The sequence below is a fragment of the Pantoea sp. PGP6 genome (genome assembly GCF_053474785.1).
Genome location: NZ_JBQBMA010000001.1, coordinates 3646142 through 3761484 on the forward strand (window position 1 = coordinate 3646142; position 115343 = coordinate 3761484).

General features: G+C 56.8%; 103 protein-coding genes, 3 tRNA genes, 2 pseudogenes and 1 other annotated feature (1 of these 109 cut by a window edge). Of the genes and pseudogenes, 52 read left to right on the top strand and 56 right to left on the bottom strand.

Annotation, left to right across the window (positions count from 1 at the left end; translation table 11 throughout):
* The 6 genes in view from lptD to apaH are tightly spaced (at most 55 nt apart) and all read left to right on the top strand, a layout consistent with a single transcriptional unit that may run on beyond the window.
* Positions 1-1461, top strand: partial view of an LPS assembly protein LptD gene (gene lptD, locus ACLIBF_RS17760; protein ID WP_046289184.1) — the 3' portion only. It extends 912 nt beyond the left edge of the window; only the last 1461 of its 2373 coding nucleotides appear in the window; its start codon lies off the left edge, out of view; its stop codon occupies positions 1459-1461.
* A 54-nt stretch (positions 1462-1515) separates the two neighbouring features.
* Positions 1516-2811, top strand: coding sequence for a peptidylprolyl isomerase SurA (gene surA, locus ACLIBF_RS17765; protein WP_031375998.1), 1296 nt, complete (start codon positions 1516-1518; stop codon positions 2809-2811).
* Positions 2801-3793 carry a 4-hydroxythreonine-4-phosphate dehydrogenase PdxA gene (gene pdxA / locus ACLIBF_RS17770; RefSeq protein WP_031375999.1) on the top strand — a complete coding sequence of 331 codons (993 nt, stop codon included), beginning with the start codon at positions 2801-2803 and terminating at the stop codon, positions 3791-3793. The genes surA and pdxA overlap by 11 nt, the downstream gene beginning before the upstream one ends.
* On the top strand, positions 3786-4607 hold the full coding sequence (gene rsmA / locus ACLIBF_RS17775; protein ID WP_448310194.1) for a 16S rRNA (adenine(1518)-N(6)/adenine(1519)-N(6))-dimethyltransferase RsmA: 822 nt from the start codon (positions 3786-3788) through the stop codon (positions 4605-4607). Before pdxA ends, rsmA begins: the two co-directional genes overlap by 8 nt.
* A gap of 3 nt (positions 4608-4610) precedes the next feature.
* Positions 4611-4988 (top strand): Co2+/Mg2+ efflux protein ApaG, encoded by a 378-nt coding sequence (gene apaG, locus ACLIBF_RS17780; protein WP_031376001.1) that lies wholly within the window; start codon positions 4611-4613, stop codon positions 4986-4988.
* A 55-nt stretch (positions 4989-5043) separates the two neighbouring features.
* Complete coding sequence (gene apaH / locus ACLIBF_RS17785) at positions 5044-5901, top strand: bis(5'-nucleosyl)-tetraphosphatase (symmetrical) ApaH (protein WP_448310196.1); 858 nt, start codon at positions 5044-5046, stop codon at positions 5899-5901.
* A gap of 56 nt (positions 5902-5957) precedes the next feature.
* Here the strand turns inward: apaH and folA are convergent, their stop codons facing one another.
* The 10 genes from folA to ribF all read right to left on the bottom strand — a co-directional run bounded on the left by folA (position 5958) and on the right by ribF (position 19631).
* Positions 5958-6440: a type 3 dihydrofolate reductase gene (gene folA / locus ACLIBF_RS17790; RefSeq protein WP_031376003.1), complete on the bottom strand. Its 483-nt coding sequence runs from the start codon at positions 6438-6440 to the stop codon at positions 5958-5960.
* Positions 6441-6675: 235 nt separating this feature from the next.
* On the bottom strand, positions 6676-7815 hold the full coding sequence (locus ACLIBF_RS17795) for a porin (protein WP_448310197.1): 1140 nt from the start codon (positions 7813-7815) through the stop codon (positions 6676-6678).
* Positions 7816-8047: 232 nt separating this feature from the next.
* The gene (gene carB, locus ACLIBF_RS17800) at positions 8048-11275 is read right to left on the bottom strand and encodes a carbamoyl-phosphate synthase large subunit (RefSeq protein WP_031376005.1); all 3228 of its coding nucleotides are present in this window, start codon (positions 11273-11275) and stop codon (positions 8048-8050) included.
* A 13-nt stretch (positions 11276-11288) separates the two neighbouring features.
* The gene (gene carA, locus ACLIBF_RS17805; RefSeq protein ID WP_069728445.1) at positions 11289-12437 is read right to left on the bottom strand and encodes a glutamine-hydrolyzing carbamoyl-phosphate synthase small subunit; all 1149 of its coding nucleotides are present in this window, start codon (positions 12435-12437) and stop codon (positions 11289-11291) included.
* Between the two features lie 468 nt (positions 12438-12905).
* Complete coding sequence (gene dapB / locus ACLIBF_RS17810) at positions 12906-13721, bottom strand: 4-hydroxy-tetrahydrodipicolinate reductase (RefSeq protein ID WP_448310200.1); 816 nt, start codon at positions 13719-13721, stop codon at positions 12906-12908.
* Positions 13722-13944: 223 nt separating this feature from the next.
* Positions 13945-14898, bottom strand: a complete 954-nt coding sequence (gene ispH / locus ACLIBF_RS17815; RefSeq protein WP_448310201.1) for a 4-hydroxy-3-methylbut-2-enyl diphosphate reductase — start codon at positions 14896-14898, stop codon at positions 13945-13947.
* The gene (gene fkpB, locus ACLIBF_RS17820; RefSeq protein ID WP_031376009.1) at positions 14879-15349 is read right to left on the bottom strand and encodes an FKBP-type peptidyl-prolyl cis-trans isomerase; all 471 of its coding nucleotides are present in this window, start codon (positions 15347-15349) and stop codon (positions 14879-14881) included. Before fkpB ends, ispH begins: the two co-directional genes overlap by 20 nt.
* A 3-nt stretch (positions 15350-15352) precedes the next feature.
* A complete protein-coding gene (lspA, locus tag ACLIBF_RS17825; RefSeq protein ID WP_031376010.1) occupies positions 15353-15859 on the bottom strand; it encodes a signal peptidase II in 507 nt (168 codons plus the stop codon).
* Positions 15859-18675, bottom strand: coding sequence for an isoleucine--tRNA ligase (gene ileS, locus ACLIBF_RS17830; protein WP_279810083.1), 2817 nt, complete (start codon positions 18673-18675; stop codon positions 15859-15861). Before ileS ends, lspA begins: the two co-directional genes overlap by 1 nt.
* 29 nt (positions 18676-18704) lie before the next feature.
* On the bottom strand, positions 18705-19631 hold the full coding sequence (gene ribF, locus ACLIBF_RS17835; protein WP_031376012.1) for a bifunctional riboflavin kinase/FAD synthetase: 927 nt from the start codon (positions 19629-19631) through the stop codon (positions 18705-18707).
* A gap of 306 nt (positions 19632-19937) precedes the next feature.
* On the opposite strand from ribF, the gene rpsT reads away from it, so the two are divergent.
* Positions 19938-20201, top strand: a complete 264-nt coding sequence (gene rpsT, locus ACLIBF_RS17840; protein WP_006117633.1) for a 30S ribosomal protein S20 — start codon at positions 19938-19940, stop codon at positions 20199-20201.
* Between the two features lie 38 nt (positions 20202-20239).
* On the opposite strand, the gene nhaR is transcribed toward rpsT, so the two are convergent.
* From nhaR to dnaK, 4 genes are all read right to left on the bottom strand, one after another.
* Complete coding sequence (nhaR, locus tag ACLIBF_RS17845) at positions 20240-21157, bottom strand: transcriptional activator NhaR (protein ID WP_069728486.1); 918 nt, start codon at positions 21155-21157, stop codon at positions 20240-20242.
* 20 nt (positions 21158-21177) lie between these two features.
* Positions 21178-22350 carry a Na+/H+ antiporter NhaA gene (nhaA, locus tag ACLIBF_RS17850; protein ID WP_159222726.1) on the bottom strand — a complete coding sequence of 391 codons (1173 nt, stop codon included), beginning with the start codon at positions 22348-22350 and terminating at the stop codon, positions 21178-21180.
* Positions 22351-22512: 162 nt separating this feature from the next.
* Positions 22513-23658, bottom strand: a complete 1146-nt coding sequence (gene dnaJ, locus ACLIBF_RS17855) for a molecular chaperone DnaJ (RefSeq protein WP_031376015.1) — start codon at positions 23656-23658, stop codon at positions 22513-22515.
* A gap of 104 nt (positions 23659-23762) precedes the next feature.
* Positions 23763-25673 carry a molecular chaperone DnaK gene (gene dnaK, locus ACLIBF_RS17860; RefSeq protein ID WP_031376016.1) on the bottom strand — a complete coding sequence of 637 codons (1911 nt, stop codon included), beginning with the start codon at positions 25671-25673 and terminating at the stop codon, positions 23763-23765.
* Between the two features lie 303 nt (positions 25674-25976).
* Here dnaK and satP point away from each other — a divergent pair, with 303 nt between their 5' ends.
* Positions 25977-26546, top strand: a complete 570-nt coding sequence (gene satP, locus ACLIBF_RS17865) for an acetate uptake transporter (RefSeq protein ID WP_279810084.1) — start codon at positions 25977-25979, stop codon at positions 26544-26546.
* A gap of 38 nt (positions 26547-26584) precedes the next feature.
* Here the strand turns inward: satP and ACLIBF_RS17870 are convergent, their stop codons facing one another.
* From ACLIBF_RS17870 to tal, 3 genes are all read right to left on the bottom strand, one after another.
* Entirely contained in the window at positions 26585-27892 is a 1308-nt protein-coding gene (locus ACLIBF_RS17870) for an MFS transporter (RefSeq protein WP_448310206.1), read from the bottom strand.
* 105 nt (positions 27893-27997) lie between these two features.
* Positions 27998-28585 (bottom strand): molybdopterin adenylyltransferase, encoded by a 588-nt coding sequence (gene mog / locus ACLIBF_RS17875; protein WP_031376019.1) that lies wholly within the window; start codon positions 28583-28585, stop codon positions 27998-28000.
* Positions 28586-28707: 122 nt separating this feature from the next.
* Positions 28708-29661, bottom strand: coding sequence for a transaldolase (gene tal / locus ACLIBF_RS17880; protein ID WP_069728450.1), 954 nt, complete (start codon positions 29659-29661; stop codon positions 28708-28710).
* Between the two features lie 209 nt (positions 29662-29870).
* Here tal and yaaA point away from each other — a divergent pair, with 209 nt between their 5' ends.
* A complete protein-coding gene (gene yaaA / locus ACLIBF_RS17885) occupies positions 29871-30644 on the top strand; it encodes a peroxide stress protein YaaA (protein ID WP_031376021.1) in 774 nt (257 codons plus the stop codon).
* Between the two features lie 59 nt (positions 30645-30703).
* Here yaaA and thrC read toward each other — a convergent pair whose 3' ends face one another.
* From thrC to ACLIBF_RS17910, 5 genes are all read right to left on the bottom strand, one after another.
* The gene (thrC, locus tag ACLIBF_RS17890; protein WP_031376022.1) at positions 30704-31987 is read right to left on the bottom strand and encodes a threonine synthase; all 1284 of its coding nucleotides are present in this window, start codon (positions 31985-31987) and stop codon (positions 30704-30706) included.
* Between the two features lie 3 nt (positions 31988-31990).
* Entirely contained in the window at positions 31991-32920 is a 930-nt protein-coding gene (thrB, locus tag ACLIBF_RS17895; RefSeq protein ID WP_279810086.1) for a homoserine kinase, read from the bottom strand.
* A gap of 2 nt (positions 32921-32922) precedes the next feature.
* On the bottom strand, positions 32923-35385 hold the full coding sequence (gene thrA, locus ACLIBF_RS17900) for a bifunctional aspartate kinase/homoserine dehydrogenase I (protein WP_031376024.1): 2463 nt from the start codon (positions 35383-35385) through the stop codon (positions 32923-32925).
* 26 nt (positions 35386-35411) lie between these two features.
* Positions 35412-35530, bottom strand: a sequence feature (Thr leader region).
* On the bottom strand, positions 35469-35537 hold the full coding sequence (gene thrL, locus ACLIBF_RS17905; protein ID WP_071591720.1) for a thr operon leader peptide: 69 nt from the start codon (positions 35535-35537) through the stop codon (positions 35469-35471). Its footprint overlaps the feature before it by 62 nt.
* A gap of 187 nt (positions 35538-35724) precedes the next feature.
* Positions 35725-36429 (bottom strand): tRNA/rRNA methyltransferase, encoded by a 705-nt coding sequence (locus ACLIBF_RS17910; protein ID WP_069728452.1) that lies wholly within the window; start codon positions 36427-36429, stop codon positions 35725-35727.
* A 600-nt stretch (positions 36430-37029) separates the two neighbouring features.
* Here ACLIBF_RS17910 and arcA point away from each other — a divergent pair.
* Positions 37030-37746: a two-component system response regulator ArcA gene (gene arcA / locus ACLIBF_RS17915; protein WP_046289182.1), complete on the top strand. Its 717-nt coding sequence runs from the start codon at positions 37030-37032 to the stop codon at positions 37744-37746.
* Between the two features lie 45 nt (positions 37747-37791).
* Here arcA and creA read toward each other — a convergent pair whose 3' ends face one another.
* Positions 37792-38265, bottom strand: a complete 474-nt coding sequence (gene creA / locus ACLIBF_RS17920) for a protein CreA (protein WP_031376026.1) — start codon at positions 38263-38265, stop codon at positions 37792-37794.
* 194 nt (positions 38266-38459) lie between these two features.
* Here creA and robA point away from each other — a divergent pair, with 194 nt between their 5' ends.
* A complete protein-coding gene (robA, locus tag ACLIBF_RS17925; protein ID WP_031376027.1) occupies positions 38460-39341 on the top strand; it encodes an MDR efflux pump AcrAB transcriptional activator RobA in 882 nt (293 codons plus the stop codon).
* A 43-nt stretch (positions 39342-39384) separates the two neighbouring features.
* Here the strand turns inward: robA and gpmB are convergent, their stop codons facing one another.
* Complete coding sequence (gene gpmB / locus ACLIBF_RS17930; RefSeq protein WP_279810087.1) at positions 39385-40032, bottom strand: 2,3-diphosphoglycerate-dependent phosphoglycerate mutase GpmB; 648 nt, start codon at positions 40030-40032, stop codon at positions 39385-39387.
* A gap of 208 nt (positions 40033-40240) precedes the next feature.
* Here gpmB and yjjX point away from each other — a divergent pair, with 208 nt between their 5' ends.
* Positions 40241-40759: an inosine/xanthosine triphosphatase gene (gene yjjX, locus ACLIBF_RS17935; RefSeq protein ID WP_031376028.1), complete on the top strand. Its 519-nt coding sequence runs from the start codon at positions 40241-40243 to the stop codon at positions 40757-40759.
* Here the strand turns inward: yjjX and trpR are convergent, their stop codons facing one another.
* Together trpR and sltY are read right to left on the bottom strand one after the other, a co-directional pair.
* Entirely contained in the window at positions 40760-41065 is a 306-nt protein-coding gene (trpR, locus tag ACLIBF_RS17940; protein WP_448310210.1) for a trp operon repressor, read from the bottom strand.
* 45 nt (positions 41066-41110) lie between these two features.
* Positions 41111-43030 carry a murein transglycosylase gene (sltY, locus tag ACLIBF_RS17945; protein WP_031376030.1) on the bottom strand — a complete coding sequence of 640 codons (1920 nt, stop codon included), beginning with the start codon at positions 43028-43030 and terminating at the stop codon, positions 41111-41113.
* A gap of 270 nt (positions 43031-43300) precedes the next feature.
* Between sltY and atzF the strand changes: the two genes are divergently transcribed.
* The 8 genes from atzF to urtE all read left to right on the top strand — a co-directional run bounded on the left by atzF (position 43301) and on the right by urtE (position 54962).
* The gene (gene atzF, locus ACLIBF_RS17950; protein WP_448310211.1) at positions 43301-45097 is read left to right on the top strand and encodes an allophanate hydrolase; all 1797 of its coding nucleotides are present in this window, start codon (positions 43301-43303) and stop codon (positions 45095-45097) included.
* Positions 45098-45100: 3 nt separating this feature from the next.
* A complete protein-coding gene (uca, locus tag ACLIBF_RS17955) occupies positions 45101-48718 on the top strand; it encodes an urea carboxylase (RefSeq protein WP_279810090.1) in 3618 nt (1205 codons plus the stop codon).
* 9 nt (positions 48719-48727) lie between these two features.
* Entirely contained in the window at positions 48728-49429 is a 702-nt protein-coding gene (locus ACLIBF_RS17960) for a GntR family transcriptional regulator (protein ID WP_031376033.1), read from the top strand.
* A gap of 29 nt (positions 49430-49458) precedes the next feature.
* The gene (urtA, locus tag ACLIBF_RS17965) at positions 49459-50727 is read left to right on the top strand and encodes an urea ABC transporter substrate-binding protein (protein WP_031376034.1); all 1269 of its coding nucleotides are present in this window, start codon (positions 49459-49461) and stop codon (positions 50725-50727) included.
* Positions 50728-50836: 109 nt separating this feature from the next.
* Complete coding sequence (urtB, locus tag ACLIBF_RS17970; protein ID WP_089561358.1) at positions 50837-52402, top strand: urea ABC transporter permease subunit UrtB; 1566 nt, start codon at positions 50837-50839, stop codon at positions 52400-52402.
* Positions 52402-53478, top strand: coding sequence for an urea ABC transporter permease subunit UrtC (gene urtC / locus ACLIBF_RS17975; protein ID WP_031376035.1), 1077 nt, complete (start codon positions 52402-52404; stop codon positions 53476-53478). Before urtB ends, urtC begins: the two co-directional genes overlap by 1 nt.
* Positions 53471-54262, top strand: coding sequence for an urea ABC transporter ATP-binding protein UrtD (gene urtD / locus ACLIBF_RS17980; protein WP_031376036.1), 792 nt, complete (start codon positions 53471-53473; stop codon positions 54260-54262). Before urtC ends, urtD begins: the two co-directional genes overlap by 8 nt.
* Before the next feature lies 1 nt (position 54263).
* Entirely contained in the window at positions 54264-54962 is a 699-nt protein-coding gene (gene urtE / locus ACLIBF_RS17985; protein WP_031376037.1) for an urea ABC transporter ATP-binding subunit UrtE, read from the top strand.
* Positions 54963-54976: 14 nt separating this feature from the next.
* On the opposite strand, the gene ACLIBF_RS17990 is transcribed toward urtE, so the two are convergent.
* Genes ACLIBF_RS17990 through rbsK form a run of 3 tightly spaced genes read right to left on the bottom strand, consistent with a single transcriptional unit; the run spans position 54977 to position 58239 of the window.
* Positions 54977-55990 carry an aldose 1-epimerase family protein gene (locus ACLIBF_RS17990; protein ID WP_069728459.1) on the bottom strand — a complete coding sequence of 338 codons (1014 nt, stop codon included), beginning with the start codon at positions 55988-55990 and terminating at the stop codon, positions 54977-54979.
* The gene (fucP, locus tag ACLIBF_RS17995) at positions 55987-57312 is read right to left on the bottom strand and encodes an L-fucose:H+ symporter permease (protein ID WP_046289179.1); all 1326 of its coding nucleotides are present in this window, start codon (positions 57310-57312) and stop codon (positions 55987-55989) included. The genes ACLIBF_RS17990 and fucP overlap by 4 nt, the downstream gene beginning before the upstream one ends.
* Positions 57313-57321: 9 nt before the next feature.
* On the bottom strand, positions 57322-58239 hold the full coding sequence (gene rbsK / locus ACLIBF_RS18000) for a ribokinase (RefSeq protein ID WP_031376039.1): 918 nt from the start codon (positions 58237-58239) through the stop codon (positions 57322-57324).
* A gap of 386 nt (positions 58240-58625) precedes the next feature.
* On the opposite strand from rbsK, the gene deoR reads away from it, so the two are divergent.
* Positions 58626-59390, top strand: a complete 765-nt coding sequence (deoR, locus tag ACLIBF_RS18005; RefSeq protein WP_031376040.1) for a DNA-binding transcriptional repressor DeoR — start codon at positions 58626-58628, stop codon at positions 59388-59390.
* Positions 59391-59392: 2 nt separating this feature from the next.
* On the opposite strand, the gene ACLIBF_RS18010 is transcribed toward deoR, so the two are convergent.
* Positions 59393-60340, bottom strand: coding sequence for a 2-hydroxyacid dehydrogenase (locus tag ACLIBF_RS18010; RefSeq protein ID WP_031376041.1), 948 nt, complete (start codon positions 60338-60340; stop codon positions 59393-59395).
* Positions 60341-60526: 186 nt separating this feature from the next.
* On the opposite strand from ACLIBF_RS18010, the gene ettA reads away from it, so the two are divergent.
* Positions 60527-62194, top strand: a complete 1668-nt coding sequence (gene ettA / locus ACLIBF_RS18015; protein ID WP_072051008.1) for an energy-dependent translational throttle protein EttA — start codon at positions 60527-60529, stop codon at positions 62192-62194.
* Positions 62195-62242: 48 nt separating this feature from the next.
* Here ettA and ACLIBF_RS18020 read toward each other — a convergent pair whose 3' ends face one another.
* Positions 62243-63139: a LysR family transcriptional regulator gene (locus ACLIBF_RS18020; RefSeq protein ID WP_448310413.1), complete on the bottom strand. Its 897-nt coding sequence runs from the start codon at positions 63137-63139 to the stop codon at positions 62243-62245.
* Positions 63140-63234: 95 nt separating this feature from the next.
* On the opposite strand from ACLIBF_RS18020, the gene ACLIBF_RS18025 reads away from it, so the two are divergent.
* Positions 63235-64236 (top strand): zinc-binding alcohol dehydrogenase family protein, encoded by a 1002-nt coding sequence (locus ACLIBF_RS18025; protein WP_448310213.1) that lies wholly within the window; start codon positions 63235-63237, stop codon positions 64234-64236.
* Positions 64237-64276: 40 nt separating this feature from the next.
* On the opposite strand, the gene nadR is transcribed toward ACLIBF_RS18025, so the two are convergent.
* The 3 genes from nadR to serB form a co-directional block, all read right to left on the bottom strand.
* Positions 64277-65518, bottom strand: a complete 1242-nt coding sequence (gene nadR / locus ACLIBF_RS18030; protein ID WP_031376045.1) for a multifunctional transcriptional regulator/nicotinamide-nucleotide adenylyltransferase/ribosylnicotinamide kinase NadR — start codon at positions 65516-65518, stop codon at positions 64277-64279.
* 85 nt (positions 65519-65603) lie between these two features.
* Positions 65604-66986 (bottom strand): DNA repair protein RadA, encoded by a 1383-nt coding sequence (radA, locus tag ACLIBF_RS18035; RefSeq protein ID WP_031376046.1) that lies wholly within the window; start codon positions 66984-66986, stop codon positions 65604-65606.
* A gap of 13 nt (positions 66987-66999) precedes the next feature.
* Positions 67000-67977 (bottom strand): phosphoserine phosphatase, encoded by a 978-nt coding sequence (gene serB / locus ACLIBF_RS18040; RefSeq protein ID WP_031376047.1) that lies wholly within the window; start codon positions 67975-67977, stop codon positions 67000-67002.
* 107 nt (positions 67978-68084) lie between these two features.
* On the opposite strand from serB, the gene ACLIBF_RS18045 reads away from it, so the two are divergent.
* On the top strand, positions 68085-68735 hold the full coding sequence (locus ACLIBF_RS18045; RefSeq protein WP_046289178.1) for a YtjB family periplasmic protein: 651 nt from the start codon (positions 68085-68087) through the stop codon (positions 68733-68735).
* A gap of 88 nt (positions 68736-68823) precedes the next feature.
* Here ACLIBF_RS18045 and yjjG read toward each other — a convergent pair whose 3' ends face one another.
* From yjjG to ACLIBF_RS18060, 3 genes are read right to left on the bottom strand one after another with little or no spacing between them, the layout of a single operon-like run.
* Positions 68824-69504, bottom strand: coding sequence for a pyrimidine 5'-nucleotidase (yjjG, locus tag ACLIBF_RS18050; protein ID WP_031376048.1), 681 nt, complete (start codon positions 69502-69504; stop codon positions 68824-68826).
* Between the two features lie 18 nt (positions 69505-69522).
* Positions 69523-69963, bottom strand: coding sequence for a ribosomal protein S18-alanine N-acetyltransferase (rimI, locus tag ACLIBF_RS18055; RefSeq protein ID WP_031376049.1), 441 nt, complete (start codon positions 69961-69963; stop codon positions 69523-69525).
* Entirely contained in the window at positions 69935-70345 is a 411-nt protein-coding gene (locus ACLIBF_RS18060; RefSeq protein ID WP_069728464.1) for a DNA polymerase III subunit psi, read from the bottom strand. The genes rimI and ACLIBF_RS18060 overlap by 29 nt, the downstream gene beginning before the upstream one ends.
* 106 nt (positions 70346-70451) lie before the next feature.
* Between ACLIBF_RS18060 and rsmC the strand changes: the two genes are divergently transcribed.
* The 4 genes from rsmC to ACLIBF_RS18080 all read left to right on the top strand — a co-directional run bounded on the left by rsmC (position 70452) and on the right by ACLIBF_RS18080 (position 71953).
* Entirely contained in the window at positions 70452-71483 is a 1032-nt protein-coding gene (rsmC, locus tag ACLIBF_RS18065; protein WP_069728465.1) for a 16S rRNA (guanine(1207)-N(2))-methyltransferase RsmC, read from the top strand.
* Between the two features lie 151 nt (positions 71484-71634).
* Positions 71635-71721: transfer RNA gene (locus ACLIBF_RS18070), tRNA-Leu, on the top strand.
* Positions 71722-71751: 30 nt separating this feature from the next.
* Positions 71752-71838, top strand: a tRNA-Leu gene (locus ACLIBF_RS18075).
* Between the two features lie 28 nt (positions 71839-71866).
* Positions 71867-71953: transfer RNA gene (locus tag ACLIBF_RS18080), tRNA-Leu, on the top strand.
* Positions 71954-72036: 83 nt separating this feature from the next.
* On the opposite strand, the gene ACLIBF_RS18085 is transcribed toward ACLIBF_RS18080, so the two are convergent.
* Positions 72037-72321, bottom strand: coding sequence for a DUF1435 domain-containing protein (locus tag ACLIBF_RS18085; protein ID WP_031376351.1), 285 nt, complete (start codon positions 72319-72321; stop codon positions 72037-72039).
* Positions 72322-72543: 222 nt separating this feature from the next.
* Between ACLIBF_RS18085 and ACLIBF_RS18090 the strand changes: the two genes are divergently transcribed.
* From ACLIBF_RS18090 to ACLIBF_RS18100, 3 genes are all read left to right on the top strand, one after another.
* Positions 72544-73632, top strand: coding sequence for a GGDEF domain-containing protein (locus ACLIBF_RS18090; RefSeq protein ID WP_031376350.1), 1089 nt, complete (start codon positions 72544-72546; stop codon positions 73630-73632).
* Positions 73633-73825: 193 nt separating this feature from the next.
* Positions 73826-74617: a siderophore-iron reductase FhuF gene (fhuF, locus tag ACLIBF_RS18095; protein ID WP_031376349.1), complete on the top strand. Its 792-nt coding sequence runs from the start codon at positions 73826-73828 to the stop codon at positions 74615-74617.
* Between the two features lie 96 nt (positions 74618-74713).
* On the top strand, positions 74714-75178 hold the full coding sequence (locus ACLIBF_RS18100; RefSeq protein WP_031376348.1) for a YbaK/EbsC family protein: 465 nt from the start codon (positions 74714-74716) through the stop codon (positions 75176-75178).
* Here the strand turns inward: ACLIBF_RS18100 and ACLIBF_RS18105 are convergent.
* The 4 genes from ACLIBF_RS18105 to ACLIBF_RS18120 all read right to left on the bottom strand — a co-directional run bounded on the left by ACLIBF_RS18105 (position 75175) and on the right by ACLIBF_RS18120 (position 80112).
* Positions 75175-76395, bottom strand: a complete 1221-nt coding sequence (locus ACLIBF_RS18105; RefSeq protein WP_279810092.1) for an MFS transporter — start codon at positions 76393-76395, stop codon at positions 75175-75177. The genes ACLIBF_RS18100 and ACLIBF_RS18105 overlap by 4 nt on opposite strands.
* A gap of 231 nt (positions 76396-76626) precedes the next feature.
* The gene (locus tag ACLIBF_RS18110; protein ID WP_031376346.1) at positions 76627-77619 is read right to left on the bottom strand and encodes a nucleoside hydrolase; all 993 of its coding nucleotides are present in this window, start codon (positions 77617-77619) and stop codon (positions 76627-76629) included.
* 12 nt (positions 77620-77631) lie between these two features.
* On the bottom strand, positions 77632-78654 hold the full coding sequence (locus ACLIBF_RS18115; RefSeq protein WP_046289218.1) for a LacI family DNA-binding transcriptional regulator: 1023 nt from the start codon (positions 78652-78654) through the stop codon (positions 77632-77634).
* 66 nt (positions 78655-78720) lie between these two features.
* Positions 78721-80112 carry an MFS transporter gene (locus ACLIBF_RS18120; protein ID WP_031376345.1) on the bottom strand — a complete coding sequence of 464 codons (1392 nt, stop codon included), beginning with the start codon at positions 80110-80112 and terminating at the stop codon, positions 78721-78723.
* A gap of 588 nt (positions 80113-80700) precedes the next feature.
* Between ACLIBF_RS18120 and ACLIBF_RS18125 the strand changes: the two genes are divergently transcribed.
* Positions 80701-81255, top strand: a complete 555-nt coding sequence (locus tag ACLIBF_RS18125; protein ID WP_031376344.1) for a histidine phosphatase family protein — start codon at positions 80701-80703, stop codon at positions 81253-81255.
* Here ACLIBF_RS18125 and ACLIBF_RS18130 read toward each other — a convergent pair.
* Positions 81237-82202: a WD40 repeat domain-containing protein gene (locus ACLIBF_RS18130; RefSeq protein ID WP_279810094.1), complete on the bottom strand. Its 966-nt coding sequence runs from the start codon at positions 82200-82202 to the stop codon at positions 81237-81239. The two genes, ACLIBF_RS18125 and ACLIBF_RS18130, sit on opposite strands and share 19 nt — an antisense overlap.
* Positions 82203-82706: 504 nt before the next feature.
* Between ACLIBF_RS18130 and ACLIBF_RS18135 the strand changes: the two genes are divergently transcribed.
* Positions 82707-83720, top strand: a complete 1014-nt coding sequence (locus ACLIBF_RS18135) for a glycosyltransferase family 32 protein (RefSeq protein ID WP_089561350.1) — start codon at positions 82707-82709, stop codon at positions 83718-83720.
* Here the strand turns inward: ACLIBF_RS18135 and ACLIBF_RS18140 are convergent.
* A complete protein-coding gene (locus ACLIBF_RS18140; protein WP_279810095.1) occupies positions 83697-84614 on the bottom strand; it encodes a LysR family transcriptional regulator in 918 nt (305 codons plus the stop codon). The two genes, ACLIBF_RS18135 and ACLIBF_RS18140, sit on opposite strands and share 24 nt — an antisense overlap.
* A gap of 112 nt (positions 84615-84726) precedes the next feature.
* Between ACLIBF_RS18140 and ACLIBF_RS18145 the strand changes: the two genes are divergently transcribed.
* The 3 genes from ACLIBF_RS18145 to ACLIBF_RS18155 all read left to right on the top strand — a co-directional run bounded on the left by ACLIBF_RS18145 (position 84727) and on the right by ACLIBF_RS18155 (position 88760).
* Positions 84727-85116: a tautomerase family protein gene (locus tag ACLIBF_RS18145; protein WP_031376341.1), complete on the top strand. Its 390-nt coding sequence runs from the start codon at positions 84727-84729 to the stop codon at positions 85114-85116.
* A 223-nt stretch (positions 85117-85339) separates the two neighbouring features.
* On the top strand, positions 85340-87631 hold the full coding sequence (gene opgB, locus ACLIBF_RS18150) for a phosphatidylglycerol--membrane-oligosaccharide glycerophosphotransferase (RefSeq protein WP_046289176.1): 2292 nt from the start codon (positions 85340-85342) through the stop codon (positions 87629-87631).
* A 229-nt stretch (positions 87632-87860) separates the two neighbouring features.
* Positions 87861-88760, top strand: a complete 900-nt coding sequence (locus ACLIBF_RS18155) for a tropomyosin (RefSeq protein ID WP_448310219.1) — start codon at positions 87861-87863, stop codon at positions 88758-88760.
* A gap of 15 nt (positions 88761-88775) precedes the next feature.
* Here the strand turns inward: ACLIBF_RS18155 and ACLIBF_RS18160 are convergent, their stop codons facing one another.
* Complete coding sequence (locus ACLIBF_RS18160; RefSeq protein ID WP_279810096.1) at positions 88776-89489, bottom strand: GNAT family N-acetyltransferase; 714 nt, start codon at positions 89487-89489, stop codon at positions 88776-88778.
* A gap of 100 nt (positions 89490-89589) precedes the next feature.
* On the opposite strand from ACLIBF_RS18160, the gene pdxR reads away from it, so the two are divergent.
* Positions 89590-91038 carry a MocR-like pyridoxine biosynthesis transcription factor PdxR gene (gene pdxR, locus ACLIBF_RS18165; RefSeq protein WP_279810097.1) on the top strand — a complete coding sequence of 483 codons (1449 nt, stop codon included), beginning with the start codon at positions 89590-89592 and terminating at the stop codon, positions 91036-91038.
* Here the strand turns inward: pdxR and ACLIBF_RS18170 are convergent.
* Entirely contained in the window at positions 91035-92129 is a 1095-nt protein-coding gene (locus ACLIBF_RS18170; RefSeq protein WP_069728475.1) for a LacI family DNA-binding transcriptional regulator, read from the bottom strand. The genes pdxR and ACLIBF_RS18170 overlap by 4 nt on opposite strands.
* A gap of 230 nt (positions 92130-92359) precedes the next feature.
* Here ACLIBF_RS18170 and ACLIBF_RS18175 point away from each other — a divergent pair, with 230 nt between their 5' ends.
* The 4 genes from ACLIBF_RS18175 to ACLIBF_RS18190 all read left to right on the top strand — a co-directional run bounded on the left by ACLIBF_RS18175 (position 92360) and on the right by ACLIBF_RS18190 (position 95920).
* Entirely contained in the window at positions 92360-93172 is an 813-nt protein-coding gene (locus tag ACLIBF_RS18175) for an ABC transporter substrate-binding protein (protein WP_046289217.1), read from the top strand.
* A gap of 61 nt (positions 93173-93233) precedes the next feature.
* Positions 93234-94040: an amino acid ABC transporter permease gene (locus tag ACLIBF_RS18180; RefSeq protein WP_069728476.1), complete on the top strand. Its 807-nt coding sequence runs from the start codon at positions 93234-93236 to the stop codon at positions 94038-94040.
* Positions 94033-94788: an amino acid ABC transporter ATP-binding protein gene (locus tag ACLIBF_RS18185; protein WP_069728477.1), complete on the top strand. Its 756-nt coding sequence runs from the start codon at positions 94033-94035 to the stop codon at positions 94786-94788. Before ACLIBF_RS18180 ends, ACLIBF_RS18185 begins: the two co-directional genes overlap by 8 nt.
* Positions 94789-94807: 19 nt before the next feature.
* Positions 94808-95920 carry an NAD(P)/FAD-dependent oxidoreductase gene (locus ACLIBF_RS18190; protein WP_279810100.1) on the top strand — a complete coding sequence of 371 codons (1113 nt, stop codon included), beginning with the start codon at positions 94808-94810 and terminating at the stop codon, positions 95918-95920.
* 45 nt (positions 95921-95965) lie between these two features.
* Here the strand turns inward: ACLIBF_RS18190 and ACLIBF_RS18195 are convergent, their stop codons facing one another.
* A complete protein-coding gene (locus ACLIBF_RS18195) occupies positions 95966-96469 on the bottom strand; it encodes an RcnB family protein (protein WP_279810101.1) in 504 nt (167 codons plus the stop codon).
* A gap of 131 nt (positions 96470-96600) precedes the next feature.
* Complete coding sequence (locus ACLIBF_RS18200) at positions 96601-97854, bottom strand: serine hydrolase domain-containing protein (protein ID WP_279810102.1); 1254 nt, start codon at positions 97852-97854, stop codon at positions 96601-96603.
* A 271-nt stretch (positions 97855-98125) separates the two neighbouring features.
* On the opposite strand from ACLIBF_RS18200, the gene ACLIBF_RS18205 reads away from it, so the two are divergent.
* The 10 genes from ACLIBF_RS18205 (at position 98126) to ACLIBF_RS18250 (ending at position 109130) form a co-directional block, all read left to right on the top strand.
* Positions 98126-98794 carry a YecA/YgfB family protein gene (locus ACLIBF_RS18205; protein WP_279810103.1) on the top strand — a complete coding sequence of 223 codons (669 nt, stop codon included), beginning with the start codon at positions 98126-98128 and terminating at the stop codon, positions 98792-98794.
* Positions 98795-98985: 191 nt separating this feature from the next.
* Positions 98986-99579, top strand: coding sequence for a transcriptional regulator UhpA (uhpA, locus tag ACLIBF_RS18210; RefSeq protein ID WP_031376330.1), 594 nt, complete (start codon positions 98986-98988; stop codon positions 99577-99579).
* Positions 99576-101075 (top strand): signal transduction histidine-protein kinase/phosphatase UhpB, encoded by a 1500-nt coding sequence (gene uhpB / locus ACLIBF_RS18215; protein WP_046289174.1) that lies wholly within the window; start codon positions 99576-99578, stop codon positions 101073-101075. The genes uhpA and uhpB overlap by 4 nt, the downstream gene beginning before the upstream one ends.
* A gap of 9 nt (positions 101076-101084) precedes the next feature.
* Positions 101085-102413 (top strand): MFS transporter family glucose-6-phosphate receptor UhpC, encoded by a 1329-nt coding sequence (gene uhpC, locus ACLIBF_RS18220; protein WP_448310222.1) that lies wholly within the window; start codon positions 101085-101087, stop codon positions 102411-102413.
* A 152-nt stretch (positions 102414-102565) separates the two neighbouring features.
* Positions 102566-103957 carry a hexose-6-phosphate:phosphate antiporter gene (gene uhpT, locus ACLIBF_RS18225; RefSeq protein WP_069728479.1) on the top strand — a complete coding sequence of 464 codons (1392 nt, stop codon included), beginning with the start codon at positions 102566-102568 and terminating at the stop codon, positions 103955-103957.
* A gap of 396 nt (positions 103958-104353) precedes the next feature.
* The gene (locus tag ACLIBF_RS18230) at positions 104354-105595 is read left to right on the top strand and encodes an MFS transporter (protein ID WP_279810113.1); all 1242 of its coding nucleotides are present in this window, start codon (positions 104354-104356) and stop codon (positions 105593-105595) included.
* A gap of 17 nt (positions 105596-105612) precedes the next feature.
* The gene (locus tag ACLIBF_RS18235) at positions 105613-106776 is read left to right on the top strand and encodes a mandelate racemase/muconate lactonizing enzyme family protein (RefSeq protein ID WP_448310223.1); all 1164 of its coding nucleotides are present in this window, start codon (positions 105613-105615) and stop codon (positions 106774-106776) included.
* Positions 106770-107666, top strand: a complete 897-nt coding sequence (locus ACLIBF_RS18240) for a dihydrodipicolinate synthase family protein (RefSeq protein ID WP_448310224.1) — start codon at positions 106770-106772, stop codon at positions 107664-107666. Before ACLIBF_RS18235 ends, ACLIBF_RS18240 begins: the two co-directional genes overlap by 7 nt.
* Positions 107663-108556 (top strand): 2-dehydro-3-deoxygalactonokinase, encoded by an 894-nt coding sequence (locus ACLIBF_RS18245; RefSeq protein ID WP_279810107.1) that lies wholly within the window; start codon positions 107663-107665, stop codon positions 108554-108556. The genes ACLIBF_RS18240 and ACLIBF_RS18245 overlap by 4 nt, the downstream gene beginning before the upstream one ends.
* Complete coding sequence (locus ACLIBF_RS18250; protein WP_279810108.1) at positions 108546-109130, top strand: 2-dehydro-3-deoxyphosphogluconate aldolase; 585 nt, start codon at positions 108546-108548, stop codon at positions 109128-109130. The genes ACLIBF_RS18245 and ACLIBF_RS18250 overlap by 11 nt, the downstream gene beginning before the upstream one ends.
* On the opposite strand, the gene ACLIBF_RS18255 is transcribed toward ACLIBF_RS18250, so the two are convergent.
* From ACLIBF_RS18255 to ACLIBF_RS18285, 7 genes and pseudogenes are all read right to left on the bottom strand, one after another.
* Positions 109119-109814, bottom strand: a complete 696-nt coding sequence (locus tag ACLIBF_RS18255; RefSeq protein WP_448310225.1) for a helix-turn-helix domain-containing protein — start codon at positions 109812-109814, stop codon at positions 109119-109121. The genes ACLIBF_RS18250 and ACLIBF_RS18255 overlap by 12 nt on opposite strands.
* Positions 109815-110173: 359 nt before the next feature.
* Positions 110174-110266 (bottom strand): annotated as a pseudogene (locus tag ACLIBF_RS18260) (type VI secretion system tube protein Hcp); the annotation flags it as partial.
* Between the two features lie 22 nt (positions 110267-110288).
* Positions 110289-110621: a DUF1493 family protein gene (locus ACLIBF_RS18265; protein ID WP_448310227.1), complete on the bottom strand. Its 333-nt coding sequence runs from the start codon at positions 110619-110621 to the stop codon at positions 110289-110291.
* Positions 110615-111014, bottom strand: a pseudogene (locus tag ACLIBF_RS18270) (STM2901 family protein). The gene ACLIBF_RS18265 and the pseudogene ACLIBF_RS18270 overlap by 7 nt, the downstream one beginning before the upstream one ends.
* Positions 111015-111251: 237 nt before the next feature.
* Entirely contained in the window at positions 111252-111737 is a 486-nt protein-coding gene (locus tag ACLIBF_RS18275) for an Hcp family type VI secretion system effector (RefSeq protein ID WP_448310229.1), read from the bottom strand.
* A gap of 1 nt (position 111738) precedes the next feature.
* Positions 111739-112260 carry a hypothetical protein gene (locus ACLIBF_RS18280; RefSeq protein ID WP_448310230.1) on the bottom strand — a complete coding sequence of 174 codons (522 nt, stop codon included), beginning with the start codon at positions 112258-112260 and terminating at the stop codon, positions 111739-111741.
* On the bottom strand, positions 112241-112756 hold the full coding sequence (locus ACLIBF_RS18285; protein WP_354473917.1) for a DUF2778 domain-containing protein: 516 nt from the start codon (positions 112754-112756) through the stop codon (positions 112241-112243). The genes ACLIBF_RS18280 and ACLIBF_RS18285 overlap by 20 nt, the downstream gene beginning before the upstream one ends.
* A 766-nt stretch (positions 112757-113522) precedes the next feature.
* Here ACLIBF_RS18285 and ACLIBF_RS18290 point away from each other — a divergent pair.
* Positions 113523-114395, top strand: a complete 873-nt coding sequence (locus tag ACLIBF_RS18290; RefSeq protein WP_448310232.1) for a phosphorothioated DNA-binding restriction endonuclease — start codon at positions 113523-113525, stop codon at positions 114393-114395.
* A gap of 356 nt (positions 114396-114751) precedes the next feature.
* On the opposite strand, the gene symE is transcribed toward ACLIBF_RS18290, so the two are convergent.
* A complete protein-coding gene (gene symE, locus ACLIBF_RS18295) occupies positions 114752-115084 on the bottom strand; it encodes an endoribonuclease SymE (RefSeq protein ID WP_448310233.1) in 333 nt (110 codons plus the stop codon).
* Positions 115085-115343 lie beyond the last annotated feature (259 nt).

Sequence of the window (115343 nt, forward strand, 5' to 3'; positions counted from 1 at the left end):
ATCTCAGAGAATGACAGCTCCGATCGCTGGTTATTCTACTGGCGTCATGCCGGCGTGTATGACAAAAACTGGCGCTTCAGTGCGGATTACACCAAGGTCAGCGATAAGTACTACTTCAACGATCTCGACTCGAAGTACTACAGTTCAACCGACAACTACGCCACGCAGAAATTCAGCATTGGCTACGCGGAGTCCAACTGGGACGCCACGCTCTCGACTAAAGACTTCCAGGTGTTTGGCGACACCAGCAGCAGCAATGTCTACCGTGCGATGCCGCAGCTGGACCTGAATTTCTATCAGAACGATATCGGTCCGTTTGACGGCCGCATCTATGCCCAGGCGGTGAAATTCACTAACGTCAGCGATCGTTATCCTGAAGCGACCCGTTTGCATGTTGAACCGACGCTTAACCTGCCGCTCTCCAATGGCTGGGCCAGCCTGGATACCGAAGCGAAACTGCTGGCGACCCATTATCAGCAGACTGACGTCGAGTACTACAACAACAATTTCGCGGGCGTGAACGGCAAGAGTGGCGCGCTTGATGAGTCTGTAAACCGCACCCTGCCGCAATTTAAAGTCGATGGCCGGATGGTGTTTGACCGCGACATGAGTTCGGCGGCGGGCTATACCCAGACGCTGGAACCGCGGGTGCAGTACCTCTATATCCCGTATCGCGATCAGAGCAACATCTATCCGTACGACTCGACCCAGCTGCAAACCGACTACACCGGTCTGTTCCGCGACCGCACTTATAGTGGTCTGGATCGCATCGCCTCGGCCAATGAAGTGGCCACCGGTGTGACCTCACGTATTTATGATGCCGATCTGGTTGAACGTTTTAACGTTTCCGTGGGTCAAATCTACTCGTTTACCCCTTCACGCACTGGCGTTAATCAGACCAGTGAAGAAGATGATACCGGCAGCCTGATCTGGGCTGGCGATACATACTGGAAAGTAAGCGATCGTTGGGGCGTTCGGGGTGGGATTCAGTATGATACCAAACTCGATAACGTCTCCCAGGGAAATGCCGTCCTGGAATACCGTCGTGACGCCGATCGTATGGTGCAGCTGAGCTACCGCTACAGCAGCCCGGAATACGTGGCGACCGCACTGAATGACAGTACGCTGGTGAATAACCCGATCTTCAAAAACGGGATTTCTCAGGTCGGCACCACGGCCAGCTGGCCGATCGCGGATGCATGGTCTGTGGTAGGGGCTTACTACTATGATACCCGCAACACGCGTCCGGCATCGCAACTGGTTGGTCTGCAATACAGCTCATGCTGTTACGCGATTCGCCTGGGCTACGAGCGCAAAATTAACGGTTGGGAAAACAACGACAGTAAGTATGACAACCAAATCTCATTCAACATTGAGCTGCGTGGTCTGAGTTCCAACTATGGCTTAGGCACCAACCAAATGCTGCGTCAGGGCATCATTCCTTACCAGCGCGCTTTCTGATGTTGTGATGTTTGACAGGCAATCCCGCAGTGCGGAACCAACAATGGATAAAGTATGAAGAACTGGAGAATGCTGATTCTTGGTGTGGCGATGAGTGCCAACACCGCGTTCGCAGCACCACAAGTGGTTGATAAAGTTGCAGCCGTGGTCAATAACGGCGTGGTTCTTGAGAGCGACGTGGACGGTATGATGAGCACCGTCAAATCTCAGGCCCAGCAGGCAGGTCAGCAGTTGCCAGATGACAAAACGTTGCGCCACCAGATTCTGGAACGTCAGATCATGGACAACATCATTCTGCAGATGGGCGAAAAAGCGGGTGTTGAGATCAGCGATCAGCAGCTGGATCAGGCCATTCAGAACATCGCTGCGCAGAACCACATGAGCCTTGATCAGCTGCGTAGCCGCCTGGCGTACGACGGCATGAACTACAGCACTTATCGCTCGCAGATCCGTAAAGAGATGCTGATTGCGGAAGTGCGTAACAACGAAGTGCGCCGTCGCGTCACCATCCTGCCGCAGGAAGTGGATACGCTGTCAACGCAGATCGCCTCCCAGAATAGCCAGGGTACCGAGCTGAACGTCAGCCATATCCTGCTGCCGCTGCCAGAGAACCCGACGCAGCAGCAGGTCGATGAGCAGGAAACCCTGGCCAAACAGCTGGTGGGTGAACTGAAAAACGGCGCAGACTTCGGCAAAATGGCGGTCACCTACTCGGCTGACTCACAGGCGCTGAAAGGCGGCAACATGGGCTGGGGCAAAATCGAAGAGTTACCTACCCTGTTTGCGCAGGCACTGGCAACCGCGAAAAAAGGCGACATCGTCGGTCCGGTTCGCTCCGGTGTCGGCTTCCACATTCTGAAGGTGAACGATCTGCGCGGTGAGAGCAAAAACGTCTCGGTCACCGAAGTGCATGCCCGTCACATCCTGCTGAAGCCGTCGCCAATTATGACTGATAACCAGGCACGTGCGCAGTTAGAGCAGATTGCTGCCGATATCCGCAGCGGGAAAACCACCTTCGCCGCCGCCGCCAAACAGTACTCTGACGATCCCGGCTCAGCTAACCAGGGCGGCGATCTCGGCTGGACCTCTCCGGAAGCCTTTGATCCGGCGTTCCGTGATGCGCTGCTGCGCCTGCAAAAAGGCCAGACCAGCCAGCCGGTTCACTCCTCTTTCGGCTGGCATTTAATCCAGCTGCTGGATACCCGTCAGGTGGATAAAACCGATGCGGCCCAGAAAGAGCGTGCCTATCGCATGTTGTTCAACCGTAAGTTTGCTGAAGAAGCGCAGACCTGGATGCAGGAACAACGCGCCAGCGCCTACGTGAAGATTCTGGATAACAATGCAAAGTAATGCCCGAGTGGTGATCACGCCCGGCGAACCCGCCGGGATTGGTCCCGATCTGACGGTGCAACTGGCCCAGCAGGACTGGCCAGTTGAACTGGTGGTGTGCGCCTCGCCGGCGCTACTGCAGCAGCGCGCAGCGCAGCTTGGCCTGCCGCTGACGCTGCGGACTTACCAGCCTGGCGTAGCGGCACAGCCGCAGCAGGCCGGCACGCTGACCATCCTGCCGGTCGATACCGCACAGCCGGTTACGCCAGGCGAACTCTGCGTGGCCAACAGCGATTATGTGCTGACCACGCTGGCGCGCGCCTGTGACGGTTGTCTGAGCGGTGAGTTTGCCGCCCTGATTACCGGCCCGGTGCATAAAGGCGTGATCAACGATGCCGGTATCGCCTTCACCGGTCATACCGAGTTCTTCGCCGATCGCGCAGGCGGCCATCGGGTCGTGATGATGCTGGCAACCGAAGCGCTGCGGGTGGCGCTGGCCACCACCCATTTGCCGCTGAAAGAGGTCTCTGCCGCGGTGACGCGCGAGTGCCTGCATGAAGTCATCACCATTTTGCATCACGATTTGCAGCAAAAATTCGCCATTGCCGAGCCGCATATTTACGTTTGCGGTCTTAATCCGCATGCGGGCGAAAGCGGCCACATGGGTCGGGAAGAGATCGACGTTATCATCCCGGCGCTGAATGAACTGCGTCAGCAGGGTATTCAGTTAACCGGCCCGCTACCGGCGGATACGCTGTTCCAGCCCAAATATCTGCAACATGCGGATGCGGTGCTGGCGATGTATCACGATCAGGGCCTGCCGGTGCTAAAATTTCAGGGGTTTGGCCGGGCGGTAAATATCACCCTTGGCCTGCCCTTTATCCGGACTTCAGTTGACCACGGTACCGCGCTTGAACTCGCCGGACTGGGTCAGGCTGAGCCGGGCAGCTTCATCACGGCGCTTAACCTCGCCATCACTATGATCAAGAGCAGTAATGAATAATCGCGTCCATCAGGGGCACTACGCCCGTAAACGTTTCGGGCAGAACTTCCTGAACGATCAGTACATTATCGACAGCATTGTCTCCGCAATCCACCCGCAGCGCGATGAAGCGCTGGTGGAGATCGGTCCTGGCCTGGGTGCCTTAACCGAGCCGGTGGGCGAACGCCTCGACAGCTTAACGGTGGTGGAACTGGACCGCGATCTCGCTGCGCGCCTGCAAACCCATCCGTTCCTCGGACCAAAGCTGACCATTTTCCAGCAGGATGCCATGACCTTCGACTTCGCCGTGCTGGCGCAGGAAAGAGGCCAGCCGCTGCGCGTATTTGGCAACCTGCCGTACAACATTTCGACCCCGCTGATGTTTCATCTTTTCAGCTATACTGGTTCGATCAAAGACATGCACTTCATGCTGCAAAAAGAAGTGGTCAACCGTCTGGTCGCCGGTCCGGGTAGCAAAGCCTACGGCCGTCTGACGGTGATGGCGCAATATTACTGTCAGGTGATTCCGGTGTTGGAAGTTCCTCCGCACTCGTTCACGCCGCCGCCGAAAGTTGATTCTGCCGTGGTACGCCTGGTGCCGTTTGCCGAGCCGCCACATCCGGTCAGCGACGTGCGTATCCTGAGCCGCGTGACCACTGAAGCATTTGGTCAGCGTCGTAAAACGCTGCGCAATAGCCTGAGTCACATGGTGACCGCCGGTGCGCTGGAAGAGTTGTCGATTGATCCAACCCTGCGGGCTGAAAACGTTTCGGTCGCGCAATATTGTCAGCTGGCAAACTGGCTGGCGAACCATCTGGGAAAATCGCAGGAGTAAGTGATGAGTGAAACGGCCCGCGTCTCGGTTCATGTGCAAAGCCAGTACGTCGCCTCGCAATCCTCACCGGATGACGAGCGTTACGTCTTCGCCTATACCATTACCATTCGCAACCTTGGCCGTTCACCGGTGCAACTGCTGGGACGCTACTGGCTGATTACCAATGGTAACGGCCGGGAAACCGAAGTTCAGGGCGAAGGCGTAGTCGGCGAACAGCCGCATATCGCAGCCGGCAATGAATTTCAGTACACCAGCGGTGCAGTGATTGAAACCCCGATGGGCACCATGCAGGGACACTATGTGATGATCGACGAACAGGGTGAAACCTTTCAGGTCGAAATCCCGGTTTTCCGCCTCGCAATTCAAACTCACATTCATTGATTTGCACGCCTGTTGCCCGCTTCGTCGGGCAAATTTTCATACTGGATAAAAGTCTATGAGCACATACCTGATTGGCGACGTTCACGGGTGCTACGACGAATTACGTGCGCTGCTGCTGCAGGTCGATTTCAATCCTCAGCAGGATACTCTGTGGCTGACCGGCGACCTGGTGGCGCGCGGCCCGGGTTCGCTTGAGGTGCTGCGCTACGTGAAATCACTGGGCGATGCGGTGCGACTGGTGCTGGGCAATCACGATCTGCATCTGCTGGCGGTCTACGCAGGTATCAGCCGTAACAAGCCTAAAGATCGCCTGACGCCACTGCTGGAAGCGGACGATGCGGATGAGCTGATCAACTGGCTGCGGCGTCAGCCGCTGTTACAGGTCGATGAAGAGCACAATCTGGTGATGGGCCATGCCGGTATTACGCCGCAGTGGGATATCGAAACCGCGAAAAAGTGTGCGCGTGAAGTCGAATCGGTGCTCGCCAGTGACAGCTATCCGCTGTTCCTGGATGCGATGTATGGCGATATGCCGAACAACTGGAGCGAAGACCTTACCGGGCTGGCCCGCCTGCGCTTCAGCACCAACGCCCTCACCCGGATGCGCTACTGCTTCCCGAATGGTCAGCTGGATATGATCTGCAAGGATGCGCCGGAGTCGGCACTGCCGCCGTTAAAGCCGTGGTTCAACATCGAAGGACCGGTGGCGCGTGACTATACCATTGTGTTCGGTCACTGGGCCTCGCTGGAAGGCAAAGGCACGCCAGAAGGAATTATTGGCCTGGATACCGGCTGCTGCTGGGGTGGCACGCTGACCCTGCTGCACTGGGAAAGCCAGCGCTACTATGTGCAGCCTTCCAATCGCCAGCAACCGTTGCCGGATGAGGTTATCTCTCAGCAATCCGCCGGCTGACCCGACAAACAAAAACGCCCTGCAATATGCAGGGCGTTTTTTTATTGCGATCGGGCTTAACGGCGGCGATCGAGGATCTCAAAACAGTAGCTGTGTGAGTTCTGTGCATCAGCGTCATGAAATTCGCTGAAGGTCGACTGCCACTCGTCCGGCTCGTAGTCCGGGAACTGAGTATCACCCTCCACTTCTGCATCAATGTGGGTCAGATAGAGACGGTCGGCACGCGGCAGCATCTGCTCATAAATCCGGCCACCACCAATCACCATAACCTCTTCAGCATCACCGGCGGCCTGCAACGCCGCATCCAGCGAGGTGACCCAGGTGACGCCTTCGGCGCTACCCGGCTTGCTGCTGACCACGATGTTCAGCCGGCCCGGCAGCGGACGACCAATAGATTCAAAGGTCAGCCGGCCCATAATCACCGGCTTTTTCAGCGTATTGCGCTTAAACCACGCCAAATCTGCAGGCAGGTCCCACGGCATGGCGTTCTCCATACCAATAATGCGATCTGCTGCTAATGCCGCGATAAGACTAATCATGTTAACCACTCACTGGAAAAAATTGGCGCCATCATACGTAAAGGCGAAACTTTCGTCGATAGCGAGAAAGGTCTATTTGAGTAAAGCTTTTTTGCCACCGCTTTTTTGCGCTGAGGCAGAGTTTTTCACCGTGCAATGACGATGGCTGGCCGCAGCACGCCAGAGATCCGGCTTATGCTGGTACAAAAGGAAGAGAGACAAATAAAAACGGCTCCCGCAGGAGCCGTCAGCGTAATCAGAAATCGTAGCGCAGACGCACCAGATTCATATCACCGAGGTTATCGGTGCTGGAGGTGAAGACGTGTTCGTAATCGACGCGGAAACCGTAGTCGAGGAACAGCGTCACGCCCAGTCCGTTATCGATGCGCTGGTAGTTACGGCCGTTAGCATATTCGATACGGTCACCCATCACGTAAGGCTGCACCGCTTTCAGACCATATTGCGCCACCGGGACTTTATAACCGGCAAAGTACTCAATGCCCCACGCGTCGCCAGCAAAGTAGTCATGCACATCTTTGCGCTTGGTGGTCATGAAGTTCTGATACCAGCCACCGCCTGCTGACAGGGTCCAGTTGCCTGGTGTCCAGCTCAGTGCGGTACCCAGAATGTTCTGGTCATAGTCTTTGCTGTCGCCGTTGTCCGGGTTACGCATCGCCGCATGCGTATAGTTCCACGCCGTGCCCCAGCTCAGATCGTCGGTAATGTGATAATCCAGCCCCAGCGAGCCGCCGCCTTTGCGCTTGTAGCGCAGGCCGTTACCCGGCAGGTATTCGTTATCCTCGAACAGATAAGAAGCGTAGAGATCGACATCGCCGAAGGTGTTTTTATACTTCAGCTGCTTACGCGAACGGTAAGATCCGTCATAGTCACCGTTGATTCCGTTGCCCGGTGCCTGGCCAATCATGTCGTAATCCCAGATATCGGTTTTAGCGCCGACCGTATCGTAATAAACGCTGTTCTGCTGGCCAAAGGTCAGCTGGCCCCAGGTCTTGCTTTTCAGGCCGGTGTAAAGCTGGCGACGGGTGGTGTTATTCGCGCCATCTGCGTAGTGGCGATCCCAGTCGAACACGGCGGGTACGTTGACGCCCAGCTCGTAGTAGCTGATCCAGCTGACATCATCAAACAGATAATAGTCAGCGCCAAAACGGAAACGGGTACCGCCGTCAAAGCCGTCGCGCTTGTAAGATTTGTCGTTCACGCCAGTCTGGTGATTAACCTGGGCACGAATACTGCCGCCCACGGTAAAGTTCAGCCGGCTAAGCGGATCGCCCGCCTGCGGGTCCTGTTTTAACAGGGTGATTTCCGCCTGGCTGGCGAAAGGAAGCATTGCCATCAGTGCAGCCACTGCACTCAGAGAAAAAGTACGCAGTTTCATTTTATTTATGTCCTGAAGCCGCTCTGGTAATGAGCGGCAGGCATAGTACTGATGAAAAATCTGTACAGGAAGTGTTTCATTTATAAAAATGTGCGAAACGGCGTTATTCGCACCGAAAGCTAAAAAATTAAGCCAAATCAGCAGCTTTAATTCAAATGCGTCTGTTTCTGATACGCGATTCAGGGCCAGCGAATGTCAAAAAAAACGGCCCCCGAAGGAGCCGTTGCGACGATTATTTCGCTTTGATTTGCGCGTGCATTTCCTGCACCGAGATAACCTGCTCGGTTGGATCAGCATTCAGCGCCATCGCCGTGGCGAATCCGCCGTTCAGCGTGGTGTCATAGTGCACTTTATACTGCAGTGCGCTGCGGCGAATCAGCTTCGAATCTTCAATCGCCTGACGTCCCGCGGTGGTATTGACGATGTAGGTATATTCGCCATTCTTCAGACGATCCTGAATGTGCGGACGCCCTTCATGCACCTTGTTGACCAGGCGCGGATTGATGCCCGCTTCACCCAGCACCACCGCCGTACCGTGAGTCGCATCCAGTTCGAAACCAAACTTCTGCAGCTTGGCCGCCAGGTCGACGATACGTTTCTTATCGCCTTCACGTACCGACAGCAGCGCACGGCCTGACTTCTTCATGTTGCTCTGCGCACCGAGCATCGCTTTGGCAAAGGCTTCAGCGAAGGTCCGGCCGACACCCATCACTTCACCGGTGGAGCGCATTTCCGGGCCAAGAATCGGGTCGACGCCCTGGAACTTGTTGAACGGCAACACCACTTCTTTCACCGAGTAGTAAGGTGGGATCACCTCTTCGGTCACGCCCTGCTCGGCCAGCGTTTTGCCGGCCATCACGCGCGCCGCTACTTTTGCCAGCGGCACACCGGTCGCTTTGGAGACGAACGGTACGGTACGGGCCGCACGCGGGTTGACTTCAATCAGGTAAACTTCGTTGTCTTTGACCGCGAACTGCACGTTCATCAGACCACGTACGTTGAGTTCAAACGCCAGCTTCTCAACCTGCTGACGCATCACATTCTGAATCTCCTGATTCAGGGTGTAGGCGGGCAGCGAACAGGCGGAGTCGCCGGAATGCACGCCAGCCTGCTCAATGTGTTCCATGATGCCGCCAATCAGCACCCGCTCACCGTCGCAAATCGCATCGACATCAACTTCTACCGCGTCATCAAGGAAGCGATCCAGCAGTACCGGCGCATCGTTAGAGACCGAAACTGCCGTCTGGAAGTAGCGCTTGAGGTCGATTTCGTCGTAGACAATCTCCATCGCGCGACCGCCGAGCACATACGAAGGACGCACCACCAGCGGATAACCCAGGCCGGCAGCTTTCTCAACCGCCTGCTCCAGCGTCGCTACCGTGGCGTTAGCCGGCTGCTTAAGGTTCAGGCGATCGACTGCCTGCTGGAAACGTTCACGGTCTTCAGCACGGTCAATCGAGTCCGGGCTGGTGCCGATAACCGGCACGCCGGCCGCTTCCAGTGCACGTGCCAGTTTCAGCGGCGTCTGACCGCCATACTGGACGATGACGCCTTTCGGCTGCTCAATGCGCACAATCTCCAGCACATCTTCCAGCGTGACCGGTTCGAAGTAGAGGCGATCAGAGGTGTCGTAGTCGGTCGACACGGTTTCCGGGTTACAGTTGACCATAATGGTCTCGTAACCGTCTTCACGCAGCGCCAGCGCCGCGTGAACGCAGCAGTAGTCGAACTCGATGCCCTGGCCGATACGGTTAGGCCCGCCACCCAGCACCATGATTTTTTCACGGTCCCGGTTCGGATTCGCTTCGCACTCTTCTTCATAAGTGGAGTACATGTAGGCGGTGTCGGTCGCGAATTCTGCGGCGCAGGTATCAACGCGCTTGTAAACCGGATGCAGGTTGAACTGCTGACGCAGCTTACGAATTTCGCTTTCGGCCACACCGGCCAGCGTCGCCAGACGTGCATCGGCAAAGCCTTTACGCTTCAGGGCACGCAGGAACGTATAGTCGAGGCTGTTCACCCCTTCGCGTGCGACCTGCTCTTCCAGCCGCACCAGCTCTTCAATCTGCACCAGGAACCAGCGGTCAATGTTGGTCAGGTTGAACACGCCGTCGACGGACATGCCAGCGCGGAACGCATCAGCGATGTACCAGATGCGGTCGGAACCGGCATCTTTCAGTTCGCGACGGATGCGGGTCAGCGCTTCCGGGTCGTCGAGATGAACTTTCGGGTCGAAGCCGTTGGCACCCACTTCCAGACCACGCAGTGCTTTCTGCATCGACTCCTGGAAAGTGCGGCCAATCGCCATCACTTCACCCACCGATTTCATCTGGGTGGTCAGGCGATCGTTAGCGCCGGCAAATTTTTCGAAGTTGAAACGTGGGATCTTGGTGACAACGTAGTCAATCGATGGCTCAAACGACGCTGGCGTTAAGCCACCGGTGATGTCGTTCATCAGTTCGTCGAGGGTAAAGCCGACCGCCAGTTTGGCCGCCACTTTGGCAATCGGGAAGCCGGTGGCTTTCGAGGCCAGCGCGGAAGAACGCGAGACGCGCGGATTCATCTCGATCACAATCAGCCGGCCGTTTTTCGGGTTGACTGAGAACTGCACGTTGGAGCCACCGGTTTCGACGCCGATTTCACGCAGCACCGCCAGCGAGGCGTTACGCATGATCTGGTACTCTTTATCGGTCAGCGTCTGGGCAGGCGCTACCGTGATCGAGTCACCGGTGTGGATGCCCATCGCATCAAAGTTTTCGATCGAGCAGACGATGATGCAGTTGTCATTCTTATCGCGCACCACTTCCATCTCATACTCTTTCCAGCCAATCAGCGACTCATCGATCAACAGCTCATTGGTTGGAGAGAGGTCGAGACCGCGTTCGCAAATCTCTTCAAACTCTTCGCGGTTATACGCGATACCGCCACCGGTGCCGCCCATGGTGAACGAAGGACGGATAATGCACGGGAAGCCGACATCTTCAGCCACTGCCAGCGCTTCTTCCATGGTGTGCGCGATGCCTGAACGGGCAGTATCCAGCCCGATGCTTTTCATCGCGACGTCAAAACGGCGACGGTCTTCGGCCTTATCAATCGCATCGGCAGTGGCACCAATCATGGTGACGCCAAACTCTGCCAGCACGCCCTGACGTTCCAGTTCCAGCGCACAGTTCAGCGCCGTCTGGCCGCCCATAGTCGGCAGTACCGCATCCGGACGCTCTTTTTCGATGATTTTACGTACCACTTCCCAGTGAATCGGTTCGATGTAGGTCGCATCGGCCATTTCCGGGTCAGTCATAATGGTCGCCGGGTTGGAGTTGACCAGAATGACGCGGTAACCCTCTTCACGCAGCGCCTTACACGCCTGCGCACCGGAATAGTCAAATTCGCAGGCCTGGCCGATCACAATCGGACCGGCGCCAAGAATCAGGATGGATTTTATGTCTGTACGTTTTGGCATGATTAGCTCCTGATTACTTCGCTTTCGAACGGAATGCGTCAATCAATTCAATAAAGTGGTCAAACAACGGCGCGGCATCGCCCGGTCCAGGACTGGCTTCAGGGTGGCCCTGGAAACTGAAAGCCGGCTTGTCAGTGCGGTGAATGCCCTGCACGGTCTTATCAAACAGTGAAATGTGGGTCACACGCAGATTAGTCGGCAGCTCGGTTTCATCAACCGCGAATCCGTGGTTCTGCGCGGTAATCATCACGCGGTTGTTATCGAGATCTTTCACCGGATGGTTACCACCGTGGTGGCCCAGCTTCATCTTGACGGTCTTTGCACCGCTGGCCAGCGCCAGCAACTGGTGGCCGAGGCAAATACCAAACAGCGGGATATCGGTGTTCAGAAATGCCTGAATGGCGGTGATCGCATAGTCACACGGCTCCGGGTCACCGGGACCGTTGGAGAGGAAAATGCCATCCGGGTTCAGCTTCAGCACTTCTTCCGCAGGCGTCTGAGCCGGCACTACCGTCAGGCGACAGCCGCGATCCACCAGCATCCGCAGAATATTGCGCTTGGCACCGTAGTCGTAGGCGACCACATGGTAAGGCAGCGCATCGGCTGATGACTGCTCTGGCAGTCCTCCTTCCAGCTGCCAGCTGCCCTGCTGCCAGCTGTAGGTTTCGGCCGTGCTGACTTCTTTCGCCAGATCCATGCCTTTCAGACCCGGGAACGCCTGGGCTTTTTGCAGCGCCAGCGCTGCATCCGGGTTGTCACCGGCGATGATGCAGCCGTTTTGCGCCCCTTTCTCGCGCAGTAAGCGAGTCAGCTTACGGGTATCAATATCGGCAATCGCTACAATGTTATTGCGCTGCAGATAGGCGGATAAGCCCTCTTCACTGCGGAAATTGCTGGCAATCAGCGGCAGGTCGCGAATAACCAGGCCCTGAGCGTGAATCTGACTGGATTCTTCGTCGGCGGCATTGGCACCGACATTGCCGATATGAGGATAAGTGAGAGTGACGATTTGGCGGGAATAGGAGGGATCAGTGAGGATTTCTTGATAACCGGTCATTGAGGTGTTGAAAACGACTTCCCCCACTGCCGACCCTGTTGCCCCGATGGCCCGACCGTGGAATTGGGTTCCGTCTTCCAGAACCAAGAGCGCTGACTTAATCAAAACATCCTCCAGGGAATAAACAGTCACAATATCTGCATATTAATTCAAAATAGTAGCCTGAATCAATGCAAAAACCGCCTGAATTGTCGATTTTTGGCAAATTGCGCGCATTCTAATGATCGACCTGGTACTTGTCTACCCTGAGCCGGAATTTTTTTACTATTATCTGCCTTCTGAACGTGAAACCGCGCATAAGCGGCAAAAAGAGAGGAAAACTCGGCGGAATAATCGTTTGCCAGACGGTAAAAAAGCGAAACAGCCAGCAGGAGACTGTTATTTTTGACCAAATGGTCAAAAACAGCGAAAGCGACAGAAAAAGATCACAGCAAATAACGACAAATAACACTTACGAGAGGAATTTTATCAGAGAGGATTATTTTTTATAAAATTAAGGGCAATGAAAACATTGCCCCTTTTCAATCAAGCCATTACCGATTGAAATAACCACATCACGATGGTTCACAACACTCACAACATCGACAAATCCAGCACATCACGCATGTCAAACAGGCCAGATTTCTTATCTTTCAACCAAAATGCCGCCTTAACCGCCCCCTTTGCAAAGGTCATTCGGCTTGAAGCCTTGTGGGTTATCTCTACCCGCTCGCCGATATCTGCAAACATTGCCGTATGCTCGCCGACGATATCCCCTGCCCGCACCGTGGCAAAGCCGATGGTCTGCGGCTGGCGTTCGCCGGTGTAACCTTCACGGCTGTAAACCGCATGCTCATCCAGTTTCCACTGCATGGCATCGGCAATGGCTTCCCCCATCGCCAGCGCGGTGCCAGAAGGCGCATCCACTTTGTGGCGATGGTGAGCTTCAATAATTTCGATATCCGCGTAGTCGCCCATGACTTTGGCGGCCTTCTCCAGCAACTTCAGCACCAGGTTAACGCCAACGCTGAAGTTAGCGGCAAACACGATCGCAATCTCTTCTGCGGCCGCACGGATCGCCGCTTTACCAGCTTCATCAAACCCGGTGGTGCCAATCACCAACGCTTTACCGTGCTCACGGCAGACAGCCAGATAATCCAGCGTGCCTTCAGGACGGGTAAAGTCGATCAGCACATCGAAATCATCGATCACCGCGCGTAGGTCGTCAGCGATGATGATGCCATTTTTGCCGATACCGGCTAATTCACCGGCATCGCTACCGATCAAAGAGGAGCCAGGACGCGCCAGTGCCGCACCCAGTTCCACCGCTTCCGTCTGCTGCGTCGCCTGGATCAGATTACGGCCCATACGACCCGGTGCGCCGACAATTGCAATACGGATAATTTTCATATTTATTCATTCCTAAAACAAAACTATGCATCCAAAGCGTGATCAGGTTAACCACGAGTTAACAGGCACGCCACTATTAATCAGGGATAATAAGAATTTTATGCCAGCCGCGCACGATTATCAGTAAAAGCAATCGCGATGGCGTAAAGTGCCGTGTCGGCTGTATAGAAAAACAAAAAAGGCCGAACTGAGTCGGCCTTTATTTTTGAATTACATCAGAAGGTTACTGCACTTCACGTACATCGACGCGCAGCTCTTTCGGCACTTCGAAGACGATATTCTCTTCCCGGCCAATCAGCTCAATCGCCGCTTCGCCGCCCATCTTACGCAAACGCTGGATCACCTGCTGCACCAGAATATCCGGCGCAGAGGCACCCGCGGTGACGCCGATGCACTCAACGCCCTTGACCCACTCTTCCTGAATATCATCTGCCGAGTCAATCAGCTTCGCCAGCTTACCGGCACGCTGTGCCAGTTCCGCCAGGCGGTTAGAGTTGGACGAGTTCTTCGAGCCGACCACCAGCACCACGTCTGCGTCACGCGCCAGAGTACGTACGGCTTCCTGGCGGTTGGTAGTGGCGTAGCAAATATCATCTTTACGCGGCCCGATAATCGACGGAAAACGCTGACGCAGCGCGTCAATGATATCAGAGGTATCGTCCACCGACAGCGTGGTCTGGGTCATGAAGCTGAGATTGCTCTCGTCTTTAACCGTCAGCTTAAACACATCTTCCGGCGACTCGACCAGGTACATGCCACCGTTGGGGTTGTTGTACTGCCCCATGGTGCCTTCTACTTCCGGATGACCAGCGTGACCAATCAGAATCGCTTCCACACCCTTACGGCTGGCGCGGGCCACTTCCATATGCACTTTGGTCACCAGTGGACAGGTAGCGTCAAACAGCATGGTGAGATTGCGCGCTTTGGCTTCTGCGCGCACGGCCTGAGAAACACCGTGCGCAGAGAAAATCAGAATCGCGTCATCCGGCACTTCGCTGATCTCTTCAATAAAGATCGCACCACGCTCACGCAGGCTGTTGACCACGTAGCGGTTGTGCACCACTTCATGACGCACATAGATCGGCGCACCATACATCTCCAGTGCGCGCTCAACAATACTGATTGCCCGATCAACGCCAGCGCAGAAACCGCGCGGATTAGCCAACAGGATTTGCATCGTTCGCCTCCAGCGCCGGATCAATTTCCAGCACCTCAATATCAAACTGAATGCGATGGCCTGCCAGCGGATGGTTGAAATCCACAGTGATGGAATCACCCGAGACTTCACGGATCACGCCTGGCATTTCGCTGCCGCCCATGCCGGTAAACAGCATAATGGCACCCACTTCTGGCTCGCCCGCATCGATAAAATCACGCCGGGAGAAGTACTGAATCAGATCAGGACTGACGCTACCGAACGCCTCTTCCGGTGCCAGGGTGAACTGTTTAGTTTCACCGGCTTTCAGCCCGAGCAACGCCTGTTCCAGCGCGGCCGACAGGCTGCCATCGCCCAGACGAAACAGCGCCGGCTTACCGTTTGCACGGGTCGATTCCGCCGTCGAGCCATCTTCCAGCTTCAGCGTAAAATGTACCAACACCGCGCTGTCGCGCTGTACAGACTCACTCATCACTTACCCTTTCTGTTTTGCCTGTTTGCCGGTAGGGCTGAGAAAGCCCTCCAGCACCACTAACGCCGCACCAATACAGATTCCGCAGTCAGCGATATTAAATGTAGCGAAGTGCCAGTTACCGACGTAGAAATCGATAAAATCGACCACAAAGCCGTGATAAGAGCGATCGAACAGGTTGCCTATCGCCCCGCCGATGATCAACGCATAAGCGATGTTGGCGATCTTCTGACTGGCACGGTTGCGATACATCATCACCAGCAGCGAGACCACAATTGCCAGCGCGATGCCGGCAAAGAACCAGCGCTGCCAGCCACCTTTGTCCGCCAGGAAACTGAACGCCGCACCGTAGTTGTGGGCGTAAAACAGGTTCAGGAACGGTATCAGCGGCTGCGTTTCGTGCAGCATCATGTTGTTCATCACCCACTGCTTACTGGCGAAGTCGACAACAATTACCACCAGCACCAGCCACAGCCAGCGCAATCCGGTTGATAAAATAGGTTTACGCATCAGGCAAATTTACGCTCTTCACCGTTACCGGCTACGTTGGTATAACAACGACCGCAGACCTCAGCGTGCTCCGGGTTCTGACCGACGTCGGTAGTGTAATGCCAGCAGCGCTGACATTTCTCGCCTTCCGCTTTATGCAGGGCAATTTTCAGACCTTTCAGCAATTCGCTCTGCTGCGCTTCGTCGTTCGCCAGGGCGTAATCCGCCACCTGCGCACCTGAGGTCAGCAGCACAAAGCGTAGCTCATTGCCCAGCGCCTGCAGTTTGGCTGCCAGCTCCGGCTCGGCATACAGCGTCACCGTTGCTTCCAGTGCACCACCGATGCGTTTGTCGGCACGCGCCTGCTCAATCACCTTGTTCACTTCACCGCGTACTTGCAGCAGCTCAGCCCAGTAGGCGTCGTTCAGCGCTTCATTGTCCGCCAGGCCAAACAGGCCCTGGTACCACTCTTCGGTGAAGACGTACTGAGCGCGTTCGCCTGGCAGGTAGCCCCAGATCTCATCCGCAGTAAACGACATGATCGGTGCCATCCAGCGCACCAGCGCTTCAACGATGTGCCACAGCGCGGTCTGACAGCTGCGACGCGCCAGGCTGTCGCCTTTGGCGGTGTACTGACGGTCTTTGATGATGTCGAGATAGAAGCTGCCCATCTCCACCGAACAAAACTGCATCAGACGCTGAATCACTTCATGGAAGTCGTAGTTTTCGTAGGAGGCGGTGATATCGGCCTGCGCCGCCTGTGCGCGGCCCACTGCCCAGCGATCCACGACCACCATCTCTTCCGGCTGCACCAGATCGGTGGCCGGATTGAAACCGCTGAGGTTAGCCAGCAGGAAACGTGCGGTGTTGCGGATACGACGATAGGCATCGGCAGAGCGTTTCAGGATCTCATCCGAAACCGCCATTTCGCCAGAGTAATCGGTAGAGGCGACCCACAGACGCAGAATATCAGCGCCCAGTTTGTTCATCACATCCTGCGGCGACACGGTGTTGCCGATCGATTTCGACATCTTACGGCCCTGACCATCCACGGTGAAACCGTGCGTCAGTACCTGACGATAAGGCGCTTTGCCTTTCATCGCCGTCGAGATCATCAGTGAAGACATAAACCAGCCGCGATGCTGATCCGAGCCTTCCAGATACATATCCGGGGTGTGACCGCCAAATTCAGGACGCGCATCGACCACCGAATAGCTGGTTGAACCGGAGTCAAACCAGACGTCCAGGGTGTCAGGCACCTTAACGTAGTGATCGGCATCGTCGCCCATCAGGTCACGCGGATCGAGATCCCACCACGCCTGAATGCCATCCTGCTCAACGCGCTGCGCCACTTTCTCCATTAGCGACAGGGTGTCCGGATGCAGCTGCTCTGTCTCTTTATGGACGAACAGCGCCATCGGCACGCCCCAGGTACGCTGACGCGAGATGCACCAGTCAGGACGGTTAGCCACCATTGATTCAATACGCGCCTGGCCCCAGTCCGGGATCCACTGCACGCCTTTGATCTCCTGCAGCGACTGCGCACGCAGGCCTTTCTGATCCATGCTGATGAACCATTGCGGCGTGGCACGGAAGATAATGGGCGTTTTGTGACGCCAGCAGTGCGGATAGCTGTGCAGCAGTTTCTCAACGTGCAGCAGCGCGCCTTTCTCTTTCAGCAGCTCAACGATCATGTCGTTGGCTTTAAATACGTTGACCCCATCCAGCGTCGGATAGGTGCCTGGCAGATAGCTGCCATCCGGGCCGACCGGATTGGCGGTTTCGATGCCATATTTCTGGCCGATGACATAGTCATCCGGGCCGTGGCCAGGCGCCGTGTGTACCGCACCGGTACCGGCTTCCAGCGTCACGTGATCGCCCAGCACCACCAGCGACTGAATCGCCAGGAACGGATGCTGGAATTTCTGCAGCTCCAGCGCCGCGCCTTTGCATTCGCCCAGCACACGCCATTCGCTGACGCCCGCGCGCTTCATCACGCTTTCGACCAGATCTTTCGCCAGGATCAGCGCACGACCATCGATCTGCAGCAACTGATAGTCAAATTCCGCGTTTAACGAGATGGCGCGGTTAGCCGGCAGCGTCCACGGCGTGGTGGTCCAGATCACCAGTGAAATCGGACCCTCAACCTGCGCAGCGCCAAAGGCCTGACGTACCGCATCGGCATCAATAGCGTTGAACATCACGTCAATCGAAGGGGAAGTCTTGTCGTAGTACTCTACTTCCGCTTCTGCCAGCGCAGAACGGCAATCAAGGCACCAGTGCACCGGCTTGGCGCCTTTGTGCAGGTGGCCGTTGTCGATGATTTTACCCAGCGCGCGAATGATGTTGGCTTCGGTCGTAAAGTCCATCGTCAGATAAGGACGATCCCAGTCGCCCAGCACGCCCAGACGAATAAAGTCTGCTTTCTGGCCTTCAACCTGTTCGGCGGCATATTTACGACACGCTGCGCGGAACTCGGCAGCGCTGACCTTCTCGCCTGGCTTGCCGATCATCTGCTCAACTTTGTGTTCGATAGGCAGACCGTGGCAGTCCCAGCCCGGTACGTACGGCGAGTCATAGCCCGCCATGCCTTTCGACTTGACGATAATGTCTTTCAGAATCTTGTTAACGGAGTGACCAATATGAATGCTGCCGTTCGCATACGGAGGGCCATCATGCAGGATAAAGGTTTTTTTCCCTTTTTTGGCTTCGCGGATAATGCCGTACAGGTTGTCAGCATTCCAGCGTTGCAACATTCCCGGTTCGCGTTTGGCCAGATCGCCACGCATCGGGAATCCCGTTTCCGGCAAATTCAGGGTAGATTTATAGTCACTCATCAGATTCTCGATTCCGTTTTTCGCTCAGGTTAACGCCCGAAGAACTGCCGGGCCGTTACCACATCTTTCGCAATTTGTTCTTTCAACGCCTCCAGTGAGGCAAAGCGCTGCTCGTTTCGTAATTTCTGCTTCAGCACCACGTCAATGTGCCGGCCATATAGATTCATATTGATGTCAAGCAGGTGAACTTCAAGCTGCTGGCGTAAACCTTTTACGGTCGGACGGGTGCCAATGTTGGCCACGCCGGGGATCGGCTCAGGTGTCAGGCCATGAACCTCAACCGCATAAACGCCTTTCACCGGCGAAACGCTGCGGCGCAGAGGAAGGTTAGCGGTCGGAAAACCCAGCGTGCGTCCCAGTGCATCACCGTGCACCACACGACCTGAAATACTAAAAGGGTGGCCTAACAGCGATTGCGCCAGCGCTAAGTCATCTGCGGCCAGTGCCTGACGCACGGCGGTGCTGCTGATGCGCTTGCCGCCGTCACAGAAGGTTTCAGTGCTGACAACATCAAAGCCATACTCCGCACCGGCTTTCTGTAATAACAGGAAATCGCCCTGGCGACCAGCGCCGAAGCGGAAGTCATCGCCCACCGCGAGGTATTTCACGTCGAGTTTTTCAACTAATAATTCGCTGATAAAACTCTGCGCCGACAGCGCCGCAAAACGGCGATCAAAGCGAACGCACAGCACTTTATCGACACCGGCTTCAGCCAGATAGCGCAGTTTTTCACGCAGACGCGTCAGACGCGCCGGGGCTTTGTCGCCAGCAAACAGTTCCAGCGGTTGCGGTTCAAAAACCATCACCACCACCGGTAAATTACGCTTCCGTCCCTCTTCACACAGGCGGGACATCAGCGCCTGATGACCGCGGTGCACGCCATCGAAATTACCAATGGTCAGAACGCAGCCGCGATGCTGCTCGTTAAGATTATGAATACCGCGGATAAACTTCATGGCTGACTCAAACCGGTGGAAATCGGCGGATTATACCCTTGAAACCGGCTAAGGTTAACCCGTCAGCACGCCTTTCATGCTTAACGGTGCGCATTTACTGGCGCGGAGGCCGCGGATAAGAATTTTGTCGCGAAATACTGTATTCAGCGAGGGGAAGCTGGTAGAATCTTGCGCCATCAAATACGTAACCGAGTGCTGCTCATAGAGCGACGCTTATTTGCACAAATCCATTGACAAAATCAGGTTGGAAGGGCATAGTCCTCGGCCTTTGATTTGTCTCTATAGAACACATTTGGGAGTTGGACCTTGGCTAATATCAAATCAGCTAAGAAACGCGCCGTAACATCTGAGAAACGCCGTAAGCATAACGCTAGCCGCCGCTCTATGATGCGTACCTTCGTTAAGAAAGTATACGCGGCGATCGCTTCAGGCGACAAAGCTGCTGCGCAGAACGCATTCAATGAAATGCAACCAATCGTGGACCGTCAGGCTGCTAAAGGTCTGATCCACAAAAACAAAGCTGCACGTTATAAAGCAAACCTGACTGCACAGATCAACAAACTGGCTTAATCGCCGCTTGTTCATCGCTTTGTTGAAAGAACCGGCTTTTACGCCGGTTTTTTTTCGTCTGTAACAGGGCGTGGAAACAGCGTGCTGAAGTCTGCATGACAGATGCGCTGTACCGCCGGATGCTGAATCATTCGCTCAGCAAAGATGATGTGATACTCCTCTAATACCGTATCCAGCCGCCCGACCTCTTCGATCACCTCACGCTGCCAGATATCCTGCCGGTCCAGCACCGGAGCGACAAAAATGGCATTCTGCCCGGCCCCGAACGCTTTCATTAACGCCGCATCATCAAATTCGCCCAGGATGTCGACCTGCAATCCCTGACTATTGATCCAGTTAAGAATCTTACGTCCCAGCATCGAACGGCGTCCCGGAATCAACAGCCGGCGCGTCTCCAGACAGGCCGGAAAAGGCCGCTCGGGCAGCGGCAGCGTTGACCAGAAGCTGACCGGACACTCGCCCAGCTTGACCGAAAACAGCCCCTCCTGCTGGGTCGAATCGATCGGGCAGTCAGAGATAATCATATCCAGCTTGTGCTGGCTGAGCTGCTCCAGCAGCATTTCATGGGTCGACTCAAAGCAGCGCAGATGAATCTTCTCATCCGCCACCACCGCCGTCTCCAGCACCTTGCTCACCAGTTGTTTAGACAGCGCGTCCGCCACGCCGACGTCAAACAGCAGATGCGACTCTTTGCGGTAGTTAACAATATCCAGCATCTCCTGGCCGAGCATGAACATCCGGTCCGCATAGCGGAACACCAGCTGTCCCAGCTCGGTCGGCACCAGCCCACGCCCCTGCCGGCGGAACAGCTTGCCCTGCAGGCGCTCCTCGAGCGCCTTAATCTGTCCGGTGATGGTTTGCGGCGTCAGGGAGAGCGCCTCAGCGGCACCGACAATCGATCCGGTCCGGCAGGCGTGCCAGAAGTAGTAGAGATGATTGTAGTTAATGTGCGACATCATTCCTCACTCCCAGCTGCTCAGCCGGCACGCTGTGCCAGACGCCGCCACAGAATCAGGTAGCCCAGCACCGCCGAGAGAATCGATCCGATCAGAATGCCCAGCTTCGCCAGGGTAATCAGTTCAGCATTAGTGTCGCCATAAGCCAGCGAGCCGATGAAGATCGACATGGTAAAACCGATGCCACATAACACCCCAACCGCTGCGATATCCTTAATGTGAGTATTTTCAGGCAGCCGGGCGAGGCCCATTTTTACCGCCAGCCAGCAGAACAGCGTGATACCCAGCGGCTTACCAATCAGCAGACCAGCAATGATGCCGAGCGGCAGCAGCGAGAACAGGCTGTCGAAGGAGACGCCGTCCAGCGAGACGCCGGCATTAGCGAAGGCAAACAGCGGCAGGATCAGCCAGCGCACCCACGGATGCAGCGCATGCTCAAGGTGGATTGCCGGTGAATGCCCCTCTTTCTTCGCCAGCGGGATCAGGAAACCCACCACCACACCGGCCAGCGTGGCGTGTACGCCTGACTTAAGCACCGCGGTCCACAGCACCATGCCCACCAGCAGATAGAGGCCGGTATTGCGCACGTTAAGCAGGTTCATCAGCGCCAGCACCCCAATCGCGGCGGCAGCGACGCCCAGTGACGCGACCGACAGATCGTGGGTATAGAACAGCGCGATAATCACAATCGCCCCGAGGTCATCAATGATCGCCAGCGCCATCAGGAAGATCTTCAAAGCCGGTGGCACCCGGTTGCCTAGCAGCGCCAGAATACCCAGCGCAAATGCAATGTCGGTGGCGGTCGGGATCGCCCAGCCGCTGCGCGTCTCAACGTCAGCGCCGTTAAACAGCAGGAACAGTATTGCCGGGGCCACCATGCCACCCAGCGCGGCGATCAGCGGAAAGATGGCCTGCTCACGTTTCGCCAGCGCGCCCATCACCAGTTCACGCTTAACCTCCAGCCCGACCATCAGGAAAAACAGCGCCATCAGCGCGTCATTGATCCACAGCAGCAGGTTTTTGTTGATATCGAGATCGCCGAAACGGAACTGCACCGGAATCGCCAGCAGATCGCGATAGCCCTGCTGCGTTGCGTCGTTATTGGCGAGGATCATCGCCAGCGCGGCGGCCAGGATTAATACCACGCCACCGGTGGCATCACTATGCAGGATTTTTTTTAGTCTGATATTCATACGCAGGGTCCTTCTCCAGAGATCAATCAAGGCTCTAAGAATACCGATAATGATAGCTCGAAAAAAACAGATTATTTAGCGTATATCACTCGGAAAAGACGAGTTATGGTAACAGGCAAAAAAAAGCCAGCGACAATGCGCTGGCTTCAGAGGGTGATGCGCTTAACGGGTTAAGTCATCAAAGAATTTTTTCACGCCGTCGAAGAAGCTTTTGGAGCGCGGGCTGTTGTGTTCACCGCTCGGGCCACCAAAGCTCTCTTCCAGTTCACGCAACAGCGCTTTCTGTTTCTCATTGAGGCTGACAGGCGTTTCCACCACTACCCGGCACAGCAGATCGCCGACCGCGCCGCCGCGTACCGACTTCACGCCGCGTCCACGCATGCGGAACAGTTTGCCGGTCTGGGTTTCAGACGGCACTTTGAGCTTCACGCGACCATCCAGCGTTGGCACTTCAATCTCACCGCCCAGTGCTGCCATTGCAAAGTTGATCGGCACTTCACAGTAGAGGTTGTTCTCTTCACGTTCGAAAATCGGGTGTTTCTTCACCGATACCTGAACGTAGAGATCGCCGGCTGGTGCGCCCTGCTCACCCGCTTCACCTTCACCGCTCAGCCGAATGCGGTCACCGGTGTCGACCCCGGCCGGGATTTTCACTGACAGCGTTTTCGACTTCTCTACCCGGCCATGACCATGACAGGCATTGCACGGATCTTTAATCACCGAGCCACGACCGTGACAGGTCGGACAGGCTTGCTGTACGGTGAAGAAGCCCTGGCGCATCTGCACCTGGCCGGCACCGTGACAGGTCGAACAGGTCTGAGGCTGCGTGCCCGCTTTCGCGCCGCTGCCGTGGCAGACGTCACACTCTTCCAGCGTTGGAATGCGGATCTCTTTGGTCACGCCGCGTACCGCTTCTTCCAGCGACAGCTCCATGTTGTAGCGTAAATCGGCGCCACGGGCTGCGCGCTGACGGCGGCCACCACCAAAGATGTCACCGAAAACGTCGCCAAAGATATCGCTGAAATCTGCGCCGCCGCCACCAAAGCCGCCGCCGCCGAATCCACCGCCGCCCATGCCGCCCTGTTCAAAGGCTGCGTGGCCATATTGATCGTAAGCCGCCCGCTTCTGCGCGTCGGTCAGGATTTCGTAGGCTTCCTTAACCTCTTTGAATTTGGCTTCGGCCTCTTTGTCACCGGGATTACGGTCCGGGTGAAACTTCATTGCCAGGCGTTTGTAAGCCTTTTTGATTTCACGCTCGTCTGCGGATTTGGCGACGCCTAAAATCTCGTAGTAATCACTCTTCGCCATATTTATTTAGCCCTTAACATGATCGCACGGGCGTGGAGAGAACTCCTACGCCCGTGCTGGTTTCAACGGCTGTCAGGCCAACCGTCGCGCCCGGTCAGGGGCAATTATTTCTTGTTGTCTTTCACTTCTTCGAATTCAGCGTCGACAACGTCGTCATCTTTCTTCGCTGACGCATCGCCGGCATCCGCCGCACCCGCCTGAGACTGCTGTGCTGCTTCCATCAGTTTGCCGGACACTTCCATCAGCGCCTGCATTTTGGCGTCGATTTCCGCTTTATCTTCGCCTTTCAGCGCGGTTTCCAGTGCAGCCAGCGCAGCTTCGATAGGTGCTTTATCGTCAGCGGTCAGTTTGTCGCCCGCTTCATCCAGCTGCTTACGCGTGCTGTGGGCAATCTGGTCACCCTGGTTACGCGTCTGTACCAGCTCTTCGAACTTACGGTCAGATTCGGCGTTCGCTTCCGCGTCGCGCACCATTTTTTCGATCTCTTCATCGTTCAGACCAGAAGAGGCTTTAATGGTGATTTTCTGCTCTTTACCGCTGTTCTTATCTTTCGCTGACACGTGCAGGATACCGTCCGCATCGATGTCGAAGGTCACTTCGATCTGCGGCATACCGCGCGGTGCAGCCTGGATACCGTCGAGGTTGAACTGGCCCAGTGACTTGTTGTCATTGGCGCGCTTACGCTCACCCTGCAGCACGTGAATGGTCACGGCTGACTGGTTATCTTCAGCAGTTGAGAACACCTGGCTGTGCTTGGTCGGGATCGTGGTGTTCTTGCTGATCAGCGACGTCATCACGCCACCCATGGTTTCGATACCCAATGACAGTGGGGTAACGTCCAGCAGCAGCACATCTTTCACGTCGCCGCCCAGTACACCACCCTGAACCGCTGCACCCACTGCAACCGCTTCATCCGGGTTCACGTCTTTACGTGGCTCTTTACCAAAGAACTCAGTCACTTTGGCCTGAACCAGTGGCATACGAGTCTGACCACCGACCAGGATAACGTCGTTGATGTCAGAAACGGACAGACCGGCATCCTGCAGCGCAACTTTCAGCGGCGCGATAGAACGGGCAACCAGATCTTCGACCAGTGATTCCAGCTTCGCACGCGTCACTTTGATGTTCAGGTGTTTAGGACCGGTCGCATCAGCCGTGATGTACGGCAGGTTCACGTCGGTCTGCTGAGCAGAAGAGAGCTCGATTTTCGCTTTTTCTGCCGCTTCTTTCAGACGCTGCATCGCCAGCGGATCGTTGTGCAGATCGATGCCCTGATCTTTCTTAAATTCAGCCACCAGGTAGTTGATCAGGCGGCTATCGAAGTCTTCACCACCTAGGTGAGTATCACCGTTGGTTGCCAGTACTTCGAAGGTTTTCTCGCCGTCAACTTCGTCGATCTCAATGATTGAGATATCGAAGGTACCGCCACCCAGGTCGTAAACTGCGATGGTGCGGTTGCCCTGGCCTTTATCCAGACCATACGCCAGCGCTGCTGCCGTTGGTTCGTTGATAATACGCTTAACTTCCAGACCCGCGATACGGCCGGCATCTTTGGTCGCCTGACGCTGCGCATCGTTAAAGTAGGCCGGAACGGTAATAACGGCTTCAGTTACTGGCTCACCGAGGTAATCTTCGGCGGTTTTCTTCATTTTTTTCAGCACTTCAGCAGAGATCTGCGGCGGTGCCATTTTCTGACCTTTCACTTCCAGCCAGGCGTCACCGTTGTCTGCATTGGTGATTTTGTACGGCATGATTTTAATGTCACGCTGTACTTCTTCGTCCTGGAAGCGACGACCGATCAGACGCTTAATCGCGAACAGGGTGTTCTGCGGGTTGGTCACTGCCTGACGTTTAGCCGGTTGACCGACCAGAGTTTCGCCGTCCTGCGTGTAAGCAATAATTGAAGGCGTGGTGCGATCGCCCTCGGCATTCTCCAGCACGCGTGCTTTAGTGCCATCCATGATCGCAACACAAGAGTTGGTTGTACCCAGGTCAATACCAATAATCTTACCCATCTAAACATCTCCCACTTAAATTCGTTGCCAATTTGGGTTGTGAACCTTTTATGTGGGCGAGTTGTTTGCATTCAACCTGCCAGCACATGCTTTTTTTCCAACGTTCACAACGCTCGATGACAAGTAAATGGGGCCGCTTCGATGCGCATCAAGGGTTAAACCAAAAAAAATTTTTCAATATTGGCCCTGTTGGGATCAAAGACCGTGGGCAGGACACTGAATATGATGCGGCGCTCTGCTCACCTCGCGGATCGAGGCTGAGACCTTTTTTATCATCAATGATCATTTTACCGCCGAGGAACTATGGCAAATTCAACACTGGCTAACCCTGCCCCGCTGGGATTAATGGGATTTGGCATGACAACCATCCTGTTAAATCTGCACAACTCGGGCCTGTTCGCCATGGACGTGGCGATTCTGGCCACCGGCGTTTTTTATGGTGGTATTGCGCAGGTGCTGGCCGGACTGCTGGAATACAAAAAGAACAATACCTTTGGGCTGACCGCGTTTACCTCTTACGGCATGTTCTGGCTGAGCTTTGTGGCGATACTGTTGCTGCCGCAAATGGGCCTGACAAAAGCCACTGACCCACACTTTCTGGGAGCCTGGCTGGCCCTGTGGGGCATCTTCACGCTCTTTATGTTCGTCGGGACGCTGAAGGGTGCGCGGATGCTGCAGTTTGTGTTTGCCTCGCTCACGCTGCTGTTTGCCCTGCTGGCGGTAGCGCATCTCGCCGATCTGCCGGCTCTGGTGCCGTATGCCGGCTGGGTGGGTATCGTCTGTGGTGCCAGCGCCTGTTATCTGGCCATGGGTGAAGTGCTGAACGAAACCTTCGACCGTACCATTCTGCCGATTGGCGCAAAGCCGGTCTGATTGCGTTAACACGCGGAGCCCGGCTCCGCGTGTCGCTACTACGCCTGTTTCACCGCCTCAGGCAGGCCAGGCGCATGGCTGATATCACGCCGCAGCCAAATCCCGGTAACCAGTCCTGCCAGCGCCAGCGCCATCACATACCAGCACGGTGCCATCACTGAAACATTCATCAGCAACGACACACAGATCGGCGTCAGGCCGCCAAAGATCGCATAGGAAAGATTGTAGGAAAAAGAGAGTCCGGTGAAGCGCACTTCCGGCGGAAAGGCCCGCACCATCACGAACGGCACCACGCCGACCACGCCGACGCTCAGCCCGACCAGCCCATACAGCAGGAACAGCTGCTGCGGATAGAGTGCGGTCAGGTGATAAAACTGCCAGCTGCAAAGTGCCAGCAGCACACTACCGGCACACAGCGTACGGCTGGCACCAAAACGGTCAGCCGCCATACCGGCAATAATACAGCCGAAGCAGAGCATAATAGTGGCGATGCTGTTGGCCTGCAGGGTCAGCGCAGGCGCCATCCCTTGCTGCTTCTGCAGCCAGACCGGTGACATCAGGATCACCACCACAATGCAGGCGGAGAGCAGCCAGGTCAGCAGCATTGAGATCACAATCGATTTCTTATGATTCGCCAGCATGGTTTTCAGCGGCAGGGTTTCGGCCAGCGCTTTGCGCTGCTGCATCTCAGTAAACACCGGCGTTTCATGCAGCCAGCGACGCAGGTACATCGCAGCCAGTCCAAACAGGCCGCCGAGGAAGAACGGGATACGCCAGCCGCCATCATGAATCGCCTGCGGTGACAGTGAGGTATTGATCAGCGTCGCCACCACCGAACCCAGCAGAATACCGACGGTCAGCCCGGCCGTCAGCGTGCCGCAGGCGATGCCGATGCGTTTATAGGGCACATGCTCAGCGACAAATACCCAGGCGCCCGGCACTTCGCCACCAATCGCCGCTCCCTGCAACATGCGCATCAGCAGCATCAGCAACGGTGCGGCGATACCGATAGTCTGATAAGTCGGTAGCGCGCCCATCATCAGTGTCGGTAACGCCATCAGCAAGATGCTCAGACTGAACATCTTTTTACGCCCGACCTTATCGCCAAAGTGCGCCATGATGATGCCGCCCAGCGGACGCGCCAGATAACCTGCCGCAAAGATGCCAAAGGTTTGCAGCTGACGCAGCCATTCCGGCATGTCGGCGGGGAAAAACAGTTCGCCAATCACCGTGGCGAAGAAGACAAAAATAATGAAGTCGTAAAATTCCAGCGCGCCGCCCAGAGCGGCCAGCGCCAGCGTTTTGTAATCTTTGCCAGTCAGGCGCTGAGCAGGTGTCGGATTCATAATATTCCACAGGCAAAAGAAAAAGGTTGTAAAGCTGGGCTTACTATACCGTCAATCTTTTGCCACACCAGTCAGGCTGTAGCTTATGCCTGAAATGCGGAATATTTAGTTATTTATCTCACGTATCGCGCTTTTAGGCCGAAAAGCTGCTACCACTTCGGCGTGCGTTTCGACGTACGGCCCTTCCAGCAACTGTAAACAATAAGGTACGGACGCGAAGATACCGTGCACCTTCACCTTGCCCTGCTGGTCCTTCAATCCTTCCAGCGTCTCTTTAATCGACTTTGGCTGGCCGGGCAGGTTGAGGATCAGCGACTGCTTACGGATCACGCCGACCTGACGCGACAGAATGGCGGTTGGCACAAACTGCAGGCTGATCTGGCGCATCTGCTCACCAAAACCGGGCATTTCACGGTCGGCGACGGCTAAGGTGGCGTCGGGTGTGACGTCACGTCGTGCCGGTCCGGTACCACCGGTGGTCAGCACCAGATGGCAGAAACGCTCATCAACCAGTTCACAAATGGCCTGCTCAATCATCGGTTGCTCATCCGGCACCAGCCGTGACTCAATCTCAAATGGCGTGCTGATGGCGCTGCTCAGCCAGCTTTCCAGCGCCGGAATGCCCTGATCCTGATAGATGCCGTTGGCGGCGCGATCGGACACCGAGATCAGGCCTATGCGTAGTGTGTTCATGATTATGTTCGCTGTGATGTACCGCAGTGCGGCAGAAAAAAAGGAAAGAGCAGAAAGGATAATACAAAGCGAAAGTGACGGAAAAGGGAAACCGTGACGGACGGTGCCGTCACGGTGAATCATTACAGCAGTTCTGCCAGCATTTTCTCAAGTTTGCCCTGATCAACGGCAAAATTGCGGATACCTTCCGCCAGTTTCGCCACCGCCATTGGGTCCTGGTTGTGCTGCCACAGGAACTCAGACTCGGTCATTTTAGCCGGACGCGCTTTCACTTCGCCGCTGTAGCTCAGTTTACGCTCCAGTGTGCCTTCGCTCTCTGCCAGCTCTTTCAGCAGCGCAGGTGAAATGGTCAGACGGTCACAGCCAGCCAGCTCGATGATTTCGCCAACGTTACGGAAGCTGGCGCCCATCACCACGGTTTCATAGCCGTGCTGCTTGTAGTAGTTGTAGATTTCAGAGACGGAAACCACGCCTGGATCTTCGTGTGCCGCGTACTCTTTCTTATCGGTGTTGGCTTTGTACCAGTCGAGGATACGGCCAACAAACGGTGAAATCAGGAACACGCCCGCTTCGGCACAGGCACGGGCCTGAGCGAAGGAGAACAGCAGCGTCAGGTTACAGTTGATCCCCTCTTTTTCCAGCTGTTCCGCCGCGCGGATACCCTGCCAGGTTGAGGCCAGTTTGATCAGGATGCGGTCGTTGCTGATGCCGGCATCGTTATAGAGTTTGATCAGGCTGCGGGCTTTAGCGATGCTGCCTTCAGTATCGTAAGAGAGACGGGCATCGACTTCAGTCGAGATGCGGCCCGGGATCAGCTTAAGAATTTCCAGACCAATGTTAACTGCCAGCTTGTCAGAAACCAGCTGCAACTGCTCTTCTTTGTTGCTGCTCTGCTCACGCGCCCAGCCGATCGCTTCATCGATCAGTTTGCGGTATTCAGGGATTTGTGCGGCGTTGAGAATCAGAGAAGGGTTGGTGGTAGCGTCTTGCGGCTGATACAGCTTCATGGCTGCAATATCACCGGTGTCGGCTACCACGGTGGTGAGCTGACGCAGGGAAGTAAGTTTGTCCGTCATGTTCTTTTCTCTTAGTTAACTGTCAGGGTGAAAAAAGGCTGTTGCGATAATATCACGCGGCACCGGTGGCGCAAGGTCAGGGAATGCCGTTTACCCTCGCCTGAACAAATCGGTGTGATTCGTCATTCTTTACGCCTTTTTTGTTACACTGCGCGGCTATACCCACTGCCAATGCCCTGTAAAACCAGGTGTTAACCGAGGAAGCAACTATGTTGATGGTGATCTCGCCCGCCAAGACGCTGGATTATGAAAGTCCGCTGGCGACCCCGCGCTTTACCCAGCCGGCCCTGTTAGAAAAGTCACAACAGCTGATTGAGATTGCGCGCGATCTGTCACCCGCCAACATCGCCTCGTTAATGGGGATCAGCGACAAACTGGCCCACCTCAACGCCGAGCGTTTCAATAGCTGGCAGCCTGATTTCACCCCGGACAACGCCCGTCAGGCGATTCTGGCGTTTAAAGGCGATGTGTATACCGGTTTACAGGCAGAGACCTTCAGCGATCAGGATTTCGACTTTGCTCAGCAGCATTTGCGTATGCTGTCAGGTCTGTATGGCGTACTGCGTCCGCTCGACCTGATGCAGCCCTATCGGCTGGAGATGGGCATCCGGCTGGCCAATCCGGCGGGCAAAGATCTCTACAGCTTCTGGGGCGATTTACTGACTGAGACGCTGAATGCGGCACTGGCGGAACAGGGTGATGCGGTGCTGATTAACCTCGCGTCAGACGAGTACTTCAAAGCGGTCAAAGCGAAGAAACTGCAGGCACAGGTGATCAAGCCGGTCTTCCTCGATCAGAAAAACGGCAGTTATAAAGTGATCAGCTTCTACGCCAAGAAAGCGCGTGGATTGATGAGTCGCTATGTGATTCAGCAGCGCCTGACGCGACCGGAGCAGCTGAAGCAGTTTGATCTGGAGGGTTACTGCTTTGATGCCGCCAGCAGCAGCGAGACTGAGCTGGTCTTCAAACGCGCCGAACAGTAAGCGTCCGTATCGCCTGTGCTGGCCAGCAACGGCAAGCACAGGCGGAACCGGGTTCGCGCTTATTTCAGTAAAAACGCCCGCAGCGCGGCAAAATCGGCCTGCATCGGGTGTGACAGCAACGGCAATTCTGCCCGCTCGGCTAACTCTGGCGGCAGCGTCAGCGTCTGCTGCAGAATCTCTTCTACGCTCTCTCTGAATTTCGCCGGATGCGCGGTGCCGAGGAACAGACCATATTCCCCTTCCTGCAGCTGATCGCGCAGCAGACGCCAGGCAATTGCAGCGTGCGGTTCAGAGACATAGCCAATTTCGGCCAGCTCACGCATCGCAGCGCGGGTGGTCTCATCCGAAACGGCACCGTAGGCCAGATCGGTTAAACGCCAGGTCTTACGACGGAACAGCTCTTCGACGCGCGGCCAGTTGTTTGGCTGGCTGACATCCATCGCATTCGACAAGGTAGACACCGTCAGATTAGGCTGCCACTCACCGTTCCCCAGGAAGCGCGGCACCGTATCGTTGGCGTTGGTGGCGGCAATAAAGCGCTTGATTGGCAGGCCCAGCGATTTCGCCAGCAGACCGGCAGTCAAATCACCAAAGTTACCGCTCGGTACTGACACCACCAGCTGATTCCGCTTCTCTTGTGGCAGCTGGGCGACCGCTTCAAAGTAGTAACAGATCTGTGCCAGCAGACGGCTGATGTTGATCGAGTTCGCAGAGTTCAGGCCAATCGCCTGCTTCAGTTGCTGATCGTCAAACGCCTGCTTCACCAGCGACTGACAGGCATCAAAGTCACCGTCGATGGCGATGGTTTCGATGTTGCCGCCCAGGGTACAGAACAGTTTTTCCTGCAGCGGACTGATTTTGCCCTGCGGATAGAGGATCACCACCCGCACATTTTTCATGCCGTAAAAGGCGTGCGCCACCGCTGCGCCGGTATCGCCGGAGGTGGCGGTTAAGATGGTGATTTGCTCATCTGAGCCGCTGACGTAAGCCAGCATCTGGGCCATAAAACGGCCACCGAAATCTTTAAACGCCAGCGTCGGGCCGTGGAACAGCTCAAGGCAGGCGATATCTTCACTGACCGCTTTGACCGGTGCCGGGAAAGCAAACGCGGCTTCGACGCGCTCGGCCAGCTGGTGGGCCGGAATTTCGTCACCAATATAAGCCGAGAGAATTTTGCTGCTGCGGCTGACAAAATCCATCTCCAGCATCGCGTCGATGTCGGTCAGTTCAAACTCTGGCAGCTCGAGCGGAAAAAACAGCCCCTGCTGCGAACCCAGACCCTGTTTCACCGCCTGGGCGAAGCTGACCTGCTCGTTGTGATCCTTAAGATTGTAGAGTTTCATGCGTTATCCCAATTGTCGTGCGCCAGCCGTGTCAAGACGGCAGATATGGACGAAGCCTTCATCATTCTGCAGATAGTGCTGGCTCAGCCAGTCAGCCATCCGCTGTGCCGTTTCCATCTGATTGCAAACGGCGAAAAGGGTCGGACCGGAGCCGGAAATACCGCAGGCCAGTGCGCCAATATCCTGCGCGGCCTGTCGCGCTTCGGCAAAGCCGGGCAGCAGGCGGGTGCGATAAGGTTCGGCAATCACATCCTGCATAAGTTTAGCTGCCAGCTGCGGCTGACGCGTATGGCAGGCATGAATGAAGCCCGCCAGCAGGCGACCGTGCTTGATGCAGTCCTCTTTGCGGTACTGCGCCGGCAGGATCGCCCGCGCTTCGGCGGTAGAGACTTTAATGCCCGGATAGGCCATCACCCACAGCCAGTCATCAAAGCCCGGCACCGGCTGGCTGATGATGCCATTCTCTTCCAGCATCAGCTGAATGCCGCCGAGGAAGCACGGTGCCACATTATCATAATGGATGCTGCCGGAAATCCGCCCTTCCAGCTCACCCATCAGGCTCAGCAGCTGGCTGTCGCTGAGCGGTTTGCCGCAGAATTCATTAATCGCCATCAATCCGGCAACCACCGAACAGGCGCTCGACCCCAGCCCGGAGCCGATCGGCATGTTCTTCTCCAGCGTCATCGCCACCGGAATCTCTTTACCCACCGCCTCGCAAAACCGCTGCCAGCACTGATAAACGATATTCTCTTTGGGATCGGCCGGCAGCTTGCTGACAAAGCGGCCCGCGTTGGTCAGGGTGAAACGATCGGCCGCTTCGACCGAAACGCAGTCGCCCAGCAGTGAACCATCCACCGGCGATACCGCCGCGCCCAGCACATCAAAGCCGACGCTGACGTTGCCTATTGAGGCCGGTGCATAAATTTTTACCATTATTAAACTCCCAACTTCCACGACAGCGTGCGCAGCAGGTCAGCAAAAACACCGGCTGCCGTCACATCATTTCCTGCACCGTATCCGCGCAGCACCAGCGGAATCGGCTGATAGTAGCGGCTGTAAAACGCCAGGGCATTCTCGCCGTTTTTCACTTTATACAGCGGATCGTTACCGTCGACTGCGTCGATTTTCACTTTGCAGACGCCGCCCTCTTCAATCACACCGACGTAGCGCAGCACTTTACCCTCATCGCGTGCCTGTGCCACTCGCGCGGCAAACGCATTATCCAGCTCGGGCAGACGCTGCATAAACTGTTCGACATCCTGAATGGCGGTCAGGTTATCCGGCAGCAACGGCTCAATCTCAATGTCGCTCAGCTCCAGCTGATGACCCGCTTCACGCGCCAGAATCAGCAGCTTGCGCGCCACGTCAGTACCGGAGAGATCGTCACGCGGATCGGGCTCGGTGAATCCCATCTCCCGCGCCATGTTTGTCGCCTGCGACAGCGACACGCCCTCATCCAGCTTACCGAAGATAAACGACAGCGAGCCGGAAAGGATACCGGAGAAGCGCAGCAGCTCATCACCGGCATTCATCAGGTTCTGCAGGTTTTCGATCACCGGCAAGCCTGCGCCGACGTTGGTGTCGTAAAGGAATTTACGCCGTGACTTCGCAGCCGCCGAGCGCATCTGCTGGTAGTAATTCCACGACGAGGTATTGGCTTTTTTGTTCGGCGTCACCACGTGGAAGCCCTCGCTGAGGAAATCCGCATACTGATCGGCCACCGCCTGGCTGGAGGTACAGTCGACAATCACCGGATTCAGCAGATGGTACTCTTTCACCAGACGGGTCAGACGGCCGAGGTTGAACGGCTCTTTGGCTTCGCTCAGCGCCGCTTTCCAGTTGCTGAGATCGATGCCGTGTACGTGGGTCAACAGCGCGCGCGAGTTGGCAATGCCGCAGACCCGCAGATCGATATGTTTCTGCTTCAGCCACGTCTGCTGACGATGTAACTGATCCAGCAGCGCGCCGCCAACCCCGCCGACGCCGACGACAAACACCTCGATCACCTGATCGGTGGCGAACAGCATCTGGTGTACGACGCGTACCCCGGTGATCACTTCGTCATTGTTAACCACCACCGAGATTGAGCGCTCGGAAGAGCCCTGAGCAATCGCCACGATGTTGATATTGGCGCGCGCCAGCGCCGAGAAGAATTTTGCCGAGATGCCGCGCAGAGTGCGCATGCCATCGCCGACCACCGAAATCACCGCCAGGTTTTCAATGATATCCAGCGGATCAAGCAGGCCATCTTTCAGTTCAAGATAGAACTCCTCTTCCAGCACGTGACGCGCCCGCGCCAGCTCATTTTGCGGCACGCAGAAGCTGATGCTGTATTCGGAAGAGGATTGGGTGATCAACACCACTGAGATACCGGTGCGTGACATCGCAGCGAACACCCGGGCCGCCATGCCCACCATCCCTTTCATGCCGGGACCGGAGACGTTCACCATCGCCATATTATTCAGGTTGGTGATGCCTTTGACCGGATTTTCATCCAGCTCGCCGTGGCCGCCGATCAGCGTGCCTGGCGCCTGCGGATTGGCGGTATTTTTAATCAGGCAGGGGATCTGGAACTGGGCGATGGGCGCGATGGTGCGCGGGTGCAGAACTTTGGCGCCGAAGTAAGAGAGCTCCATCGCCTCCTGGTAGGACATTGACTTCAGCAGACGCGCATCCGGTACCTGACGCGGATCGCAGGTATAGACGCCATCCACATCGGTCCAGATTTCGCAGCAGTCGGCGCGCAGACAGGCTGCCAGTACCGCCGCCGAATAGTCTGAACCGTTGCGCCCCAGTACCACCAGTTCACCACGTTCGTTGCCTGCGGTGAAGCCGGCCATCAGGATCATGTTGTGCGGCGGAATCTGGCTGGCGGCAATGCGGCGGGTCGATTCGGCGATATCCACGGTCGATTCGAGGTAGTGACCGACCGCCAGCAGTTTTTCCACCGGATCGATTACGCTAACTTCGTGACCACGCGCCTGCAGCAGCGCTTCCATGATCGCAATCGAGAGTTTTTCACCACGGCAGATAATGGCCGCATTGACGCTGTCGGGGCACTGGCCTAACAGGCTGATGCCATGCAGCACCTGTTTCAGTTGCGCAAATTCAAGATCAACGCGGGTTTTCAGGCGATCATACTCAAAGCCGGGCTGGGCGGCAGCCAGACCCGTCAGCAGCTCGCTGAAGATGCGTTCGGCATCGCTGATATTCGGCAAAGCATCCTGACCGCTGATGGTTTTTTCAATCATCGCCACCAGATGGTTAGTAATCTTTGCTGGCGCAGAGAGCACGGTTGCAACCTGTCCTTGTTGCGCATTACTTTCCAGAATGTCGGCGACGCGAAGAAACCGTTCCGCATTCGCCACCGAGGTCCCGCCGAATTTCAGCACTCGCATGATATAAACTCTCCTGAATTTAAGCCGAAAAAAAAGCCCGCACTGTTTAGGTGCGGGCTTTTTTCTGTTTTTTCCTGTATGCGTCAGCCCGCACCGTTACCTGTGGTAATGGTGGTGGTAATAATTGTGGTGTTCAGGCTGATTTTACGCATTAAGATTTATTTTCTGTCTGTTTTTGTCTGTCCGTCTGGCTTTCAGAAGTAAAGCAAAGCGCACGTTAAGTCAACGAATTTGTCCGAAGCTCAAATTTCCATCACTGCGCACAGCTGCCTGTGAAAGCGCAAAATGGTGTGCGATCGTTTGCCTTGCTAAAATTCTCTACGATCTGTTGCTGTGAAATCAGCTTTTTCCCGAGGATTTATCTATAAGTTTTTTTTCTATGTCGTGCAGCAGGCGATGCAGCATCGCGCTGTCACGCTGTTCCAGCAGGCCAATACGCTGATCGATCCAGTCTGCCATTTTCTCGTCGTCACTGACCTCCAGCGATTGCAATAACTGGTGAAAACGCTGACGCAGCGCCTGCAGCTGCTGCCCATCTGCCGCTGTTACCACCGGTGCCGCAATCTGATTCAGCTTCGCCAACTGGTAACAATAAACCATCACCGCCTGCCCCAGATTCAGCGACGGGTAGTCATTTGCCATCGGGATACCGGTCAGCAGATCAACCTGCTCCAGCTCCTCGTTAGTCAGCCCACTGTCTTCGCGGCCAAACACCAGCGCCATGCTGTTTACCCACTGCCGTTTTTCCAGTAGCTGGGTTTCGACCTGTTCAGGCGTGGCATAGTAGCGGAACTTTGCCCGGCTGCGCGCGGTGGTCGCTACGGAGAAATCGATGTCAGCTAACGCCTCGGCCAGGGTCGCAAACGTCTGAAGGTTATCGAGAATATCACCGGCGCCATGTGCAACCCGGCGTGCAGCCGGCTCCTGCCAGGCATCGCTGGCGACAATCCGCAGCTGGCTAAAGCCCATGGTTTTCATGGCACGCGCCGCAGCGCCAATATTTTCAGCCCGTGCAGGCGAGACGAGAATCAGGGGGAAAAGCATGTTTATTCCATTGGTTTGCTGACATAACGCCATATTAACACGGCTGTTAATGATTAAGCCGCCCGCTGAGAATAAGAAAACAGGATGTGAAAACTGGTTAAAATCATCGATCGGTGGCCTTTTCGGCCTTAAGCATCTGTTCTTGACGAAAGGTTAATAAAGTTTTTTTAATTCAATAAGATAAAATATCATTGCCGGCCGGTTTTAGTTTGCGATTTGTCCGTCATAAATGTAGCGAAAAAGCTGCTTTTTGTGAGCTAAGCAGGCAATCTACGAGAAGTTTTTCACAAAAGTGTTAACGTGCTACAATTGCATTTGATATAAGTCAACGAAGCGTTGTTTTTATGCTTATCGGTTGTAGTTGGTGCTGTTAGGTTGCTGTTAATGCAGTTAGGATATGCGCCATTATTATTCTCTCACGGGGCATGCAATTTTCATCCTGACTGGCTGAGCTAATCCTGTTGTTGACGTTGATAGATGGCTTATCAAAATAGTATTCCATACAACGGTTCAGCACGGTCCGCCGCTCTCGATGATGAAGAACGCCATACCGATGTACGCCCTGTTTTCAATTTGTTGGCAAATTTTAGGTAGCTAAACATGCAGACCCCGCACATTCTTATCGTTGAAGACGAACTGGTCACGCGTAATACCCTCAAAAGTATTTTTGAGGCGGAAGGTTATGTGGTGTATGAGGCGACTGATGGTGCTGAAATGCATCAGGTGCTGACCGACAATGACGTCAATCTGGTGATCATGGACATCAACCTGCCCGGTAAAAACGGCCTGTTACTGGCCCGTGAACTGCGCGAACAGGCTAACGTCGCCCTGATGTTCCTGACCGGCCGTGATAACGAAGTCGATAAAATTCTCGGTCTGGAAATTGGCGCTGACGACTACATCACTAAACCATTTAACCCGCGTGAACTGACGATTCGAGCCCGTAACCTGCTGTCACGCACCATGAATCTGGCGCTGCCAAGCGAAGAGCGTCGTCAGGTTGAAAGCTATAAGTTCAACGGCTGGGAGCTGGATATCAACAGCCGCTCACTGATCAACCCGAACGGTGAACACTATAAGCTGCCGCGCAGTGAATTCCGCGCCATGCTGCACTTCTGCGAGAATCCGGGCAAGATCCAGACCCGTGCGGATCTGCTGAAAAAAATGACCGGTCGCGACCTCAAGCCGCATGACCGCACCGTTGACGTCACCATCCGCCGGATCCGTAAGCATTTCGAATCCACGCCGGACACGCCAGAGATTATTGCCACCATTCACGGTGAAGGTTATCGCTTCTGCGGTGATCTGCAGGACTAATCGCTGCGCAGAGAAAAAACGCCCTGACGGGCGTTTTTTTTTGCCTTAGTGCCACGGCATTATTGGTACGGCGCTCAGCGCATTTTTCGGCGAGCCTTCCACCACTTTGTCGGAGTAGGTCAGATAGACTAAGGCGTTGCGCTTTTTATCGAAGAAGCGTACAACCTGCAGCTTCTTGAAGATCAGCGAGGTGCGCTGGCGAAACACCACGTCGCCCTGCGCTTTGCCCTGCGCAATCTTGTCGCTCAGCTCGACCGGACCGATCTGCTGACAGGAGATTGCCGCATCCGAGGTATCTTCCGCCAGACCCAATCCGCCTTTAATGCCTCCGGTTTTCGCCCGACTGATATAACAGGTTACATTTTTAACATCGGGATCATCGAAAGCCTCAACGACAATTTTATGGTCGGGGCCAAATATCTTGAATACCGTATCTACCGAGCCGATCTCCTCGGCGAGCAGCGGGCTGGAAAAGGTCAGGGTGGCAAATGCGGCGATCATAAGGCGAGATATTGTCATGGAGTTACCATTGCAAATGGAATAGATGTGACTGTAATGTACTGTCAATCGAGTTAATGACCAAACCAAAACGGGTTTAAGCCCGCACTGACGTAGCACAATCTTCCCGAGAAAGCTGCCCACGCCTTTTGAGCATTTAGTGCTATTATTCGACGACTGCGTTTAGCTGCACCACCAGAGTATGAGGATGTTTTATGGACCAAGCCGGTATCATTCGCGATTTGCTTGTCTGGCTGGAGAGCCATCTGGATCAACCCCTTTCACTGGATAACGTTGCCCTGAAAGCCGGTTACTCTAAATGGCATTTACAAAGGATGTTCAAGGACGTCACCGGCCACGCGATAGGCGCTTATATTCGTGCGCGGCGTCTGTCAAAAGCCGCGGTCGCGCTTCGCCTGACCAGCCGTCCGATTCTGGACATCGCCCTGCAGTATCGTTTCGACTCGCAGCAGACCTTCACCCGCGCGTTTAAAAAGCAGTTTAATCAGACGCCGGCCTGGTATCGTCGCTCTTCGGAGTGGAACTCATTCGGTATTCGTCCGCCGATTCGCCTCAGCGATGAGAAGCAGCCTGAACCGACGTTTGTCACCTTGCCGGAAACGGTGCTGGTGGGTCAAACCCAGAATTACACCTGTACGCTGGAACAGATTTCCAGTTACCGCGACGAAATGCGCATCCACTTCTGGAAGCAGTTCCTGCTGGAAACCGACACGGTGCCGCCGGTGCTGTATGGCCTGCATCAGGTGCGCGCCAGTCAGGATAAGGATGACGAGCAGGAAATTCTCTATACCACGGCGGTGCCGGCCGACAGCGCAATGAACCTGCACTCCGGCCAGAGCGTGATCCTCGAAGCGGGCGACTATGTGCAGTTCACCTACACCGGGCCGCGCGTCGAGCTGCAGGAGTTTATCCTGTTGCTGTACGGCACCTGTATGCCAACGCTGGGGCTGACCCGCCGTCAGGGACAGGATATTGAACGCTTCTACACCCACGGTGGCAAAAAGCGCAGCGAGCCGCCATCCGAAATCCAGTGTGAATATCTGATTCCGATTCGTCGCCAGCCCGCCGGCAACTAAGCGATTCTGCCGTCATCACGACGGCAGAGGCGCTTCACCGTCGTTAGCGTTGCAGCTCATCGAGCGCAGGCGCATCCAGATGGGAAATATCCCCGGCGGTTTCCACCACCCAGCCTTCTGCCAGCCAGGCGCTCTGCTGATGATCGACGCGTGAGATCGAGCAGTTGCGCAGCCGCAGGCGCCGTTCCGCATGCGCTGGCAGGCCGAGGATGGTGCTGACCAGCACGCCCAGCGCCATACCGTGACTGACAATCAGAGGCCGGCTGCCGGCAGGCAGTCCGAGACAGGCATTCAGCGCCTGATGCATCCGCTCCGCCATCTCGGTCATCGACTCACCTTCCGGGATACGTCCCCCTTCCGTGCCGTTAACCAGCGTGGCGCGCCACTGTTCCTCTTCGGCGGTTAACTCATCCAGCGGGCGCTTCTCCAGCACTCCCATGTTCAGTTCGCGCAGCCGGGGATCGAGCGTCACCACGCAACCACAGGCATCAGCAATGATCTCAGCAGTGCGACGTGTACGCCCGAGATCGCTGGAGATGACGTGCGTAATGCCCAGTTTTTTGACGCGTTCTCCCACCTGATGGGCTTGTTGCTCACCTTTTTCCGTCAGCGGACTGTCGGACTGACCCTGAATGCGGCGTTCCGCATTCCATACCGTTTCACCGTGACGAACAAGATAGACCTGTAGCATGCTTAGTTTCCGTTATACTGCGACAAAAATCGCCTTAGAGCCTCCCCCCATCAGGCGTCATTGTTGCAGCCAGTCTGGACACGGATAGCGCGAAACAACCGGAGCGTACACGGAGTACGTGAGGATTGTGAGCACTGCCCAACTTCAGACTGCCAAATAAAATAGCCCGATGGGATAGGCTCTTAATCACCTAAGGGTTCAATCAATTATGTACCATGTTGTCGCAGCCACCACCAACCCAGCGAAGATTCGCGCGATTGCGCAGGCATTCAACGACGTTTTCGGCGAGGGATCCTGCCATATTGAGGGGGTCGAGGTCGATAGTGGCGTTGCAGCACAACCGTTAACCCACCTTGAAACGCGAACCGGCGCACGCCAGCGCGTGATGAATGCGCGACAGGTCCGACCTGAAGCGGCATTCTGGGTGGCCATCGAGGCCGGCATTGAAGATGACTGCGCCTTCGCCTGGATGGTGGTAGAAAATCAGAAACAGCGGGGAGAATCGCGTTCGGCCAGCTTCACCCTGCCGCCGGTGGTACTGGCTGGATTGCGTGAAGGCCGCGAACTGGGCGAAGAGATGGCACGGTTAACCGGCATTGAGAATATTAAACAGCAGGGCGGCGCGATTGGTGCCTTTACTCAGGGTCTGCTCAGCCGCTCCAGCGTCTATCATCAGGCACTGATTCTGGCGCTCTGCCCGTTTGTTCATCCGCTTTATCAGCAGTAATCAGCCGCGACCCAGGCGCACTTCCAGCCAGCGTTTCAGCTCCGGTGGCGCCTCTTTCAGACTGTTTGAGCCACGTGTGATGGTCGCGATGCCGACGCCAAGCTCGTTTTTCAGCTCGCGCTGGCTCATCTCGCCGTTCATCAGCTCTTCAATAATCCGCAGACGGGTGCCAAAGGCTTCGCGCTCATCTGGCGTCATCATCAGCTGCATCAGCGGCAGCGCATGGCCGTCAGCAAAGGCCTGCTGCATCAGCGCAACAAAGCGATGCCAGCTATCTTCGGTGGCGTGAGAATCAGGTTGGGTCATGAAGAGGCTTCCGTACTCGCTAAAGAGTACGGAAGCTTAGCACAGCTAGTAACGGCGATTCCACTCGCCATCTGACAGGATCTTGTCAGGCTGGCCCATGAAGTGACGATAGTAGGCGTCATACGCCAGCACGTTCTTCACGTAGCCGCGGGTTTCTGAGAATGGAATGGTCTCAATAAACGCCACCGCATCGAGATTACCGCCACTGGTTTTCTGCCAGCTACGTACCCGGCCGGGACCGGCATTGTAAGCCGCCGAGGCGAAGATCCGGTTCTGACCAAACTGCTGGTAGACATACTCCAGATACTGGGTGCCGATCTGAATATTGGTCTCAGGGTCCAGCAGCTGACTGGCGTTCGCATAGCCCGGCATGTTGTACATCTTAACGGTATGTGCCGCAGTGGCGGGCATAATCTGCATCAGGCCGCTGGCTCCGACCGGTGAACGTGCTTTCGGGTTCCACGCGCTCTCCTGACGTGAAATGGCCATCGCGTAGCTCGGTGGAATCTGCTTATCCTGAGTATTACGCTGATAAACGCTCTGCCACGCCAGCGGGAACCGCTCTTTCAGGCTGTCCCACATCTTCGCAGTAATGGTGGCCTGCACGCTGAGATCCCACCAGTCCTGCTCGTTAGCGTAACGCGCCAGCATCTGCTGCTGATTGTGCGGACGGCTGGCAATCAGGTTGGCCCATTCGCTGCGCGCCAGGTTATCCAGACCCCAGTACATCAGTTCACGCACCCGGGCCAGTTCTGCGCCCTGCACCGTTGCGCTATCCGGCTTCGGTGCTTCATCAACCTGCAGCGGATAATCGACGCCTAACCGCTGCGCCGCCACCATTGGATAGAAACCGCGAGCCCGCATCAGCTTGCGCAGGATCTCTTCCGCTTCCTCTTTACGATCTTTCTCAAACAGCAGATCGGCCTGCCAGTACTGCCATTCATCTTTCTGTTTGGCTTCCAGCGGCAGACGGGCGATCCAGGTATTCAGGCCGCGTCGATCGTGCTGGCTGAGCGCCAGCCGCACCCGGCGCTCCACCAGCGCGGTCGATTCACTGTTCATGACTACCGCATCACGCCAGCGCGCCTGTTCCGATGTCAGATCGCTGCCCATCATGCGCCATACCACAATCTCTTTCAGCGCCTGCTCATCTTCCGGCCCCATCTTCTGCGCCCGCACCAGAATCGGGATCAGGCTGCGGGCATTCTCCATATCCTGGCGGGCGACCCGGGTGAAGGCGTAGATCGTCGCCTGGCGGGTAAAGTCTGTTGGCCCGACGGCGCTGGCAAAGGTGCTGACCGTCAGCGGGTCCTGCTGCAACGCCTGGATCGCGTCAGACATGGTCTGGTAATCAGCCGGCAGCGTTTTCGCCAGGAAGCTCACCAGGCTGTCGTTACCGGCTTTCATCGCCAGCCGGATACGTTCGAGAATGGTGATCGGTGAGAGCTGGCCAGAGGATTGCCATACCGAGAAGAGTTTATCGCAGTCATTGGGCAGCGCCGTGCCGCGCAGCCAGATCTGTTTGGCACCGTCAAAGGCCGCCTGCTGCTGACCGGTGGCCCATTTGGCGTAGTACCAGTTACAGCGTGCCTGCACCGGTTTCGGCTCGGTCGGGCTGAAGTTGAGCACGCCCTGCCAGTCCTGACGATGCGCCAGCACGTTGATAAAACGGGTGCTGAGCGATCGCGCCGGCGGCAACGTCGGATATTGTCGGATAAAGTTTTGTACCGCCAGGCTGGTCTCCTGATCGAGATCCTGCGCCAGCAGGCGATATTGCAAATAAGGATAGAGCGGATAATCCTGTAGCGTTGGCAACAGTTGATCCACCGTGGCCATCTGGTTACTGTCCCAGGCCTGTTTAATTTGTTGATAACGCTGTCGTTGTTGATCAAGCGAATCGGCCCATGCGCTGCTGGCCGTGCCGACCAGGCAGATCCCTACCATCCAGTTACGCCACTTCACCACGTAAATCTCCTCTGTTGCTGGGCGTCGGCGAGTTGCCAGACTCCCTTCATGCTAACCAGGCCACCCGGCTCTTGCCATGTTCTTCACAAAATTTACGCACGGCAGGACTAAACGCACCGCTATCGCCCGCCTCCTGCGCCGCCATTGTGCAAATAATCATCACAAATTCTTATGACAAACGCGGATAACCCGTTGAATCAGGGTGTTAAAAAAATGGCACAGCCTTTGCTCTGTTGAACTCCATCTTGTATACCAGCTGGAATTCATCGTATGGCTTCGACCTTTGGCTTGACCCTTCACGACTGGCAGCAACGGCTGCAACTGGCCCCACAGCAGGTCATTCCGCTGCTGGCGTCCCATCTGGCGGCGCTGGATCCGCAGGATAATGCCTGGATCTATCTTGCCACGCCGGCGCAGCTGATGGCGCAGCTGGAACCGCTGCTGGCACAGTTTCAACGCGATCCGGCGTCGCTGCCGCTGTTTGGCGTCCCGTTCGCCGTCAAGGACAACACCGATGTCGCTGGCTGGCCGACCACCGCCGCCTGTCCGGCCTTCACTTACATCGCTGACAATGATGCGACGGTGGTCGCCAGGCTGAAAGCCGCCGGCGCGGTGGTGATCGGCAAAACCAACCTTGACCAGTTCGCGACCGGCCTGGTCGGTAGCCGCTCGCCGTATGGCGCGGTCACTAATACCTTTGATGCCGACTACGTCAGTGGCGGCTCCAGCTCCGGTTCAGCTTCGGTACTGGCGCGCGGGCTGGTCGGCTTCTCCCTCGGTACCGACACCGCCGGATCGGGTCGGGTCCCGGCCGGGTTTAACAATATTGTCGGTCTGAAACCGACCAAAGGCTGGTTCTCTGCCCGCGGCGTGGTGCCAGCCTGCCGGCTGAATGACACCCTGTCGGTGTTCGCGCTGACGGTGGAAGACGCTTTTACCGTCGCCAGCCTCGCCGGGGGATTCGACGCCGGTGACGCCTATTCGCGCGTCAATCCGCATACGGCCCCGGCCAGCCTGCCCGCTCATCCACATTTTGCCGTACCGGCCAATCCCGAATTCTTTGATGATGCGGCGGCCGAAGCGGCCTGGGATCAGGCGCTGGAAGCGCTGCTGGTGGCGGACGTGACGCTGCATCCGATTGATTTCACTCCGTTCCGCCAGCTGGCTGAGCAGCTCTATTCCGGTCCCTGGGTAGCCGAGCGCACCGCCGCAGTCGGCGAGATGCTGCAACGTCCGGCTGAGATGGACCCGGTGGTGCACGGCATCGTCGCCAGCGGCCTGAAATACAGCGCCGTTGAGGCTTATCAGGCGGAGTACCTGCGGGCCGAGCTGACGCGACAAATTCAGCAGACCCTGGCGCAGTTTGACGCGCTGGTGGTGCCGACCTCCCCCACCATCCACACGCTGGCGGAGATGGCTCAGGAGCCGGTGCATTACAACTCGCAGTTCGGCACCTATACCAACTTCACCAATCTGGCCGACCTCGCCGCGCTGGCGCTGCCCGGTCCGTTCCGCAATGACGATTTACCGGCGGGCATCACGCTGATCGCACCCGCCTGGCACGATCGTGCACTGGCTGAGTTCGGTCTGCGCTGGCAGCAGCAACTGGCGCTGCCGCTCGGTGCCACCGGCCAGCCACAGCCCACCCGATCGCGCGCCCTGCCGCCCTCCTCCGATCACGTGCGTATTGCGGTGGTCGGCGCTCACCTCACCGATATGCCGCTCAATTTCCAGCTGACCAGCCGGGATGCGGTGTGGGTAGAGGAGACGCAAACAGCCGCTCACTATCGGCTGTTCGCACTGCTGGACGGTGCGATCAAAAAACCGGGCCTGATGCGCGATGAACGCGGTGCCGCCATCACCGTCGAGCTGTGGGATATCCCGCTGGCGCGCTTTGGCGAGTTCGTGGCAGAAATCCCGCCACCGCTGGGCATCGGCAGCCTGACGCTGGCAGACGGTCGGGTAGTGAAAGGCTTTATCTGTGAAGGCTCGGCGCTGAACAACGCGCTGGAAATTACCGAAACTGGCGGCTGGCGCAACTGGCTGGCGACACAAGGGAGTCTCTGAACCATGTTCAGCACCGTATTAATTGCCAACCGCGGCGAAATTGCCTGTCGCGCCATCCGTACCCTGAAGCGCCTCGGCGTGAAAAGCGTGGCGGTCTACTCCGATGCCGACCGTAATGCGCAGCACGTTAAGCAGGCCGATGTGGCGATTGCGCTGGGCGGCGATAAAGCCAGCGACAGCTATCTGCGCATCGACAAAATTCTGGCAGCGGCACAGCAGAGCGGTGCTGACGCTATCTGGCCAGGCTACGGCTTCCTGTCAGAGAGCCTGCCGTTCGCCGAAGCCTGTGAGCAGGCGGGAATCGCTTTTGTCGGCCCGACGGCACAGCAGATCGGTGAGTTCGGCCTGAAGCACCGCGCCCGTGAACTGGCCGCGCGAGCCGGTGTGCCAATGACGCCCGGCACGCCGCTGCTGGATTCGCTGGAGACGGCGTTGCAGGCCGCCGAACAGATCGGCTATCCGGTGATGCTGAAGAGTACCGCCGGCGGCGGTGGGATTGGTCTGACGCGCTGCGCCGATGCCGCCGCGTTAGCCAGTGCCTGGGAGAGCGTGCGCCGCCTCGGCGAACAGTTTTTCAGTGACGCGGGCGTCTTTCTGGAGCGCTGCATCGATCGCGCGCGTCATGTTGAAGTGCAGATTTTCGGCGATGGCCGCGGCACCGTGGTGGCGCTGGGTGAGCGCGACTGCTCGCTGCAACGCCGTAATCAAAAGGTGGTAGAGGAGACCCCGGCGCCGGGCCTGTCCCCGGCCACGCGTGACGCGCTACTGGCCTCGGCGGTCCGTCTGGGCCAGCTGGTCAACTACCGCAGCGCCGGCACCGTGGAGTACATCTACGACGTCACCCAGCAGGCGTTTTACTTTCTCGAAGTGAATACCCGTCTGCAGGTTGAGCATCCGGTTACCGAATGCGTGACCGGGCTGGATCTGGTCGAGTGCATGCTAAAAGTGGCGGCGGGCGATGAGATTGACTGGCCGCGCCTGCAGCAGGCTCCCCAGGGTGCCGCCATTGAAGTGCGACTCTACGCGGAAGATCCGCTGAAGAACTTCCAGCCCAGCCCCGGCCTGTTAACCGCCGTCAGCTTTCCCGCTGGCGTGCGCATCGACAGCGGCATTGAAACCGGCAGCGAAGTCTCCAGCTTCTACGATCCGATGGTGGCGAAGCTGATTGTACATGCCGACAGCCGCGAGGCGGCGCTGGCAAAAATGCAGCAGGCGCTGGATGCCACCCAGCTGCACGGCATCGCCACTAACCTCGACTACCTGCGCCAGATCGTGGCGACTGAGGCCTTTCACAGCGGCACGGTCTGGACACGCTTTCTCGACAGTTTCACCCCGGCCGCCCCGGTGATTGAAGTGCTGCAGCCGGGTACCTTCAGTTCGATTCAGGATTATCCGGGCCGCCTCGGCTACTGGGATATTGGCGTTCCGCCGTCTGGTCCGATGGATGATTTCGCCTTCCGTCTGGCGAACCGGATTGTCGGCAATGACGAATCGGCGGCCGGCCTCGAGTTTACCTTGCAGGGCCCGACGCTGCGCTTCCACACTGATGCGACGGTGGCACTGACCGGCGCTGACTGCGCAGCCACGCTGGATGGCGAACCGGTCAGCAACTGGCAGCCGCTGACGGTGAAAGCGGGACAAACCCTGGCACTGGGCCGCGCGCAGCAGGGTTGCCGCGGCTACCTCGCGGTACGCAACGGTTTCGACGTACCGGAATATCTCGGCAGCCGCAGCACCTTCTCGCTGGGTCAGTTTGGCGGCCATGCCGGACGGACGCTGCGGGTTGCGGATATGCTGCCGATCTCCCGGCCTGCGCTGGCAGCCTGCACCACTCCGCCTCCGGTCAGCGCCCCTCAGGCGCTTGATGCCGCATTGATTCCGCACTACGGCACCGAATGGCGTATCGGCGTGCTCTACGGTCCGCACGGCGCACCAGACTTCTTCACCCAGGCTGCCATCGACGAATTCTTTGCCAGCGACTGGCAGGTACATTACAACTCCAACCGTCTCGGCGTGCGGTTAGTCGGTCCGAAACCGAGCTGGACCCGCGCCAACGGCGGCGAGGCGGGCCTGCACCCTTCTAACGTTCACGACTGTGAATATGCCATTGGCGCCATCAATTTTACCGGTGACTTTCCGGTGATCCTGACGCACGACGGCCCGAGCCTCGGCGGATTCGTTTGTCCGGTGACCATCGCCAAAGCCGAACTGTGGAAAGTCGGTCAGGTTAAACCAGGCGATCGCATTCGTTTCCATCCGATCAGTGCCGATGACGCGCTGGCACGAGAAAAGGCGCAGCAGCAGGTGATCGCCACCCTGCGTCCGCACCATGCGCCGACGTTTGCCGTGCCGTCGCTGGCCGAAACCGCCAGCGGCTCCGCGACCATACTGGCGGCGATTGACGCCACCGCAACCACGCCGCAAGCGGTCTACCGTCAGGCCGGTGACAAATATGTGCTGATTGAATATGGCGACAACGTGCTGGATCTGGCGCTGCGACTGCGCGTTCACCTGCTGATGATGGCGCTGAGCGAACGAGCGGTGCCCGGCGTAGAAGAGCTGTCACCCGGCGTGCGTTCACTGCAGGTGCGCTACGACAGCCGCATCATCAGCCAGTCCGACCTGATGTCGCTGTTGCTGGGGCTGGAGGCGACGCTGGGCGATGTCAGCACGCTGAAAGTGCCGTCGCGAGTGGTGTGGATGCCAATGGCGTTTGAAGACAGCGCCACCCTCGGCGCGGTAGCGCGCTACCAGGAAACGGTACGCGCCTGCGCTCCCTGGTTGCCGAACAACGTTGACTTTATTCAGCGCATCAACGGCTTAATCCAGCGTGAACAGGTCAGAGACACCCTGTTCAACGCCAGCTATCTGGTGCTAGGACTGGGCGACGTTTATCTTGGCGCACCCTGTGCAGTGCCCATCGATCCGCGCCATCGTCTGCTGAGTTCCAAATACAGCCCGGCCCGCACCTTCACCGCCGAAGGCACGGTCGGCATCGGCGGCATGTACATGTGCATCTATGGCATGGACTCACCCGGCGGCTATCAGCTGGTCGGCCGGACGTTACCGATCTGGAACACCTTCCTGAAAAATCCCCAGTTTGCCGCCGAACAGCCGTGGCTGCTGCGCTTCTTCGATCAGGTGCGTTTCTATCCGGTGAGTGAAGCCGAGCTGACGCAGCTGCGGGAAGATTTCCGCGAAGGCCGCGCCAGCCTGCGGATCGAAGAGACGCTGTTTGATTTTGCTGCCCACCAGCAGTTCCTGGCGGACAACGCTGATGATATCGCCGCATTCCGCCAGCGTCAGGCCGCCGCGTTTGAGCAGGAGGTGACGCTGTGGGCGCAGGAAGAGCAGAGTGCGCCGCCGACGCTGGACCCGCCGCCCCCGATCGCTGAGCAGGATGACAGCGCGCTGGCGGTGCAGGCCGATATGAACGGCAACATCTGGAAAGTTTTGGTGCAGCCGGGTGAAACGGTCAGCGCCGGTCAGACGCTGGTTATCGTCGAAGCGATGAAGATGGAGCTGGCGATTGTCGCTCCCCGGAGTGGTCAGGTGAAACGCATTGCCTGCCAGGCGGGCCGTCCGGTCAGTCCGGGCGAAACCCTGCTGTGGCTGGAATAAGGAGTCACCATGACGATGCAGTCTCCCTCCCCGAAAGCCCGCCCGGAAGCGCTGGCGGAACGGGTTTATCAGGCGCTGAAGGAGGAGATTTTCGCCTTTCGCCTGATGCCCGGCGATCGCTTCAGTGAAAGTGAAATTGCCGGGCGGATGGCGGTCAGCCGCACGCCGGTACGTCAGGCGCTGTTCCGGCTGGAACGCGAAGGCTTTGTTGAAGTCTGGTTCCGCAGCGGCTGGCAGATCAGGAACTTCGATTTCGCCTGGTTCGAAGCGCTGTATGACCTGCGAACCGTGCTGGAGTGTGAAGCGGTAAAACGGCTGTGCGCCCTGCCCGCCGCCCAGTGCAGCGCCCTGTTAACCGGGCTGACGCGCTTCTGGTGCCAGGCGGAGCGACTGACCGCCGGCCTGACGGTATCGCAGCACGATGAGGCGTTTCACATGACGCTGGTGGCCGCTGCGGGTAATCCGGAAATGGCGCGTATTCACGCCGAACTGACGGAGAAAATCCGCATTATCCGCCGTCTCGACTTCACCTCTGACGATCGGATAACCGCCACCTATCAGGAGCATGAACAGATCTTACAGGCAATTTTTCAGCAACAGACCGAGGAGGCACAACGCATCCTGACTGACCACATCGCCGTCAGCAAGGCGGAAGTCAGGAAAATTACTTTGCACCGACTCCAGCAGGCCCGGCTTCAACCCATTGAATAACAAACACAACATTGAGGGGTTTTAACACGATGAAAAGACGTTCATTGCTCAAGGCTTTTGCTCTCTCCGCTACCGTTGCCAGCATCGGCCTCGCCTGGGGCGCGCAGGCGGCTGACACCATTAAGGTCGGCATCATGCACTCCCTGTCAGGGACCATGGCGATTTCGGAAACGCCACTCAAAGATGTGGCGCTGATGACCATCGATGAGATCAACGCCAAAGGCGGCGTGCTGGGGAAAAAGCTGGAGCCGGTGGTGGTCGATCCCGCCTCTAACTGGCCGCTGTTTGCCGAGAAGGCACGACAGCTACTGACCCAGGACAAGGCGGCGGTGGTGTTTGGCTGCTGGACCTCGGTATCGCGCAAATCGGTGCTGCCGGTGTTTGAGGAGCTGAATGGCCTGCTGTTCTATCCGGTGCAGTATGAGGGCGAAGAGATGTCACCTAACGTGTTCTATACCGGCGCAGCGCCCAACCAGCAGGCGATCCCGGCGGTTGAATACCTGATGAGCGAGGATGGCGGCAGTGCTAAACGCTTCTTCCTGCTCGGCACCGATTATGTCTATCCCCGCACGACCAACAAGATCCTGCGTGCCTTCCTGCACAGTAAGGGCGTCCAGGATAAAGATATCGAAGAGGTCTACACCCCGTTTGGTTACAGCGATTACCAGACCATCGTCTCAAACATCAAAAAGTTTGCTGCCGGCGGCAAAACAGCGGTGGTTTCCACCATCAACGGCGACTCTAACGTTCCGTTCTATAAAGAGCTGGCTAATCAGGGCATTAAAGCCACCGATATTCCGGTGGTCGCCTTCTCGGTGGGCGAAGAAGAGCTGCGCGGTATCGATACCAAACCGCTGGTCGGTCAGTTAGCGGCGTGGAACTATTTTGAGTCAATCGATAACCCGACCAACGCTAAATTTGTCGCTGACTACCGTGCTTATGCCAAAGCCCACAACCTGCCGAATGCCGCCAGCGTGGTCACCAACGATCCGATGGAAGCGACCTATGTCGGTATTCATATGTGGGCGCAGGCGGTAGAAAAAGCTGGCACCACCGACGTGGATAAAGTACGGGCGGCGATGGCCGGTCAGACCTTCAAAGCGCCAGACGGCTTTACCCTGACCATGGATCAGACCAACCACCATCTGCATAAGCCGGTGATGATCGGTGAAGTGGAAGAGAACGGTCAGTTCAACGTGGTGTGGCAGACCGATCAACCGGTACGCGCTCAGCCATGGAGCCCGTACATAGCCGGTAATGATAAGAAGCCCGACCACCCGGTGAAAGCCGCGCAGTAAGCGCGTGACGTGCCGGTCTGCGGCTCTGCCGACCGGCGCCTGCCCGTTGCGCTGATGGCGTACGGCAAATCAGGTCGTCCGCTGCCATCCATTTAACGAGGTCCTCTCTATGAACCTTTGCCGCTGCCTTTTCAGCCTGCTGCTGCTGATGCCGCTGTTTGCCAGTGCCGGACCGGCGGCAGACTTCGCCGCTGCCAGCCGTAGCCAGCAGGCGACGCTGCTGCAACAGTGGGCTGCCGCGCCAGACAGCAGCCGGTTACCGCTGCTGGAAGCGCTGCACGCCGAAAACGTGGTCATCGACCAGAATAAACAGCCGTTCAGCCAGCAGGGCAGCAGGTTGCTGCCGCTGGATGCCCAGCCACAGCCGAACGGCAGCCTGAAAAAACTGTTTATGAACAACCGGCTGCGGGTGCTGGTCAACGGCGCGCTGGCGGCGCATCAGCTGGTGAGCGACGATGCCGGACTGCGGTTGCGCGCGGCGCGACAGTTGCAAAATGACGGCGCGGCCGATCAGCTGTCGCTGATTGAGCAGCGGCTGGCCGCCGAAAAAGATAGCCGGGTGCATGCCGCACTGGCGCTGGCGCTGGCCAACCTGCAGCTGGCAGATGCCCAGCCGATGGTGCGGCTGAAGGCAGTTAAGCTGCTGGGCGAATCCAGCGATCCCAATACTCAGGCCAGCCTGCAACGCTTAACCCAGCCGGCGAACGAACCGGACGCCACGGTGCGTGCCGCCGCCGCCGACAGCCTGCAACAGATTCAGAAACGCCTGATGTGGGGCGATCTGCTGGGTCAGGCGTTCAGCGGCCTGTCGCTGGGCTCGGTTTTGCTGCTGGCGGCGCTGGGACTGGCGATCACTTACGGTCTGCTTGGCGTAATCAATATGGCGCACGGTGAAATGCTGATGCTCGGTGCTTATGCCACCTGGTGGGTACAGAGCCTGTTTCAGCAGTTTGCGCCGCACTACCTGGCCTGGTATCCGCTGCTGGCACTGCCGGTGGCGTTTATGGTGACGGCCGCCATCGGAATGGCGCTGGAACGCACGGTGATCCGCCATCTTTACGGTCGCCCGCTGGAAACGCTGCTGGCAACCTGGGGTATCAGCCTGATGCTGATTCAGGCGGTGCGCATGCTGTTCGGTGCGCAAAACCTCGAAGTGGCAAATCCGCAGTGGCTGTCAGGCGGACTGCAGGTGCTGCCTAACCTGGTGCTGCCGTGGAACCGCATCGCCGTGATTCTGTTTGTGATCTTTGTGCTGGCACTCACCTGGCTGTTGCTGAATCGCACCCGTCTTGGCATGAACGTGCGCGCCGTTACGCAGAATCGCGCCATGGCCGACTGCTGCGGCGTGCCGACCGGCCGGGTCGATATGCTGGCGTTTGGTCTGGGGTCTGGTATTGCCGGACTGGGCGGCGTGGCGCTGTCGCAACTCGGCAACGTCGGGCCAGAACTGGGACAGGGCTACATTATCGACTCGTTTCTGGTGGTGGTGCTGGGCGGCGTCGGCCAGCTGGCGGGCACCGTGGTCGCTGCCTTCAGCCTCGGCATTGTTAATAAAGTGCTGGAACCGCAGATCGGCGCGGTGCTCGGCAAGATCCTGATTCTGGTAATTATCGTGCTGTTTATCCAGAAACGTCCTCAGGGACTGTTTGCGGTGAAAGGAAGGGTGACTGACTGATGACGCAACCCATAACGCTCCGCGCCGCGCGCAAAGCGCCGCGCCTGACCCTCAGCATCGGCATGGTGGTCACTCTGGCGCTGCTGGTGATGCCGTTTCTGGCGCTGCTGCCCGCCGGCCATCCGCTGGCGATCTCCACCTATACCCTGACGCTGATCGGCAAAATCCTCTGCTATGCGGTGGTGGCAGTGGCCCTCGACCTGGTGTGGGGTTACGCCGGATTACTGTCGCTGGGTCACGGCCTGTTTTTTGCTCTCGGTGGTTATGCGATGGGCATGTATCTGATGCGCCAGGCGGCAGGTGAAGGCTTACCGGCGTTTATGTCCTTTCTGTCGTGGCGTGAGCTGCCGTGGTTCTGGAGCGGAACCGAGCACTTCGCCTGGGCGCTGTGCCTCAGCGTACTGGCACCGGGATTGCTGGCGCTGGTATTTGGCTTTTTTGCCTTCCGTTCCCGCATCAAAGGCGTTTACTTCTCGATCATCACCCAGGCGCTGACCTACGCCGGTATGCTGCTGTTTTTCCGTAATGAAACCGGCTTTGGTGGCAACAACGGTTTCACCGGCTTTACCACCTTGCTCGGCTTTTCAGTGAGCGCGACCGGCACCCGCATCGGCCTGTTTATCGCCACGGTAGGATTGCTGTTGCTGAGCCTGGCGATCGGTTTCGCACTGGCACGCAGCAAGTTTGGCCGGGTGCTGACTGCGGTGCGCGACGCCGAAAACCGCCTGATGTTCTGCGGCTACGATCCGCGCGGCTTTAAGCTGTTTGTCTGGACCCTGTCGGCGATGCTGTGCGGACTGGCCGGGGCGCTTTACGTACCGCAGGTCGGGATCATTAATCCCGGCGAGATGTCGCCAGCCAACTCGATTGAAGCCGCCATCTGGGTGGCGCTGGGGGGGCGCGGTACGCTGATCGGCCCACTGCTGGGTGCCGCGATTGTTAACGGCGCGCGCAGCTTTTTCACTGTCGCTTTCCCGGAATACTGGCTGTTTTTCCTCGGCCTGATGTTCATCCTGGTGACGCTGTTTCTGCCGCACGGCGTGATTGGCCTGCTGCGCCGGAGGAAACATGACTGACGCACTGTTTACTCAACCTCATCCGGCGGATCGCCATCGGGCGCAGCGCGATCCGGTGCTGCAACTGGAGAAGATCAGCGTCTCGTTCGACGGCTTCCGCGCCCTGAGCGATCTCTCGTTGCAGATCGGCGTCGGCGAACTGCGCTGCGTGATCGGCCCCAACGGCGCGGGCAAAACCACGCTGATGGATGTGATCACCGGTAAGACGCGGCCCGATTCCGGGCGGGTGATCTACGATCAGGACAGCGATCTTACCCGCCTGTCGCCGGTTGAGATCGCCCGTGCCGGGATCGGCCGTAAGTTCCAGAAACCAACGGTGTTTGAAGCGTTAACCGTGTTCGAGAATCTTGAGATCGCCCTGAAAGCCGAAAAAACGGTGTGGGCCAGTCTGCGCGCGCGCCTCAATGGCGAGCAGCAGGATCGGATCGATGAGGTGCTGAAGCTGCTGCGGCTCGGCGCAGAACGACAGCGTAGCGCGGGCCTGCTGTCGCACGGCCAGAAGCAGTTTCTGGAGATTGGCATGCTGCTGGTGCAGGAGCCGCACCTGCTGCTGCTGGATGAGCCAGCGGCGGGAATGACCGACGCTGAAACGGACTACACCGCCGAGCTGTTCCGCAACCTGGCGGGTAAGCATTCGCTGATGGTGGTGGAGCACGATATGGGCTTTGTCGAAACCATTGCCGACCACGTGACGGTGCTGCATCAGGGTCAGGTACTGGCCGAAGGATCATTGCGTGATGTGCAGGCCAATGAGCAGGTTATCGACGTTTATCTGGGGCGATAAGATGTTACAGGTTACTGAACTGAATCAATATTATGGCGGCAGTCATATTTTGCGTGGCCTGTCGTTTGAGGTAAAAGTGGGCGAGATCACCTGCCTGCTGGGCCGCAACGGCGTGGGCAAAACCACGCTGCTGAAATGTCTGATGGGGTTAATCCCGGCTAAATCGGGTGAGATCCGCTGGCAGCAGCAGAAGCTTAACGGCCGTAAACCGCACCAGCGGGTGCAGTCCGGCATTGCTTACGTGCCACAGGGTCGGGAGATTTTTCCGCGGCTGACGGTGGAAGAGAATCTGCTGCTCGGTTTGTCCCGCTTTCCGGCATCGCAGGCTCGCCAGGTGCCGGATGAGATCTACCAGCTGTTTCCGGTGTTGTTTGCCATGAAGTCGCGGCGCGGCGGCGATCTGTCCGGCGGCCAGCAACAGCAGCTGGCGATCGGCCGGGCGCTGGCCTGTCGGCCGCAGCTGTTGATCCTGGATGAGCCAACCGAAGGGATCCAGCCGTCGGTGATCAAAGAGATCGGCGCGGTGATCCGTCAGCTGGCGCAGCGCGGGGATATGGCGATCCTGCTGGTTGAGCAGTTTTATGACTTTGCGGCTGAACTGGCGGACAGCTATCTGGTGATGTCGCGCGGTGAAATCGTGCAGCGTGGCCGCGGCGACAGCATGGAAGCCGATGGCGTGCGCGGCCTGGTGGCGATTTAGGCCGCGCATCGGGTTTACAGCAATCCGGTCTCGACGGAAAAGTGGCGTTGTTCGCCGCTGGCGAGGGTGATTAAGCTGCCCGCCTGCTGCGCCGCCAGAAACCCTTCCGGCCGACAGGTGGCCGGCAGGATATAGGCCGCGACCTGTTGGTCGGCATTGTGCAGCAGCCAGCGGGTGGCGTGAGGAAACTGAGCGGTAGAGAAGCGCGTCATCATGGCGTATCCCGCCGGCGCGTGCAGCTCAAACTGCACCTCATCGCCATACTGCGGCAGATCGTCGGCGAAAAAGACGATCTCCGGATCGCATAACTGTGGCTGATCGAGCTGCTGCAACGCCTGCGGATCCTGCGCCAGCCGTGCGGTGTAGTCGCGCCAGGCGGGCGTCGGCCGTAAATGTGCCGGTATTGAGGTGCGCAGCCGGAATGCCCGATCCGGGATCGACTGCCGGAAACGTCCCTGCGCAATCCAGCTGCTGTTGAGATGACACATATACTGCAACGGCATCGGCGCACCGGCCAGATTGGTGACCGTCATCTCAATCTGCAGCCGCGGCCGATCGGCGTGCAGGCGTACCGCCGGTGCGGCCAGATAGTGATGGCCGAAGCCTTTGACATATTCACACTCGCCCTCCAGCGACAGCGTATCCGCGTCCAGCAGCAGCCACGCACTGTCCATCCGGGCGCAGGGCATTTCGCCATGCAGCGGATGATCGTCCTCGGGCGACGGACAGCCGTTAGCCAGCAGTCCGGAGTGGAAAGCGAAACAACCGTAAGTGTCGATGATCGAATTGCCGGGCAGCGGCTGCTTAAAGCTGTTGCCCATGGTCAGCGTATGCCCTTCAAACTGCACATCCCAGATCATCTGACCAAAGAACGGCAGCACCGTCACCGACCCGCGCCGGTTATGGATCCGCACCGCTTCAATCCCCGCCGGATAACGGAACAGTTCCACCCGGAAGTCATCGCTCTGCAGCAGAACCTCAGGGGTAAAATGAAACTGCTCACGGCGCAACGGTAAACGGGTTTTCATGATGCATCCTCCACCAGACGACCGCCGGACACGGTCTGTTTCTTGTGGCGCAGTTCGCCATAGAAGTAAAAACCGACCCAGGCGAAGCAGAGCAGCGAGACGCCAAACGCCAGCTGCATTGAGCCAACCGAGTCTGAGACCAGCCCCTGCAGCGCGGGCACAAATGCTGCACCGACAATCGCCATCACGATAAACGCCCCTGCCACTTCGGTATACTTATTATCGACCGTCGCCAGGGTACCGGCGTAAATGGTCGCCCAGCAGGGACCAAACAGCACGCTGACGAACACCGCGGCGTAAACGGCGGTAAAGTCAGGCACCAGCATCACATAAGCCAGCGTCAGCACCCCCAGCACCGAATAGGCGATCAGCACTTTTTCAGCGCGGAAACGGGTCATCAGGAAGTTCGCCACGAACTTGCCGATAAAGAAGCAGATAAAACTGTAGATCATGAAGTTAGAGGCGTGACGTTCATTGGCTGCGCCCAGCGTCAGCGCCAGACGAATGGTGAACGACCAGACCGCTACCTGCATCCCGACATAGAGAAACTGCGTCACGATGCCGCGTTTAAAGTGACGGTTGGTCGCCAGATAGCGAAAGGTCTCCGCCAGTGAAGGCAGCGATGTTTCGTTACTTTGCGGTTTGCAGCGCGGATAGCGGGTGAACATAAACAGCAGCATCACCACCACTAACACCATCACCAGATATTTGTAGGGTTCCAGCGTATGCTCCAGCATCGTCAGGCGAAACGCATGCGCCTGTTCAGCGGTCATGGTCGCCATCTGGCTCTGCAGGCTGTCCCCCTCCTGGAACACCAGATATTTACCCAGCACGATGCCCATCAGTGCGCCAATCGGATAGAACGTCTGGCTGATGTTGAGCCGCAGAGTTGCGTGATCCCGATGCCCAATCATTGAGCTGTAGGTATTGGCCGCGGTTTCCAGAAAGCTCAGGCCGATGGCGATGGCAAAGATCGCCGCGAGAAACATGGTGTAGGTCGCCATGTGCGAGGCGGGATAAAACGCCACGCAGCCCAGGATGTAGAGCGCCAGCCCGGTCAGGATCGCCAGCTTGTAGCTGGTTTTGCGGATCACCAGTGACGCCGGGATCGCAATCAGAAAATAGCCGCCGTAAAAGGCACTCTGTACCAGCGCGCTGGCAAAATCGCTTAAGGCGAAGACGCTTTTGAACTGGGTAATCAGGATATCGTTAAGGCTGGCAGCGCAGCCCCACAGCGGAAACAGGCACGACAGCAGAATGAACTGAAAGCGCGGCGTTTTATTCAGGTAGCCATCCGATTGCTGAACAATTTTCTGTTGCATAGCATCACCTCAGTGAAGATTAAGAAAGCGCTGAAAACCCTCTGCGTCGGGATAGGCGCGCTGGGTCCCGCGTCCGGTCACGCTGCAGGCGGCATAGGCCGAAGCCTGGGTCATGGCGGCCGCGATATCGCCGGTTTTAACCAGCAGGTGAGCAAAACAGCCGATAAAGGCATCGCCGGCACCGCTGGTGTCGACCGCCCGGACTGGCGTTGCCGCCACCCGGTGCACCGTATCGCCGTTCATCCATACCGAACCGCGGCTGCCCAGTGTGATAATCAGGTTTTTCAGACCGCGCTTCAGCAGCGACCGCCCGGCAGCGATCACCTCCTCATCGCTGGCTACCGGCAGACCGGTGAGGATCTCCAGTTCGGTTTCATTAGGCATAAAGAAGTCACACTTGCAGGCGTAGTGGATGTCGAGATCGGCCACCGCTGGCGCAGGGTTCAGGATCACTTTTATCTGATGCTGACGGGCAAAATCGATGGCGTAATAGACCGTTTCCAGCGGGATCTCCAGCTGCAGAATGATCAGCTGGCAGGCTTTCAGCGCCTCAGCGGCGGCGTCGATATCGGCCGGCTTCAGCTGCTGGTTGGCACCTTTAATAATCAGGATGCGGTTCTGTGACCGATCGTCGACAAAGATCGGTGCCACACCGCTTGAGGTGCCCGCCGCCGTAGTGACGAAGCGGGTATCCACGCCCTGCTGTTGCAGATTCGCCACGGTATTGGGCGCAAACAGATCGTCGCCCACTTTGCTGACCATCATCACTTTCGCGCCCATTCGGGCGGCAGCAACCGCCTGGTTAGCCCCCTTTCCGCCACAGCCAAGGGCAAAATCGGGTGCTTCAAGGGTTTCGCCCGCTTTCGGCAGGCTGTTGGTATAGGTAATCAGGTCGACCATGTTTGAGCCGATGACCGCGATATCCATGACTGTTTTCTCCGGATGTTTTTTAACCATCAAATGTTATAAAATTAACAATAACAATTCTCAAAGGTTAAATATGTGATAAAAACCACATCCTGAAGGCGCAGATCTGCCAATATATGCCGAATTACGGCCGCTCATCGTGTTACGATTGTAACAATCAGACATTACCGGACACCACCGCGCCGGACGCCGCCTGGCCGGTTTGATATCACCGCCGGACGGTAGCGGATGAGGTTTGCGGGGTTTAGCCGTTGCAGGTAAGATTGAAAATCAGCCTGGCGGAGAGGACGCAACTCCTTAAAATCTGTTAGGTTTGTCGCGATGATTACGCCGGTTTCCGGCTCCCTCAATCAGCCCAGCAGGATACTGAACAGACAGAGATGACCATGGAAACCCGGCGCGACGAACGTATCCACAAGCTGACTCAGGCGCTTAAACGCACCGATAAACTGCATCTGAAAGACGCAGCTCAACTGCTTGGCGTGTCAGAAATGACCATTCGCCGCGATCTTAGCGAGCCCGCCTCCAGCGTGGTGCTGCTGGGCGGCTATATCGTCAGCGACCCGAAGAGCCACGCCAGCCACTACTTTGTTACCGATCAGCACGGTCAGAATGCCGCCCGAAAACAGCGGCTGGCCCAGGCTGCGGCTAGCCTGATCGGTGAAAATGACACGGTATTTTTCGACTGCGGCACCACCCTGCCTTATATCGTCGATGCGATCCCGGACACCCTGCCGTTTACCGCGATCTGCTGCGCTATGAATACCTTCCTGGCGTTAAAGGAGAAACCGGCCTGCAATGTGATCCTCAGTGGCGGCGAGTTCCACGCGGATAATGCGCTGTTCACACCGATCGGCGGCCATTCGATCCTCGACGATCTCTGTCCGACGCTGGCGTTTATCTCGGCGGCCGGGATCGACAAAGATCAGGGTGCAACCTGCTACAACACCAATGAGCTGGCGATGAAGCACCACGCGATGCTGCGGGCGCGTCAGTGCATTTTAGTGGCTGACAGCAGCAAATATGGCAAGGTGCTGCCGGCCCGCATCGCCGAACTGCGCCGCTTTGATCTGCTGGTCAGTGACAGCGCGCCCGATCAGGCGCTGCAGGACTGGCTGGCACAACAGGCGATTCCGCTGCGCCTGCCGTAAGTTCACGCCCAGCGGTTTGCCACCGCTTCGCCGTCACGCAGGCGGCGCAGGTTGTCACACACTCCGCTCAGGTTGCCCGCCAGAGAGATATCCGTGACGCCGCCAATGTGCGGCGTGGCGATGACGTTATAGCGAAACACCTCATCCTGCGGATCGGGCGGCTCCTGCCAGAATACATCCAGCCCGGCCCCGGCCAGCGACCGGTTTTTCAGCGCGCTGAGAAAGGCCGCTTTGTCGATTAATCCACCGCGACCAAGGTTGATCAGAAAGCTCTGCGGTTTCATCTGCGCCAGCGCCGTGGCGTCAATAATCTGGTGAGTCTGCGGGTTATCCGGCAGGCTGAGCACCACAAAATCGGCCTGCTGCAACAGCTGCGGCAGTTGTGTCATGTCACCCAGCCACGCCAGGCCGTGCTGGTGAGCGAAAGCCGCATCGGCTTCACGCCTGACGCCGATCATCCGCATGCCAAACGGCCTGAGCCGCGCCGCCAGTGCTTTGCCGATGCCGCCTAAACCGACCAGCCCGACCGTTTTGCCCTTCAATCCCAGGCCGACCGGCTGGCCCAGCTGCTGCTGCGCCAGGCAATCAGCGATTTCGTGATAGCGACGCGCCAGGCCAATCATCATCCAGATACCGAGTTCTGCCACCGAATCGGCATTGCCTGAGCTGTCGGACGGCACATTGGCGACCATGATGCCGCGCTGTTTCGCCGCCGCGATGTCGATCCCCTCCAGCCCGGTGCCCGCCTGCTGGATCAGCGCTAAGCGATCGGCGGTCGCCAGCAGCGCCGCGTCCACTTTGCACATGCCGGGGATCAACGCATCGAAGCCGGCGAGACTTTCGGCGGCGTGGCCTGCCGAGGCGACAAACTCCACGTCCGGTAGCCGCTGACGAATAGACGGAATCAATCCGCCCCAGGCGTGTTCATCTGCTGCGATCAATACTCTCATCGTCACTCTCCCGGTTTTTAAGGCAAAAAAGCAGCATAGTGTCGGGGTTGTGCGGAAATCAAACAGTTATCCCGAACTGCGGCACGCATCGGAATATTCGCCGCGGCCCGACTGTGATTAGACGGTGAAAAAGGCTAAACTTCGACATCATCCAAATGACCAACAGACCCAGAGGCTCAATACAACGTGGCTCAATTCGTCTATAGCATGCACCGCGTCGGCAAAGTCGTTCCGCCGAAGCGACACATCCTGAAGAACATCTCCCTTAGCTTCTTCCCGGGCGCCAAAATCGGCGTACTCGGCCTGAACGGCGCGGGTAAATCCACCCTGCTGCGTATCATGGCCGGCATCGATAAAGATATCGAAGGGGAAGCGCGTCCGCAGCCTGGCATCAAGATTGGCTACCTGCCGCAGGAGCCGCAGCTTAACCTCGAACATACCGTGCGCGAGTCCGTTGAAGAGGCGCTGTCTGAAGTGGTTGGCGCGTTAAAACGCCTCGACGAAGTCTATGCGCTGTATGCCGAAGAGGGCGCGGACTTTGACAAACTGGCCGCTGAGCAGGGCCGTCTGGAAGAGATTATCCAGGCACATGATGGCCACAACCTGAATACCCAACTGGAACGTGCGGCAGATGCGCTGCGTCTGCCAGACTGGGAGGCGAAAATCGCCACTCTCTCCGGGGGTGAACGTCGCCGCGTCGCACTGTGCCGTCTGCTGCTGGAAAAGCCAGACATGCTGCTGCTCGACGAACCAACCAACCACCTGGACGCCGAATCTGTCGCCTGGCTGGAACGCTTCCTGCACGACTTCGAAGGCACCGTGGTGGCGATTACCCACGACCGTTACTTCCTTGATAACGTTGCCGGCTGGATTCTGGAGCTGGACCGTGGCGAAGGCATCCCGTGGGAAGGTAACTACTCTTCCTGGCTGGAGCAGAAAGATGCGCGTCTGGCGCAGGAAGCCTCTTCTGAAGCGGCCCGCCGCAAGTCGATTGAGAAAGAGCTGGAGTGGGTTCGTCAGGGTACTAAAGGCCGTCAGTCTAAGGGCAAAGCCCGTCTGGCGCGCTTCGAAGAGCTGAACAACACCGAATACCAGAAGCGTAACGAAACCAACGAACTGTTTATTCCGCCTGGCCCACGTCTGGGTGACAAAGTGCTGGAAGTCAGCAACCTGCGTAAATCGTACGGTGACCGCGTGCTGATCGACGATCTCTCGTTCTCCGTACCGAAAGGGGCGATTGTCGGCATCATCGGTCCGAACGGCGCCGGTAAATCGACGCTGTTCCGCATGATGTCCGGTCAGGAACAGCCTGATTCCGGCAGCATTGTGCTGGGCGATACCGTCAAACTGGCGTCAGTGGATCAGTTCCGTGACAGCATGGATAATTCCAAAACCGTGTGGGAAGAAGTCTCCGGCGGTCAGGACATCATGCGTATAGGCAACACCGAAATGCCAAGCCGCGCCTACGTCGGCCGCTTTAACTTCAAAGGCGTCGATCAGGGTAAACGCGTCGGTGAGCTGTCGGGCGGTGAGCGTGGTCGTCTGCATCTCGCCAAGCTGCTGCAGGTTGGCGGCAACATGTTGCTGCTGGATGAACCTACCAACGACCTGGATATCGAAACCCTGCGCGCGCTGGAAAACGCCCTGCTGGAGTTCCCAGGCTGCGCGATGGTGATCTCGCATGACCGCTGGTTCCTCGACCGCATCGCGACCCACATTCTGGACTACCAGGATGAAGGCAACATCGAATTCTTCGAAGGTAACTTCACTGAATACGAAGAGTACAAGAAGCGCACCCTCGGCGCTGAAGCGCTGGAGCCGAAGCGTATCAAGTACAAGCGTATAATTAAGTAACAGAACAGTGTTAAAGGCGGCAGCACTGCCGCCTTTTTTATTGCTCGATTAACGATAAAACTCCCTGAACACCGGCGAGTGCAGCGCGAACTCCACGAAGCGTGCCAGCGCCGGGGAATTGAGTTTACGTCCCGGATAGACCAGCCACAGCTCATTTCCTTCCATCTGCCACTCCGGCAGCACCGGCACCAGACGCGGGTCCGCCATCATTCCATCGGTGAGAAAACGCGGCAGCAGCGTGATACCGGCATCGCCGAGCGCCGACTCACGGGCATAGATCAGATTATCGGTCAGATGCGCGGGCGGCAGCAGCCAGCGATAAAATTCCTCATCCCGCTGTAATACCCATTCATTCCAGGCACGATGGGCGATGCAGCGATGGGCAGAAAGCTGTTGCGGATGAATAATGGGTGGATGCTGATCAAGATAGTGCTGCGAGGCCACCAGCAGCCGCTGGCAGTAACCGACCCGACGACCAATCAGCGATGACTCCTGCGGCTGACCGGTGCGCAGCGCCACATCAAAGCCCTCCTGCACCAGATCGCGAATATCATCTGAGATCGAAATATCCAGCGTCACATCGGGATAGAGCCGTAAAAACGCCGCATTGCAGCGCGCCAGCAGGGTTGCGCCGATGCCCGCCGGGCTGGTGATGCGCAGCCGGCCGCTGGGGTTTTCACGCAGGCTGGCGATCGCCTGATCGGCACGTTCGCTGGCCTGCATCATCTCCTGGCAGTGCAGCAGATAGCGCTCACCGGCAAAGGTCAGGTTGAGCTGGCGGGTGGTGCGATTCAGCAGCCGGATGCCGAGTCGTTGCTCCAGCTGGCTGATGCGCTGGCTGACGCTCGATTTTGGCAAACCGGCGCGTTCCGCCGCGCCGGTAAAACTGCCGCACTCCGCCACCAGCGCGAAAAGAGCCATGTCCTGCCACTGACGAAACGCTATTGTTCACCTCAGACGAACACTCTATGAAAGATTGTCCATCTTATCACCGCTAAATCCAGGTTCTACACTTAGCGTAACAACACAGGAGATCCACTATGTCTATTCGCGCTATTGCTGTTAATCCAGAGAGTCCTGAGAACTTCATTGAAATCTTGCCCGAAACCCCGACGCCAGGCGAGTACGACCTGCGGGTTGAGGTCAAAGCCGCCTCGGTCAACCCGGTCGATACCAAAGTTCACAAAGGCGCAATCAAAAACGGGCTGCAGGCACCGCGTATTCTCGGCTGGGATGCCAGCGGCGTAGTGCTGGAAGTTGGCAGCAAAGTCAGCAACTTCAAGCCGGGCGATGAAGTCTACTATGCTGGCGATCTGACCCGTGCCGGCAGTAACAGCACCGAGCAGCTGGTCGATTCACGTATCACCGGCCACAAGCCGAAGAGCCTCGACTGGGCGCAATCGGCGGCGATCCCACTGACGGCACTGACGGCGTGGGAAGGATTGTTTGAGCGACTGAATCTCGACGCGGCGACCGCAGATCAAACGCTGCTGATCGTGGGCGGCGCTGGCGGTGTCGGATCGCTGGCGATCCCCCTGGCGAAGCTGCACAGCAAGGTGAAAGTCATTGCAACAGCCTCGCGCGAAGATTCGGCGCAGTGGTGCCGCGATCGCGGTGCCGATCTGGTGATTAACTACAAAGATATGCCGGGTGAACTGGAGAAACAGGGGATTAAGCAGGTCGATTATATCTTCTGCCTCAACGATACCGACGGTCACTGGGAAACCATGGCGAAGCTGATTGCGCCGCAGGGCCACATCTGCACCATCGTTGAGAACGAGCATCCGCTGTCGATGGATCAGCTGAAGCTGAAAAGCGCTGCGCTGCACTTTGAGCTGATGTACACCCGCAGCATGTTTAACACGCCGGACATGGCGCGCCAGGGTGAAATTCTGGATGCCGTGGCAGCCTTGCTGGATGAAGGTAAGCTGCAAACCACGCTGAGTGAGACGCTGCAGGGCTTAAGCGTTGAAACGCTGAAAGCGGCCCATCAGCGGGTGCTGGAAGGCCATATGCGTGGCAAGGTCGTGATGGTCTATTAATCTGTCCGCCAGGGGGGCCGCGCCGGTCCCCCTGGTTCGATCACGGCTGGGCGTTCTTCTCGCCCAGCATCGCTCTCACCAGTTCAATGCAGCGCAGGAAACGGGTGTCGTAATCATCCTCACGCACATGCACAAAATCGATATTGTTTTCACGCAGCATCGTCACCAGCATCGACTGGAATTCGCGACGATCGACTGAACTGCCCAGACTGCGCAATCCATCCGCCACCCACGGCACATTGTTCTCAAGCAAAATGACTAAATCGAAGCGATATTCGTCGATCAGTGCCTGAACAAAGGGATGTTCGCGCCCTTCGTACTTCAGGCAGAACGCCTGGGTCGTCACGAAATCGGTGTCGATAAACGCCACCTTGTTGGCATATTTTACCGCGAAATCGATGTACTGCGCCTGACCGAGCGCGATTTTGTCGTAGTCCGAATATTGCAGCGCCATTTCATCGCCACCGAGGTGCGAAAAGACATAGTCGCGGCCATATTCCCAGGCACTGGTGGTGTTGAAAATATTAGCGAGCTTATTCACCAGCGTCGATTTGCCGCTTGATTCCCCGCCCAGTATCGCCACGGTGCGGACAAAGAACGGCTTCACTTCGGTCGGGATATATTCCCAGAAGCGGAACGGATCCTGACGGATCTGCGCGCCGCTGATGCTCATGAAAGATCGGTCGGGATCGACCAGCACCGTCCGAATCCCCAGGTGCTGCTGATACATCTCCGCATCAGGCGCTTCGCTGGTGTAAATGCAATCCGGCGCGATGCCGTGCTCGCCGAGAAACGCGCTGACCCCTTCACTCCAGACGTCCCAGCCGTGCGGATACGGCTCAATCCCCTCCTCGTTAAAGGCGTGGATACGGATGTTTTTCTGATATTTAAAGGTCTGTAGCAACCAGCGCAGTCGGTCGCTGACCGTCGGCTGCTGCGACATGGCGCTGTTATCAAACAGCTGGCGATCGCGCGGCTCGTCATAGCCCATGATGATGTGCAGCTCATCCACCTGACTACAGGCGCGCTGAATCAGATAGATATGGCCGGTGTGCAGCGGGTAAAACTTGCCGAATACCACGCCGACCGTTTTATCACGGCGCGGAAACTCCAGTCCGAGAAAGCGGTGCAGTGCTTCCAGTTTCTGCGCGCTGGGGCTTTTGATTTTGGCGTTGAGCAACTGGCTCAGATAGCCTTTGGTCATGCCGCTGGCATCAGCGACCTGTTGCAGCGTGTGGCCCTGCTGGCGAATGGCCGTTTTCAGATAATCAAACGACGACATGTCGTGCCTCCTGCGTGAATGCGTATAAGGTTGAACGCGCCGCCCTCGCCCGCTGACGGCAAGCCATCAGCGGACGCCAGCCGCATTACAGATCGTCGAGAATCGCCAGCGCGTCGGCCAGCTTCTTCGCGCTGAAAACCTGCATGCCATCGATCGGTTTTTTCGGCGCATTGCCAGCCGGCACAATGGCGCGTTTAAAGCCATGTTTCGCCGCTTCCGAAATTCGTTCCTGACCGCTGGGGACCGGACGGATTTCGCCCGCCAGCCCCACTTCGCCGAAGATCACCAGATCCTGCGGCAACGGGCGATCGCGCAGACTCGATACCATCGACAGCATCAGCGCCAGATCGGCACTGGTTTCGGTCACCTTGACCCCGCCAACCACGTTAACGAACACATCCTGGTCCGCCATCTGCAGGCCGCCATGACGATGCAGCACCGCCAGCAGAATCGCCAGGCGGTTCTGTTCCAGCCCGACCGCAACGCGACGTGGATTGCCCATCATCGAATGGTCCACCAGCGCCTGAATCTCCACCAGCAGCGGACGCGTCCCTTCCCACAGCACCATCACTGAGCTGCCGGAAGTGACCTCTTCGCCGCGCGACAGGAAGATAGCCGACGGGTTGCTGACTTCACGCATTCCCTGCTCGGTCATGGCGAAAACGCCTAACTCGTTGACCGCGCCGAATCGGTTTTTATGGCTGCGCAGGGTGCGGAAGCGGGAGTCGGCATCGCCATCCAGCAGTACCGAACAGTCGATGCAGTGCTCCAGCACTTTAGGACCGGCCAGCGAGCCATCTTTGGTGACGTGACCGACCATAATGATCGCCACGCCGCGCGTTTTGGCGAAGCGCGTCAGGTAGGCGGCAGTTTCTCGCACCTGCGCCACGCTGCCCGGCGAAGACTGAATCTCCGCCATGTGCATCACCTGGATCGAGTCGATTACCATCAGCTGCGGCTGCTCCTGCTCGGCGATCAGGCAGATCTGCTCGATGCTGGTTTCCGACAGCATATTGACGTTTTCGGTGGGTAATCCCAGACGATGGGCGCGCATCGCTACCTGTTGCAGCGACTCTTCCCCGGTGACGTAGAGGGTTTTCATCCCTTCCGACAGGCGGCACATCACCTGCAACAGCAGGGTCGATTTACCGGCACCCGGACTACCGCCGATTAAAATGGCGCTGCCCGGCACTACGCCGCCGCCGAGAACCCGGTCAAACTCTTTAAAGCTGGTCGAGAAGCGCGGTAGCGCCTCCAGACTGATTTCGGACAGCTTCTGTACCCGACTGGTACCGGCACTGCCCGCATAGCCGCTCAGACGCTCGTTACGCGCCGCAGCAGGCGAGGCGGCAATCCGCACCTCGGTGATGGTGTTCCAGGCGTGACAGGCGCTGCACTGCCCCTGCCAGCGTGGATAGTCTGCGCCGCATTCGTTACACACAAATGCGCGTTTTGCCGCTTTGGCCAAATCAATACCTCAGTTAACGCTCTTCATGGATCAGGCTGCCGGAGAGGATGCAGAACACCCCCATCAAATCGGCATGGCGAATGGTGACCGCAGTCTGCTCATTCACCTTAGGTTTAGCATGGTAGGCAATGCCCAGCGCTGAGGCTTTAATCATCAGCAGGTCATTGGCCCCATCGCCGACCGCGACGGTCTGTTCCGGCGCGATGTCAAAACGCTGCGCCAGCTTTTTCAGCGTATCGGCTTTGTATTGTGCGTCGACAATCGGACCCAGCAGGTTGCCGGTCAGTTTGCCGTCGCGAATTTCCAGTTCATTGGCCACTACCGCCGACAGATGCAGCTTATCGCGCAGGTATTCGGCGTAATAAGTAAAGCCGCCCGAGGCAATCGCCACCTGCCAGCCCAGCGCCTGTAATTTTTGCGTCAGGGTAGTCAGGCCCGGCATCAGCGGCAGCGCATCGCGCACCTGCTTCAGAATATTAGCATCGGCCCCCTGCAGGGTCGCCACCCGCTGACGCAGGCTGGCAGTAAAGTCGAGTTCGCCGCGCATCGCGCGTTCGGTCACTTCTGCCACCAGCTCGCCACTGCCAGCCAGTTTTGCAATCTCATCGATACACTCGATCTGAATGGCGGTCGAGTCCATATCCATCACCAGCAGGCCCGGCGTTTTCAGGTGCGGGATTTTGCCGAGTGGCGCCACGTCCAGTCCGGCGTCGTGCGCCAGTCTGCTGGCGAACGGCGTCAGCGAGCCAGCCAGGCGAATCACCTGATATTCATCTACGTTCCAGGCACTGACGATCACCATCGCCGCACCCAGCCGGTGCTGGTAATCGGTCAGCCGTTGCTTATCCAGCCCGCGGCCATACAGTAGCCAGCCAGTCCGGCCAGCGCGATAATCCAGCGGCATCACTTCATCACCGCTAAGGGAAAGGGGCAAACCCGGCCAGAGGGAAACATCGGCGGGCAGATCGCACCAGGTTAAACGATTTGGCATCACAGCTCCTGTAGGGACAACAAAACCACGCAAGAGGCTACCTTGTCTGCGCCGCTTCTGGCAACATAATCTCCAGGCTTTCTGTTGTGACGTGACACGGATTATTGATGGCTAAAACCGCACTAAAATTTCGCTTACATCGCACGGTGATCGTTCTGATCTCAATGGCACTGCTGGTGGCCCTGATGCAGGGTGCCTCCTGGTTCAGTCTCGGCCATCAAATGGCACGGTCTGAACAGGTTGAGGAGCTGGCGCATACCCTGACCAATCAGGTGGCGTTCAGCCTGAAGCCCCTGATGGACAACAGCGAAAATAACCGCAACCAGATTGAAGCCATTCTCAATCAGATGACCGCTAACAGCCGCATTCTCGACGCCTCGGTATATGACGGCGACGGCAGCTTAGTGGCGCACAGCGGTGAAAATATCAACGTGCGCGACCGGCTGGCGCTGGACGGCAAACGCGCTGGCAGCTACTTCAATCATCAGATTGTGCAGCCGCTGGCGGGTAACGACGGCCCGCTTGGCTTTTTGCGCGTTACGCTCGATACCCACGTGCTGGTCACCGAATCGCGTCAGGTGGATAACACCACCAATATTTTGCGCCTGATGATGCTGCTGGCGCTGGCGATCGGCATTATTCTCTCCCGCACCCTGCTGCGCCATCGCCGTACCCGCTGGCAGCAATCGCCGTTCCTGCTCACCGCCAGCACACCGGTGAAAGAGGATCGCGATGAGGACGACGAGAAGAAAGAGTAACGCTCCGGCTGCGGTAAAGATAAAACGAAAAGGCCCGCTATGCGGACCTTTTTTATGCTGCCACTTTAGATTTGCGAGGTGGCTTCCGTCAGCCGATCAGCAGCGCTTCCAGCTCGTTCAGCGATTTGACCTGCCAGGTCGGATGGATATGTTGCGGCAGCGGTCGGGTGCCGTGATCGAGCCAGCAGGTTTTCAGACCGGCATTGATCCCGCCGAGAATATCTGACTCCGGGGTATCCCCCACCATCAGCACCCGCTGACGATCCGGGTTACCCATCTGCTTCAGCGCATAATCAAAAATTTCTGCGGCCGGTTTCGGCACGCCCACCTGCTCTGAGATCACCAGCGCGGAAAAATAGTCACGAAAACCGGTACGTTCCAGCCGTATCTGCTGCAACGCGGTAAAACCGTTGGTGATGATGCCCATCTTCACCCGGCCATGCAGCCGGTTCATCAGGCTGACCGCGCCCGGCAGCGGGGTGCAGATCTCGCCCATCGCGCTGAGAAAACCGCTGTTCAGAATCTCCGGCGCTACGCTGAGCTTTTCGCTCCAGTGATTAAAACGCTGAGTCTGCAGCTGTAGCGCTGAAATGGTACCGTTCTGATAATCGACCCACAGCGGTTTGTTAACCGCCTGGTAGTCGGCGTAATCCTGATCGGTAAACTGCACGTCGTAGCCAGCGAACAGACGCTGCAAACCGGCATAGGCGTCGAAGTGAAAAAGGGTATCGTCTGCATCAAACAGGATGCAATCCCAGTTATCTGACATCAAAGCTCCTTAACACCGCTACAGCGTCAGCGCCATGATGATGGCATCTTCACGACCGCTGGCAGTGGGATAATAGTTTGGGCGACGACTGACCTGGTTAAATTCCAGCTGCTGGTAGAGCGCAATGGCGGGCAGATTTGAAGCCCGCACTTCCAGCCACAGCGTCAGCACGTCGCGTTTAATCAGTTCATCAATCAGATGCTGTAACAGCTGGCGGCCAAATCCCCGGCGCTGCCAGGCGGGATCGACCGCAATGTTGAACAGCGAGGCTTCATCCAGCACCACCTGAGTGATGGCGAAGGCGGCCATTTGACCGTCGACGTCGAGCCGCAAATTAAGAAAGCGTTCGCCCTGATTTCTGGCAAAGGTCTGTTCACTCCATGGAAAGGCGTGACTACGACACTCGATGGCGAAGGCCTGCGCCCGATCGTCAGGGGTGAGAAAAGAGATGGCTGTCATGGTTACACATCTGTTGCCAGAGCGCGCGTTTGGCGGCGCCGCTGCTGATCAGTTCATTGAAGGAAGCGCTGGTTAATGCCACGCCGTTAAAGGTTTGTTCACTCTCAACGCCGAGCAGCCATCCTGCGCAATGCAGCGTCTCCGGCAGCATTTGCAGCTGGTCCGGCGTCACGGTCATCACCTGAGCCGGTTGCAGATTAAGCGTATGTAGCACGTCGCGCATCAGCGGTTCGTGCAGGCCGGGGGGTGTCTCAGCCACGATAATCAGCTGCGTCTCCGGTGCCAGCGTGACGGCAATTTCGCCCTGAAGCACGCGCGGGCGGCGCAGCTGATACTGCGTAATTCCCATTTGCTGTAAAAGCCAGTCGCGCCTGGACGTCATAGTGTTACCTGTTCTGCTGCCTGAATGCGACGCTATGCTAGCAAACCCATCGAACATGCGCCAACAAACCACTATAATCCCCGCTCAGATCTTACAGGAGCCCCACATGTCTGCTTTTACCCCGGCCAGCGAAGTCATTCTGCGCCACAGTGATGAATTTACCGCCCGCCATGTTTTATTTGCTGGCGATCTGCAGGATGACCTGCCCGCTCAGCTGGAAACCGCCTCTTCGCGGGTGCATACCCAGCAATATCATCACTGGCAAAACCTGAGCCACCGTATGGGCGAACAGGCGCGTTATGGACTGGTTGCGCAGGCGGAAGATGTGCAGGGCTGCGATACGCTGGTCTATTTCTGGACCAAGAACAAACCGGAAGTGCAGTTCCAGCTGCAAAACCTGCTGTCACTGCTGCCGGTGGGCTGCGATGTGTTCGTGGTGGGTGAAAACCGCAGCGGCGTGCGCAGTGCCGAAGGGATGCTGGAACAGTGGGTCACGCTGGAGAAGATCGACAGCGCACGTCGCTGTGGCCTCTATCACGGCCGCCTTGATCGGCAGCCGACCTTCGACGCCAGCGCCTTTGGTCATACCTATCAGCTGAACGATCTGACCGTGCATACCCTGCCGGGCGTGTTCAGCCGCGACGGCCTGGATAGCGGCAGTGCACTGCTGCTCTCGACCTTCACCGCACATACCAAAGGCAAGGTGCTGGATATCGGTTGTGGTGCCGGAGTGCTTGCCGCGTCGTTGCCGGCGCGTTCGCCAAAAGTCCGTCTGTGGCTGTGCGACGTGCACGCCGCGGCAATTGAAGCGAGTAAAGCGACGCTGGCCGCCAACGGTCTGGAAGGCGAAGTGTTCGCCAGTAACGTCTTCTCGGACGTGACCGGCCGTTTCGACATGATTATCTCGAATCCGCCGTTCCATGAAGGCACCCAGACCAGTCTGGATGCGGCACAGACGCTGATCCGCGGCGCAGTGAAGCATCTCAATACCGGTGGCGAGCTGCGTATCGTGGCTAACGCCTTCCTGCCCTACCCGCAGGTGCTGGATGAAACCTTTGGCAGTCACGAAGTGCTGGCGCAAACCGGCCGCTTCAAAGTTTATCGTGCCGTTTACGGTCGCGGTGCCAAAGCGCGTTAAGACTTTTTCCGCTGTTTAACCGCGTCGCCGGGCTGAAAACGTTGCTTTTTACAGCGATCGTTTCAGCCCGACAAAATAGTTGTTGACGCATTGAGTAAAATCTCTAGAATGCGCCTCCGTGGTTGTAACATTCTCAAGGTGTTACGGGTATGCGAAGGTGGCGGAATTGGTAGACGCGCTAGCTTCAGGTGTTAGTGTCTTAACGGACGTGAGGGTTCAAGTCCCTCTCTTCGCACCAAAATCACAAGTTTCATATCGCGAGCACTGCGCGAAGGTGGCGGAATTGGTAGACGCGCTAGCTTCAGGTGTTAGTGTCTTAACGGACGTGAGGGTTCAAGTCCCTCTCTTCGCACCATTGCGGTGATATGAACAGACAACTCGATGCGAAGGTGGCGGAATTGGTAGACGCGCTAGCTTCAGGTGTTAGTGTCTTAACGGACGTGAGGGTTCAAGTCCCTCTCTTCGCACCAACGTTGTCATCTCCCTGCGTTACTTCCCCTTTATGATCGTTTCTGTTACCGCAACCCGGTTACACGCTGTTCACTCCCTGCCTTTAATTCAGATGAAAATTCACTGACACTGCCGCCAGTCCGCCCGCTAATGCCAGACAGGATGGCAGCAGCAGATAATGACGTAAGCGCTGGTTAAACAGCATTACAATGGTCAGCAGCAGTGCCACGATCATCACTACCCGCCACTGGCTGAAGCTCGGTCCCCATAACGCGAACAATGGCATTGCGGCGCACGGCAGCAGAACGCCCCAGGCGCTATCCAGTTTCTTCCCCATCACCCAGCTAAATCCCCACAGGCCGCAGGCGGCAATAATGGCCATCCCCATGATCCGAACCTCAAATGATAAGCATTCCCATTATCATATGACAGTTTTGTGCCTTATGCAGCCTGTTTTTGTCTGGCCCGGCCAGGAAGATGACAGACCAGTTGGAAAATGCTAGATTGCGGCCGATAACACTATTAATAACAGCAATAATTTGCTCACTGTCCGGTAAAGCGCTTTACCGGTTTGCGCTTTGATATTTCAGGGCCGTTACGAGTATTTATAATGAAATTACAATCTTATGAAGAACTGAAACACAGCAAATATCGGCTTTCGCTCATGCTTTTGTTGTTTCTTAACGTTGTTATTACACTATTCTGCTGGACGCCGGTCAGAAAAAGCGAAATGACGTTACCGGTAATTTGCGTCGCTATTTTCAGTAGCGCAATATTATGTCTTTGTTTAATCCGTCCTAAACTAAAATTACCGTTATTAAATCCGGTGTCGTTTATACTGGGTGCTCTCTGGGCCTGGCACATTAACTATCGCTTTCATCAGGCATCTTATTTTGATGATGGCTTTCTGATTATCAGTTTGCTCAGCGTTTTTTTTATCAGCGCCATCGCTCTGAGCGATCATCTGCTGGCGTTTTGCCTGCATATCACCCCGCCGGTGGTCACCGTATTGCTGCTGGATAAGGGGGAACATCTGCCGCTGATCCTGCTGAACATCACCCTGCCGCTGATTGGTTTTTCGTTGCAGCATCTGATGCGTCGTCGCGCCGATAACTTTACCCTGCGCCTGATGCGCCAGCTGTATCAGGAGAAAGAAGCCTTCAGTGACCTCAGCATGCTCGATCCGCTCACCGGACTGTATAATCGCCGCGGACTGAAAAACCGGCTCGACAATATTCTGGAAAACCATGCAGGCAGTCATTATGTCCTGCTGCTGGATATCGATCATTTCAAAGCCTATAACGACAATTACGGTCATGCGATGGGTGACCAGGCGCTGGCGCGGGTGTCGGTGGCCATTCGCGATGCGGTGCGTTCACGGGATGTGGTTACCCGTTATGGCGGCGAAGAATTTCTGGTGCTGATGACAAACGTCAACAGTTCCATTGCAATGAAACTGGCGGAGCGAATTCGTCAGTATGTGGTCGATTTAGAAATTCCTCACCGCTTTAATGAAAAAGTTTCGACCCATGTAACGATTAGCGCCGGCATTGCGCCTATTTATGATAATGAATTTGATCAGGCGGTGGCGAACGCTGACCGCGCATTATATGTGGCTAAAAATCAGGGAAGAAATACCATTCTCGCCTGGGAAGATTTACCTAAAGCGCATCATCCAACGTCCGGCGAACACGCGTAATACCCTTGCGTATTAAGCGGCTATTATTATGCCGTAACCGCGGTATAGCGGATTTTTATTCTATTAGTTCCTGTTCCTGACTTATTTCCTCTCCCCGGCCAGCCGCCCTTTCCTGCTGATGTTTTGTACGGCTTGAAGAGTGAATCAATAACGATTATCATTTGCTTTCTTATCTACTCTTTCGCGAGTCGACATGGCAACCGTAACCGCTCAGGAAAATCGCTTTAGCTCCCAGTCGATGATCTTCCGGCAAAACGACCGTCCGCTGGCGGAAAGTTTGCAGCAACGGTTATTGCAGCAGCCTGACTATCTGCAGCAGTCGATTAAGCTCGATCAGCCTGCCGCGCCCGATTGCCTGACGCTCGCCGACTGGTCACAGCCCGCCGTGTTTACGCCGCTGATTCAGCGTTACAGCGACTATCTCTATCGCGATCATCCTGATGCCGTGCGGGAAGCGAAACCGGTGCTGTCACTGTGGGCACAGTGGTATTTTGGTCTGCTGCTGCCGCCACTGATGATCGCCCTGCTGCAGGAGTCGCGCGCGCTCGACTGCTCGCCCGAGCATATCCGGGTGGAGTTTCAGCATGGACATCCCGCCGCGTTCTGGATTGCGGTGCAGGAGGATGAGGATGCGCACTACCTGAATGCACAGCAGCGCCTCGATCGGCTGATACAGCAGCATCTGATCCCGGTAGTGAACAGCATTACCCGCCACGGCGATATCAATGCCAGGCTGATCTGGAACAACATGGGCTTTTCGTTTCAGTGGTTCCTCGGCGAGCTAAAAAACACCCTCGGTGAGCTGCCGGTGGCACAACTGGAACAGGCGCTGTTCTTCAACCAGCAGCTGCTGGATGGCAGCGATAATCCGCTCTACCGCACTATGATCCCCCGCAACGGCGAACTGGTCCGTCGCAGCTGCTGCCAGCGTTACCGCATCCCCGATGTGGCGCAATGCGGCAACTGCACCTTAAGCAGCAGCTGATCGCGACGCATTCTGTCACTAAATCTCCGTTTATCTCGTTTACAGGCTGCGAGGCTTGTGGCAATTTTTACGCCTTCGATCAGCCTGGAGAGAAAGATGAGCCTGGAGTCAGTACGCCAGTTCTTTGCCGAACACGCCCCTGAAATTGAGATTATTGAGTTGGCCGAAAGCACCGCAACGGTTGATATGGCCGCCCGCGCCCACGGCGTTACGCCAGGCCAGATCGCCAAAACCCTGTCATTGAAGGTCAAAGATGAAGTGGTGCTGATTGTGACGCGTGGCGACGCCCGGCTGGATAATCGCAAGCTGAAAGCGGCGCTGGGAGCCAAAGCGCGGATGCTTAGCGTGGATGAAGTGATTAACTGGACCGGCCATCCGGTCGGCGGCGTCTGTCCTTTCGGGCTGGAAAATCCGCTGACCGTTTACTGCGACGTTTCGCTGCGCGGTTTTGACGAGGTGTTACCTGCGGCGGGCGCCATCCATAGCGCCGTGCGCATCAGTCCGCAACAGATGGCCGAGCTGACGGCTGCCCGCTGGGTCGACGTCTGCGAAGCGCGTTAATCGGGCTGCCGGGCCACCGCGCCGGAGATTTCGATGCCGCGCGTCTCGCGACCAAACGCCACTAACAGAGAGATCAGCACGGCTACCGTGCCCGCCACTATCGCCATGCCCAGTCCGTAATTGCCGCCGTGGGCTTCTGCAATACGCGATTGCAGCGTGGCGTTGACCGAAGCGATCAGATTCCCCAGCTGGTAGACAAAGCCCGGCAACACGGCGCGTGCGTTGGCCGGAACCAGCTCGGTCAGATAGGTCGGAACGACGCCCCACGCGCCCTGCACCATAAACTGCATCAGGAACGCACCGATGCCAATTGCCCATGAGCCGCTGGAAAAAGCCCACAGCGGCAAAATCGGCAGCGTCAGCAGTGATGCCAGAATAATCGCTTTTTTACGGCCGATACGCTCAGACAGTGACCCAAAGCAGATGCCGCCCAGCATCGCCGCAATGTTGTAACCGATGGCGATCAGGCTGACGGTATGGGCATCAAACTGGTGCTGCACTTTCAGGAAAGTGGGATAGAGATCCTGGGTGCCGTGACTGAAAAAGTTAAAGCAGGCCATCAGCAGCACCATATAGAGACAGATTTTCCAGTGCTGGCGAATGATCGGCATCAGCGCCGAACTGGTTTTATGCTGGCGCGCCGCCAGCCAGACCGGGGATTCAGGCACTTTAAAATAGATAAACGGCAGCAGCAGAATCGGTACTGCGCCAATCAGGAACATGCCCCGCCAGCCAACAGTGGCAAAGAACAGGCCAAAGACAATCGACGCCAGCAGATAACCGCACGGATAGCCCGCCTGGAAAATACCGGACATCAGCCCGCGGGAGCGATCCGGAATGGTTTCCATCGCCAGCGACGAGGCCACGCCCCAGATGCCGCCCATCGCCACGCCGTAGATCACCCGGAACGTCAGAAACGCGCCAAAGGTCGGTGACCAGGCGGAGAGCAGTTCAAACAGCGAAAACAGCACGATATTCAGCATCAGAATCGGCTTGCGGCCGTAGCGCTCCGCCAGACGACCAAACAGCAGCGCCCCGATCGGCCGCACCGCCAGCGTCAACATAATCGCCAGCGAGACCTCCGAAACCGAGGAGTGAAAGTAGTGCGCCAGATCGCTGAGCACAAAAACCAGAATGAAGAAGTCGAAAGCATCCAGCGTCCAGCTGGCAAAACTGGCAAACGCCACGTTTCGCTGGGTCGGAGTCCAGTTAAGCATGTCACTATCCTGTCTGAGCGGCTTCGGCACAGCGGCCGGAAAGGGATGGGCGCAACCCACTGCGCGGTTGCAAATTTGTTAACCACTTGTATATATCATGTCAGAAAGGTTAGCGTGCTACGCAATTGTCAGCCGCTGCTTCAGGCTGTAAATAAGCGTGTCAGAATGGCGATTCAGGAAGGATACGGGGCGGATTGCGCCCCGGTATTCAGGCTTTCAGGCTTTCAGGCTTTAGGATTCGGGATTCAGGCGACTGAAAGCCTGGCCGATGATCGCTAACAGCCGGGCATTATCGACACGATGCAGCACGTGCACTAACGCGCCACAGTTCTCCGGGATGCCGGTAGTGACGCGCAGCGGCTGACGATAACGCCAGCTTTTCCCGCGCGTCGGCCCGGCCCGCAGTTCGATATCCACCCGGTAATCGATGCCGGATGCCACCCGCTGATTCATCAGCCAGGCGATCACCAGCGCATCATGGATCCAGCAGCCTGCCAGCTGGCGGGTCTGTATGGAATAGTCGATCCACGGCCGCAGAGTCTCGCGCACAAACTGCGTCAGCGGATGATCAACCGCGGTCAGCCGGGTTAAATCCTGCTGGGTCAGCAAGGTCTGGGTGGTGACATCCATTGGCACCAGCGTCAGCGTGGCACCACTGTGTAACACCTGATGCGCCGCTTCCGGATCGAGTCCAAAATTGGTGTCTTTGATGTAATCATCCAGCGCGAATACGCCGCCCATGATCACAATCTCCGCCACCGCTTCCGCCATGGCCGGATAACGCTGCATCGCCAGCGCCACATTGGTCAGCGGACCAATCGCTACCAGCGTAATCTCGCCCGGATTGTCGCAAATCAGCTTACCGATGGCGTCGGCCGCCTCGCCCGCATCCGCCGGTAAATCCGCAGGCTGGCGCACATCCTGCCACAGCGTACTGAGTCCTGACTCTATCACCCGATTATCCAGTGCATCACGCCACGGGGCCGGATCTTCCTCAAGTGCCTGCTGAGCGCCCTGCACCACCGGAATGGCTAAGCCCAGCCGGGTTACCAGATCTTTGGCGACGCGCGTACCCAGCTCGCAGGGCGTGTTGCCCGCCACGGTGGTAATTAATTCCAGCGATAGCGCCGGAGACGCCAGGGCCAGCGCTATCGCCAGCCCGTCATCGGTATTAGCACCGGCGATACCGTTGCCCGGATCGCAATCAATAATTATTCGTTTCATGGTGTTATCTGGTTAACTCTGGCTTTGCGGTTTACAGCCGCAGGATTCGCCGATTTCAAGATAGTGGGGAAACTCTTTCAGCTGTGCTTCGTTCTGACCCGCTTTCAGCATCTGAATAGCGCAACGCGCCATCTCACGCAGCGGCTGGCGCACGGTAGTTAACGTCGGAACATGGAAAGCGGCGTGTTCGGTGCCATTGAAACAGACCAGTGCCACATCCTGCGGCACGCGAATCTGCTGTTCGGAGAAGGCGCGGAGCGCGCCAAGTGCCTGACCTTCATTGCTGGCAAACAGGGCGCGCGGCACACGACGCTGTGTAATCATGGTGCGGGCCGCCGCATAACCGCCCTCGCGGCTGTAACTGGCCGGGAAGATCAGCGACTCATCAACCGGCAGGCCACGCTCCTGCATCGCGTCACGCCAGCCCTGGATACGATCCTGGGCGTTAAGCATCTCTGTCGGACCGCTAATCATCCCTACCTGCTGATAACCGTGACTCAGCAGATGCGATGTGACCTGCCAGGCCGCCTGGCGCTCATTGACCCGCAGCATACTGACGCCCGGCTGCGGCTCGACCCGTTCCAGCATCACCAGCGGCGTACCGCTGGCTTTAATCATCTCAATGTAGGGATGGCGATCGACGCTGTTATAAAACAGTCCATCCACCTGCCGGTTCAGCAGCCCCTGAATCAGCTCCAGCTCGCGTTTACGGTCATCGCCGGCATCACCCAGCAACATCACGTGACCGTGGTTCAGCGACTCCTGCAGCAGCACATGCGCCATCGAGGCGACAAACGGATTGCTGATATTCGGCACCACCAGGCCAAAGGTTTTGGTATTGCCGGAGGCCAGGGCGCGCGCCGCAGCGTTTGGCCGGTAACCGGTCGCCTTAATCGCTGCCAGCACCCGCTGACGTGTCGCATCGGCAACCGGACGTGGCCCGTTATTAATCACATAACTGACCACCGCCACCGAGGTGCCTGCCGCTTTCGCGACCTCACTGCGGGTGACTTTTCCTGTTAACGACTTAGCCACATCACTTTCCTCCATAAACAAAGCAGGCCGCATTACACGGCCTGCTGTACTTTTTTGTTGGTCCGGCTATATCGCATCATCCGGCAGGTTGAGATCCCGCCCTCGCGTCTCCGGCGCCACAAAGGTCGTCAGGAACCCGACAGTGGCCATCGCCGAGAAGTAGACCGCAATCGGCCACCAGTGACCGCTGTAAGAGAGCATCGCTGCGGCGATCAGCGGTGCGGTGCCGCCAGAGAGAATGGAACCCAGCTCTTTGGCGACCGCCATTTTGGTGTAGCGGTGGTGGACGCCGAACATCTCCACGCCCCACGCTGCCTGAACGCCAAAGATACCCAGCGACGCCAGCGCCATTCCCACCACGATTACCGGAATGACCAGCATCGGCTCGCGGCTATCCAGCAGCGTAAAGGCCGGCCAGGCGTAGACCATCAGCAACAGGCAGAACACGCGGTAAACCACCCGGCGGCCAAAGCGGTCCGACAGCCAGCCCGCGCAAGGGATAATGATAAAGCCTAGCAGCGACGCCAGAAAAACGGCGGTGGTCGGCACCGATTTATCCACCATCAGCACCTTCGCGACGTAACCGACAATAAACCCCTGCGCCAGATAAGAGGGGCCATTCTCGCCGATACGCAGACCCACCATGGTCCAGAAGGCGCGGGTACGCTGAAAGAAAGGACGCGAGTCGACCGCTGGCTGCGCCGCCAGCACGCCGGCACGTTCCGCTGCCATCTGCGCTTTTTTACGCTCAAATACCGGCGTTTCACGCAGGTGACGTCGAATCCATAAGGCGACCAGCGCAATCAGCGCACTGCTGAGGAACGGGATGCGCCAGCCCCATTCGAGCAGGCTCTGCTGATCCATCTGCACCACGATCAGCCAGACCAGCGAGGCCAGCAGCGTACCGCTGTTGGAACCAAGCGCGATCACGGAAGAGACCAGGCCGCGACGCTCCACTGGCGCATATTCGCCCAGCATCACCGTACCGCCCGACAGTTCAGCACCCGCGCCAAAACCCTGGGTAAAGCGCAGCAGCACCAGACAGGCCGGTGCCCAGACGCCAATCGAGGCATAGCTGGGGATTAAACCGATAAAGGTGGTGGAGGCGCCCATCAGGATGATGGTGGCGATCATCACCACCTTTCGCCCTTTGCGGTCGCCGAGCCAGCCGAAGAACAGTGCGCCAATCGGGCGGGCAACAAAGCCGACCGACCAGGTGGCAAAACTGGAGAGCAGCGCCATCGCCGGGGTCGATTCCGGGAAGAAAACGTCACCAAAAATAATGCCGGCGGCAAGGCCATAGAGCGCGAAATCCGCGTACTCCATGGCGGTACCTAACCAGCATGAGAAAGTGGCGCGCCAGAAATCTTTGCGGCCGGAAGGCGTATTAAACCGCTCGTCGGCGGCTGAGGAGGAAGGCAGAGATGCCTGCTGCTTAACGGTGCTGTGTGCCGTCATAACCCTGTCCCTGAATGAGTATGCAGATCGATAAACGCCCGTCCGTGGGTCGGTTCCCTGGGTGTAAGCGGAACATCCCGGTGGCGACGTTCAGTTGACTAACCATGATGAAAGGTTAAAGGATTCCCTGGTGTTGGAATCTGGCCCCTCGCCCGCTTTCGCCGATCTTTTTTGACCGGTCGCTTTAACGAAGCGAATGTAACTTCACAATCAATGGCGCCTGCTGTGCATCGTGCACCGTGAGCAATCACTGGAGACATAGTGTATCTACGCGCGTAGATAAATCAATAGATCTTCAGCTAATTTGTTAGATAAACTTCATTATCACACTGCGTCATCAAAAGTTTTTATTGCAAATTCAGGCAGTTAACCGAGAGCCGTCGCGCATAAAAAATACATCAGGGCGTGCGAAGTAGAATTTTCTCTTAACATTAAGCTAAATCGGGAGCAGGCCCCTTTCATCGCGCTCCGTTATCGCACCGCGCTGTTACCGTGGCATGACAGCCGGGTTATTCTCCGAAAAAATATCCGGGGATTGGCAAATGCAGACAATGCTTTACCCTGTGGTGAAAGCGGTACAGGAGAGTTATGACGATTATTCTAATGCGGCACGGTAAGCCCAATCACCAGCCCGGCGGACGGCACAACGTGCAGGCGCTGGCGGACTGGTGCGAAGCCTACGATTTGTCACAGGTCAGCGACGGACCGCCGCCGCGTAGCCTGTCTATTGCGCGTCAGGCGACGGTGGTGGTGTGCAGCCCGCTTCCCCGCGCCCGCTCCTCACTGCGCCAGCTCGGGTTGCAGCCGCACGAGGTCGACGCGCTGTTCAGCGAGGTGGCAGTGCCGCTGCTACCGGGCAGTCAGCTCCAGCTACCGACGCTGATCTGGCTGGCACTGCTGCGGCTGCTGTGGCTGTGCGGTTATGCCGGCCAGAGCGAGTCATTGCAGCACGCCCGCCATCGCGCTTCACTGGCGGCCGACCGGCTAATTGAGCACGCCCGCCACGGCACGGTGCTGCTGCTGGGTCACGGCATCATGAACAAGATGATCGCCCGTGAGCTGCGCAAACGCGGCTGGCAGGCGGAAAAGCACGCCAGCAGCCGTCACTGGAGCTCGGCGATCTATCATCGTCCGTTTATCTGATCGCGCGGATAGTAGCTCAGCACTTCACAGCCGGTGCCGACCCGCGGCGTGGCAATCACCTTGCGCTGAGCCAGATCGATCACGCTCAGGGTGCCATCGCCCTGATTGGCGATCAGCAGCAACTGCTTGTCAGGGCTGAAGCAGCCATCCATCGGCATAGTGCCGACCGCGATATCGCCCAGCGGATTGAGCAGATCGTCAAACAGGGTGACAACCGGCTCACCCTCGCCAATCGCCACCAGCTGTTCCCCATCCGCGCTAAAACGCACCACCTGACAAGGCTGCTGATGACCCGGCAGCGCCAGACGCTGGCGAATCCGGTGGCTTTGCCGATCGATAACGTACAGCAGCGGCGCGTCGGCGGCGCTGGCCACCAGGTAAGGGTGTCTGGGTGAGGCGGCGATACCGGCAATCGGCCCCGGCAGCAGGATGGTATCGATGATCCGCCCTTCCGCTTCGCACAGATCGACGACCGTGATGGTGGCGTCCTCTTCGTTATCGGTAAACAGCTTGCGGCCGCTGGGTGACAACGTCAGACGATGCGCATTGTGCGAAGGGATCGGAATGACTTTTTCCAGCCGATCGGTGAGCGGATCGATCACCGCCACTGCGGCACTCTGCTCACAGCAGAGGTAGACTTTGCCGTCGCGCCCCAGCTGACCACTGTGCGGCGCCCGCAGCGGAGACAGATCGATAAAGCCGCTGATCTCCCGATGCTGCAAATCAATTATCGCCACTTTATGGCCCGGATGCGGATTGTTGCCATGAACGCCATCGCCATAAATCGGCACATAGGCTTTGCCCCACGCCGTCAGCATCAACAGTTCATGCGGTCGCGGTGGAAAGGCGTTCAGCTCCCGCTCGACCGCAAACGTCTCCGGGTTAAGAAACAGGACGCGATTGCCCCGTTTATCTACCGCCAGTAAACCGTGAGAATCACTCTGCATGCGCGCTCCTTTCTCAGTAAGATCCTCTTAAGCGTAGACAATCGTTAACGCGCGGCACGCCGTGAGCGATTGATGAGCCGGGCTAACGCGGCAGTTTAAGCGCAATCCGCTGCCGAAAAAGCCACCAGGCCGCAGCAGCGGCGATAACTCCGCCGCGCGATTCAGACTTTCCTTACACCGGCGAAAAAGAGTGATTAAATAAATAATACAGTCCGCTTAATCTATTATTTTCATCGGCTGCCCGGTTTATTTCCGTATTATCCGAAAGTCAAAAAAAGACATAGCTTATAGGTAAATAATGTTTTATTAAAAAGGTGCAGTGCAATTTAAACCGCCGTGAGGAAACTAGCGCGCGCTTTTACACTGCGCCACCATCAGGGAAACCCTTTAATAATTCCCGCACTGATTGAGATTGCCGCCAGGCTGCATCGCCCCGCCATCGCGTTAATTATGGGGCGCGCAGGTGCTGCAATATGACGGGAAAATAAAAACAACAGGTGCACCATGACTTTACATCGCCAACGTCCTGCGCATAAGATCTGGCGCAACTGGAAAAGAATATCATTCAGTAGCCAGATGTTATGGAATAAAAAACGACACAGCGTCTTTAGCGCACCGGAATATGACCCGGGGCAGGAAGAGAACGTCGTGTTGATATCGCAGCAGAAAAGCTTGCCGGAAATTCCGAAGATTGTCTGGATGTACTGGCATAACGATCAGCTGCCTACCTCAATGGCGCTGAATATCAGTAAAATCCGGCGGGATAACCCCGATCACCAGGTTTATCTGATTACTCAGCACACCCTGTCGCAGTGGCTGCCCGATCTTGACTTTATCTCTTCCGATCTGACGCTGGCGCATAAAAGTGAAATCATTCGTCTCGAACTGATTCACCGTTACGGCGGCATCGGCATTGATTGCAGTACCCTGTTATTTGAAGATCTCGCCTGGGTCCATCGCGTGCATCTGGAGCGGTCGATGGATTTAATCGGTTACTACCGCGAACAATCAACCCTGAATTTCCTCGCCCCGGTGATCGAAAGCTGGTTTGTCGCCGCTGCGCCGCAAAATCCGTTTATCCGCGAGTGGCTGAAACAGCTGGCACCGGTGAAAAACGTCGGCATTCAGAACTATTTTCAGGAACTGAAAAAGCGCGATGATTTCCCGATGATTGTGCAGAACATTGATAATCCATCGCGCCAGCTATTGTCACTGGCCCAACAGGTAGCGATGCGCGAATACCGACGGGCCAATCTCTACCTGCGGAAAGGGGAAGCTAACGCTTACTACTATCAGCGCCTGCACGCTGACAGCAGCAGCGCCTTCGCCCATTCCGTGCTGTTTCAGCAACGACCGCAAACGCCGCCGCCAATCATCAAGTTAACCGGAAACGAACGGCTGCATCTCGACTTCAATCTGCGGCTGGGTTTGTACAATCGCCGCAGCCTGATGGGTGAGATGATGCAGCAGACCGCCCCGACGCTGGCGCTGCCGCTAACCGTCAAAGCGCGCGCGTAACCAGTGGGCAAAGGTGGTGACCGCACGTGGCACCTGCGCCGCCCAGGGACGCACAATCCACAGGCGGGCGGCGAACGCCTCGACCGCCTGCCATTCAGGCAGAACCTGTTGCAGTGAACCGGCTGCCAGCGCCGCCCGGGCGCTGAAGTCCGGCAGCATCGCAATGCCTAATCCCTGCAGCGCCGCATCGCGGATCGACTCACTGTTATTGGTGGCAAAACAGCCCTGAATCCGCACCTGGATCCGCTCATTATCGCCGTCGGTCACAAAGCTCCAGCGTGGCGATTCCACCCCGCGTGGATAGTAAAGGCAGTTATGCCGGGCCAGATCCTGCGGCATCAGCGGCGTACCCTGCGCCGTCAGATAGGCCGGTGACGCCACCAGCAGCGTGCGCGTCTCACACAGCGGCAGCGCCACGTGGGTTTCCGGTAGCGTGTCGCTGTGGCGTATCGCCAGATCAAACCCTTCACTGCTGAGCGACACAATGCGGTCCGTTACGTCGAGCTGCAGGCGGACCTGCGGATAGTCACGCAGAAACTCACCAATGATCGGCACCAGCTGCTGACGGGCAAACGCCACCGGCGCGGTGATGCGCACCAGTCCCCGTACCGGACCGGCAGTATCACGCACGCTGAAAAAGCTCTGTTCGATACGGGCAAACGGCTCGCGCAACTCCTCCACCAGCTTTTCACCCGCCGAGGTCAGACGCACGCTGCGGGTAGTACGCTGTACCAGCAGCACGCCCGCCATCTGCTCCAGCTCTTTAATTTTTTGGCTCATCGCCGCTTTGCTGACGTCGAGCCGCTCTGCGGCACGGGTAAAACTGCCCTGCTCGGCCAGCACCGTCAGCCAGTGCAGGTGATCCCACAGCGCATCGGTCTTCATCTCTTTCATCTTGATTGTTCAATATAGTGAATAATCAGTTCAGGCTACGCGCTTTTTCCCGGCGGATAAAGCAGTCACTATAGTCACAACAGACTATCACTCTCACCGCGAGGAAAAGCCGATGCCACTGCTGCAATTTGATGTTATTCAGGGTCGTTCAGAATCCGAACTGCGTACGCTGCTGGATGCAGCACACCGGGCCGTGCTCACCGCGTTTCAGGTGCCTGAGCGCGATCGTTACCAGATTGTTCAGGAAAACAAGCGCCACCAGATGGTGTTTCAGGATACCGGGCTGGGATTCAGCCGCAGCGATAATCTGGTCATGGTGCGGGTCTACACCAGCCCGCGCAGCAGCGAACAGAAACAGCACTTCATGGCGGAGCTCGCGCGCGAGCTGCGCGAAAGTTGTGGCGTGCAGGGTAACGATTTAATGATCAGCTTTATCACCAATGACAAAGGCGACTGGAGCTTTGCTGATGGTGAGGCGCAATACCTGACCGGCAAACTCTGAAATTACAGTCCGCTTTGCTCTGCTGACGGTGCGCGCCAGCCGCCGTCAGGCCTGATAAACTCCCCGCCGATGCTCTCTGTCACCAATATGATCCTCACCGCACAAATCTGGCTGGATGTGTTGCAGCCGGGTTACAGCCAATATAGATTGTCGAAAAACCCTCCCCCCGAAGGTGGCCGGCAGTCTGAAGCGCCGCGTACTCATATCAACAGAGGATTTGCCGTTGTCCGAATTAGCGTCACTTGGGCTGTTTCTGGCCGCTATTGCTATCTATTCCTGTAAAGCCGGGCGTAACAAATTTTGGTTCTTTGTGGTGTTAATCCTGCTGGTGTTGTTTGTGGTGCTGAATGCAACGCTTTACGCCAGCAACTACTTCACCGGCGACGGCATCAATGATGCCGTGCTCTATACCCTGACCAACAGCCTGACCGGTGCCGGTATCAGTAAATATGTGGTGCCGGGCATAGGGCTGATCATCGTGCTGTTTCTGCTGTTCTGCCTGCTGTCGTGGATACTGCGGCGGCGTGAGCGGCCACATCATATCGGCTGGTCGCTGCTGGCGGTGGCCTGCGCGCTGGGTTCAGTGCAGACCACACCTGCATTTCGTCAGGTGGCGTCCCTGATTGTGTCGCACACCCAGCTGGCCGATTCCGACTTCGATGCGTTCTACAAAGTGCCACGTAACCGCATTGCGCAGCCGCACCTCAACGTGGTCTATATCTACGGCGAAAGCCTGGAGCGCACCTATTTTGATCAGCACGCTTTTCCCGGCCTGGCACCGGAGCTCAGCCGCCTGAAAGAGCAAAGCATCGACTTCAGCCAGACTGAGCAGCTGCCGGGCACCGATTACACTATCGCTGGCATGGTCGCCTCAATGTGCGGCATTCCGCTGTTTGCGCCGTTTGACGGCAATGCCTCAGCCTCGCTCTCCAGCTTCTATCCGCAAAACGTCTGTCTGGGCGACATCCTGAAAAACTCCGGCTACGACAACTGGTTTATTCAGGGCGCTGATCTGCGCTTCGCCGGCAAAGATGTGTTCCTGAAATCACACGGCTTTGATCCGGCCAACCTTTACGGCGCGCAGGAGCTGAAAAGCCGCGTTGCCGATCCGACCTATCGCAACAACTGGGGTTATTACGACGATACGGTGATGGATGAGGTGTTTGAAAAATATCAGGAACTGTCAAAAGCCAACAAACCGTTTGCGCTGTTCACCCTGACGGTCGATACCCATCATCCCGATGGCTTTATCTCCCGCAGCTGTGAACGCAAGAGCTACAGCTTTGATGGCAAACCAAACCAGTCATTTAGCGCGGTGGCCTGTTCGCAGGAGCACGTCGCGCGCCTGATTGACCGGATTAAAGCCTCACCGTGGTTTAAACAGACGGTGATTGTGGTGACCTCCGATCATCTGGCGATGAATAACACCGCCCACCAGTACCTGATTAAGCAGCCACGCCACGATCTTTTTATGGTGATCCGCGGCGATAAACCGCAGGCAGAAGTGATTGATGCGCGCCGCAGCACACTGGATAACGGCGCGACGCTGCTGGATATTCTCGGCGGTGACAACGCGATTGGTCTGGGCCGCAGCAGCCTGAGCAGCGTTTCGCTATCGACGCAGTTTGAAGATATGAAAAGTAAGGTGATGAGCTGGAAGCCGGATATTATCCAGCTGTGGAATTTCCCGAAGATGATGGACAGCTTTACCGTCGATCAGGTGAAAAATACCTTTAGCTTCTCGGGTACCACCTTCCGGTTACCGATTCTGTTCCGCATCAGTGATAAGCATGTTGAGCCGATGCCGGAAGGGGAATATTCGGCACCGCTGCGCTATCAGCTGGCCGATTTCACCTCGACCGATAAGTTTCTGTGGGTCGATCGCTGTTTTAAAATGGCGCGACTCTGGCAGCCGTCGCTGGCGCTGTCCGGCGATCTCTGTGTGGCAATGGGCCAGCTCGGCGCAACGCCTGCGGTAACGCATATCGATCAGCCACAGTGGAAAGGTAAAGTGAAATTCCCGACCACACCGACCAGCGATGCGGCTTATCAGCGCAATCTGGCGCAGATCCGCATCGAAGATAACGACATTCGCTACAGCGCCGACAGCTTCCGGCTCGACGTGCCTGGCGCACCGCAGAGCATCAAGCGTTTTAGCGGCATTTCCCGACCGGAAAGCTGGGGTCGCTGGTCTAACGCTAATCTCGCGCCGGAAGTGAAGATAGAGTACGTCGATCCGCTACCGCCGAAGTTTGACCTGGTGATTACCGCTCGCGCTTATGGAGCTAACGTCCACCGCCAGATCCCGGTGCGGGTTGGCGATCAGCAGCAACTGCTGTCGCTGGGTGAAACCTTCTCTACCCATACGCTGCATTTTGACAACCCGACCGCCACGCACCAACTGACCATTGCGCCGCCGGAACCACAGCTGAGTAATATCGGCAATATCACCGGTCAGGACCCACGCAAACTGGGCATTGGCATGGTGGAAATCAAGATCGTGCCTCAGCCGTAACGCCTGCTTTTCTCTTCTCCTCTGCGGATTCACGCAGAGGAGATCTTCCCGCATCAGACGCCGAAGGTTGCGAGACCGCTCGCAATCCACTGCACGTTACTTGTTGAACTAATTGATATTTTTCGGAAAGGCGCGCAAAGTACAACCGGCTTAGTGGTACCCTTTGTGTGATCTGTCATCCTCTCGCTATCGCCGTATTGCCGGGAGAGAGGCAGACATGACAAGCACCATGATGAAGACCCACCAGGCCTTTAAAGCCCTGCAGCGGGCAGGGATCGATGAGCAGCAAGCGGAGGCGATGGTGGAGATCTTTACGGATATGCAGCAGGGAAAACCGGACCAGCCAGACGATAAGCAACTCAGCCGGGTTGAACAAAAAGTCGACCGGGTCGATGAGCGCGTCGGCCACGTTGAGCAAAAAGTCGATCAGGTCGAACAAAAAGTTGAACTGATCGATGAGCACGTTGGCAATGTTGAACGCAAAGTCGATCAGGTCGACCGAAAAGTTGAACAGACAGATGAACGCGTTAGCAATGTTGAACGCAAAGTTGATCAGGTTGACCGAAAAGTTGAACAGATAGATGAGCGCGTTGGCAATGTTGAACGCAAAGTCGATCAGGTTGACCGAAAAGTCGAACAAATCGATGAGCGGGTTGGCAATGTTGAACGCAAAGTCGATCAGGTTGACCGAAAAGTTGACCTGATGGATGAGCGACTCGGCAATGTTGAACGCAAAGTCGATCAGGTTGACCGAAAAGTTGACCTGATGGATGAGCGACTCGGCAATGTTGAACGAAAAGTCGACCTGATGGATGAGCGACTCGGCAATGTTGAACGAAAAGTCGACCAGATCGATGAGCGACTCGGCAACGTGGAACGCAAAGTTGACCAGATCGATGAGCGTCTGGGGCACGTTGAAAGAAAAGTCGATAAGCTGGGTATCCGGCTTAACCAGGTTGAAATCAAAGTCGATAAGCTCGAGGCTGGCCTGATCAGCTTAACCCGAACGGTCGAGAATCTCAGAGATGAAGTGATGACAGTGAAAAACGACATGCGCTGGATTAAGCGACTGTTAATGGTGATGACCACCACCCTGCTGGTGGCGGCCGTGAAAACCCTGTTTATCTGAATAAGCAGCGACCGGTCAGGGCAGCTTGCGCAATGTTTCCAGCTTTTCGCGCTGCTGGCCATCGGCAGTAAAGTTGTCGCTGGCCAGCCAGCGCTGCAGGCCCTTTTTCACCTGCGCCCATTCACCATCAATGATCGACAGCCAGCTGGTATCGCGACTGCGGCCTTTGTAAACAATCGCCTGGCGGAAATCGCCTTCGTAGCGGAAACCAAGACGTTCTGCCGCCCGACGTGATGGCGCATTGCAGCTATCACACTTCCACTCATAGCGGCGATAACCCAGCGTCTCAAAGGCGTAACGCATCAGCAGGAAATGGGCTTCCGTCGCCATGCGGGTCCGCTTCAGATGAGGTGAAAACGCCACATGTCCGACTTCGATCACGCCATGTTCCGGCTGAATCCGCATCAACGCCAGGCTGCCTGCCGCCTGCCCGCTGACAAGATCGATTACCGCAAAGTGCAGCGGGTCACGGCTGGCCTCCAGCTGCGCCGCATGCTCCTGCCACACCTGCCGGTTATCAAACGGCCCGACAAACATATAGGTCCAGTCGCGGCCATCTTCCGCCGCGGCGTAGGCATCGAACAGCGCTTCGCCATGGCGCGCCACGCTGAACGGCTCAAGCCGGCAAACTTCGCCAGTGAAAACCTGCGGCTGCGGAAAAGGACGGGGTTGCCAGTCCGGTAAATCGACCCCGACCGGCTGACCATACTGATTAGTGTGTTGTGACATATCGCCTCCAGGCTTCAGATGATGCCTGCAGATTGCCACTATCATGGTGGGTTAAAAAGTACCACAATGTTTGAAAATGATAGATCCACGGGAGCGCGCCATGAAGCCGGAGAGCCATCCTTTACTGCTGGCACCGTTAACGCCAGCCGCCGGAACCACGCTGCAGCAGCAGCTTTACCAGCGGATTAAACAGGGCATTTTGCAGGGCCAGCTGGCTGCCGGCGCGATGTTACCTGCCACCCGGCAACTGGCCGCTGAGCTACAGGTTTCACGTAATACGGTGCTTAACGTCTGGACTCAACTGCAGGCGGAGGGCTATCTGATGAGCGATCGACAGGGTAGCCGCGTCAGCCTGCTGGCGTTACCGACAGCCCGGCCAGATGACAACGGGTTAGCTCACTGGCCGCTGGCAAAACGGCTTGATGCCCTTCAGCTCAGCCAGCGTTTCGATACCGGAACGCTGCCGCTGCGCCCCGGCATTCCGGCGCTGAATCATTTTCCGTTAGCCGCCTGGCGTCGGGCGCTTAATCATGTGCTGAACCACACGCCATCGCGCCAGTTGGGTTATGGCGACCCGCTGGGTGATCCTGAACTGCGTGCCGCACTGGCGCAGCAGTTGCGTATCACGCGCGGTGTTCGGTGTGATGCCGGACAGATTGTGATTACCGAAGGAGCGCAACAGGCGCTGATGCTGTGCGTCACTCTGCTGAGCGATCCGGGTGACCACGGCTGGGTTGAAGATCCAGGCTATCGTGGGGCCAAAGCGGCCATGCAAGCCGGCGATCTGCGCGTGGTTCCGATTCCCATCGATCAGCAGGGCCTGGCTCCGCAGCCGCAACACTGGCAACAGTCCCCACCGCGCCTGATCTACACCACGCCAACCCATCAGTATCCGACTGGCGCGGTGATGAGCGCAGCCCGGCGGCTGGCGCTGATTTCGGCGGCGCGGCAGCAGCAGGCGTGGATTATCGAAGATGATTATGATGGCGACTTCCGGCACCACGGCGAGCCGATTGCCGCCATGCAGGGGATGACCGATAACGCGCCGGTGATCTATCTCGGCTCCTTCAGCAAGACGCTGTTCCCTGCCCTGCGTATCGGCTTTATGGTGCTGCCCGCGCCGCTGGTCAGTAATCTGCGACCGGCGCTGCATCAGCTGCTACGTGGCGGTAATCCGCTGGAGCAGCAGGCGCTGGCACGCTTTATTCTCAGCGGCGATTACAGCCGGCATTTGAGTAAAATGCGCCGCCTCTATCGCCAGCGTCAGGCCCTGTTGCGCAGTGAACTGCAGCAGGCCGCGGGCCAGCCGATACCCTTACTGGGTGGCGACAGCGGAATGCATCTGGTCTTGCCAATCGAGGCGCATCAGAATGACGTGGCGATAGCCAACAGGCTGATTCAGGCTGGCTACGCGCCTGCGGCACTCTCGACCTTTTATCTGACCGAACCGGCACAGCGCGGCCTGGTGATTGGCTATGGCAACAGCAGCAGCACGCAGATCACCGCGGCGGTACGACAGTTGCGCCGGGTGCTGGGCTGGCCGGGTTAACGTCTGCCGCGTGGCTCACTGTCGCTGGCCGGAGCAGCAATCGATTCCCGCAGTATCAGCCGGGCATCAAAGCGCGGCATTGGACCGGCCGCTTCGCCACGAATTTCGGCAATCAGCCGGCGTGCCGCTTCACGCCCCATCTCGTATACCGGTTGCGCCACTACCGTCAGCGGCGGCGTCACAATTTCGCTCCATGGAAAGTTGTCATACATCACGAAGGAGAGATCCGCCGGGATGCGCAGCCCGCGCTGCGTCACTTCACGCAGCAGCCACATCGCTACTACGCTGTCAGAGGCCACCAGCGCACTGGGTGGCTGCGGGCGCTGCCACAGCTCAGCCACGATGCGGGCGATCTGCGCTTCATCCAGCGCATTCACTTTTACCAGCGACGGATCAAATTCCACTCCCGCCGCGGCAAACGCCTGCATCATGCCACCGACGCGCTGGGCAACCGGCGTCAGGCCAAAATCAGCTGGCGCACGGTAGTCACCGGTCAGCGCCATGCTGGTGACATAGGCGATATGACGATGGCCGGCCTGCAGTAACCGGCTGGTGGCGTCAGCCGCCACTTTGGTGAATTCACAGCAGATCGCTTCGACATCAAGGCCGGTAACTGCACGATCGAACAGTTTCAGCGCCCGGCCCTCTTCCAGCACCTGCATCAGATGGCTGTTTTGATCGCGCTCTGAACAACTGGGGGCCACGATAATGCCGTCGACCCGCTTCTCCAGCATCACCCGTACCGCATCCTGTTCAGCCTGCAGCTTTTCGTCGCTGTTGCTGAGCAGCAGATGGTAACCGGCGGTACGCGCCACATCCGCCATGCCGCGCAGGGCGAGGCCGAAGTGGGGATTTTCAATATCCCCGACAATGACACCGATGGTGTTAGAGCGCCCGGTATTCATGCTGCGCGCCAGCTCATTCGGACGGTAGCCCAGTGCGGCAGCGGCGCTGTTTACCCGCGCCTGCACCTCATCACTGACCGCGCCATAGCCCCCGAGCGCACGCGCCGCCTGGGCCTTGGAAACCTTTGCCGCGCGCGCCACATCCGCCACGGTGGGTGCTTTAGAACGTAATTTCTGGCTGGTCATAATTATTTTGAATCACAGGTTGATGACAGGAAGATTGACGCCGAAAAAAGGCTGTGCTTAAACTCATTGTAACCCCTTGAGACCGGTCTCACAACGCCCACGTCCACAAGGTGTCACCTGCGTTGAGACCGGTCTCAAAAATAATCACCGGCTCAACAGTCTCTGATGTTTAAACCTGCAAAAACGGATGAGCTATGAAATCGCAAACCAAACCGGGCAAACGGCCTGGCATGCTGTTCGGCACTGTGTTCAGTAAGACGTTCAGCACCCTGCTCGCACTCTGTGCACTTTCGTTCTCTACGCTGGCTGCCAGCGATGACAATCCCTACGGCCTGATCGAACCGGGCCAGCTACGCGTCGCCAGCGTCGGCGATTCCAGACCTTATACCTTCACCGATGCCAGCGGTCAGTTCACCGGCTTTGACGTCGAATTCTTTAAAAATGTCGCCCATCGCATGGGAATCGATAAGGTCGATTTTGTCGGTCAGGACTTCTCCGCCATCATGCCGGCGGTCGCCAACGGTCAGTATGATGCGGCGGTCGCGGCGATCGGCATCACCCCGGCACGTGAAAAAACCGTCGATTTCTCTACTGGCTATCTGGCGGGCTTTCTCACCGTGCTGACCCGCAGCGACAGCGGCGTGAAGAATGTCGCCAGTCTGGCAAAACGGCGGCTTGGCGTCGTTCAGGGCACGCTGCAGGAGAACTACGCGGTGGAACACTTCACCCAGACCGACATCGTGCGCTTCCCGGATAACAACAGCGCGGTCTCGGCGCTCAATAATGGCACGCTCGACGCCATCTTCCTCGACTATGAGGCCGCCAAAAGCTACGCCGAACGCTTCAAGCTGGTCTCTGCTGCCGATATCCCCTCTTTTGATGCCCCGGCCGGTATCGCCATCGCCAAAGGCAAACCCGCCTTTAAGGCCGCACTGGACAGCGCCATTAAAGCGGCGATGCAGGACGGCACCTGGCAGCGGCTCTATCAGAAGTGGTTCCCCGGCTCGCCAATGCCCAAACAGTATCTGCCTGGCGGTCAGTAAAGTGGCGGACGTTCGCGTCCTGAGTTAACCGGGGAATGCCCCGCACTGCATGGAGACGGCGATGGACTTGCTCACGATTCTTTCCCGCACCTTCTTTGATTTTTCCTCAATGAGGGAAGTGCTGCCGCAGATGCTGACCACCGGGCTGGTGAATACGGTGATTATCTCGCTGGCGGCCACCCTGCTTGGCACACTGTTTGGCCTGCTGCTGGCGCTGATGGGCATTTCGCCCTCGCGCTGGCTGCGCCTGCCCGCCCGGCTGTATACCGATCTGTTTCGCGGTCTGCCGTCGATTCTGACCATCCTGCTGATTGGTCAGGGCCTGGCGCGATTCAGCTATCAGCTGTTCGGTCCGACGCCTTACCCGCTGGGGATCTTCGCCCTCAGCCTGATTGCCAGCGCCTACATGGGCGAGATTTTCCGCGCCGGCATTCAGAGCGTCGAACGCGGCCAGATGGAAGCCTGTCGCGCGCTGGGGATGAGCTATGGCCGGGCGATGCGGCTGGTGGTGATCCCGCAGGGGATCCGCCGGGTGCTGCCCGCCATCGTCAATCAGTTCATCGCCATCATTAAAGACTCGTCGCTGGTCTACCTGCTGGGGCTGATGACCCAGCAGCGCGAGCTGTTTCGCGTCGGCCAGGATGCAGCGGTGCTGACCGGCAATCTGTCGCCGCTGATGCTGGCCGGGCTGTTCTATCTGATCATCACCGTGCCGCTGACGCACATGGTCAACTACGTGGATGTGCGTTACCGCACCGGCCGCCGTCGCCTGACCGCGCCGCAAAGTGGTTTAAAAGAGGTGGAGGAAGTCAGACGGCCCAACGGCGCGCTGGCCACTCACCCGCTGACCGGAGGCAACCATGAATAACCGCACAACCAGCGCCAGCTGGCACGGAGCCAGCCTGGAGCTGCGCGATCTGACCCTCGCCTATGGCCCGATTGAGGTGCTGCGTAACGTCTCGCTGCGGGTCGCGCCCGGCAGCACCACCTGCATTATCGGGCCATCCGGCTCGGGCAAATCGACCCTGCTGCGCGGTATTAACCGGCTGCATGAGCCGAAATCGGGCGATGTGTTGCTGGCCGACCGATCGGTACTGCGCGACAAACCGGACGCACTGCGGCTGCGGATTGGCATGGTGTTTCAGCACTTCAACCTGTTTCCCGATCACAGCGCGCTGGAGAACGTGGCGCTGGCCCCGTGGCGCGTCAAAGGCTTGCCCAAAGCGCAGGCGATGGCGATTGCCCGTCAGCGGCTGGAAGAGGTTGGTCTGGGTCCGCGCGCCGATCACCGGCCACGCGATCTCTCCGGCGGCCAGCAGCAGCGGGTGGCGATTGCCCGCGCGCTGGCGATGGATCCGGAGGTGATGCTGTTTGATGAGGCGACCTCGGCGCTCGATCCCGAACTGGTGAAAGGCGTGCTGACGCTGATGGCCGATCTCTGTCGTCGCGGCATGACGATGGTGGTGGTAACGCATGAAATGGGCTTTGCGCGCAAAGTGGCGGATCAGGTGGTGTTTATGGACGAAGGCGAGATTGTCGAAGCCGGGCCGCCAGCCGCTATTTTCGATGCGCCGCAGTCACCGCGCCTGCAACGTTTTCTCTCTGAAGTGCTGTAACTGAGTAAGGAACCTGATAATGGCGGTAAAAACTGAAATGAAAGTGGTGGTGCTGGGCGGTGGCGTGCTGGGCGTATCGACGGCGCTCGAGCTGGCGAAACGCGGGGCAGCGGTAACCTTAGTGACCGAAGCCGCGCTCTGCTCCGGCGCCTCAGGACGCTCGCTGTCGTGGCTCAACTCAGCGGGCGAGCGGTCGAAACCTTATCATGCGCTACGCATGGCCGGCATCGATCGCTATCGCACCCTGTTTGCCCGGCATCCGACACTCGACTGGCTGCGGTTTGACGGCGGGATCTGCTGGTCGGACAGCGACGTTGCCGCGACGGAGGCGCGCCACGCTTATGAAAAAGCCCACGGCTACGATTCACAGCTGATCACGGCTGAAAACGTGGCGCAGGCGGATACTGCGGTCGATCCCGATGCGCTGGCGGCCCAGGCAATATTTAATCCCGGTGAAGGCTGGGTCAGCCTGCCGCATCTGGTGGATTATCTGGTCAATCAGTTCCGGGCACTGGGCGGCGAAGTGGTAGAACACGCCGGTAAAGCCAGCGTGATCACCGATCGGGGCCGGGCCTGTGGCATTCGTAGCGATAAAGGCGAGCTGCGCGCCGATGCGGTGCTGGTTGCCTGCGGTCCCTGGACGCCGGATGTGGTGGCACCGCTCGGTGTGACTATCCCCAACGGCTCGCCGGTTTCGATGCTGGTGATCACCGAACCGTCCGCCCAGCCGCTGAAAGCGGTGCTGAACACCCCGCGCGCCGCGGTTCGTCCCAATCCTGGCAACCGTTTTGCGCTCGATCACGACTGGTATGAAGCTGATATCCAGCCGCTGGCCGACGGGGAATACCGGATTGATGAGCAGGTGGTGGCGCAGCTGGCGCAGGAAGCCAGCCGGTTATTGCGTGGCGATCGGCCGCTCAAAGCTGAGAGCTGGAAGATTGGCCTCAAGCCGATTCCAGGTGATGGCGATCCGGTGCTGGGTGAACTGCAAAAGGTACCGGGCTGTTACGTGGCGTTCAGCCACTCCGGTGCCACGCTGGCGCTGATTGTCGGGGAATTACTGGCGGACGAGATGATCAGCGGCGAAAAACATCCGATGCTGGCAAGCTTTGGTGCGGAGCGTTTCAGCTAAAAAAAAGCCGGTCGTGCTGACCGGCTGATTTTTTAACCGCTTATTTTAACCGCGGAAGAAGATATCGCCCGATTTCCCCATGACGATTTTGCCGGTGTCATTGGTAATCAGGATGTAATTGGCGTTGATATAGGCCCAGTGGGTATTCTCCTGCGGCGCAGGCAGATTACGTTTTTGCCACTCGGTAATGGTGTAGGTTTTATCAGTGTACTTCTCTGGCACCGTGTCGCCGACTTTATACTGTTTGTAGTCGATGATGATGATGTTGAGATCGTAGTTCGGCTGTCCGCCAGTCGACGGCGCTGGCGTGGTCGGCGTAATGCCATCATTCGATTGTGAGCTGGATGGCGCCTCAGTCTGTGCGGCACCGGCATCCGGCTGAGCGTTAACCGCGCCAGGCTGCGACTGGGCGTCAGGATTGGCAGGCTGAATCTGTGGCGGCGGCGGAACGGTATCCGTTGCTTCACCGGCGGCCTGCACAGCAGGGATCAGGCTCAGCGAGCCAACCAGTAATCCCATTGAGAAAAGTACACGTTGAGTCCTGCGCATAATGATTTCCACGTTAAATTGATTTTAGTGACGGTAGACAGGCTAAAGACAATCTTTATAGCGATACAGTTCCCCTCGCGTCAAAGCTAAGTGTAAGGAAAGACGACGCTATTCGTTTCACCACGCACCGGTTACTGTCCAACCACTTTATCCTTAGTTGCCAGATCGACCAACAACGCAATGCCTAAATAGTTGCTCCAGTTAAAGGCGTTTTGCAGCACTACAATCGCGTTGCCACGGGCTTTATCGTAGCCGATAAAGCTGGCATAGCCGCCAATGTAACCGACCTGGTAGGTTATTTGCTCTCCCGCGACCCGATCGGTGACCCAGGCGATATTCTGTGCCTGGCTTCCCTGTTGATACCACGCCCGATTCACCGCGGCAAAGGCCTGATCCAGCGACCGATCGCCGGTGGCGCTCAGATGCGCACGCAGATAAGCGATCAGATCGCGTGCATTGCTGTAAAGACTGGCTGCCGCCACCATGTTGCCGTGGAAATGCCAGTCCGGCGTCAGCGCGCCACGGGCGATAAATTTGGGCTGATCGCCGGCGTGACCGAGTGCGCGCAGCGGATACCCGGCCAGCGTTTCGGGCCGGAAGCTGCTGTGCGTCATCTGCAACGGCGTAAAAATCAGCGTTGAGGCCAGCGACTGGATATCCTGATGAAAGCGTTCACGCAGAATATAGCCGAGCAGCGCATAGCCGAGATTGGAGTAATGCGGCACGCGCACCGCTGGCGCAGAGAAATCGGCGAGATAATCGAGCAGCGCATCGCTGTCGAGATTGCTATAGAAGTTTTCGCCATTGCCCAGATAGCGGATGAACTGATACAGCATCGGCAAGTCCATATCCTGACGCGGCAGACCAGCGGTGTGGGTGACCAGTTGCAGCAGCGTAATGCGTTTTGCGTCCTCGCTCAGCCGCACCCCAGGCAGCAGATCGGCCAGCGTGTCGTGCCAGTGCAGCTGGCCCTGATTCACCAGCTGGCTAATCACCTCTGCCGTCACCCCTTTACTCAGCGAACCGAGCGCAAACAGCGTGTCGGGCGTAATCGGATAACGGTGCTGCCGATCGGTCACCCCATAAGCGTAAAATTGTGCCGGACCACCACGATGAACGATCGCAATGCTGATGCCGGGAACCTGCTTTTGCTGCATGTAGTGACGCACAATGTCGTCAACATTTTCATGGAAGGTGGCGTGAGTCAGGTAAACGCGGTCGCCGACCGGGGCCGACGTCTGCGACAGAGTGCCACAACCCGCGAGGATCAGGATGATGGCAGGCCACAGCAGGGCTATTATTCTGAATCGGCCTGAGGCACGGCGGTGGAGATCCCGCCAGGTGCGAAGCGTGCTCGCCCGACCGGAGAAAAAGTCTGTTCTCATTTTTTATTATAATAATCAGTTAATTAAGTTTGATCGTGATGTAACAGACCCGCTGTCGCGCAAAAATGTATCACAAAGCGACAGTCGGCTATAGCGCGCTAAACCGACTAAAAGTGGTGTAACCGGCGGATTGAGGGTCGCCGTGCCGGCAACTGAAACCACCTGCCCGGCCTGAGGTAAGCTGTGTTGCAGCGCGCAAGGGTGTACACTGCTGCGGCTTTATGGCTTGAACGCCGTGCTCACATTTTTGAAATGCCCGGGAGGCAACCGCATGAAAGAAGGCCCACTGTCCGAGAAAGAGCTGCAATGGCTGGAAGATATGCTGGAAAAATATGGCAACGAAGCGTCGATTCTGGATGTCTCCGAGCTGGACGGTCTGCTGACCGCCGTGCTGTCCGGACCGACCACCGTCGAACCCAGCAAATGGCTGGTGGCGCTGTGGGGCGGCGAGAAGCAGATCCCAAAATGGAGCAACGAACGTGAAATGACGCGTTTTATGGAGCTCTGTTTTCAGCACATGAATGATGTGGCTGACCGGCTGTCTGAATTCCCTGAGCAGTTCGAACCGCTGTTTGGCATCCGTGAGATGGAAGGTCTGGAATTTACCGTGGTTGAAGAGTGGTGCTTCGGCTACATGCGCGGCGTATCGCTGACCGACTGGTCTGCCCTGCCGCAGGATCTGCAACCGGCGCTGGACGCCATCGCCTTACACGGCGTGGAAGAGAATCTCGAAAAACTGGATGCGATGACGCCGGATGAGATGGAAGCCAGCATTGAGGCGATCCGCCCTGCTGCGCTGGCGCTGCACGATCACTGGATCTCCCAGCCTGAAGCGGTGCCGGTGCCGCAGAAGCCGATCTCGGTAGAAAAGCTGCCAGGTCGTAACGATCCCTGCCCGTGCGGCAGCGGTAAAAAATATAAGCAGTGCTGTCTGCATTAATTCGTCACCTGGCCGGAGTGGGATCGCCGCCCGGCCTGCCACGCCAGACGATCCTGCCGCTGCGCTGATGATCGCTCCGATCCCACCGGGATCAACATCCCGCCACCGTCCTCGTGCCAGACTGCTCACGACTTGAACAGCCACGCGCTTATCGCTAAGGTAAGCGCGAATTTACCCGCCAGGAACGCATCATGATTACCATCGCGCTTATTGACGATCACCTGATCGTCCGCTCCGGGTTTGCCCAACTGCTGGGACTGGAACCCGATTTTCAGGTTGTGGCCGAGTTTGGATCGGGCCGAGAGGCGCTGGCGGGTTTACCGGGACGCGGCGTGCAGGTCTGTATCTGCGACATCTCGATGCCCGATCTCTCCGGTCTGGAACTGCTGAGCCAGCTTCCCGCCGGCTTAGCCACCATTATGCTGTCGGTACACGACAGTCCGGCGCTGGTGGAGCAGGCGCTTAACGCCGGCGCGCGCGGTTATCTCTCCAAACGCTGTCGCCCCGATGAGCTGATCGCTGCCGTGCGCACGGTCTCGGCCGGTGGCTGTTACCTGACGCCGGAGATCGCCCTTAAGCTGGCCGCCGGACGTCAGGACCCGCTGACCCGACGCGAACGCCAGGTAGCCGAGAAGCTGTCGCAGGGGATGCCGGTGAAAACCATTGCGGCCGAGCTGGGCCTGTCGCCAAAAACCGTTCACGTCCACCGCGCCAACCTGATGGAAAAACTCGGCGTCAGCAACGACGTCGAGCTGGCGCGCCGCATGTTTGACGGCTGGCAATGACGCCGCTTCTGTCGCGGCTGATATCAGTGGCCGCCAGCGTCTGCATCTTTTCGGCGGCGTGGTTCTGCCTGTGGAGCATCAGCCTGCATCTGGTGCAACGGCCCGAGCTGGCGGTGCTGCTGTTTCCGTTTGGCCTGCGGCTGGGCCTGATGCTGCAATGTCCGCGCGGCTACTGGCCGGTGCTGCTGGCCAGCGAGTGGATGCTATTGATCTGGCTGTCGCACCAGGTCGCGCTGGCGCATCTGCCACTGCTGATGGTCGGCGGCGTGCTGACGCTGCTGCCGGTGGCGCTGATCTCCCGTTATCGCCACCAGCGCGACTGGCGCACGCTGCTGCGTCAGGGTGCCGCGCTGATCGCCGCCGCACTGCTGCAATCGCTGCCGTGGGCCGGTCAGCAGGAGATGCTGAACGCCCTGCTGCTGACGCTCACCGGCGGGCTGACGCTGGCCCCTACCTGCCTGGTTATCTGGCACTATCTCACCCGTACCCGCTGGCAGCCGCTGGGACCGGCGCTGATCTCCCAGCCGGTTAACTGGCGCGCCCGACATCTTATCTGGTATCTGCTGCTGTTTATCATCAGCCTGGGATTGCAGCTTGGCCTGCCGGCAGAGCTGGCGCGCTTTACGCCATTTTGTCTGGCGCTGCCGATTATTGCGCTGGCGTGGCACTACGGCTGGCAGGGTGCGCTGATCGCTACCCTGATGAATGCCATTGCCCTGATTGCCAGCCAGACCTGGCACGATCATCCGGTCGATCTGCTGCTATCGCTGCTGGCGCAAAGCCTGACCGGACTGCTGCTCGGTGCCGGTATCCAGCGGCTGCGTGAGCTTAATCAGTCGCTGCAGCATGAGCTGGCGCGCAACCGGCGGCTGGCTGAACGTCTGGTCGAGACCGAAGAGAGCGTGCGCCAGGAGGTAGCGCGTGAGCTGCACGATGACATTGGCCAGACCATCACCGCGATTCGTACCCAGGCGGGCATCGTCCAGCGGCTGGCACCCGATAATGGCCGGGTGATCCAGAGCGGCGCGCACATCGAGCAGCTGTCGCTGGGAGTGTACGATTCGGTGCGGCGACTGCTGGGACGGTTACGGCCGCGTCAGCTAGACGATCTCTCGCTGGAGCAGGCGGTCCGCTCGCTGATGCGTGAGATGGAACTCGACGATCGCGGTATCGTCAGCCATCTCGACTGGCACATTGATGAGAACCTGCTCAGCGAAGGCCAGCGCGTCACGCTGTTTCGCGTCTGCCAGGAAGGCCTGAACAATATCGTGAAGCACGCCAGCGCCAGTGCGGTGATGCTCAAAGGCTGGCAGCAGGATGAACGAGTGATGCTGGTGATTGAAGATGATGGCTGCGGCCTGCCGTCCGGTTCCGGCCAGCAGGGTTTTGGTCTGGCCGGAATGCGCGAACGGGTGGCCGCGCTGGGCGGCACGCTGGCGATATCCTGTACCCACGGCACCCGCGTCAGCGTTCATTTGCCGCTGCGTACGGTGTGAGGAGTGAATGTGTTTAGCTTTCTGAAAACCCCGGCCAACGCCGCCCCGCTGCAGGATAAAGCGGAGATCGATCGCCGCTATCGCTACTGGCGACGGCATATCATGGTGACCATCTGGCTGGGCTATGCGCTGTTCTATTTCACCCGCAAAAGCTTCAACGCCGCCGCCCCGGAGATCCTCGCCAGCGGCGTGATGACCCGTACCGATATCGGCCTGCTGGCGACGCTGTTTTACATCACCTACGGCCTGTCGAAATTTTTCTCCGGCATCGTCAGCGACCGCTCCAACGCCCGCTACTTTATGGGGCTGGGACTGATTGCCACCGGGGTAGTGAACATCCTGTTCGGCTTCTCCACCTCGCTGTGGGCCTTTGCGTTGCTGTGGGCGGTTAACGCCTTCTTCCAGGGCTGGGGCGCGCCGGTCTGCGCCCGCCTGCTGACCGCCTGGTATTCGCGCAATGAACGCGGCGGCTGGTGGGCGCTGTGGAACACCGCGCACAACGTAGGTGGCGCACTGATTCCGATGATGATCGGGGCGGTGGCGCTGCATTACGGCTGGCGCAGCGGGATGATGGTGGCGGGCGGATTAGCGATTCTGGCCGGTCTGTTTCTCTGCTGGCGACTGCGCGATCGGCCTCAGACCGTTGGCCTGCCCGAGGTCGGCGACTGGCGGCAGGATGAGATGGAGATGGCGCAGCAGCAGGAAGGCGCGGGCCTGAGCCGCAAAGCGATCCTCACCCGCTACGTGCTGCTGAACCCCTACATCTGGCTGCTGGCGCTGTGTTATGTGCTGGTTTACGTGGTACGCGCGGCGATCAACGACTGGGGCAATCTCTACATCTCGGAGACGCTGGGCGTCGATCTGGTAACCGCCAATTCAGGGGTGACGATGTTTGAGCTGGGCGGATTTATCGGCGCGCTGGTGGCCGGCTGGGGATCGGATAAGCTGTTTAACGGCAACCGCGGCCCGATGAACCTGATTTTCGCCGCCGGGATCCTGCTGTCGGTGGGATCGCTGTGGCTGATGCCGTTCACCAGTTACGTGATGCAGACGGCGTGCTTTTTCACTACCGGCTTCTTTGTCTCGGGTCCGCAGATGCTGATTGGCATGGCGGCGGCCGAGTGTTCTCACAAGGAGGCGGCGGGTGCGGCGACCGGCTTTGTCGGGCTGTTCGCCTATCTTGGCGCGTCGCTCTCCGGCTGGCCGCTGGCGTGGGTGATCGACAGCTGGCACTGGAGCGGCTTCTTTGCGGTGATTGCGATTGCGGCCGGTATCTCCGCACTGCTGCTGCTGCCATTCCTCAATGCGCAGGCGCCGCGTCCGGTCGACGAAGCGTGATGCGCCTCTCCTTTTTGCCGCATGTGGGGCAAAACTAAGAAATTTTCCTGGTTTCGCCTGGCGGCTGTCTCAGGCCAGGCGGGCGGCTGATTTTTACAATGCCAGCCATTCGCTGCCCGTTGCAGCTTTTCCAACCAGGAGAACCCCCATCCATGCTGGCCTTTCTTAATCAGGTGCGCAAACCGACCCTGGACCTGCCGCTCGACGAGCGGCGCAAGCTGTGGTTCAGACCCTTTATGCAGTCCTATCTGGTGGTGTTTATCGGCTACCTGACCATGTATCTGATCCGCAAGAACTTCAACATTGCGCAGAACGATATGATCACCACCTACGGGCTAAGCATGACGCAGCTGGGGATGATTGGTCTCGGCTTCTCGATCACCTACGGCGTCGGTAAAACGCTGGTCTCCTATTACGCCGACGGCAAAAACACCAAGCAGTTCCTGCCGTTTATGCTGATCCTGTCGGCCATCTGTATGCTCGGCTTCAGCGCCAGCATGGGCACCGGATCGGTCAGTCTGTTCCTGATGATTGCGTTTTATGCCTTGAGCGGTTTCTTCCAGAGTACCGGCGGCTCCTGTAGCTACTCGACCATCACTAAATGGACCCCGCGCCGCAAGCGTGGCACCTATCTGGGGATGTGGAATATTTCGCATAACCTCGGCGGTGCCGGTGCGGCAGGCGTGGCGCTGTTTGGTGCCAATTATCTGTTCGACGGCCACGTGATTGGGATGTTTATCTTCCCGTCGATTATTGCGCTGATTGTTGGCTTTATCGGTCTGCGTTTCGGCAGTGATTCGCCGGAGTCGTATGGGCTGGGCAAAGCCGAAGAGCTGTTTGGTGAAGAGCTGAGCGAAGAAGATAAAGAAGCCGAAGATGAGTCGATGACCAAATGGCAGATCTTCGTTGAGTACGTGCTGAAAAACAAAGTGATCTGGCTGCTGTGCTTCGCCAATATCTTCCTGTATGTGGTGCGCATCGGCATCGATCAGTGGTCAACCGTTTACGCGTTTCAGGAGCTGAAACTCTCTAAAGAGGTGGCGATTCAGGGCTTTACCCTGTTTGAAGTCGGTGCGCTGGTCGGCACGCTGCTGTGGGGCTGGTTATCCGATCTGGCCAACGGTCGTCGCGGGCTGGTGGCCTGTGTGGCGCTGGCGCTGATTATCGCCACGCTGGGGATCTATCAGCATGCCAGCAACCAGTATATTTATCTGGCTTCGCTGTTCGCACTTGGTTTTCTGGTATTTGGTCCGCAGCTGTTAATCGGCGTCGCCGCGGTCGGCTTTGTGCCGAAAAAAGCCATCGGCGCAGCGGATGGCATCAAAGGTACCTTCGCCTATCTGATTGGCGACAGCTTCGCCAAACTCGGCCTGGGCATGATCGCCGACGGCACGCCGATATTCGGCCTGACCGGCTGGGCCGGCACCTTTGCCGCGCTGGATGCCGCCGCTATCGCCTGTATCACTCTGATGGCGATGGTTGCAGTGATGGAAGAGCGCAAAATCCGCCGCGAGAAACGGCTGCAGCGGCTGAAGATGGCGTGATGTTAGGTAGCTGATAGGTGCCGCTGACGGTAAATCGCAACGGCCAGCGTGGCGGAGAGCAGTGCGCTCTGCTGCGCTGGCCGTTTTTTCATTAACCGTTTAATCAGAAGGTTAGTTAACAGGACTGGTGCCGGGCAGATGGCTGCATTTAACCGGCGCGCCGCTGGTTGCTTCACTATGTGAAGCAAAAAAACGATTCAATCTTTGCTCCACCTCACGCAATCCTCGCCCGTTCCGACATGCTGCGCCTAAAGCTCATACGCTCATTCCAACAGCCACCCAATGTGGTCATCGTTATTACCTTCAGGAGAGCGTATGGATCATTCAGCCCGCCAGTACGGTATTGAGGTCGCGCCGACGACAGTTAAACGTTCGCCCAGACGCACCGCCAAAATTATGATGTCTGCCGGGATAGGTCACTTTATCGAGTGGTTTGACTTTGGCTTGTACGGCACCCTGGCGGCCATTATCGCCAGCAACTTTTTTGTCAGCGCCGATCCGGCAACCGCGCTGTTAAAGTCTTTCGCCGTGTTCGGTTCCGGCTTTCTTATGCGTCCATTGGGCGGGCTGTTCTTTGGCTCAATGGGCGATCGTCTGGGCCGACGCAAAGTGCTGGTCACGGTGATTGTGATTACCTCACTCTCAACCTTTGTGATGGGGATTTTGCCGACCTGGCACCAGGCAGGCATTATCGCCCCTATCCTGCTGGTAATAACCCGACTGGTGCAGGGCTTTGCGGCGGGCGGTGAAAGTTCCGGGGTTATTACTTATCTGGCCGAAAGCGCCGCACCGAACCGGCGGGCTACGCTCACCTGCTGGAGCGAAAACTTCAGCTTTATGGCCTTCGTTTGTGGCTCGGGGCTGGTACTGCTGCTGACCCATACGTTAAGCGACGCCGCAATGAACGACTGGGGATGGCGCATTCCCTTTCTGCTTGCCGCCCCGCTCGGCCTGGGTGGGCTGTATATGCGCCGCAATATGGAAGACTCGGCTGCATTTTATAAGCTGCAGGCCAGCGGAAAGATCGAGAAATCGCCGCTGCGCAAAACGCTCAGCTCATCTGGCCGCGCCCTGCTTTTCTGCGTCGGCTTTGTGGTGGTTAAAGCGGTCAGCAGCTGGGTGCTGCAATCCTTTATGCCGGGCTACCTCTCCACCCACCTGCATTACAGCCGGACCGACTCTTATCTCATCACCACGCTGGGCTTGCTCAGTGTCGCTGTCTGTATGCCGCTTACCGGCTATCTTTCCGATCGCTGGGGCCGCCGTCCGTTAATGCTGATGGGATGTGGCGGCTTCATTCTACTGACCTATCCCGCCATGTTGCTGATGACGCAAGGTTCGGTGATGACGTCGATAGCGGCCATGAGCCTGCTGGGCGTATTTGTCGCCATGTTTAACGGCGGCTGTGGCGCAGCGATGGTGGAGCTGTTTCCCACCGCCATTCGCTACGGCGGCATTGCCGTCGCCTACAACCTGACGGTGGCGGTGTTTGGCGGCGTAACGCCTCTGGCCTCAGCCAGCCTGATTGCCTGGACCGGCGATCCGCTCTCTCCCGCCTGGTACGTAATGATCACTGCCCTCGTCTCTTTTATTGCGGTGTGGTTCGCCAAAGAGACCGCCGGCAAAATCCTTGATTAATCTGAACCGGAGTTAATATGCAAATCAGTCAGGTTGAATGCTTTCCGCTGAAAATTGCCGCTGACCAGATCTATCTGGGCGGCAACGCCACTGGCAATGAAGCGGATTATTATTATCGCCCTGAATACCGCTGCGTCTATTCCCGCAAGATGGAAACCTGCCTGGTAAAGATTACCACCCGCGACGGCCACGTCGGCTGGGGCGAGGCGCTGGCACCGGTAGTACCGCAGGTGATTGCTGAACTGATCAACCAGCTGTTCAGGCCGTTAATTATCGGTCGATCGCCGTTCGATAGCGCCGTGCTGAATTCACGCATGTACGATGCGATGCGCGATCGCGGCCATATCACGGGCTACCATATTGATGCGCTGGCCGCCGTAGATATCGCTCTGTGGGATCTTAAAGGCCAGATCCTCAATTTGCCGGTGTATCAGCTGCTCGGGGGAGCCTACCGCGAGACCATTCCTTGCTATGTCTCCGGCTTGCCGGAACCGGATCTGGAATCCCGCGCTGTGCTGGCCAGACGCTGGCAGGAAAAGGGGTTCAGCGCCTTTAAACTGGCATTGGGTTATGGCGTCAGCGAAGACATCCACAATGTAAAAGTTATCCGTGAAGCGCTCGGCCCGGAAGCACAACTGTTCGTTGATGCCCACTGGAATTACAGCGTTACCGAAGCGAGTGAACTCGCACAGCGCCTGCACGCGCTTGGTGTTGGCTTCCTTGAAGCGCCGCTGCTGCCAGAAGATGTTGCCGGTCATCGTGAACTGCGCGCCAAAAGCCCGATAGCCATTGCGCTGGGTGAAACGGAACGCACCCGCTACCAGTTTAAGCCGCTGATTGAGCAACGCGCCGCAGACATCCTGCAACCTGATGTTGGCCGTACCGGTATCAGCGAACTGATGCATATCGCCGCGCTGGCGGAAACCTGGAACCTGCGTGTAGCCCCTCATCTGAGCGTGGGTCAGGGGCCGTGTATCGCCGCCTCAATCCATGCCGCTGCCGCAATACCTAATCTGTTCATGCTTGAGTACCAGCCTCCGGTTTTCAACGTCGCTAATCAGTTACTTAAACAGCCGCTGGTCTGTGAACAAGGCGCATATCAGTTGCCAAGGGGAGCCGGACTGGGGATTGAAATCGATGAAGAGGGTCTACGTAAACATCTGACGGAGGCAACATGCTAAAAGGTAACGTGCCTATTCTGGCCACCGCGTTTACTGAACAAGGCGAGCTGGATCTTGCCTCAGTTGAACGCCTGGTCCACTTTCTGTTGCAGCAGGGCGTTGATGGGCTGGCGCTGTTTGGCAATGCTTCTGAAGGCTATGCTCTGACGCAGGATGAGAAGCAGGCGCTTTTTTACTGCGTCAAAAAACAGGTCGGCGATTTGCCGCTGGTGGCGGCGGCGGGCGGTGCCTCTTCAGCCGTCGCAATTGATGAGATCAACCGGGTACAGCGTTGGGGTGCCGATATCGCTATGGTTAATCCCCCCGCCGTGGTTAAACCCGGCCCGGAAGAACTCTACCGCTTCTGGCGGGATATCAGTCAGGCCTGCAGCATCGATATCATGATTCAGGATGCACCGCTGATGACCGGTGTGACCATGCCGGTAACGACGCTGGTTCGTGTTTGCGAAGATTTCCCGACCATCAAGTACATCAAAGTTGAGCAGCCACCGACGACGCTAAAAATCAGCGCACTGAAACAGGCATTAGGCGATCGGGTCGGCCTGTTTGGCGGCCTGAATGCCGGCTTTCTGTTTGAAGAACTCTGCCGGGGGATAACCGGCACGATGCCGGCCTGCGAATTCCCGGACGTGATTAATACCATTCTTCACTGCTGGCATCAGGATCGAAAAGCAGCCCAGAGCCATTTTTACCGTTACCTGCCCTTTCTTCGCTACGGTGTCCAGCCCGGTATCGGCGTGGCTATTCATAAAACCGTGCTGCACCGGGCAGGGATTTTTAGCAGTGATTACGTCCGCGAACCAGCAAAAAGTCTGGATGAGATTACCCGTCTGGAGCTGAAGGAACTGACCGATGCGCTGCCGCTGGCGGTACTGGAGAGGCAGGCATGAACTATATCGCGGTCGACTGGGGCACCAGTAATTTTCGGGCGCTGAGCGTACGAGATGGCAGGATGATCAAAACGGTCGAGGCGGACTGCGGGGTCGGTAAATGCCAGCGCGCTGCCTTGCCGTTAATATTGCAGCAGCAACTGTTACGGCTCGGCGAGGCTTATGATGAACAGCTGCCGGTTATATTGTGCGGCATGATTGGCAGCAATATCGGCCTCGCTGACGCGGGATATCTCAGTTTACCGCTTAGCTTCAGCGCGCTTTTCGGTAAAGGCCAGCCGCTGCCGGGGATCATCCCGAACCCGGTGAGTCTGCGCCCGGGTATCTGTGACCGACGGGTGAATGAAATATGCCGCGGGGAAGAGATGCAACTGGCCGGCGGGTTGATGCTCTCTGCTGCGCAGAACTTTGCCGCTGTCGGCACCCACAGTAAGTGGCTCCGAGTCGATCGTCAGCAGCAGCAGGTGACCCGATTACAGACGCTGATGACCGGTGAGCTGTATGCGCTATTGCTTAATCACTCGGTGCTGGGCAAGGGATTGCCCGAGCAATGCTGGTCACATCAAGCCTTTCTAAGCGGTATTGAAACGGCGCAGAGAATTCAGCATCAGCAAACCGATTTGATTAGCGAGCTTTTCCGCTGTCGGGGGCGTTATATCCTTAAGGCCCTCGCGGCAGAGGCGGCAGCGGCATGGCTATCCGGGTTACTGATTGGCCATGAACTTTTATCCGGGGCGACTGACCCGGAGACGATCTGTTTTATCGGCAGTGAAAGCCTGTTAGCGCATTACCGGCTGGCCTGTGAGGCGCTAAATCAGCCGGCAGAATTTCTGCCTGCGGAAACCGCCCTGATAGCCGGACTGAATGAGGTGTTCCGCCATGGCTATTAACTCACAGGTTATCGCTATATTACGCGGCATTCGTCCGGAAGAGGTTAATCACCATATCCGCTGCCTGCTGGATAATGACATCAGCCAGATAGAAATCACAGCTAACTCGCCTGACTGGCAATCCAGTATTCAGGCAGCGGTTAAGCACTTCGGTCCTCACCTGAATATTGGCGCAGGAACGGTGGTTAATCGCCGCCAGGTCGATGAAAGCCTGGCCGCCGGAGCCCGGTTTATTCTCACACCCAATCTTGATCCGCAGCTGGTAGCCGAAGCGAAAAAGCAGGGATTAACGGTGTATGCCGGAGTGTTTAGCGCCAGTGAAATTTTCCTTGCTGCCGGACTGGGCGTGGAGGTGATGAAAATATTTCCGGCCTGCGCATTGCCGGTTAATTATCCGCAACTGATCAAAGGCCCGCTTTCTCAGCCGGTACGGTTTTCAGCGGTCGGCGGGATAACGGTCGATAATGCGGCTGACTATCTGGTTCACTATGACAGTGTCGGGATAGGTTCGTCGTTGTACAGGCCCGGGCAGTCGGTTGCCGAAACGGCGAAGCGCTGTAAATTATTGATTTAACATAGTCAGTGGTTCGCCACTGATTTTTTTCGCGGCAGATATCAGGTACAAACTTAACATCTCAACGTCCATCTTTTCACTGTTGATATTGGATAAGGCGATGGCCGCTGGCATGCCAGGGATATTACATGCCAGTCGGTAATCATGCTGACCATAGGCCTTGGCGAACACCTGATGGCGGCGTGCCTGTTCAATATCATTTTTCAGCAGCCGATAATCATGAATACCGATTTGGCTGATAATTTCCTGATTACTCATTGCTGATAATAATTTGATGCCAATCACCGAGTCATGCACCGGATAGGATTGATAATTCCCGATAGCACGGGCAATGCTTTCTCCTCCGCGTGTATGGATGATGTAGACCACATTGGTGCCGCTCAGGACGCCGATAACAATAGAAATAGCCGGGTTGCCGCTCTCTTCCAGAATGCCGATCACCGCATTATAAAACGCTGAATTATGGATAGCGTAGGCCGAGAGACGATGGATACCGATGCCGAGGCTGTATTTGCGCCGCGCATCGCGATGCACCATATCCAGCGCCAGCAGCGTTTTCATCAGGCGCGTTATTTTGGCCGAGTCGAGCGCCAGTTCACGTCCCATTTCACGAATGCCCTGCGGCCGGGCCGCTGAAGCGAGCAGCTCCAGGCAACGGAAAGCGTCATAGACGGTACTGTTCATGATGAACTCCGGGTCCGGGCGTGAGTCATGCCGTTATTCTCCAGCCTTTACTCACGCAAGCAACCCGCAATGGTCAGATCTGGAACCTGTTTCAAATGCTGAGAGGAATGGGGATTTTTAAAGCTGGTTCTGTGAGGAGCGGGTCAGCACCTGACCTGGCCAGGGGATATTTATCTGTTTCTTTCCGACAGGTTTCGACTAAATGGGTCAGGTTAGTTGCCTTAAATGAATGGCAGGAGAGCGATAACGCGTGCACGCTCATTGAGCAATGAATCATCATTAGCTATTGGAATGGCAGCAGGCCGGAGAAAGGAAAAATCTGAAGGCAAAAGAAACGACATGACTGACCGGCGATGGGATTCAATACTCCCTTCGCGGTCTGCAACATCAGATGAACCACGAATCATTGCTCCCCCATCATCAGTTAAAAATAAGTGTACAGGCACAGCCATTTTTAATGCTTCTTGCTGTTGATTAGTCGTATAACCATTTACCGGCTTTTGCTGATTCAATCAGCATTCCGATAGTTAAATCGGGCACCGCAATGGGGTTAGGCTTGTTGAACGGGTTCCAGAAAATTGGTTCATCAGGATAATAATTTTCAATCCTTAAGCTTCCCCTGGTGACCTGAAACTCGGTGAAAAACTCATCCATTAGCTCTTCGGCTTCGCCCACATCCAACTGCATATCCGTATCTAAGTCGGTTTCGGGTGTAAGTAATCTTTGCTTGTTCTCATTGTTGAATAAGTAAAAACCGTTATGCCGTTTGGCTAAAGCAAAAATGCGTTGTCCAATGTCCTCTACCATAATTTATCACTACCTCGCGCTATACGATTGTAATCACGTATGGAGACGTAAGTTATTTGCGTTATATCTGCAATTAAAATCACCTCACCGATGAGAGGAATAGTCCGACCTGTAAAAGCGCTCAATTTTGAGACCATTCTTCGTTTAGCTGTCCATGGGGTGTATCCACCAACCCATGTCGGTAACTTTATACCAAATGGAAATTTGGCAGACTTAAAATATTTCCGCATCGTTGAAATACGTGAAGTTCCTGCTTTAGCGCCTTTTGGTTTAGTACGGGTTTTCTGATCGTTAATACCACTGTAAAGCGCGACCACGGCTAGCAGATCATCAATTCTAAAGTGGTCTGCTGTGGTTTCACAGAAAATAACAAACAGTATTCTGAGACGTTATGGTTGGATACCCTGAATAAAACCAGCTTCATTTAGTACTTGTGGCGTATACGAACCAAAATTCTTATAAGTCTGTGTGGGAATTTTTTAGGTAATCCAGAAGGCATCCGGATAAAAGAATCGTTAATGCTTGTTGTGGTGCTGAGAGGTTATAATTGAATGTCTCCTTACAACCCTTCAAGTCTTGCCGAATGCTTCAGCGCTAAAAGTGAGCTTAAGCATCTGTAATCAAAATCCTTCAGGTCCGTACATTCCAGTCATCTGTGTACTGCACATTGCCATCAACATAACGCCAGGTAATTTTTTCGTACATCAGGGAAACAGATTCCATATGGTTAATCTGTAAATTACCGGTCATTTTGGTATTTGGCATCCCCGGATTAATACCCGTAATTTTCACTCCCTCCATAGTCATAATAAAATAGCACTCTTCCTGCCCCGCATAATTAATCCGATACCAACGAATTTCGGCGCTTTTCAGCGTCTGTCCTGTTGCGACAGCCTTGTAAAGATAAGGGCTGGCACTATCGAATTCTTTTTCAATCATCATTGGCGAGTGTGAGCGCTTACCGGTAATTTTACCGTTAGCACTGTCTACCGGAATGTTCAGTCCGTGACTAAAACCAACAATTTCAATACTGCCTTCACGTTCCTGAACATCAACTGAACCTTTGATGTCAGCACCGCCGTCATCTTTAAGCCACATATACGCGGGAATAGGCATTTTACAAACTCCTTTTGAATGTCATTTTCTTGGTGATTAAGCTGTAGCAGGCAATCGTCAATAGCAGGTTTAAGACTACCAATGTCGCCAGAGTAAATGCTGAAAACACCTTTTCATCTGGAAAAAAAGCGTGATAAGGCAGGCAACGGAACAGTATCCAAAAAATGCATGTGAACGTGAATATCTTTGCTAACCGGCGTAATGTTGAAAAAGCCCACTCTTCAGGAAGACGAGCCAGCTCAATATTATGCGTCACGCCCTTAAAAACAGAGAGAACCACGCTCATGACAGGAACACTGATCAGTGTATTTATTAAGAGACTAAAGTAAACCTGTAACGCTTCCCAGGACTCCGGATCAGGCTCACCCAGAATGAAATGGGTAAATCTCTGTGCGCTTTGAAAATCAAATAATGCCGTTATAGCAACAACTAAACCATCATAGGGAACCACTTTAGCTACGATCAGCATAATTGCAGTAAACAGCGCTATTTTGATAAAAAGATTAAGGGCATGTTTTGCCATTGGCAATTACCTCAATCGTTCCGTAGGCCATTAGTTGCTTCATACAAGGAACCGCTATCTTTTGCGTTCTCAGTAATGCGTTACGTAACATGGCATAATCAGAGTCATGCGGAAGCGTAATACACCCTTCGGATAGTGCGCCCGGATGCAAACGAAAGTTACCTCGCTTGACGTTCTCTACCCATGTGTAATCATCGATCGTCCCATCATCCCGCCATATTGCGAACCATTCGGAATGCCTGAACGTAGCGCCACTGGCAAAGTGGTTATAAATATCCCTGACACCGGCATTTAATTGTGATTTGAGCCCTCCCTGAGGACGGTCAACAATCCAGTATTTTCCTGCTGGTACCGGCCCCTCTCCGGAAATCATTCCACAGGCTCCACGATTGCGGTAAGCACCATTGCCAGAGAACGCTAAGAACGTTCCCACGCCCGGAAAGAATAAGGGTGAGTAGTAAGCATCATTAATTACAAACTTTCCATGTAGCGCCATAAGCATCCCTTATTCAGGCTAGTTGATTGATAATGCTACAGGCGATTTTCCAACCTTTATAGTGAAAATCAGACTCATTACAAAGTTAATGAGGACAAAAGGGGTATAGATTTACAATGATTATTACAAGGTTGTTATAACTAAATCACTTTTTTTAATATTCTGAAGATAATGTTACTTTCATTATCTTCATCCGGGACAACCACTCCATATAAGAGCGTTTATATAAATTATTTTTCAGGGAGAGATCGAGGAGTGATTGCGATGATTATCATATTTCGCAATTAAGCAAGGGCATGTAATTCGAACCAATAATATTTACAGTAAACTTTCATGGTAGCCGGTTCAGGAAACTGTGGCAGATGGGTCTGCGACAGGCCAGTAGCGGTAAGTAATAAAAGTAAGGTGTCAGACAAAGAGTCTGACGCAACGTCGTGCCTGTATTCTGACAGGCTTGTCTTTGTCGGCCAGCCGCTATGATGACGTCCGGCTGTGGATGTTCATTTATTCGGGCACATTCTGAACTTGTGCTTTAGCTCAGACACTTTGGCTAACGCCGCGTCTGGCGGCACCCCAACCTTATCTGGCCGATAGAATTTTGAGATGGATACGCGCTCCAGCGATCGCGAATCAGGTGCCTGACTAATACCCAAACCCGGTACGGTTGAAAACATATGCAGCACGCTGAGTGACTGAGCTACGCCCATTGAATCTCCTCGTTTTTAAGAGCATGATCGCAATAATTTTTCACTGCTTACCCTCGATTATGACCTCAGGTAAAACGCTACAAGCCGCTATTTCCGATGTCGCTGTCTGGCGCAAAGGCGACCAATGTGCCCCGCACAAGCCTCTTTTGCTCCTCTACGTCTTATCTCAATACAGGAAAGGTCATTCCCGTCTATTTGATTACGGCAATGAAATTCACGAACCGTTAACCCGATTACTGATCGAGTTTGGGCCTAAAAGACGGGATTACTACCCGAATATGCCTTTCTGGCGCTTAAGGACTGATGGGTTCTGGACGCTGGAAAACAGCGAGAGTTGCAAACCGCGTAAAGGCAACATCCAGCCGACAAAACGAGAGTTAATCGAAAACCAGGTTGCCGGTGGGTTTGATGAAGACAGCTTCCAGACTCTGCAAAAAAATCCAGCCCTAATCGATAAACTGGCACAGCAGATTCTGACCGAGCGATTTCCGGAAAGCCTGCAGATAAAGCTGGCCGAACTGCTGGGCTTCGATTTAATTACGCTGATGAGAGCACGCGACCCTCGCTTTCGTGACATGATTTTACGGGCTTACCATTCGCAATGTGCTATCTGTGGGTATGATTTAAGACTGGACGGAGCTTTGGTTGGGCTGGAGGCTGCGCATATACGCTGGAAGCAATATGGCGGACCTTGTGAAGTTAATAACGGGCTGGCGCTCTGCTCTGTACACCACTCTGCATTCGACAAAGGTGCCATCGGCATTGATGAAGATCTCAGGATTCAGATATCAGGTGGAATCAACCGTAGTCCGATGGTGGAGCAGCTTTTCTGGTCACTTGAGGGGCAAACACTTCATCTGCCTAAAGATAAAGTACTGTGGCCTGCAGATCAGTTTATTGAGTGGCATCAGACGCAGGTGTTTAAGGCCTGAGTGTAATAAGAGATCCAGCATTCGATATAAAGCAGGATAACTATTTCAGGATATTCAGTGTGTCATAAGCCTAACAGATTAAATGAACCTCAATTTATCCCGATGATAAATGTGGTCAGACATTAAAGATCCATTTTGTTCAGGGAATGGGCAACTGGCGCATTAACTTTGCATCAAAGTGGTATAACGTTGACTTCAACGATAGCGTTTCTTTCCGGTCAGGCAATATGGCGCTGTCCTGCAAGAAGGGAAATGTGGTCAACAGTGAAGAAAGCTGAGCAACTGATGTGCTGGTTGAAGTGATCGCGTCCTGATAGTTAACCGCTCCCGATGCGATGTCGGGAGCGGTTACTCATTCAGACGACTTTCTGTTTACCGGCAATGACCTGAATGAACTCCTGCACCTGCTTTTGTTTCCGCGCCGACAGCCTGCACACCTGGCGCATCGACTGCATCAGTTCACTGTCGTTGTGCCGGGCGGTGAGCACAATACAGCCTTGCATTACCTTTACGTCTACTGCTGTGCCAGTGGCAAAGCCAGCAGCTTCCAGCCATTGTCCTTTCATTGTGATGGCGGGTACCCGGCTGTAATCCGGATAGCGACTTGCATAGCCAACAGTTAATTGGTGGTTATTTGCCGGATAGACTTCTGGTTCAGACAGTTGTGCAATAGAATGGGCGTCAGTCATGATTACTATTCCCTAAAATAGTGATTGTGATTAGCGGCGCGGGTGTGTTGGCGCACATTCGTGCCGCGCTAAACACCTGTATATATCATCAGGAAAGAGAAGAGAAGTCCAGCTTAAAACAGCCTGGAATAAGCCATTTATAAAATCATTTGAATATAAAGCGCCAGGTTTATCTGGCAGGAAATAATAAGAGGCGCACCAGCAAGGTGCGCAATAAAATAAGTGTCAGGATTTTTTATCTGTGCTGGCTGCACGTCAC

Coding starts and splice junctions, on each gene's coding strand:
- uhpT (WP_069728479.1), top strand. CDS start 102,566: ATGCTGGCCTTTCTTAATCAGGTGCGCAAACCGACCCTGGACCTGCCG.
- ACLIBF_RS18010 (WP_031376041.1), bottom strand. CDS start 60,340: ATGAGAGTATTGATCGCAGCAGATGAACACGCCTGGGGCGGATTGATT.
- urtB (WP_089561358.1), top strand. CDS start 50,837: ATGAACCTTTGCCGCTGCCTTTTCAGCCTGCTGCTGCTGATGCCGCTG.
- ACLIBF_RS18190 (WP_279810100.1), top strand. CDS start 94,808: ATGGCGGTAAAAACTGAAATGAAAGTGGTGGTGCTGGGCGGTGGCGTG.
- rbsK (WP_031376039.1), bottom strand. CDS start 58,239: ATGGATATCGCGGTCATCGGCTCAAACATGGTCGACCTGATTACCTAT.
- ACLIBF_RS18100 (WP_031376348.1), top strand. CDS start 74,714: ATGAGCCTGGAGTCAGTACGCCAGTTCTTTGCCGAACACGCCCCTGAA.
- surA (WP_031375998.1), top strand. CDS start 1,516: ATGAAGAACTGGAGAATGCTGATTCTTGGTGTGGCGATGAGTGCCAAC.
- uhpB (WP_046289174.1), top strand. CDS start 99,576: ATGACGCCGCTTCTGTCGCGGCTGATATCAGTGGCCGCCAGCGTCTGC.
- ACLIBF_RS18265 (WP_448310227.1), bottom strand. CDS start 110,621: ATGGTAGAGGACATTGGACAACGCATTTTTGCTTTAGCCAAACGGCAT.
- carB (WP_031376005.1), bottom strand. CDS start 11,275: ATGCCAAAACGTACAGACATAAAATCCATCCTGATTCTTGGCGCCGGT.
- ACLIBF_RS18250 (WP_279810108.1), top strand. CDS start 108,546: ATGGCTATTAACTCACAGGTTATCGCTATATTACGCGGCATTCGTCCG.
- thrB (WP_279810086.1), bottom strand. CDS start 32,920: ATGGTAAAAATTTATGCACCGGCCTCAATAGGCAACGTCAGCGTCGGC.
- fhuF (WP_031376349.1), top strand. CDS start 73,826: ATGGCAACCGTAACCGCTCAGGAAAATCGCTTTAGCTCCCAGTCGATG.
- rsmA (WP_448310194.1), top strand. CDS start 3,786: ATGAATAATCGCGTCCATCAGGGGCACTACGCCCGTAAACGTTTCGGG.
- serB (WP_031376047.1), bottom strand. CDS start 67,977: ATGCCAAATCGTTTAACCTGGTGCGATCTGCCCGCCGATGTTTCCCTC.
- ileS (WP_279810083.1), bottom strand. CDS start 18,675: ATGAGTGACTATAAATCTACCCTGAATTTGCCGGAAACGGGATTCCCG.
- ACLIBF_RS18125 (WP_031376344.1), top strand. CDS start 80,701: ATGACGATTATTCTAATGCGGCACGGTAAGCCCAATCACCAGCCCGGC.
- yjjX (WP_031376028.1), top strand. CDS start 40,241: ATGTACCATGTTGTCGCAGCCACCACCAACCCAGCGAAGATTCGCGCG.
- lspA (WP_031376010.1), bottom strand. CDS start 15,859: ATGCGTAAACCTATTTTATCAACCGGATTGCGCTGGCTGTGGCTGGTG.
- ACLIBF_RS18170 (WP_069728475.1), bottom strand. CDS start 92,129: ATGACCAGCCAGAAATTACGTTCTAAAGCACCCACCGTGGCGGATGTG.
- ACLIBF_RS18135 (WP_089561350.1), top strand. CDS start 82,707: ATGACTTTACATCGCCAACGTCCTGCGCATAAGATCTGGCGCAACTGG.
- ACLIBF_RS17910 (WP_069728452.1), bottom strand. CDS start 36,429: ATGCTTTTCCCCCTGATTCTCGTCTCGCCTGCACGGGCTGAAAATATT.
- arcA (WP_046289182.1), top strand. CDS start 37,030: ATGCAGACCCCGCACATTCTTATCGTTGAAGACGAACTGGTCACGCGT.
- ACLIBF_RS18275 (WP_448310229.1), bottom strand. CDS start 111,737: ATGCCTATTCCCGCGTATATGTGGCTTAAAGATGACGGCGGTGCTGAC.
- trpR (WP_448310210.1), bottom strand. CDS start 41,065: ATGACCCAACCTGATTCTCACGCCACCGAAGATAGCTGGCATCGCTTT.
- ACLIBF_RS18085 (WP_031376351.1), bottom strand. CDS start 72,321: ATGGGGATGGCCATTATTGCCGCCTGCGGCCTGTGGGGATTTAGCTGG.
- apaH (WP_448310196.1), top strand. CDS start 5,044: ATGAGCACATACCTGATTGGCGACGTTCACGGGTGCTACGACGAATTA.
- ACLIBF_RS18140 (WP_279810095.1), bottom strand. CDS start 84,614: ATGAAAGAGATGAAGACCGATGCGCTGTGGGATCACCTGCACTGGCTG.
- symE (WP_448310233.1), bottom strand. CDS start 115,084: ATGACTGACGCCCATTCTATTGCACAACTGTCTGAACCAGAAGTCTAT.
- urtC (WP_031376035.1), top strand. CDS start 52,402: ATGACGCAACCCATAACGCTCCGCGCCGCGCGCAAAGCGCCGCGCCTG.
- ACLIBF_RS18090 (WP_031376350.1), top strand. CDS start 72,544: ATGAAATTACAATCTTATGAAGAACTGAAACACAGCAAATATCGGCTT.
- ACLIBF_RS18160 (WP_279810096.1), bottom strand. CDS start 89,489: ATGTCACAACACACTAATCAGTATGGTCAGCCGGTCGGGGTCGATTTA.
- ACLIBF_RS18105 (WP_279810092.1), bottom strand. CDS start 76,395: ATGCTTAACTGGACTCCGACCCAGCGAAACGTGGCGTTTGCCAGTTTT.
- ACLIBF_RS18175 (WP_046289217.1), top strand. CDS start 92,360: ATGCTGTTCGGCACTGTGTTCAGTAAGACGTTCAGCACCCTGCTCGCA.
- ACLIBF_RS17870 (WP_448310206.1), bottom strand. CDS start 27,892: ATGAATCCGACACCTGCTCAGCGCCTGACTGGCAAAGATTACAAAACG.
- gpmB (WP_279810087.1), bottom strand. CDS start 40,032: ATGCTACAGGTCTATCTTGTTCGTCACGGTGAAACGGTATGGAATGCG.
- rsmC (WP_069728465.1), top strand. CDS start 70,452: ATGTCTGCTTTTACCCCGGCCAGCGAAGTCATTCTGCGCCACAGTGAT.
- ACLIBF_RS17960 (WP_031376033.1), top strand. CDS start 48,728: ATGACGATGCAGTCTCCCTCCCCGAAAGCCCGCCCGGAAGCGCTGGCG.
- ribF (WP_031376012.1), bottom strand. CDS start 19,631: ATGAAGTTTATCCGCGGTATTCATAATCTTAACGAGCAGCATCGCGGC.
- fkpB (WP_031376009.1), bottom strand. CDS start 15,349: ATGAGTGAGTCTGTACAGCGCGACAGCGCGGTGTTGGTACATTTTACG.
- urtA (WP_031376034.1), top strand. CDS start 49,459: ATGAAAAGACGTTCATTGCTCAAGGCTTTTGCTCTCTCCGCTACCGTT.
- ACLIBF_RS18230 (WP_279810113.1), top strand. CDS start 104,354: ATGATGTCTGCCGGGATAGGTCACTTTATCGAGTGGTTTGACTTTGGC.
- uca (WP_279810090.1), top strand. CDS start 45,101: ATGTTCAGCACCGTATTAATTGCCAACCGCGGCGAAATTGCCTGTCGC.
- urtE (WP_031376037.1), top strand. CDS start 54,264: ATGTTACAGGTTACTGAACTGAATCAATATTATGGCGGCAGTCATATT.
- uhpA (WP_031376330.1), top strand. CDS start 98,986: ATGATTACCATCGCGCTTATTGACGATCACCTGATCGTCCGCTCCGGG.
- ACLIBF_RS18280 (WP_448310230.1), bottom strand. CDS start 112,260: ATGGCAAAACATGCCCTTAATCTTTTTATCAAAATAGCGCTGTTTACT.
- creA (WP_031376026.1), bottom strand. CDS start 38,265: ATGACAATATCTCGCCTTATGATCGCCGCATTTGCCACCCTGACCTTT.
- ACLIBF_RS18285 (WP_354473917.1), bottom strand. CDS start 112,756: ATGGCGCTACATGGAAAGTTTGTAATTAATGATGCTTACTACTCACCC.
- ACLIBF_RS18195 (WP_279810101.1), bottom strand. CDS start 96,469: ATGCGCAGGACTCAACGTGTACTTTTCTCAATGGGATTACTGGTTGGC.
- ACLIBF_RS18245 (WP_279810107.1), top strand. CDS start 107,663: ATGAACTATATCGCGGTCGACTGGGGCACCAGTAATTTTCGGGCGCTG.
- ACLIBF_RS18240 (WP_448310224.1), top strand. CDS start 106,770: ATGCTAAAAGGTAACGTGCCTATTCTGGCCACCGCGTTTACTGAACAA.
- thrC (WP_031376022.1), bottom strand. CDS start 31,987: ATGAAACTCTACAATCTTAAGGATCACAACGAGCAGGTCAGCTTCGCC.
- rimI (WP_031376049.1), bottom strand. CDS start 69,963: ATGACAGCCATCTCTTTTCTCACCCCTGACGATCGGGCGCAGGCCTTC.
- ACLIBF_RS18200 (WP_279810102.1), bottom strand. CDS start 97,854: ATGAGAACAGACTTTTTCTCCGGTCGGGCGAGCACGCTTCGCACCTGG.
- yaaA (WP_031376021.1), top strand. CDS start 29,871: ATGTTGATGGTGATCTCGCCCGCCAAGACGCTGGATTATGAAAGTCCG.
- nhaA (WP_159222726.1), bottom strand. CDS start 22,350: ATGAATATCAGACTAAAAAAAATCCTGCATAGTGATGCCACCGGTGGC.
- yjjG (WP_031376048.1), bottom strand. CDS start 69,504: ATGTCAGATAACTGGGATTGCATCCTGTTTGATGCAGACGATACCCTT.
- ACLIBF_RS18235 (WP_448310223.1), top strand. CDS start 105,613: ATGCAAATCAGTCAGGTTGAATGCTTTCCGCTGAAAATTGCCGCTGAC.
- nhaR (WP_069728486.1), bottom strand. CDS start 21,157: ATGTCGCACATTAACTACAATCATCTCTACTACTTCTGGCACGCCTGC.
- ACLIBF_RS18180 (WP_069728476.1), top strand. CDS start 93,234: ATGGACTTGCTCACGATTCTTTCCCGCACCTTCTTTGATTTTTCCTCA.
- ACLIBF_RS18060 (WP_069728464.1), bottom strand. CDS start 70,345: ATGACGTCCAGGCGCGACTGGCTTTTACAGCAAATGGGAATTACGCAG.
- ACLIBF_RS18110 (WP_031376346.1), bottom strand. CDS start 77,619: ATGAAACGAATAATTATTGATTGCGATCCGGGCAACGGTATCGCCGGT.
- folA (WP_031376003.1), bottom strand. CDS start 6,440: ATGATTAGTCTTATCGCGGCATTAGCAGCAGATCGCATTATTGGTATG.
- ACLIBF_RS18025 (WP_448310213.1), top strand. CDS start 63,235: ATGTCTATTCGCGCTATTGCTGTTAATCCAGAGAGTCCTGAGAACTTC.
- urtD (WP_031376036.1), top strand. CDS start 53,471: ATGACTGACGCACTGTTTACTCAACCTCATCCGGCGGATCGCCATCGG.
- fucP (WP_046289179.1), bottom strand. CDS start 57,312: ATGCAACAGAAAATTGTTCAGCAATCGGATGGCTACCTGAATAAAACG.
- dnaK (WP_031376016.1), bottom strand. CDS start 25,673: ATGGGTAAGATTATTGGTATTGACCTGGGTACAACCAACTCTTGTGTT.
- ACLIBF_RS18155 (WP_448310219.1), top strand. CDS start 87,861: ATGATGAAGACCCACCAGGCCTTTAAAGCCCTGCAGCGGGCAGGGATC.
- deoR (WP_031376040.1), top strand. CDS start 58,626: ATGGAAACCCGGCGCGACGAACGTATCCACAAGCTGACTCAGGCGCTT.
- ACLIBF_RS18130 (WP_279810094.1), bottom strand. CDS start 82,202: ATGCAGAGTGATTCTCACGGTTTACTGGCGGTAGATAAACGGGGCAAT.
- ACLIBF_RS18205 (WP_279810103.1), top strand. CDS start 98,126: ATGAAAGAAGGCCCACTGTCCGAGAAAGAGCTGCAATGGCTGGAAGAT.
- ACLIBF_RS17795 (WP_448310197.1), bottom strand. CDS start 7,815: ATGAAACTGCGTACTTTTTCTCTGAGTGCAGTGGCTGCACTGATGGCA.
- pdxA (WP_031375999.1), top strand. CDS start 2,801: ATGCAAAGTAATGCCCGAGTGGTGATCACGCCCGGCGAACCCGCCGGG.
- ACLIBF_RS18145 (WP_031376341.1), top strand. CDS start 84,727: ATGCCACTGCTGCAATTTGATGTTATTCAGGGTCGTTCAGAATCCGAA.
- pdxR (WP_279810097.1), top strand. CDS start 89,590: ATGAAGCCGGAGAGCCATCCTTTACTGCTGGCACCGTTAACGCCAGCC.
- nadR (WP_031376045.1), bottom strand. CDS start 65,518: ATGTCGTCGTTTGATTATCTGAAAACGGCCATTCGCCAGCAGGGCCAC.
- ACLIBF_RS18120 (WP_031376345.1), bottom strand. CDS start 80,112: ATGACGGCACACAGCACCGTTAAGCAGCAGGCATCTCTGCCTTCCTCC.
- ispH (WP_448310201.1), bottom strand. CDS start 14,898: ATGCAAATCCTGTTGGCTAATCCGCGCGGTTTCTGCGCTGGCGTTGAT.
- mog (WP_031376019.1), bottom strand. CDS start 28,585: ATGAACACACTACGCATAGGCCTGATCTCGGTGTCCGATCGCGCCGCC.
- ACLIBF_RS18255 (WP_448310225.1), bottom strand. CDS start 109,814: ATGAACAGTACCGTCTATGACGCTTTCCGTTGCCTGGAGCTGCTCGCT.
- dapB (WP_448310200.1), bottom strand. CDS start 13,721: ATGAAAATTATCCGTATTGCAATTGTCGGCGCACCGGGTCGTATGGGC.
- apaG (WP_031376001.1), top strand. CDS start 4,611: ATGAGTGAAACGGCCCGCGTCTCGGTTCATGTGCAAAGCCAGTACGTC.
- satP (WP_279810084.1), top strand. CDS start 25,977: ATGGCAAATTCAACACTGGCTAACCCTGCCCCGCTGGGATTAATGGGA.
- ACLIBF_RS18185 (WP_069728477.1), top strand. CDS start 94,033: ATGAATAACCGCACAACCAGCGCCAGCTGGCACGGAGCCAGCCTGGAG.
- thrA (WP_031376024.1), bottom strand. CDS start 35,385: ATGCGAGTGCTGAAATTCGGCGGGACCTCGGTGGCGAATGCGGAACGG.
- ACLIBF_RS18045 (WP_046289178.1), top strand. CDS start 68,085: ATGGCTAAAACCGCACTAAAATTTCGCTTACATCGCACGGTGATCGTT.
- robA (WP_031376027.1), top strand. CDS start 38,460: ATGGACCAAGCCGGTATCATTCGCGATTTGCTTGTCTGGCTGGAGAGC.
- dnaJ (WP_031376015.1), bottom strand. CDS start 23,658: ATGGCGAAGAGTGATTACTACGAGATTTTAGGCGTCGCCAAATCCGCA.
- tal (WP_069728450.1), bottom strand. CDS start 29,661: ATGACGGACAAACTTACTTCCCTGCGTCAGCTCACCACCGTGGTAGCC.
- ACLIBF_RS17990 (WP_069728459.1), bottom strand. CDS start 55,990: ATGAAAACCCGTTTACCGTTGCGCCGTGAGCAGTTTCATTTTACCCCT.
- atzF (WP_448310211.1), top strand. CDS start 43,301: ATGGCTTCGACCTTTGGCTTGACCCTTCACGACTGGCAGCAACGGCTG.
- ACLIBF_RS18290 (WP_448310232.1), top strand. CDS start 113,523: ATGACCTCAGGTAAAACGCTACAAGCCGCTATTTCCGATGTCGCTGTC.